Genomic DNA, 115,343 nt, shown 5'->3' with positions numbered 1-115,343 from the left:
ACCTGTTCCTCATTGAATTGGGGAAGGGCAGGCATCTGGAAGATCGGGAATTGCTGTGCCTGAGCAGGTGCTGGGGAGGTTGCCTGTCCGGTAACCAGAGAGGCGGTGAGGGCTAAGGCAACGAGTGCTTTACCGGTGCGTGACGGTCGACGCATGAGAGACTCCTTCGTGGGTGAGGTTGAGATAAAATGAAGTCTAGTTTGTGGTGACGTGTGAGGCAGAGGAACCTGTGGACATCGATGAGCGCGGGCGCCACAACTTCCATTCTTTGGTAGGCCGAGAACCGATGCAGGGTTCCAGTGCATTAAGATTGACCTATGGCTCATTCCACTTCCGTCCGCACTGTTGTTGTCCCCGCAGCGGGTATGGGTACGCGTTTCCTGCCTGCGACGAAGACTGTCCCGAAGGAGCTTTTGCCTGTCGTGGACACTCCCGGTATTGAGATGATTGCCGAGGAAGCCGCGGGCGCTGGAGCAACACGACTAGCTATTGTGACCTCGCCTAACAAGGACGAGGTCATGCGTCATTTCGATGAGTTTCCGGACCTAGTTGAGATCCTGCGTGCTCGTGGAAAAGATGAGCAGGCAGCGAAGGTTGAGCGCGCTGCGCAGATTATTGATCCCGTTGCTGTTGTCCAGGACAAGCCTTTGGGCCTAGGACACGCTGTTGGTTTGGCGGAGTCCGTCTTGGACGAAGACGAGGACTACTTTGCTGTGATGCTTCCTGATGACGTCATTGAGCCAACTGCTGCCATGAGTGAGATGATTCGGGTGCGTCAGGAACATGGTGGCTCGGTGCTGTTGGCTGTTGAGGTGGATCCGGCACACGTATCGAACTATGGCGTGTTTGACATTGAGGACACCGACGAGGACGGTGTGAAGAAGGTCGTGGGCATGGTGGAAAAACCTGCGGCTGAGGACGCGCCGTCGAACTTGGTGGCTACGGGCCGCTACCTACTAGATCGCGCGATTTTCGATGCCCTTCGCCGCATCAAACCAGGCAAGGGTGGGGAGCTGCAACTGACTGACGCGATTGATTTGCTTATCTCTGAAGGCCATCCTGTTCACGTCGTGGTCCACGACGGTATCCGCCATGACTTGGGTAACCCGGCCGGCTTTATCCCGGCCAGCGTGGAATTTGGCTTGCGCCATCCAAAGTATGGACCGGCTCTATTCCATGACTTGGAATCGATCATGGAAAAGTATCGGTCCGAGCTCGGCTAGTAAAGGAAGTGTAAATTTCCTACTGAGCTGGTATATAGAACCCTTATCGTTCGGTCTTCGACGCCTTGAAACTTGAGAGTTTAGACGTATTGGAAACCTTCGTGTGGACAGTCTGCAGGGCTGAGAGCGAATCATTGAGACGCTTGGAGTGAAGATTGATGTCGGAACAGAAGGCTTTGCGAAAAACGATGAAGCCCTCGTGGGTCTTTGCCATGGCGTTGGGTGCGGCGATTGGCTGGGGCGCCTATATCTTGCCCTTCGACTGGATGCAGAAGGCGTGGCGTTTGCCATGGCCGCACTCGGCCGGACTCATGCGTTTATCGCAGGCTGGGCGCTGACGCTAGGATATTCGTGCGTCGTCGCGTTGAATGCGTCGGCGGTCACGCTCATCTTCCGCGTCACGTTCCCTGAGCTGGTCATGCAGGGCGCGCTTTACGACGTCGCCGGGTGGACCATCTATCTACCCGAAGTAGCCATTTGCTCGTTGTTCATCGTTGTGTTCGCATGGTTGAACTCTAGGGGCGCAGCGCTTTCTGGTCATCCTTGATGTCTTAGGCCCTAGCAGTCTTTTGGGCTGAGAGGATAGACTGCTCCCTAGGAATCACCTGCTCCCTCCTGGAGTTGTCCTCGCTGTAAAAGAAAGCAAACGAATCTAAGGGGAATCATGGATCTGGAAAAGCGATTTCGATGCAAATAGATTCCTTAAACGTGTTTTTAACCCGATTGAGAATACGCGCTGGGGTTTAAACCGGATATTTGGAAGATTTTCATTTTGAAGTCTGGGTTTTCTTGAATTCGCTTCAGCAGGGCCCCCACGTACCAAGTTTCACTGATGCCTAGGGCGTCGCAGATCTGTTTGGGCACGCCGAGGTCTCTGACTGGGTATCTTTCGATAATCGTCCACCACTCTTGGTTAGCTACAAGAGTATTCAAATTGTCGAGCACCTTAGGGAGAGGATTGCTTAGTTTAAGAATTACGTCGTCTGAATCAGTGTTTGAAAGCGAGATGCTCGTTAAGCTGTCTAAAGCTGAGTGGTGAAACTGTTTTGCGGCAGTGGTCTTCGCCAATCTCGTCATAGCGCCCTCACCTGAAAATAGATTTTTAAGTTTGAGCTCTACCCGGTTGATAGCAGAATCTACGGAAGAATCGAAGTTCTTTTCTATGATTTGTGATATTTCACACACCGCGGTTTTGCTGTAAAGGACGGACTCAACTTCTTCGACGGAAAGTACCTGTATCGACTCCGATTGGAGGCGTTCGACCTGGAATTCATCTCGAGAGTCTCGGTCAAGAATGGCCATTGCAGTAAGCCAGTGATGATCCTTAGATTGAGCTATTCCTTTTGTTGATGCGATAACGTTTCGGCAACTTCCCGAGGGGACCACGCGAAAGCCGGGATAAAGGGCTTCGTATAACCTTTTATCTAAACTGGCTCCTTGGCCTTCGACAAAGATTATTTTTTGTCGTCCCCCCAAAATAGCCCTGAGCGAGGACTCCGGGATTGCTTCAAACTGAGGTCTTTCAACCTTTTTCAAAGACCACCGAATTGGGGAAGAGTTCTCCCATTTCACGCCGGAGGAGACTAGCAACGTGTATCCTAAGTGGAGGAAGTCTTCGGCTAGCCTTTCGTCATGACTCGAAATGATAAAAGCGCAGTCTTGACGCGCTTTTATCAGTTCCAAAACTAATTTCGACGTAATATTTTTGTGAAGATGGCGCTCAGGTTCGTCAATTAGAAAAATTGTTCCTGCCGGCTGAGATATGATTTCTGCCCCAAGTAGTAAGGCTGATTTCTCACCATCCGACAAATCCGTGATAGGGACTTTTATATCTGCTCCTTCGGCATCTCGTTTTATAAAGATGCCAATGCTGGAGTGCCAATCTAGGCCTAGGTCGAGCCCGGCTGCGTCGAAAATTCTCGTAAGTTTCTGAAAATGAGATTCAGGGGCTTGATCGGCTGTGCTTTTTATATTGTGAATAGCCGAAGCTGTGCTGTTGTTGTTATCGTGAAAATTATTTAGGATTTTGACAAGCGTTTGAGATATCTCATCTTCTTCGAAATTGGCCGAGATGCGTGTTTCCGGCTCGGCGCGGTATCTCGACAAATGCCGGATGCCAATACTGTTCGGATCTAAGACTGGAGAACTTGTCTTTAACCAAATTCTTCTATGGCCTACTACTCTGACGATAGGGAGTTCGCCTCCGTTCGCATGAAGCCAGAGAAGCAAAGCTGATTTTCCCGAGCCATTCGATCCTAAGAGTAACGTCGGACTTTTCCGTTTGGCCGACAATGGGACCGGCTGCCCGCTAATCGATGGAATGGACCATTCTTTTATTGTAAGGCTCTCTTGAGCGTTGTCTAATTCGGTCTTTGTATCCACTATGAACTGTCTCCAATCAAAAGAACGAGGGTGACTTAATTATATCGCGATCGTGGACAATAAATGTTCCTAGCTTTCCACAACGCCTATCGGACACATTTTAACCCGATGCGAGAAAGGGAGAATGGGCGAGTCTTCGGGGCGGAATAGTCATTTCTTAGGTTATGTTGCGACAGTTGCCAGCGGTAGGCGGCGTGCGTATAGACGCAAAGGGGACGTCGTCAAGCGCCTGTGCGAGTGGGGTTGGGGCGCGATCCTTGGGCTAACGCGTAGGGGGCTGGGCAAGAGTATAGAGCATCCGAGTGATTGGTGACAGAGCTCTGCAATGGCCAACATCGGTTACGTTCGTGAGGTGAGATGTGGAACCTCGTATTAAATTTAGTAGATCTACAGCACACTTAACGAGGGATCTCTAGACTTGCTAGAAACGCGCGCTGGGACTGTCCGCAAGGTCCTAGCGCCCAAGGTGAATTGTCTGGAGTGAAACTACATGTCGGAGAGTACGACACTGCGGAAGACGATGAAGCCCTCGTGGGTCTTTGCCATGGCGTTGGGTGCGGCGATTGGCTGGGGCGCCTATATCTTGCCGTTTGACTGGATGCAGAAGGCGGGGCTTGCTGGAACACTCATCGGCTTTGTTATCGGTGGCCTGATGATTGCCGTTATTGGTTTGAGCTACGGCTTTACCATTCGCGCGCTGCCGCTGACCGGTGGTGGGGTGGCGTTCGCCATGGCTGCACTCGGCCGGACTCATGCGTTTATTGCGGGGTGGGCGTTGACACTGGGGTACTCGTGCGTCGTCGCGTTGAATGCGTCGGCGGTCACGCTTATCTTTCGTGTCACGTTCCCTGAGTTGGTCATGCAGGGCGCGCTTTACGACGTCGCCGGGTGGACCATCTATCTCCCCGAAGTAGTGATCTGCTCGTTGTTCATCATTGGGTTCGCGTGGTTGAACTCTAAAGGTGCTGCACTTTCAGGCCAGTTCCAGTTCTTCGCCGTTGTGCTCATGATCCTGGCAGTGGTGGTTATTGTGGCGTCGATGGTGATCTATTACGTCGTCGAGCGCCCGGAGCTTGCCCCTGCTTTTCCCACAGATGTTCCGCCTGTTGCAGCGGTGGCGACCATCATCGCTTTTGCCCCATGGGCCTATGTGGGCTTTGATTCCATTCCGCAGCTGGCAGGCGAGTTTAATTTCTCTCCGAAGAAGGCTCTGGGGCTTTTGCTGTGGGGCATCACTGTAGCGACGCTGATCTACTTGGCGATGATGCTAGCGACGTCGATTGCCGTGGGCGCCAACCACAGCGACCTAGAGGGCGAGGCTTGGCCACCGGCAGCAGCCATCAGCGAGGTGATGGGACCAGCGGGCTTGGTTCTCATGGTTGTTGCGGTGAGCGCGGGTGTCCTGACTGGACTCAATGGTTTCTACACTGCAGCAAGCCGAGTGCTGTTTACCTTGGGCCGCGCTAATTTGGTTCCGCGCCGGTTGGGTGAGCTCAAAGGCAAGGAGCACACCCCACGCAATGCGATTCTGTTGGTATGTGCGGTGTGTTTGGTGACTCCCTGGTTCGGGCGTGCGGCGTTGACGTGGGTCGTCGATATGTCCAGTGCTGGTATCACGGTGGCGTATTTCTATACGTGCTTCTGTGCTTGGAAGATTGCGCGCACCGGGCAGGTTTCCGGGATGACAAAGCCTATAGCGCCGAACAAGTTCTATGAGTACTTCGCGCTGGCTGGGTGCATTCTCTCTATTGGATTCCTGGCGCTGCTCTTTATTCCGGGCTCGCCGGGCATGCTGGGAACAGCTCCGCTTATCGCGCTGGTGGTCTGGATTGCGTTGGGTCTGGTGTCGTGGAGCATCAAGAGCCGGCAGCTGAAGGACGTGCCGCCGGAGAAGACGGCGGCGTTGATTCTGGAATAGCGGGGTCGGTTAGTCGGTAGTGTTCAGGCGCTGCGACCAGTCGCGGGCATCCGAGGTGAAGATGGCGAACACATTGTTGTCGTCGGGGTTGCGGCAACTCAAACCGGCTAGATCGCTGCCAATCTGACAGGTGAGCTGGTAGCTCTCACCGGTAACGGGGCTCTTGGCCGTGATGTTCGCGGTGTAGAGGGGATTAACCGTGGGGTCCGCTTGGTAAAGGACAGAGTGGGCCTGTCGAAAAGCCTCAGGCAACGCTGAAGCGAATTCGAAGAAGGCAAATTCTTGAAGAATATAGGAAACTCCTCGTCCTACTCTGCTTCCAAACATGATTTGAGGAGCTCCTCTATAGGTGCACAATTTTCCCATTCGTTAGCAATCTTAGACGTAAGCTCGGACCCTTTGCAGATCTTATCGAGAGAATCATTCTGCTCAGCTGCTAGCTCTTTCGCCTGCTCTGAAACCCAATTGGTCAACGAGATAATTACCGCATCAGATGGCAAATAATCTGAAGGACAGTTCGCTGACTGCCAGCGCTGTTCTCGGACTGATACGCAGTGCCCAAGAACCCTGCAAGTCATTAAGATATAGAACTTCAGATTATTGCGAAGTCCTGGCTCCCCAGGAAGGTGCTGGAAAAGTATCCGCTCCACATTCTTCAAATTTATGGCAGCCCAGACGAAATCTTCTAACGGACGTCCATTGAAAATTTCATCGTATGTAGAATCTGTCTTAAGAAAAGAGGAAGGCCTAGCGCGGGCCGTATTTGGTTTATGCAGGAATGCGGAAATCACAGCTTGGCTCAATGCAACAACTGAGATAATCTTCATGGGAGAGACTCCTTGATTTTTCCAATAGTTCTTTCTGCGGTCGTAGTAAATAGCGTTTAGTTTTAATGCCCCTTCGATTTCCCGATGCACAGGATCAGTGGCACGGAGACTTGCTACGGAGACGGTAGTTTGACTATTTGTAGCGCGAATGATCCGGTCTTTCTCGGGGGCCTCACTCGGACTCAAAATTCGCACCAGGACCGATCTGCTGTCTGACTTTAGCTTTTCTGCATGCTCGCTAAAATAGTCGAAAATGCATCGAGAAGTCTGGAGCCCGTTGACGATCTGAACATCCCGTAGGGAATACGTTTTAGCTCGACTTATTGGAGAATCAGAAACCAGGATCGTAATACCGTTATTGAGCCACCAAAAATCAGGAGAAGCTGAATCGGATTGAAGTGTTGATATGATGTTCTCGTTGACTTCTACTTTCCCTTCGAAGTCTCGTACATTATCTTCAAAGAAGTGCTGGTTTAGTTGACCTTCTTCGTCGGTTAGAAAGTTAAAGTAGTCTGAAAGGTTTACGAGCGCCACCTTGCCCGAGGAGCTATCGAGTTCGACGTGGTACTTTAGATCGGAGTCGTACGAGGGTAAAGAATTTGATATGCAGAAGAGTTCAGCAGCTCCCGTGAAAAGTGTTTGAACCTTTGCGTTGGAAAAAATTCCCCGCAAGTGCCTCTCGAGGACTTCAAAGGCTCCTCTCGTGTCGTCGTGGGGTGCCCTATCAGAAAAAGTGGAATAATTGATTTCTATTTCCAATTCGGGGCGCTTGGTGACTGCCAGCTGCCAGAATTCCTTGATTTCTCTCATCTTTTTAGCGAAAGTTTTATTATATATCCTTGATGGTTTTTCCTCACTTTCATTAAAGAGGTCACTAAAAGTTGATAGTAGAGCATTTGCCGCTTTAGCTTTAAAGCCAGTTTCCTTTTTTGCCTGGCCGAAGATGAACTTCATTTTGCTGTTCTTGGGAATTGACGACAGGTCGGGTTCTTCTAGATTGTCGAATACGGTGTCGTTAACAATTACGTGCGCCCAGTCGATTCCGCCGTCACCGCCGTCGCCTGTGAGACTGTCCTCGAGGAAGTCTGTGTCGAAATCATATTGCTTAATGGCACAAAAAGATGTAAAAAGTTCAAACTGTTTAGATTCTTCCATTTCTGGATAATGTTCGGCAAACGTTTCAAACTGTTGCTTTGCCATTCGGACAGTCAGGCTGTCAGGCATAATTGAGCCTCTCTGTATGTAAGATTCGGTTATCGCAAGGGGGAAGTATGCGGTATGGGAAGCGTTTCTTATACTAGTGTATTGATATGTGGCGCGGGTTGTGTTTGGGTGAGGTTTAAAGGGGCTACCTTTAGGGTGGGGCGAACACTGTTGTGCACTTAATGTAAACACCTGTTTCGGAAAATCATAGGGTGTCTTCGTCTTTGGAAATCATTGTTTGTGTATATTCGTCAATAGACTAGTTTGGCTTTAAGTAATATTGCTAAAAGTGAGATGTTTTTGGTCGTGTAGTGGTTTGTCGTCCGGTGCATTTTGGGAGCCTCGTGGGAATATTGGTAGCCGAGCTTTAGGTAGGAAGGCCCTCAAACGTAGTATTTGTTGCCATCATATCTATGAGGTGCTCGGAAGAATGGTAGGCCTAGAATCGGGATTGTTTGGGTTGGAATTACTAGATATTTTATTGTCAAGAAGCGTCGTCTCCGGAGGTTATTTCAACTAGAAGTTTTAGTGATGAGTGTATCTATCATTTTGACGCTTTAAATTTTCTTTCAATTATTTCACTTGTATAAATGAACGGAATCCGCTCCTGCTCAATGCGCACCCGGCCCGCGGTGAAGAGTTGGCGGTAGGCGCGCTGCTCTTCGGTGGTGAGGTGGGTAAGTGTGGCGGAGCCGTCGCCGGGGTCGGGGACGGCCAGGTGCTGGAATTCAGTGACGGTGGCTGTGTCCATGAGCAGTGACGTCGTGTGGGGGAAATGGGCGCGTACGGCGTTGAGGATGGCAAAGCCGGCGGCGTCGAGGTCGCCCCAGTAGGTGATGTCGGTGTGGTTAAGCCAGCCCAGTGCGTGGAGTTGGTGAGCGGCGGTGCCGGCACCGAGGAGGGCGATGGTGGGAGGGGAGGCTTCGGAAAGCATGGGCAAGGCCAGGAAGGTTTGTTTGTTCTCCACGATGAGGACGCGGGGAGGGGTGGTCGTGAAGAGGTGGGCTGCGTGGGCTAGGGGGATTTCGACATCGTTGAGCGCTGGAGCGTGGTTGAGGTAGCGCAGGCGGATTCGGGTGTCGCTGCGGCGCAGACCCAAGTCTGTGATGCCAAACGGCGCGAGGAGTGTGAGGAGCAGGCGGCGGTGGGTACCAATCCACTTGCCGTCCACACCCTCGACCGGCACGGCGCGTTCCCACTCGCCGGAGTCAGGGTTGGCGCGCAGCCAGGTCAGGCACGGTGCGAGGCAGCGCAGGTCGTAGGCGCTTAAATCCTTCCACTGGTTATAGGAGCGGTGGACGGTGTGGGCGAAGTCGGGGGAGCCCGGGAATATGGCGGCAATGCTGTGCGCTCGTTCACGGGCGCGGACGTACTCGGCGTTGAGGCCCGCAGCATCGGCGATGCGTTCGGCGCCGGTGATTGTGATGCGGGTCGGGATGGTGTTCGTGCCGAGGCCCGCGCGTGACCAATTGCGGGAGGCGTAGATAACCTCCTCCTGGTGGGGCCAGCGCTGCCAAGCGCGGACAAAGTTCTGTGCGGCGTCGATATCGCGGGCGGCAGCAGCAGCGGTGGGCGGGTGCAAGGGCCAGTCGACGCACAAGGAATCCGGATCTGCGAGTGCTTCGGCAAAGTGGTTGCGTAGGTATTTCGCGGCGTGGTCTTGCAGATCTTTAGGGCTGCGCATGGTCGGGGTCCTGGTAGGTGGAGGCGTCGATAAGCGAATAGCCCGTGCGCGCCTGTGGGCGGCCATTGATGGTGGGTTCGTCGTACTTGACCACAATCGTGCCATCGACGTAAGGAGATAGCGTCTGGATGAGCTTGAAAGGGGTAGCCAGAATCATGTGGAAGCCAAAGGACGTAAAGACCGACATGGCCGTGCGCGTGAACGTGGGATCGGCGCGGTCAAAGGCCTCATCCAAAATGATGGAGCCATAGGTGGGCACGTCCTGATCAGGCTCCGCCAGCCGGAAGCGCAGGGCCGCGGCCAGGCAGAAGAAGACGAGCTTTTGCGCCTGGCCGCCAGACAGTGAGGCGGAATCCTGGTAGGTGTTGGCCGTGGTGCCATCCGGGTAGCACTCGCGGCCGACGAAGCTGACGTGCTTGCGGGTATCCAGCACCACGTTGCGCCAGCGGATATCCTCCGGCTGGCTGGAGCCCAAGCGGCTCAAGATCTTGTCCAAAGCGTGGTAGCGCGCAAGGGCGGCCTCTGTATCATCTTCGCTGATTTCGCCCAAACTGTGGGAGGTGGCGGCATCAAGATCCCGCTGGAAATCCTGGACCACCTGGCCGCGGGCGTCCTTGACGTCGATGCGCAAGGTGCGCTCCCCATTGAAGGGCGAGCGCTCCAGGGACTTGTTGATGAACTCCATGCGCATCTCAATATCGCTGCGCGCACGGCGCAAGTCCGTGGTGAGGTGCGAGAGGTTACGCACGGTGGAGCCGTTGAGCAGCTCGAGGAATTGGGAGCGGAAATCCGCCAGGCGGTCCGCGCGCAGGAACCGGAGTTTCTCTATGCCCTCGCCGGCGAAGCTCGCCTGCGGCTCAAGGTCCGCGGCCTCCGCTGGCCACTGGGCCAGATACGTGTGGAGGACGGAGACAATTTTCGCGTTGGCGTCCTCTATGCTGCGCGTGGCGGTCCGGGCGGTGCTCTGGAGGCTGGCCTGCACTTCATCGCGCCGGGCGTCGATGTCATCGATGGTGAGCTTGCGCTTGCCTTTGTGCAGGGCCTCTTCGACAGCCTTCGCGATGTCCTGGTCCTCGATGTCAGGCACGGTGCCAATGATGCGGCGGCGCTTTGTGGAGTGCTCTAGCTCGTTTTCGATGTTGCCCAGGTGTTTCTGGGCGGCGTTCTGCCGGGCGCGTGCGTCCTTGAGCTTGGCCTTGGCCTGCTCGTGGGCTGCGGCTAAGGCTTGGGCCTCCGGGGAGGAGGCCAGCGAGTCATACTGCTCCTGCAGATCCCGCCGGCGAGCCTCGGCGGAGGCGGTGTCAATGTCCTGGAAGGAGGTTTCCAGCACCTGCTGGGCTTTATCGCGCTGGGAGCGCAGAATGTCCATCTTCCGGTTGAGGTTTTGAACCTGCTTGGCCGTGGCACGAGCGGTGGCCTTGGCCTCCGTGAGCTGGGCGCGCAGCAGCTCAATCTTGGCGGTGTTGGTGGAACCCACCCGGTACCAGGCAGTGCCGCTAAAACGCTTGCGGTCATCCTTGATGAAGCGGGTTGAGCCGTCCTTATCCTTGGGGCGGCTTTCCAGGCCATCGCGCGTTACCGCCGGGGTGGTGGTGACCTTGTCTAGCTCCGCAACCGAGTCCACACACTCGTAGTTGAAGCGGCGCGAAATATGTTGGCGAACCCAGTGCGCCATGGCGTGGTCCTGGAATTCCAGCTTGTGGATAAGCTGCCGCGGGCTGCGTGCGGACGCCGGTGGTGAAGCAAACTCCGGAATGGTGCGGTACTCCAAACGGGTGCCCACGTTGCGCGAATTGACCCACTGGTTGATGGTGTCGCGGGCGGCCTCGGGCACCAACAGGGTGGCCGCAAAACCGTGAAGGAGCTTTTGAATTACCGGTTCCCAGTCCGCCTGCTGCGGGCTGATATCGATGAGCTCGCCGGCGAAGGGAAGCTCGGATTCGGCATAGCCGGTATCGCGAGCCAGCTGGGAGCGCAGTTCTACTAAGGCTTTGTCGATGTTGGTGCGCCGGGAGCTAAATGAGCGCAGCTCGCTATCGAGCGCGGCGCAGGCGGTGGCAGCGTCGCGGGCGGCTACGCCGGCTTCCTGTTGCTCGTTGGTGAGTTTGGCGAAGTCAACCTCAAAATCTGCGATGCGCAGCTTCGCGTTGGCTTGCAGCTCGGCGAAGCCGTGCGGGCTGAACTCATAATCATCGGTCCACGCTCCAGCGGCCGCAGCCAGGCGTTGGAATTCCTTCGTGCGGTGCTCAATTTCTTTGTCCGCAGTTTCCATCTTGGCGCTTAAGGCATCGAGCTCGCCAGCGCTGAGCTGGGTAACAGCCACCGCGGCCAGGCGTTCGGCGTCATCCAAGTGTGCGACCTCCGCGTTAAGGGCTTCGGCCTGGGACTGGGCCTCTGCCAGCTGTGCTGTGAATGCGCGGATGAGGTAGTCCAATTCTTCCGCCACCAGGCGCGTGCGTACTGCCGGCAGCGCCTCACTCATGGCCTCTGCTTTCTCCTTATCCGCTTCAGCGCTAGACCGCTGAGAGTGAAGTTGGGGCAGCGGCGCGAGCGTATCTATCTGCGCCTTGACGTCCTCAACCCGCAGGTAGGCCTGGCGCAAATCCTCAAACTGTTCCACGGCTTCATCCGCTCTGGTGAAGGTATCCGGCACATCCAGCATGTAATCCCTAAAGAGCTGGTCCAGGCTGGACAGAGACTTCGCGGATTGCGTGCGGTGAAGAAGGAGCTGGCCCTCCACATTCTTAATACCTAAGCGTTTGCGGAAGCGGTCCGCAAACGTGGCGTAGGTTGGCGTAAAGGACGCGCCGGGGCCCTTATACAGCGCTCTGATCTTGCGACTATCCAGGCTGCGGGTGAGCAAGGGGCTGAGCTTATCGACGTCCTCATCGCCCGGCACCAGCCCGTACAACTTCTTTACCTGGCCTACGGAGTTCTCCCCGCCATTGAGGCGAAAAATGGCGATGAGGGTGTGCTGCTTGCCTTGGCCGTTGTCATAGGTCAGCGCCACGACCGAGTTTGTGGCACCTTCGCGCAGGTATTCCGGGGTAATCTCACCGGTCTGCGTATTCTCCTGCTGCCGCCACGCTCCGCGCACGTAGGAGACCAAATTGCGGCCGTTGTGCCGCCCGAGGTCTTGCTGCGAGGCCGCGTTGAATTTCACGTGGTTCTGGGGGACAAGGACCGCTGACATGGCATCCAGCAGCGTGGATTTACCTGAGCCCGAACCACCAGTGATGAGGAAACCTTTCCGCGCTACCGGGATGGAAAAATAGCCGTGGAAGGTTCCCCAATTGATGAGCTGGATGCGGCTGATGCGGAACTGGCCTGGGTAAAGGTCCGTGTGCTTAGTCATCTGAGGTGTCCTCCTCGGTATCCTCGGCTCGCGCCAGGCGGGCGTATTCATCCCGGATGGCGGTGACCGTGGAGGCGTCGAAAAGCTGGCGCAGCACCGGCGAAACTTCTAACCGGCCTTCGGTCTCCGTCGCGCTCAGCAGGGAATAGTCATTCTGGATGCGCTTTATTGCTGCGTTGAAGCGCTTGGTGAATCCGGCCTCGTCGCGGTTATCCACCGCGCGGACATAGCCGATGCTCTCCCGGAGATCTTCTACGTCAACGATGACGCGCTCGCCGGGCAATGCGAGGCCGAGCTCCTGGCGCAGGTTCAACAAGATAGCGGTATCGATGTGCTTGAGCTTGTCCGTGCGCAGCACTTGCGGGATGCTCAGGCTGTCCTCTTCCACCATGCGAGTAAAAGCAAATCCCTCGGTCTCATCGATGACGAGCTCCAAAAACACCTCGTGCAGCCGGGCACGCAGATTCTCTTCATCAGAGATAATTGCTGACCACAGCACTGGCTCCTTCTGCGCGCGGATAAGTGGGCCCTGGAGCAGCTGCACCAAGGCGCGGCGCGAGTGGTAGGTCAACGTTCCTTTGTCGTGCTCCCACAGCGGGGGCTCGTGCGCGGAATCCACGCGGGGGCTGTTGGCGGTGGTCACTGAAGCTCCTCAACGGTTGTGTGATCGAAATACATAGTGGGAATCTGCGCGGCACGAAGAGAACCGTCTTCTTCGGTCCATGTGACCTTTTCACTGACCTCCCGCACCGCAGGCAGCGGATGTTGGTCAGCAATGTGGACCAATCCCACCACGCTGGCGAGACCCTGTGTTGCGGGATGGGCCTGCAAGACTTGGGCGATGGTGCACGGGCCAGAGTCGCTCACAGTCTGCCGAATCGCCTCGTGCAGCTCCTCGAAATCGATCTCGGACTCGCGTACCAGCTCGTAAAGGGCGTGTGCGTCGTCTTCGCCCGGTTGGTAGGCCACGGGTGCTTCCTCCACGACCTCCCGTCCAGGGTTAGCCAGACGAATGCGGGAGACCGAGTGAATAGACATGCCGATGCGCTGCAGGGGCGTGTCCATTCGGTGAAAGGCTTTGAGCTCACTAGTTTGCGCGGCATCAATGGCCATGCCGCGGGCTTCCCGCAGCAGCTCAATCATGCGCCGGTCCTCCGCGAACTGCTCCGAGGACACGTAGTGGCGCAGGCTGCGAGCCAAACCCGTCATGGTCTGGTTGACCTCAAAGCTGGTTTCTTCCATATCGCGAAAGAGACGGCGCAGCTGCTGGCGCCGCTCCGGCGTGATGTCTTTCCCGGCGTCGCTATCGAGCACCTGCTCAATCCACTGGTCCAGCCAGGCGCTGCGCTCCCTATCCATAAGGAGGGAATAAAAGCCCTGGAAGCTGCGGCCCGCATCCGATTCTGCGATGTGGTCCACGCCGTTGAAGATCTCCTCCAGCACGTCACCGCGGTAGCCCTCCGGATCCAAAAGCTGCCGGCGCAGCTGGTGGTTGAGTGCTTCAAGATCGTGGCGGACTCTGGCGAAATCGCTCGGTACCGCCATAGCCATATTGAGCACATCCTGGACTCGCTCCTCAGTCTCGGCGGCAGTGAGCCTTTCAAACTGACCCAGTTGTGCTTTTTCAATCTCGTGGTCAATGCGTGCGCGTTCTGCCTCCAAACTGGCCACGCGGCTGGCGATGTCCTCATTGGTATCCCGCGCCAACCTCTGCAGCGCTGAGCTAATTGATTCCACACGCGAGGCCGTCACTGTGGTCACCGGTTGTTCCCAGCGCTCAATGGCTTCCAACGCCGATAGGGCTTCCTCGCTGGGCTCGAGTGTTTCACCACGTGTACTCCTTCCGGATTTACGCACCAACCAACCGGCCTTGACCCAGTCATTGCAATAGTTTTGTGGGGTGCGCGGCATGGGAAACTCGCTGGCAATCACCTCGAAATCGGTGACCATGAGCTCATAGACTTCCGCCGCCGGACGCGCCCGTGTGCCGCGTGGAAAGTACTCCGCAATCAACGCTAGAATCACCGGCGCATTATCCGCAGCGAGGAGCCGAATCGCGGCGGAATCATGCATCAAGCGCCGGAGTGACAGCGCGCGTGCTTCAACAGACATGATTCGATTCTGACAGGTGTGCCGGACATGCGCAGCGAAGACTGGCTCAAATATTCGAAGCCCGCTGTCTGGCATTCGACCTGCAGAGCGCAGGTCAAAATAATCACGCCCACGGAGGCGGGGCCATGAGCGAGGCTTTAGGCTGTGTCCTCCTAGTCGCCTTGCAGCTCAACGCTGCCCATGAAATACCGTGAATGCGACTTTTTCAAGGATTCCAGGGAGGGTGATGAGATGTGGGCGATCTCAATATCAGGATCGTAGATTGCTGCTTCGCGGCGGAGGCGTTCCTTAAGCGCTTCAGCTGAATCCGAAACTTGTTTGATGAAAGACTCGCCTGAGCGACGTTTGTAGGTTATTACAAATTCAGCCACTGTGCTGCTCCGATTCATCTGGCTGTCCAACAAGGACTTCAGTTGTGCATGGCCCCTAATCTAGTAGGAATCGGCCATGCACGGGGAAACCCTAAATATCATTGCGAGTGAATCCCTGCTTGGCTATGGTCGAACTTCTCTTTCTGAAGGCCGAGGCGAGGGCAGGGACGTTGGTATCGAGAAAGTCGTGGACGGTGGCGGAGACGTTCTCCTTGTCATCAGCATCGCGAGTGATTCGGCCAACCTGCTGAATGACAACGCCACGGAAGCTTACAGGCGCTGCCAGGACAAGAGTATCGAGTGCGGGAAGATCAATGCCTTCGCCGGCTACCTGGGACATGGCTAAAAGGACAAAATGTGGTGTTGCGGCAAGTTTCTCACGAACGGCTTGCCTCTCGCTTGCCTTTTGTCCGCCGTGCAGTTGAAGGACAGGGAAGGGGGCGTCGGAAAGCAATGCGTTGAGGGCTGCCAGGTGTTCGCGTCGTTTCACTAGTACAAGGACATTCTGCTCGTCCTGCGCGGCTCGTGTGATGACATCGGCGATGAGTTGGTTGCGGTGTGCATCAGCCGCCAGAGCGGTGTCGAGATCGGGCCAGAACAGGTAAGGAGCATCGTAAGTGAACTCCGTGTTGTGGACTACATAGTCGCGGCGTCCGGGGCGTTCGAGCTCGACGGTATGGCGGATAGGGCCGCAAATGAGGGGAAGCAGCTTATCGAGTCCGTCGGAACGGTAGGGCGTCGCGGTCATACCGAGCATGAAACGAACGTTGAGGTGAGCTAGAACGTTGGTTAAACCCGCAGCGCCGACTCGGTGGCATTCGTCAACAATGATGTGGCCATAGGTGGAGAGAAAACCAGTCTTGGAATCATTGCGGCTGATGGATTGGGCAGTGACAATGTCTACCACGCCGCTGAGCTTCTTCTTGGCACCGGAGTATTGGCCTATCTGTACTTCCGGGAGAAACTGCTTGAGTGCTTGGCGCCATTGGGTAGCCAGCTCCCTCGACGGAACTATCACCGCCGTGGGGACTGAACGCTCGGCGATGATTGCGCACGCCATGACAGTCTTTCCAGTGCCGGGAGGAGCAATGAGCATTCCCGACTTATGTTTGAGCACCTTTTTGACGGCGGACTGCTGGTAGGGGCGTAGTTCACCGACAAATGATGCATCGATGCGCCGGGGCTTGGGCGTACGGCCGCGGCGTACGGCGGTATATCCTGCAGTCTTCAAAATGCCGAGGACATCATCGAGCGTGCCGCGGTCGAGCGTGAGGACTTGGTCCTTCTCATCGAAACGTACGATGAGCCGTGGAGTGCCAAAAGTGGAGAAACGCTGAGCCTGCTTTATATAAAACTGCGGGTTGGCAATAGCACCTAGGTGTCGCAGGGCCGTACGGGTGGTGGCGTCGACGCCCGATAAATCGACGTGGACGTGTGAATCGTGCGTGACATGGACCTTTCCGGCGGCCTTGAGCTTCTTCAGCTCTTCGCGGGTGGGTGCCTGGGGGAGGGATGTCTCGGGATCGGGCTGAAGTACAGCGTAGATTCTCTTGAGTTCGGAAAGCGTTGACTTCTTCGTTCTTGCCAAAGCTTCGAATTGGTCTGGCAAGGGTTGAAACTCATGATCGACGAAGACTGTTGTGCCTTCGGATCGATGGTGGCCTGCTAATGGGAGGGCAATCAGATTGCCGAAACCGCGGCCTTTCGCCGGCAGTGTGTCTTGGGATGGAAAGAACCGGTCGAAACTAGAGAAGTATGAATCCGGACTAGCCTTGGCAAGAAGCCCGATGCCTACAGAACGAGCGAGGCTGGCGGGAATAGGTTCGCCGAAGAATACCCAGACGTGGGCTCCGTTCCCAGAGCGCGATACTTCAATGAGCGGGTCGAGGCCCTGGTTCCTGCATTCTTCCGCGTAGGCGCGGGCAGCTTGCTTGAAGTCGTCATCATCAAAATCGCAGCACAATAGCCGGCAGCTATCATCTGTACACAGTGGATAAAGCCCGACGTGGAAGCGGTTGTCTCGGCGCAGATGTCCTTCGATCACCTTCGGTGTTAGGGGTTTTAGGTTGGGATTTCTTCGGTCATAGTAGCCATTGCTGGCCGGATACCAGGCCTTCTTTCCCGCAGTACTTTTAGCCACTGCGTAGACGTCTGTCCGCCCTGTGAAGTAATCCATGAAGAGTGCGATCTTCTCCTCCGGTGAGCGCCTTTCGGTATGAACGGTTGCCGGCGGCGGTGTGTCTGCGGTACTAGGGCGCGAAGGAGTATGACCGAGGGTCTGCAGTAGTTGGGCTACCTGGGACTCCAATTCGCTCACGCGAGTCTCAAGCGCTCGGAGGCGTTCCTGTTCAGTCATGGTGTGTGTTCCTTGTGCGTCGGAACTAGTTTATCGGACGGTGTGCGGCTAAGAGTCTTGTCGGCTTGGTGTTGTATTGCTTAGAATAAGCGCACGACGAGCCGGTTACCGGAACGTTGTCGCCTGGAGCCGCGTAGGCTCCAGAGCTTTTTGGTGGGCCTTCTGGGCGCAGTGATGGAGTGCGTGCCTTGACAGTCAAGCCCTGATTCTGGCAGGAGTGCCGGACATGCGCAGCAAGTGGAGCATTGGAGTGGCCTCTAGACATTCGCACATAACTCGGTTGTCATTAAGAAGAGTCTCACTGATAGGTGAAAGACGTTTCAAGTGTAAGTGTCATGCTGGGAAAGGAGCGCTGAAGGCTTCCTCTACTCAGATTCTCCACGACGGCTAATCTCTGAGATAAGCAGAACTGACTACTGAGGGACAACGGAGGGATTAAATTGACAAAGTCAACCGTTTCAAAGCCAGGCAACATTAATACTTCTGTAGCTCAGGTACAGAACATGGATGAGGAAGACCGTCGCCGCTACGTCGAGTACTTAGGGCGGGAGATTGCCAATTGGTCCGCGGATCTTAACCGCCGTCTAGCTTGACCAAAGGGCTTAGGGGGTGCCGAATTGGGGTAGTTTGTGGTTACGTACGTGCGGTATGGCTACGATTGGAGGGGATTTCACTTGTAAGTGAAAGAGTTGTTATTGGCGGCAAGAAGGAAAGGAGTGTTAATGGCCTCCGCTACAGTGATCAATGACCAAGTGATGATCGACGAAGCTACGGTAGAGAGCCTCAAGGCGCTACCTTCCCTCGGCGCCGCGACCTTTGAAGCCGCGGATACAGAAGGGCGCGCGGTTGCGCTACCTCTTGATGTGCAACGACTGATTTCTCAAATCTTGTCCTCTGTTGCGCAGCGCGGTGAAGTTACTATTTCACGCGTACCCGAAGAGCTTACTAGTACGGTCGCTGCGGAAATTTTAGGAGTTTCCCGCCCGACGCTCATGAAGTGGGCAAAAGAGGGAAAGATAGCGACCCACAAGCGCGGAACGCACAACCGTTTTAAGCGTGACGATGTTCTGAAATTGAAACAGCAGCGCACCGAGGAACGGATGCAGGCATTCCGCGAGTGGAGAGAATTCGAAGAAGAAAGCGAACTCTCTTCTGCCGATTACTAACTGGCGATCCTAGTCCTCCGCCACAGTGATCTTGACGTCGATGTTGCCGCGGGTGGCCTTGGAGTAGGGGCAGACCTCGTGGGCGGCGTCGGCAAGCGCCTGTGCTTCGTCCTGCTCCACACCGGGGATGGTGACCTCAAGCTCGGCGCTGATGAAGAAGCCCTCGGAACCGTTGTTGAGGGTCACGCGCGCGCCGACGGCGGAGTCGGTGACGTCGACGTCCTTGTCCTTGGCCACAGCCTTGAGCGCGGAGTGGTAGCAGGCGGCGTAACCAGCCGCAAAGAGCTGCTCCGGGTTAACACCCTCACCGCTGCCGCCCATCTCCTTCGGGGCGGTCATGGTGAAGTCAAGATCGGAGTCCTGAACTACGGCGCGGCCATCGCGGCCGTCACCAGTGGACAGAGCTTCGGTGGTGTAGACGGCGGTCATGGTGATTCCTTCCTGTCGGGGATATGTGGCCGCCGATTGTACGCCCAAAAGGAGGGATGTTTCAGGCCCCGGCCATGACAAGTTCCTTGAGGGCGTCGAGCGCCTCGCGGGAGGCGGTGCCGTAGCGCTCAGTGAGGAAGCGGTGGGTGGCGTCGGGGTTGTCGAGGGAGACATCAGCGAGGTTGAGCAGCTCAGACTCGCCGGCTGGAGTCTTTTCCACGGACCAGAATCCCTCCGGCTTAAGACCCAGCTCGGAGGCGCGCTCCAGCACGCTGAAGGTGTGGGAGGCGAACACGAGCTGCGCACCGTTGACGTTGATGGTGGGTTCGCGGAAGGCCTGGATGATGAAGTCCAGCAGGGCTGGGCGGAGGGAGGAGTCCAGCTCATCGGCCACGAGGATGCCGCCACGGCGCAGCACATCAAGCACGAGCGGTGCGGTGGCCATCCAGTTCTGCGTGCCGCCGGACTCGTCGGTGAGTTTCAGTGAGTAGTGAGTGGCCTCGCCCTTGTGTTCCACGATGATGGCGTGCAGCAGGGACTCGATTTCGGCGTCGGAGTAGATGAGGAACTCGTCGGGACGCCGGATAGCGCCGTCGGTGCTGCTTAATGCGTCGATGACCGGGTGCATCTGCCGGAAGACATGTTCTGCGATGTGGTCCTGGTTGAGGCGCACGGAGTGGATTTCGTTATCGGCCGCGCGCAGCAGTGGCGCCGCCTCGTGCAGGCGTAGTTTGCCCTCCCGGATAAGTTCGATGAACCGATCGGTGCTGCTCAGCGCGGAATGCGCGTGTGGCAGGTACGCCACGTCATGCACCAGCGCGCGGGCCAGCGGGGCAAGAACGGGGTGCTCATCGCGCAGGCCGACGGAGAGCAGCAGCTCGGTGTCCTCAACGGGGCCAAGCTTGGCGACGTCCCCCTTATCCATAAACGTCCGCGTCCACTGCGTTTCCTCCCCGCGGCTGCGTGCAAAGCACGGCGTCCAGCGGTTGGCCGGAACACGGCTGAGCCACTCAGAATGCACACCGGTGTAGCTCCACAGGAAGCCGTAGAGGTAGCGCACGCCGTCGACTTCAAATTCCAGCTCGAAGGTGCTGGGTCGGCGCTGCGTGGTTGGGTCGAGGCGAAATGGTGCGTGGGGAAGTTGGTTGGGCTGGGCGGCCTCGCGCCATGTTGTTGCCGAGGATGACACCGCTCGAAGAGCAAAGTTCAGCGCTTCCAGCACGCTGCTTTTTCCCGACGCCGTTGGCCCCACCAACACGGTTATCGGCTGGCTGACCTGTGCCCAGCCCCCTTCGGGTGGTGTTGAATGCTTCCAGTGCTGATACAAGGTCAGCGTTTGGGTGGCGCGGATGCTGCGGAAATTCGACACGCTGAAGGAAAGGAGCCTCATGCCCGCCACGCTACAAGCTCAGGCGTGGGCATGCAGGGGAGTTCGTTGTGATCCGTGCACGAGAAGGAAGCTTAAGAGACGATAGTTTCATAGGCACAGCCGGCTAGTGCTGAGCTGTGCCAACGGCGGAAGAGGTTGGAGGGGCGCTCACGCATCATGGTGACGGCGAAATCGCGGGCGTCGGAAAGCACTTCAGGCGGTAAGGCCGCGAAGGTCTCTTCGAGTTGGCCAATGGGGTAGTAGTAGGCCTCCGTCGTTGTGACTTCGTACTCGTGGAACATCACCAGATACGGAGGTTCGGAGCACAAGCCGATATCGTCCCTGGCTTCCTCAAGATTTATGTCCTCCGGCATGAAGAGGTTGAAGAAACCTGTGCCCAGGGAGAACCTGTCCCGAAATTCTGGTTCAAGATCCGCGATGTGGTCGAGGATGTTGTGACGGGGAAAAACTAGGAACTCCAGGATGCCCGTGTTGAGGGTGGCATAGCGTCCGCCTGCGGTCGAGGGGTAATCAGATAAAGTCCAGTAGGTCTTCTCCGTTTCGGGTGCCACCGGGATGATGTTCTCCAGTGCGAAGGTGAGATCCTTGAGCACGGCTTCCGCTACATCCTGCGGTGCGCGGGCAGTGAGTTTCGTGCCTTCAGCGTTCTGCGCCGCTTCGATAAACGCTGCGTGGTCTTTAGAGGAAGGCTCCCAGTCTCCCAAAATCCAATGCTTTTGCTCGGTGATGGTGACGATGGAATCGAGTGGGCTGGGACCGACAGAATCGATGACGCCCCGCCTATTGCGAAGAGGAACGCCGGCCTCAACCTGGCGCGCAATCTCCTGGGCCTCAAGCGCGTCAAGCTCGAGCGGTGGTGCCGGCGCAAAGGATAAGGCAACTACGTCACCCCATGGGATGTGGTGACGTGATCCGTGAGTGTGGTTGGCAAAGCGCTTGACAACGTCGATGGACTGGCCGACATACTTCGATCCGTCTTCGAAGTCGATGACATAGATGCCGCAGCGACCGTCTGCGGGGATGAGCGGGCTGATTCCGGTAGTGGAATTGACCTTCCAAAGCGTGAAGTTAAGAGGAGAGAGCATGGTGTAACTCTAAGCGATTCAGCGATGCCACGCGGAGCTTCTCGGATGGCGTAAAAGAAATCCCCGCTGACGCGGGGAAGTGGTGATGGTAGACATCAGCAAGGGCTCATCCCAGCAGCGCAGGGAAGGTAATCGCCCTGCAGTGAAGCCTACATGGCACACCTGAAGAAACAAGTTTGCACGAATTTTAAACTTGCTAATGTCACAAGCTTTGGTATGTTTGGTGTTAACTCTTTCTCTCTCGCAAGCAAGGTCAATCATGAATGGGAACACTCACCAAGATTCGGTCTCTACTTTAATTCCGGCTCGGACACGCCAGTTCTGTTTAAGAGCCGAAGGCTGGGCGCGCGAACGGAGCCCGCAAGCCCAGAGTCTGTGGGCAAAGTCGGGTGATGGAACGGATTTCTTGACCCTCCCGCAGCATATGGTGGATTCAGCGTGTGCTGCGTCTTTCCTGTTCAACTCATGGTTGGCGCCCTCAGTGAAGCGGTATTTGTCGGCGGCTCTCGGCATCGGTGAGACTGGGGTTGAGGCCCTATATGTCTGGCTCGCCGGGGTGCATGACATTGGAAAAGGTATTCGGACTTTCCAGCGTCTACTTCTGGCCAGCGATAAAGCGCATCTCGTCTCGGCCGTCTCTGATGCGGGCTTGAACATCGATCTGAGCATTGACGAGGCTAATTTCGAAAAGCTCCCGCACGGCGTTGCATCGGGCGAAATCCTAGCCCTTTGGTTGCGTGCACGAGGAATCCCGCTTCCCCAGGCTAATAGTTTGGCGGCCGTCGTCAACGCGCACCACGGCATTGCCAACAAGCCGTCCAAGCGAGTTCGAGAACTTATCGAAGACTACCCCGAGCCGTGGAAGAAAGTACACCGCGAGCTTCTCGACGCCATGGCGGAGCTGTGCGGTGTCGATGCTGTCCTCACAGAAGTCTTCCGAGGAGGAAAACTCCATCAGGGAGTTGCAGAAATCCTCACCGGGCTTGTTGTGATGGCGGACTGGGTAGCGTCGAATGAGAATGCTTTTACCCTGCATGTCCGCGGTACCCAGCTAGAGCGCGTGGAGGCGGCCGCTGCGGTGATCGATGTGACCACGCCGTGGGAGCCGGAGATGGGCGAGTGGGGAGACATCGACAAGCGCTTTCGGCACTCATTCGGATGGCCCGAAGAATTCTGCGCACGTCCAGTGCAACGCGCGGTGGTTGAGGCGGTTCAAAAGCTAGACGGGCCGGCTCTCGTTGTTATCGAAGCTGAAACGGGTGTAGGAAAGACCGAGGCCGGTCTGGCCACGGCTGAGATTCTTGCAGCGCGTGGCGGTGCTCAGGGGGTTTACTTTGCGGCGCCGACGATGGCAACGGCTAACGGGCTGTTAGAGCGCACGATTGATTGGGCTTCCAACAACAGTGTCGACTCAGTAAAAAGCATGTACCTCGCGCACTCCAAGAACGTTTTGTCGGAGCCGTATCGGGAATTGAAATTTTCGCAGATCGGTAGGGACTCTGGTGGCGGCGGTGGTGTTATCGCCTCCCAATGGATGTCGGGACGCCGGCTGGGGTTGCTCTCCAACTTCGTTGTGGGCACTGTGGACCAGGTTTTGATGATGGCGCTGCAGCAGCGCTTCCACATGCTCCGGCACGTGGGCTTAGCCGGAAAGGTCATCATTTTCGATGAGGTTCACGCCTTCGACATGTATACCAGCGACTACTTACGCAGCACCATCGAGTGGCTTGGGTTTTACGGTGCCAGCGTCATCCTGATGTCCGCTACACTCCCACCCGAAAAGCGTCGCACTTTGGTAGAGGCTTATTCCACCGCGCCATGGCTAGACGAGGAACCTACTGGTTACCCGCTGCTGACGCTGGCGACGCGAGACTCTGTGGAGTTTCACCCAGTACCACCGACTCCCACAAACCTTGAGGCGCACATTGGCTTCCTTGATGATGACGTCGACGAACTCGTCAACTTTATGGAGCACAACCTTGAAGCAGGTGGCTGTGTCCTCATCATTTGCAACACCATCGCCCGGGCTCAGGAAGCATACCGTGCACTGGCGAGCATTTATGGCGAGGATGTTCAGCTGCATCATGCTGGTTTCGTGGCGTGGGAACGCGTGGAAAAAGAAGATGCTTTGCGCGACGAGTTGGGTCCCGAATCCCGCCGGGGAAGGGGACGTCCATGGCGCAAGATTGTGGTGGCGACCCAGGTGGCCGAGCAGAGTCTTGATATCGACGCCGATCTGCTCATTACTGATATCGCGCCGATGGACCTCATCATTCAGCGAATTGGGCGCTTGCACCGCCATGAGCGACCTGTCACCGATAGGCCAGCCAACTTGCAGCAGCCTCAGGTGATGATTCGTGGAATCGTCGAACGTGAGCCTGTTCCGGAGTTCGATTCGGGCGCCGAATACATTTATGGCACAGCGCTGCTCTTGTCCACGTTAGCTCTGCTGCCCAGTGTCTTCCGGCGGCCTGACGACATTGAGAGCCTCGTGCGTGAAACTTACGACCGAAACTTCACCCCGCCTGCAGGGTGGGAGGATGCGTGGGCACAGGCTCAAGAGCAGAGTTTGTTCGACGAAGACAGCGCCCATTCCAAGTCGTCCACATTCCGTCTCCCCAGCCCTCGCCGACGAACCAGCTACGATTCATTGTTCTCGCAGCTCATTAGTGACGGCGGGGCGTCGGGTGATGAACGAGGAGCAGCCCAAGTCCGTGATGCCGAACCTTCGGTGGAAGTCATTCCGATTCTGCGTACAGAGTACGGGTATCAACCATGGGGCTTGGATGAGGAAGTACTTGATGGTGCTGAGTTGTCCTACAAAGTCGCATTCCACCTGGCTGCGAGTACGGTTCGCCTTCCCATTCGTATGACGAGATGGGAGTCCGATTTTGACGCTGTCGTTGATGCTCTCGAGGATGCAACTCCAGACCAATGGCGATCCCACTTTCTCCTGCGTGGACAACTGGCAATGCCTCTCGATGAAACGGGGATTGTCCAGTTAGGCCGGTTCTCTGTCTCCTATACCTCCCAACTAGGAATCGAAATCCTCAGCGATAGGAGGGATTGAATGTCTACCACGATTTGTACTCTGAGGGCACCTCCTCTCAGAGGTATCTCACAACAACATCTCTATCTACTTCATGACTAAGAAAGGAGGCGAAAGAAGAATGACTGAAACCTCAACGTTCAATCTGCTCGATGAGCCGTGGATCATGTGCATGGATGGTGCCAACCAACAAGTTGCTTTGAGTATCCGTGACATCTTCTCCGGTCGCGGTGATGCACGCAAGGTCGTCGGTGATTCACCGACCCAGGACTACTCGGTGCTCCGGGTGCTGTTGGCCATCTTTTGGCGGGCGCATGCGCTCGACATTGCAGAAGAATACGGCAGTAACTGGGATGATTTCGATTGGCCGGAATGGTTTGACGAACTGCATGCACAGTTGGTGGGTGAACAGCGTGACGATGTAGTCCTCAACTATCTCGAGGCCTATGAAGATAGGTTCGATCTTCTTTCACCGACCGCCCCCTTCATGCAGGTTGCTGATCTGCATACGAAGTCGGGGGCAACCAGACCAGTCTCTTTCATCGTTCCCGAGGCCGCTGACAACTTCTTCACCATGCGCACGGCTGAAGGTCGTCAATCTCTCGCCCTCGATGAGGCCGCACGATGGCTCATCCATGCCCAGGCTTATGATTTCTCGGGCATCAAATCCGGAGCGGAAGGTGACTCGCGAGTAAAGGGAGGAAAGGGTTATCCCATCGGAACCGGCTGGACTGGTCGCACTGGTGGCACCGTTGTTCTTGGTTCGGGAGGTCTTCTCGAGACTTTGATTCTCAACACTCCACCGTCGGCCGTGCTGGATTCTGAAGAAGGCGGAGCCGTCAGCGCGGATATCCCGGTCTGGGAACGAGAGCCCGATACTGCAGCTCAGCGCCCAGGCTCGAATGATGACATTGGCGCAGTGCCGCATGGTGCTGTCGATCTTGCTACCTGGCAAGCGCGTCGCATTCGGCTCTTCTTCGAGGATGAACGGGCAGTCCAGGTACTCGTGTCGAACGGTGACCGAATTCCGGATGCAGGTAAGAACGTCATGGGTGATCCGATGACGCCTTACCGTTATAGCCCGAATCAGTCGAAGAAGGGTCAGACTGCGTATTATCCGCGCCCCTACGATCCGACTAGGACGATGTGGCGAGCTCTTGATGCTCTGATTGCGCTAGAGGATGACCCCGGCTTCGATAACAACAAAAACAAGGCCCCGAAGCGTCCTCGAAATCTCTCCAACTTGGCAGACCTAGAAGCAGATGGGTATCTGGACAAGAACGCCCTAGACCTTGCTTTGGTCTCGATGGAGTATGGCCCGCAGGAATCGTCCGTGGCCTCCACCTTCATTGCCACAATCGGTTTGCCACTTGTCGTGCTTCGGGCGGATGACACTGGCCGAAGGGTACGCAATGCGGTCCGTACCTCTGCAGAGAAAACAAGTAAGGCAGCAATCAGCCTTGGTTGGTTTGCTGGCCAGCTGCTGGTTGCCGCAGGAGGCGATTATGAATTCGGTACGAGTACAGCTGATCGTTTCTATGCCCGACTCGAGCCGCTCTTCCTGAGCTGGATGTCGGGACTAAGCTCTGACACCGCTGAAACTGCGCAGGTTGAATGGCAGAAGCAGGTGCGCGAACAGGTTCTTCGTGATGCACGTGAACTTCTCCGCGGTGCTGGCACCAAGGCCATCGTAGGCAGGGAAATCGATGCCGGTGACAGCGGTAAGGGGCGCATTATCTCGGCCGGTTCTCTTTTCCGTCAGCTGCATCGAAGGCTAGACAAGGACCTTCCGTTGACGGTTTCTCCCACTTCTCCGGAGGCGGATGCCTCCGGACTCTCACACGAGGATGACTCTCATGACTAAAACCCCACCCAGCGCCGATACTCCAACCACGCAGACGAGGCCGACTCTTCGCCCTGCTGTTGCTCGGACTGCGAATGAACTCCAGTTCGCTATACTGCATTCGCCGAATCACGCTAAGAGTGCCCAAGCCCGTGCAACGCTGGCTACGCTGCGCAAGTACGCCTCCGTTCCCCTCAAAGATCAACCGCTCGCGTTGGAGGAGGTTCTCCTAATCCTCCAGCCATCTCTGAGTGACAATGAGTTGGGCAAAAGCAACGCTCCGTCTCCATCAGAGGCAGCGGCTTTCAACGCTCTCGTGATGTTCGGCATTCACATGCAGAGTGCGACAACGGACGCCCATGTAGAAGGCCAAAGCTTCGCGCGTGCCTGTGGCCGATTTTTTGCCCAGAGCGAGTCCCAGTCCACCAAACCCCGTTTCGATGCCATGTTGGTCTCTCGCGATGAAGCATCCCGTCTGATTCACATTCGCTCACTCATTACATTGCTCCGTGGCGCAAAGATTGGCTTTGACTACGGGCAATTCGCGCAAGATCTCCGAACCCTTAACGTTCGCACCTCAACCCAGGCTGAGCAAAACCGACGCCAGGGAGTTCTTTTGAGGTGGGGACGCGATTTTGCCACCGGTGCTTTCTCTAAGAGCACGCAGTCCACTAAATCCTAACTCTCGATAACTACCCGAAAGGACCATTCACTATGTCTCTTGTCATCGATGTTCACGCTCTCCAGACACTTCCGCCATCCCTCATCAACCGCGACGACACTGGTGCCCCGAAGTCTGCTGTCTTTGGTGGTGTTCCCCGCCAGCGCGTATCTTCCCAATCTTGGAAGCGAGCCATTCGCGCCTACTTTGAGAACAACGTTGACCCGGATTCTGTAGGAGACCGCTCCAAGCGCCTCCCAGAAAAGATTGCCAAGTTGGTAGAAGACCACGAAGGTTGGGATGCCGAGCGCGCAATCAAACAAGTGTCTGATCTGTTCAAGGCCGCTGGAATTTCCACCGAAGTCGATAGCAAGCGGATCAAGGAACTGGAAAAGTCCGACGCTGAGGACAAAGAGGCGCTCCTCAAAGAAGCACGCTACCCGCGCACTAAGTACCTCATCTTTCTGAGCCCGCAGCAGATTGAACGTGCAGCCCGTGAAATCGTTGCTGCGGATGGGGAGAAGATCAAGAAGGCTGATGCGAAGGAAATTCTCGATACTCAGCACTCCGTGGATATGGCTATGTTCGGGCGCATGATTGCCGATGATGCTGCCTTCAACGTCGATGCCGCAGTGCAGGTTGCACACGCACTGGGAATTCACGATAGTGCCCCAGAGTTCGATTACTTCACCGCAGTCGATGATCTAGCTGAAGACGGTGAAGAAACTGGTGCAGGCATGATTGGCACAGTCCAGATGATGTCTTCCACTCTCTACCGCTTTGCCACCGTAAACGTTGCTGGTCTGACTAAGAACCTCGATTCCGAAGAGAATGCAAAACAGGCAGCAATTCAGTTCGTCGATGCCTTCATCAAGTCGATGCCAACTGGCAAAATCAATACCTTCGCCAACCATACTCTCCCTGAACTGGTGTACGTCACCGTTCGTGACACACGCCCAGTAAGTCTCGTGACGGCATTCGAGGAGCCGGTTCGTGCCACCGACAACAAGAACCTTCGCATCGCTGGTGCAGAGGCTCTAGCGAAGGAAGAGAAGGAGTTCGAGGAGAACTATGGCCTGAAGCCGCAGGCTTCTTTCGTGGTTGGTGTTAGCGAGGCACGAGAGCCTTTCGCAGAGATTGCAGAGACCGTCACCTTGCCAGAACTCGCGGAACGTCTCAGTGCAGCCCTGGATGCCTCCTAAACCTTGGGAGGGAGAATTTTCTCATGACATCGACCTTATTATTGTTACTCAAAGCTCCTTTGCAGTCTTGGGGTAATGAATCACGCTATGCCACGCGAACTACGGCACAGATTCCATCTAAGTCTGGGGTCCTTGGGATGCTCGCTGCTGCGGAAGGACGCCGGCGCACTGACGACATCACAGACCTCGCCGGTCTGACATTCGCTGTACGTGTTGACCAGTCCGGTAGCTTGCTGAGGGATTATCAAACGGCCCAAAACTGGCAGAGAAATCCCAAAGCTGATGCGAAGTTGATCACGCGCTACTTTCTGTCCGATGCTGCATTTGTTGCTGCAATCGAAGCAGAGGAGCGCAGTCTGCTTGAGGGCTTGGCTGAAGCGCTCAACAAACCTGCGTTCCCCATTTTCTTAGGCCGCCGATCGTGTCCTGCACCTCCGAATGTGGTTCAGGGAATCGTCGATAAGCCAGCAGTAAAAGCACTCCAAGAACATTCCACGTGGCATGCGACAAAGGAGTACATGAAAACATGCGGTGAGAAGGTGGCCCTTCCTATTTACAGGGATGCTCAGGCAGGAGAGCTCGGTGAGTCCCTGCAGGATGTCCCTGTCTCCTTCGATCCCAGACACCGAAAGTATGCTTGGCGCACGGTAGTCCAGCGTGAAAACGCACTTGTGGACAATCCGCTGGAGGCTTCGCAACTGCGCCCCGACCCATTTATGGAAGCAGTGATGAACGCGTGACTACCTTGACCAAAATCCTTATCAACCCGCAGTTGCGCCAGGGCCGAAAGCTGCTGAGCAACCCTCATGCCATGCATGCAGCGGTGAGCGCAGCGTTTCCGCCGGACATCGACAATTCCGACGCACGTATCCTGTGGCGCGTTGATCAGAACCGTCACGAGAATGTCCTTTACATCGTGGGCTCTGAAAAACCGACCTCGGCAGGCATTGTTGAGCAGGCCGGCTATGACACACGCCCGGCCCAATCCCTCGATTACACACGGTTCTTAAGGACATTGCAGAAGGGGCAGCGCTGGCGCTTCGAGTTGCTTGCGAACCCCACCTATTCCCAGTCCAACAACGGTAAGCGCGGAAAGGTCAAAGCTCATGTCTCTGTAGAACACCAGCTTGAGTGGCTTTACAAGCGCGCTGAAAAGGCGGGTTTTGCCCTAGCTCCTCGCGCACATGACGAGGCATCTGATGAAGAACGCGCACGATGGTCACTCGATGATGAGACAGCCATCGTGGAAAGGCGTACTCTCGATTTCCGCAAGGGCGAGAATCGGCGACATATTCGTATCGTTACTGTCCGTTACCGTGGCACGCTTGAGGTCACCGATCCCGAGCTGCTCCGAGCTACGCTTACTCACGGTATTGGTCGTGCTCGCGGCTATGGCTGTGGCCTGATGACGTTGGCGGCTGTGTCTTCATGACCACCCCACATGAGGTCCCTCTCACACGCCAAGCTTTGGCGCGCGTTGGGGACCGCATCAGTTTTCTTTACGCTGAGCGGTGCGTTATTAACCGCGATGGCAATTCACTCACCATCGTTGATCAACGCGGCACCGCGCATGTGCCCGCTACGCAGATTGCAGCTTTGCTTCTAGGACCGGGCACGAAGATTACATACGCCGCGATGGCCTTGCTTGGTGATGCCGGAGTGAGCGCGGTCTGGGTAGGGGAGCGCGGTGTGCGCTATTACGCACATGGCCGCCCACCCGCGAAGTCAAGCCGTATGGCAGAAATTCAAGCAGAAGTAGTCACGCATCAGCGCAAACGATTGAACTGTGCCCGCCGGATGTATGCCATGCGCTTTCCCGGTGAGGATGTATCTGGGCTAACCATGGCCCAGCTCCGCGGGCGCGAAGGTGCTCGGATGAAGAAGGTGTACGAAAAAGAATCTGTGCGAACTGGTGTCTATTGGAATAGGAGGTCGTACGATCCCAACGACTTCGAATCTTCTGATCCGATCAACCAAGCACTTACTGCAGCCAGCGCGGCCCTGTATGGGGTAGCACATGCTGTGATCTCCGCATTGGGCTTTGTTCCGGCTCTCGGCGTTATTCATACCGGAACTGATCGTTCCTTTGTCTACGACATTGCCGACTTGTACAAGGCAGAGATTTCAATTCCGGCCGCTTTTGACACGGTTGCTGCGGCGAAGGGTAAGCCGTCCGTTGAAGTGCGCCGTCATGTCCGCGATTATGTTGTTTCCCACCGGCTCATGCCCCGCATGGTCAAAGATTTGAAGTCCCTATTTGATGTCCCAGATGACGAGCTGGTGAGCGACGTGGAACTTATGCTCTGGAGTGAGCTTGAAGTGATTGCTTCTGGAATGAATTGGGCCGAAGAGGAGACTCTTTCATGATGGTTCTCGTTGTCACTGCGTGCCCTGCAGGGCTACGCGGCGACTTGTCGAAGTGGCTAATTGAACTAACTCCTGGAGTTTTCGTAGGACGGCCTTCCGCTCGCATCCGTGATCTGCTGTGGGAGCGAACCACCGAATTGTGTAAGGACGGCCGTGCACTTTTGGTCTATTCAGCAGCCAATGAACAAGGCATGGAGTTTAAGACTCACCGCCATCACTGGACACCTTCTGATTTTGACGGCGTTACGCTCATGGTCCGCCCCACAACGAAGCCACAGAATGAGCAGAATCGAAAGGGGTGGTCAAACGCCCGCCGTGTTCGTTCCGCATATAGGAAGCAGAAAGGTGCATAACTAACCAAGTAGCCGATAGAACAAGGCACTATTCATAAAGCCGTATGTAAAATAGTGGCCAGGCTCGAAGACTTGCAGCTCAGCAAGAGTGCTCCCCGCGTAAGCGGGGATGAGCCGAAGGCGGATTCTAGCCATACTCATTCCGAATAGTGCTCCCCGCGTAAGCGGGGATGAGCCGATTGCGTTCGCTGGCGCAATGACTCGTGACATGTGCTCCCCGCGTAAGCGGGGATGAGCCCGCGTTCTTGCCAGGCCCACGGCCACGCTTAAAGTGCTCCCCGCGTAAGCGGGGATGAGCCCCTACCTCACCGCCTAACCCCCGTGGGGGGTGGGTGCTCCCCGCGTAAGCGGGGATGAGCCCACACCAACTCGCAAGCAAATCCACGACGCGCAGTGCTCCCCGCGTAAGCGGGGATGAGCCCATCCGGGGGGAGACGCGCAACCTTCAGCACATGTGCTCCCCGCGTAAGCGGGGATGAGCCCGTTGGTGAACAGGCCGAAGACCTTGCCGTCACGTGCTCCCCGCGTAAGCGGGGATGAGCCCCGGCACCAGAAGAGGAACCATCGGAGGAAGAAGTGCTCCCCGCGTAAGCGGGGATGAGCCCCACTAGGCCCAATATCCGTCTCAAAGAACACAGTGCTCCCCGCGTAAGCGGGGATGAGCCGGTGCCGAAGGGCACTTATGTCATCGCTGCCCAGTGCTCCCCGCGTAAGCGGGGATGAGCCCATGTGGAAGTCGAGAGCACCAAGGGTCGGGAAGTGCTCCCCGCGTAAGCGGGGATGAGCCCCGCTCGAACCCCTCACCATCGACGAGGCCAAGGTGCTCCCCGCGTAAGCGGGGATGAGCCGGGGGTTGCAGGCATGCAGTGCCACAGCAGGGCGTGCTCCCCGCGTAAGCGGGGATGAGCCGGCTGGAAGAAACTCTAACCAGCACCCACTAACGTGCTCCCCGCGTAAGCGGGGATGAGCCCTCCAAATCGAGACACTACGCACCGCCGTAGCCGTGCTCCCCGCGTAAGCGGGGATGAGCCGACCAGATGGCCATCGGAATGTCGCACGGCACCGTGCTCCCCGCGTAAGCGGGGATGAGCCGGCGTGGAGGATAAAGCCGATGAGGCCTCCGAGGTGCTCCCCGCGTAAGCGGGGATGAGCCCTTATTAATCATCATCTCCTGCCTCATCGTGCTGTGCTCCCCGCGTAAGCGGGGATGAGCCGGTTTTTGATGGCTACTGTTAAGGGCAATATTTGTGCTCCCCGCGTAAGCGGGGATGAGCCCATCAGCGATTGCGGCAGAAAGAGCTTCAAGTGGTGCTCCCCGCGTAAGCGGGGATGAGCCCAACGCATGTACGGCAGCGGCGGATCATGCTTCGTGCTCCCCGCGTAAGCGGGGATGAGCCCACCGCCTGCGCGCCGTCCCACACCATCTCGACGTGCTCCCCGCGTAAGCGGGGATGAGCCGCTGAGGCGTGCGGGGAAGGTGGCGTCGCGGTTGTGCTCCCCGCGTAAGCGGGGATGAGCCCTTTGTCCCGTTTGTCCCTGTGGTGATGTTTGCGTGCTCCCCGCGTAAGCGGGGATGAGCCCTCTACGTGCTTACTCAGACCGAGAACCAGCCAGTGCTCCCCGCGTAAGCGGGGATGAGCCCATTCGGCACCAGACGACCAAGGCCAGAAGGCCGTGCTCCCCGCGTAAGCGGGGATGAGCCCGTCTGGGGGTCAGCCGCCGCCAACTGAGTAGGGTGCTCCCCGCGTAAGCGGGGATGAGCCCGTCAGCCGCTAAAACCTCAAGCTCACGCTGTGGTGCTCCCCGCGTAAGCGGGGATGAGCCCGCAGAATGAGAGGCCTCCCTAGCCGACACCGCGTGCTCCCCGCGTAAGCGGGGATGAGCCGAAGTTGGCGGAAGTCCGCGAGGATATTGCGGAGTGCTCCCCGCGTAAGCGGGGATGAGCCTTTTCCGACGGCATTCCACGCTTTACGAATACCGTGCTCCCCGCGTAAGCGGGGATGAGCCCAAATAGCACCAGTCATAGGGGACGTAGGTTGAGTGCTCCCCGCGTAAGCGGGGATGAGCCGTATGACGTGAATCAGTATGCGCTGACTACGGCGTGCTCCCCGCGTAAGCGGGGATGAGCCCCCATGGCGCGCCCATACTCGAACTCCTCTGCCGTGCTCCCCGCGTAAGCGGGGATGAGCCCTCGACTCCAGCGACGCAGACGACACCCTGCGAGTGCTCCCCGCGTAAGCGGGGATGAGCCCCGCACACTGTCGGGCATGGCGACAGCGTTCAAGTGCTCCCCGCGTAAGCGGGGATGAGCCGATGTAAGGCAGAGAGCCCAGCAGAAAGGAAAAGTGCTCCCCGCGTAAGCGGGGATGAGCCCTACCGCAGCCTGGGCGCGACCATCCACACCATGTGCTCCCCGCGTAAGCGGGGATGAGCCCCAACCATGCTGAAACAACCTCAAATTTACCGGGTGCTCCCCGCGTAAGCGGGGATGAGCCCCGCGATCCGCGTTGCAACCCGCTATGACCTGGGTGCTCCCCGCGTAAGCGGGGATGAGCCCCCTTAGCTCCGGCGCGTAGTTCATCGGGTGTGGTGCTCCCCGCGTAAGCGGGGATGAGCCCACCACCGTCTGGTGATGCCCTGGTGTCAGGCTGTGCTCCCCGCGTAAGCGGGGATGAGCCCCTCGAGTCGTACCGCGACACTCTCGTCGGTTAGTGCTCCCCGCGTAAGCGGGGATGAGCCCAATGGCTGCGGAAGGTGACTAACGGCGACTCCGTGCTCCCCGCGTAAGCGGGGATGAGCCCCGCACTAACAACGTAGAGGACTTTAGGGAGTCGTGCTCCCCGCGTAAGCGGGGATGAGCCCTGGTGAGGTGTCACGTCATTGGGTAGGGACCGGTGCTCCCCGCGTAAGCGGGGATGAGCCTGGCGAGAAGGAGAACTAGTCACCAAGGGAACCGTGCTCCCCGCGTAAGCGGGGATGAGCCCGCGACGAAGAAACCTACCTGACCGAAGCCACCGTGCTCCCCGCGTAAGCGGGGATGAGCCGGATGGTGAGCGCCTGGGCGCTGAGCCCACCACGTGCTCCCCGCGTAAGCGGGGATGAGCCGATTGCTCAGGCCGCGCTCAATACCGAGATGGGGTGCTCCCCGCGTAAGCGGGGATGAGCCGCTGGGTGTTTTGCGTAATCCAAGACCACGAGCGTGCTCCCCGCGTAAGCGGGGATGAGCCCAGGGCAGACTTGAGGAGCGTACCGGCGTCGGGGTGCTCCCCGCGTAAGCGGGGATGAGCCCTCGGCGGTTGATGCCATCGACCGGGAACTGGAGTGCTCCCCGCGTAAGCGGGGATGAGCCCAAATCTAGCTATCATGTCCTCGCGGGTACAGAGTGCTCCCCGCGTAAGCGGGGATGAGCCGGAAGCCTGGTACAACGGGCGAAAAGTGTACAGGTGCTCCCCGCGTAAGCGGGGATGAGCCCTCGGCGGTTGATGCCATCGACCGGGAACTGGAGTGCTCCCCGCGTAAGCGGGGATGAGCCCAAATCTAGCTATCATGTCCTCGCGGGTACAGAGTGCTCCCCGCGTAAGCGGGGATGAGCCGGAAGCCTGGTACAACGGGCGAAAAGTGTACAGGTGCTCCCCGCGTAAGCGGGGATGAGCCCGGTTATCGAGCCCGATAGGAAGGAAGGGCGCTGTGCTCCCCGCGTAAGCGGGGATGAGCCCGTGGTTGGGAGGGAACGAACGGCGCTGACATAGTGCTCCCCGCGTAAGCGGGGATGAGCCGGTTCCGGCAGTATGACCACCATAAGGGCCACCGTGCTCCCCGCGTAAGCGGGGATGAGCCCGTGGCGTTTGAGGGGTACCAGCCCACTTTGCTGTGCTCCCCGCGTAAGCGGGGATGAGCCGGGTTACGTAGACTCGGCTGTCGATAAGAAGGCGTGCTCCCCGCGTAAGCGGGGATGAGCCCGATGACCTCGAGGGCGCGGACTCACTGGAATGGTGCTCCCCGCGTAAGCGGGGATGAGCCCGGGCACGCGTACCCCGGCCTGAAGCTTGTGGAGTGCTCCCCGCGTAAGCGGGGATGAGGCGCGTCCATGTGTAGCAGTCATCGATGCTTCTCGGTGCTCCTGCGAGCGTGTGAAGTTAGCCCTGATGGGGTGTGTTCTGTCCGGCAGTTTGGTGTGCTGTTCGAAGGCTCTGGTTCTCGGTGGATTCCGGATCAGTGGCCCAAATGGGGGCTGAGCTTTTGCTGGTGCTGTCGCGCTTGTGGCACTGCTCGGCGCTTCCGAGGGCTCGGTGAGACCGAGAAGTGCAGCAGACTAGTGGGGGAGTCATTGCCGCAAATTGCTGTTTGAGGGTCCTGCCGATTAATGTTGCGGGGAGCGGATTCGCTGCTGAGTGTGGCGCGGCTGGCTGTGAGCCGGAGCGGACACATGAGTAATGAATACGCGGGGCTATAGCTCAGTCGGTTAGAGCTACGGACTCATAATCCGTTGGTCCCGGGTTCGAGCCCCGGTGGCCCCACCATCAGGCTCGCTGTCGAGCGTCGCCACGACGCTGGCGGGCGAAGCGAACCTCAATGCGAGAATCTGCGGGCTAGCAGTTACCATGACCCACATGAGTGTTGAGATGGACCCGTTAATCGAGTCGCTGTATTACTGGTCCGACATCATCGGAGTCCTTCTCATGGGCATGATCGGCGGCACCATTGCCCGCCAGCGCGGCTACGACATCGTGGGTTTCTTCTTCATCGCGATGTTCTCCTCCTTGGGCGGAGGCATGATCCGTGACGTGCTCATCAACCGCGGCACCGTGGCGGCGATGAGTCAGCCGGAGTACCTTTACTTGGCTTTTACAGGCGCAATCATCGCGCGCTTTGTCTACTTCAAGGGCAAGACCTGGGATTATGTGCAATCCCATGGTGATGCGGTGGTGTCGGCACTGTGGGCGTCGACAGGCGCGCTCAAGGCCATTGCCTACGGCCTGCCCTTCATTCCCTGCATCATGATGGGTGTGTTCACAGCGACTGGCGGCTCCATGATTCGTGACATTGCGATGGGCCGTGAACCGGCGGTCTTTGGTGACAACACGCCGACTGTTATCCCGGCAGTGGCGTGTGCACTGGTGGTGCTGGGGGCGGATGCCACCGGGTTCTTGGCCTACGGTGTCATTTTGGGCCCAATCGTGTCCTTTGTACTGACCATGCTGGGCATCTGGGTAGGCTGGCGCATTCCTGCCCGCCAAGAGTGGGCGCCGGTTAATGACACTGCTGCGTATGTCATGGTGATGGCGCGCAAGGCGGAGAACAAGGGCCGCGCTGTGGGCCGTCGTCTGGAGCCGACCAAGCTCCGTGCGTGGCGGCATAACCAGATGGAGAAAGCACTGCAGCGACGTATTGAGCGTGAGGTGCGCGCGGGTAAGCGCCGAGCAGACGCGACTATCGACGCCTCAGAGTTCCTCGATTCCTTCAATGAGGAAGTCGCCGAGATGTCTGCAGAGATGGCGGCAGCTTCTTCTGACGCCCACTCTGATTTCGGTGTAGACCTTAGCGGTGATTCCTACGATGCCCAGAACAGCGAAGGGCCTTCGCCGCGCGAGCTTCTGGACCGAATCTTGGCCGATGAGAAGCTTACAGATGAGCTGGTTGAGAAACTTATGCACCGCTACGAGAACCGAGATAATTAAAACCTGAAAAATAGGTTAAAATGGGTGCGGAAGAAAGGAGTCAAGGGTGCGATCTGTCCGGTCCGGTCTTAGCGTAGTGTTAGCTCTGGCCGTGACGTGCGTCGGCGCGGCGGCCGTTACAGGCTGCGCGGATGAGTCCGCACACGTCGATACTTCAGGACTAGACCTTATTACGACCGATATCTCCGAACCCCAAAAATCCCTCATCCCGGCAGACTCCAATGACGTTCCGGGTCAGACCATCATCAACTTGGTGTACTCCGGCCTGATGTATTTGGACAAGGACGGCAACCCGCACTATGACATGGCGGAGTCCGTCACCCAAGTCAACGACACGACCTATGACGTGGTCATCCGGGATGACGCAGTGTTTTCCGATGGCTCGGAGGTTGACGCCCGAGACTTCGTTGATACGTGGAATACGGCTGTACGCCAGTCATTGCTGTCGGCCTATAATTTCGAGCCCATCCTGGGGTTCCACGAGGGTCAGCAAACCATGCGCGGCTTGAGCGTGACGGGGAAGAAGTCCTTCCGCATTGAGCTCTCTCGCCCCACCGCGGGTTTCCTCGAGCGCTTGGGCTACTCCGTCTTCTTCCCCATGCGCTCTGAGGATCAAAATCAACTGACTGAGCGCGGCACGGATCCCATCGGCAACGGGCCCTACATGTTGGTCTCGTGGGAACGCGAAGAAGCTCTCACAATCGTGCCGAATCCTCGCTATGAGGGGCCGCGTACCCCGCAGAACGAGGGAATCAAGTTTGTAATCTATCCCTCAGAGGATCACGCTTACAAGGACTTGGTGGCAGGGAATCTGGACGTGCTTGTCCAGATCCCTGATTCCAAGCTGGCCACCTTCGAAGATGAGTTGGGTTCCCAGGCAGTAAGCAAGCCGGTGGGGTCCATGATGGAAATCACCATCCCGGCTAATGCCTCGAACTTCCGCGGCGAGGCAGGCCGTCTGCGCCGACGCGCCCTGTCTATGGCAGTGGACCGTGAGAAGCTGGCCCGCGAGGTCTTCTACGACACCGTAATCCCGGCCAATGGCTTCGTGGCACCACTTCATGGCACGATGCCACCCGCACCCACCGACGCAGAGGCGCTGACCTACCAGCCGGAAAAGGCCCGCGAACTCTGGGAGAAGGCAGAGAAAATGGATCCCTTTGAAGGGACCTTCAGCATTGCCTATAACCTGGATGGCAGCCACCAGAAGTGGGTCGAAGCTGTAGCTCAACAGATGACGGATACCCTCGGCGTGCCCTGTGAAGGTCGTCCCTTGGAAACGTTCAAGGATATGCGCCAAGAAGTCACTGCGCGTCACATCACGGGAGCCTTCCGCACCGTGTGGCAGGCAGAATACCCGGATGAATCTTCCTTCCTCGCACCACTGTTTGCGTCGTACTCGGCGGCAAATGAGTCCGGATTTAGCAACGGCGAATTCGATGATCTGCTCAAGAAAGCCGGCAAGGCCGCTACCAAGGCTGAGGCCCACGAGTACTACGCGCAGGCCCAGGATCTTCTGGTGGACGCTATGCCGGCGATTCCGCTGTGGACCTCAAAGGCACTTGGGGCCTATGGCAAGGACATTGCTCCCGCTAGCTACACGTGGAAGCCCACGCCGAACTATTATCTCATTCACCGCACGTAGTCGCTTCTTCTTCCAAGGCTTCTGGCAGGGTGCGCGGCTAGAGTTAGTGAAATGCTGAGGTACTATTTTTTCACCTTCTGGCAGGCCTTCATCGATCATGGCCTGCCGCTACTGGGCATGCTGCTCACCGTGCTTCTTATCCCCCGCGTGGGACGGCTGGCAGTGCGGGTTATCGAATCCCGCTTGGATGAGAACGAGGAATCAACCAAGGCGCGCTTAGCCTTGGCAGGCGCTCTGGTCTACGTTGCCCAAGCCGTGGCGTATTTTCTTCTCGTCGTGGCTGCACTCGCCAACCTGGGCGTACCTGCACTCGGTGCGGCCATCCCCGCAACCGTGGTCTCAGCCGCGGTCGGTTTCGGTGCGCAGAAAATCATCGGTGATTTCCTTGCCGGCTTCTTCATTCTCTCGGAGAAGCAGTTCGGCGTCGGAGATTATGTGAGCTTCGATGGCGTGACGGGCGTGGAGGGAACCGTTGTGTCCTTGACTTTGCGTACGACGACGGTGCGCACTCCCACCGGCGAGGTGGTTATGGTGCCCAACGGTTCAGCAGGCGTGGTGACAAACTATTCCCAGGAGTGGTCCCGTGCGGTGGTGGACATCGCCATCCCGGTCCATGAGGGAGACAGCCTTCCTGACACTACGGCTCGAGTGGAAAAGATTTCGGAGCACGCCATCCGCACACCGGATATTCGTGATGACGTGGATGGTGAGCTCGATGTGCTTCCCGCTACCGGAATTGTGGCGCCGACCGTTGCCGGTCAACCCTGGCAGGTGAAGTACCGTGTCCTCGTGCGGGTCAACCCTGCCCGCCAGTGGGCAGTTGAACGTGCGATCCGCTCGGCGCTGCTCGCGTCCTTCTGGGATCTGTACAAGCTCCCCCACCCAGAGGCCATTCCGGATGAGTTCCCCTTGGATCGCACGGCGACAAACTCCGCGAGCACATCGACGGGCAGTGATGCCCACGCTGAGGCGTCGATGACTAGCTCTGTGCCGACCACGAACCAGCATGCCGCTGCTAAACGTGAGGATTCGGGGGAGGCATCGCAGGCGGTAGCGGGGGCTGTAGCGAATACGGACATGAGCACTGACAATGGGCCAGGCCGCCCAGCTTATTCGGGGCGCGACAAGGAAGACGAGCCGGATGAGCACACTCGCGGAATTTGGCGCTCAGATCACCCAAAGAACAAGTGGGATTATTTCTGGACCATGGGCGGACGAGTACGCGCGTCCACGACCGGCCTATGTGCCGGGCTCGCTGTTGTTGGCGCATTGCTGCTCGCGTCAGCAAACCCGGATGGCGTGGATGCGGGCTGGCTGTCGCCCTCGCGGTGGATGAATGAAATTGCCAACGCGGCTGAGTCCTCGGAGCAGCAGACCGCGCCTGAAACAGCCCCACGCGAGGCCTCGCAGGACGACGCACCAGCAGCGGAGCCCACTGCGAGTGGCAGGGAAGAAGGCACAGAAGACGGCGCGGAAGCCTCCCCACGCAACGAGTCGTCTGTGGCTCCACGACCAGAGGAGGCGCACGACGGTGACACAGCAGCCACACCTGCGGTTACTGAAGGAGATGACGGGTCACGCACGGGCGATGTGACGGATACCGTGGAATCGAATGCCCCAGACGCCGCCGCGTCCACCGACACCGTCGAGTCAGCCCCTGCGAACTAAGCGGGGAACTCCTTGGGCGAACGCGGCTCTGTGAGAGACGCTCGGGAGAGCACATGAGAAATATGAGTGATAGGGATGCAACGCGGTGAAGCGCTACAGTGTGTTTATCGCTACTCGTGGCGCATTCGTTAACGCCAGCGAGGACTATGACACGAAACCAACGCCTGGTTTGAATGTCATCGAGACCGCCTCGTGAACCGGAGAACCGGGTTTAAGCAGGTCCTCCACTCGCAGCCAGTGCATCTGTGCCTCCTCGCGGGTGATGGTGACAAAGCTGTAGCCGTGGCTGTCCAAGTCCACGTGATGGCAGTGCGGGTTCGCTGCGCGGAGGAGCTGCTGTGCGGTCTGTGAGACGGTGTTTCCCTGACGCAGGTTGAGCGCCTCGTTGATATTGGGCGCCGAGACGGATGCGCACACCATTTCGGCCCCCACAACTCGGCTGCCTGTAGTGATGGCGTGGGCCCATTCGGTGTGAATGTCACCGGTGAGAAAAAGGGTGTGGGTGGGGAGGGCGTCGATAAGCGCACGGCGTTCGGCGGAGTACCCATCCCACTGGTCACCGTTGATGGGGATACTGGTGATGTTGTCCGTCAGTGCCGCAGCCACCTGCGCCGTCATGGAGTTCTCCTGAAGAGAAATGAGATTGAGTGGGGCGAACATGACGGAATTGCCCAGCACTTTCCACGTGGCCTGCGAGGTCTCAATCTTGCCCAACAGCCACGCGTACTGCTCCGAGCCCAGCATTGAGCGGCCTTCTTGGGCGAAAGCCACGGGGTTCCAAGACACCTGCTCATCGCGGTAGGTGCGCAGGTCCATCATGGTCAGCTCCACCAAGTCACCGAAGGTGAGGGAACGGTAGAGATGCCCAGCCTCGGATGGCGCGGTGGCGCGCACCGGCATCCACTCGAAGTAGGCGCGCATTGCCGCTGACTGTCGCGCGGCCCAGCTGCCTTCCGTGGCGGGGCTGTGGTTCTCAGCGCCACCGGCCCAGTTATCGTTAGCAATCTCGTGGTCATCCCACACCACGACCCATGGCAGCGCTGCATGGGCTTCCTGCAAGTCCGGGTCGGTACGATAGCGTCCGTAGCGCGTGCGGTAATCCGCCAGCGTTGTAATCTCGTGCGCTGGGTGGTGCAGGCGAACCGGCCCGAAACCGGAGTAGGCGCCGGAGCGATACTCGTAGATGTAATCACCCAAAAAGACCATGTAGTCCAGCTGCCCACCGCGGGCTCGCTGTGCGATGTCCCGGTAGGCGCTGAAGAAACCGGACTCCCAATTGGCGCACGAGGCCACACCAAAGGTGAGCTTGTCCGGGGAGGCATTCGCGGCGGGTGCAGTCTTGGTGCGTCCAATAGGGGAGGAGGCACCGTCTACGATGAAGCGGTAAAAATACACCGTGTCCGGCTCGAGGCCGTGCGGGTCCACGTGGACGGTGTGGTCATGGTCCGCGGTGGCGTGGGCGTGGCCACGCTTGACGACGTCCCCCATCCCCTCATCCCGGGCCACTTCCCATTCCACGGTGACTGCTGGGCCCACGCCGCTGCCAGGAAGGGCCTCCTCCGTGGGCGTTACGCGCGTCCATAAAATGACCGAATCCGGAATCGGATCTCCCGAGGCCACTCCGTGTACGAAGGGGAGCTGTCCTTCCGGCGGCTCAACGAGGCCGAGGGAGGCGGAAGCATTTGGATCCGCTGCGGAGGCGGAGGATGCGGCGAGTGAAGCGGCCGTGGCGGTGGCCAGGCCGGTGGCGTGCAGGAGTCGGCGACGAGAGAAGGAACGGCGCATGTTTCAAAGGTTTCTCCCCTGAAGCGTCTCCGCAACTTGGGGCGCGAGAATTCGCTCGCCGGTTAAATGCCGTTTTCCAGCCTGTTACGTGTGCTTTACCCCCGGGGTAGTGAGATTTCCTCGGCGGCGGTGTTACGGGATATAAGGCGGCGGTGTTACGGGATATAACAAGTACTTATGACAAAGTTCTCTCGCGCGGTTCTCGCCGCTTCTGTTTCTGTTTCACTGTCTCTTTTCGCCGTGGTCCCTGCTCATGCAGAGACTGGCGCTGTCGACGCGGAGGTTGTCGCTCCGGCGTCTACTGCCTCTGAGTCCGATGCTGACCCAACCTCTACCTCGGGCTTCGAGTCCCCCGCTAAGGACGACGCATCTGATGCTGAGGAGCAGCAGTCTTCTCAGGGGGAGAAGATCGCCCTCGGCGTGGGCATTGCTGCGGCAGTACTCGCAGCCGCCGCCGGAGGCGTGTTCTGGGCGGTTCAGCAGGGCATTATCCCGAATCCACTTCCTGGCGTTATCCCTTCACCACAGGCTCCTGCACCTGCGCCTGCTCCTGCGCCAGCGCCTGCGCCTGCTCCTGCACCGAAGCCTGAACCGGCTCCTGCCCCTGCTCCGGCGCCCGCACCAGCCCCGGCACCACAGCCTGCTCCGGCCCCTGCGCCGGCACCGGCCCCTGCGCCAGCACCGGCTTCCTATGGTCGTTGCCTCGATGTGTGGAACGCGCTTGGTCGCCCGATTTACCCGAGCGATCCGGGTTTTCGTTCCAAGTTCGACAGAGACGGTGATGGCGTAGGCTGCGAGAGGGATCCTCGTTAAGCTAGAGCGCATGAGCGCTTTTTCTTCCATTGAATCGTGGCCCGTCGACACCGTTTCCGGAGCACTGCTGCACCGCGGCGAGGTGGTGGAGCAGGTGGGGGATGCCACCCACCGCTTCCCAGTGGCGTCGGTGACCAAGCTTGTGGCTGCCTATGGGGTGATGGTGGCCGTGGAGGAAGGTGCGGTGGAGCTGGACCAGCCTGCTGGCCCGGAGGGCTCCACGCTGCGTCACTTGCTGGCGCATGCCTCCGGTGTGGGTTTTGACTCCCGTGAGCCGCAGAAGCCCGTGGGGCAGCGGCGCATCTACTCTTCGGCGGGCTATGAGTGGGCCGCTGAGGTGGTGGAGAAGGCTACCGACTTTTCTTTCCCTGACTACCTTGCGGAGGGAGTGTGCGCCCCGCTGGGAATGAGCGCGACCACCCTCGAAGGTTCGGCGGGCCACGGTGTGGTTTCCACCGTTAATGATCTCGCGGCCTTTGCCCGTGAGGTGCAGTCCCCGCAGCTGCTTGCTCCCTCCACTGTCGACGAGATGCGCAGCGTACAGTTCCCCGGACTGCGCGGCATCGTGCCAGGCTATGGCAGCTTTAAGGACTGCACGTGGGGACTGGGCTTTGAAATCCATGGGGAGAAGGAACAGTGGATGGGTGGCCTGCCAACTGATGCCGTGGGGCACTTCGGCATGAGTGGCACCTACCTTTGGGTTGCCGGTGACTGGGCCATGGTGGCGCTGACTGACCGTGATTTTGGGGACTGGTGCAAACCGCTGTGGGCGGAGGCTAACACCGCGATCTGGGAGGAGTGCCAGGCGCAGTAGCTATGCCGTGCCGTCGCCGGCTGTGGGCGCAACGGGGGTAGTGGGGTACCTGTGGTGGCGGCACGTGGCTGGTGCGTATGAGCACTAGTGTTGCGAAAGTGATTCGTGTGGCGGATTTCGGGGGAGAAGTCTCAAGGTGAGATTGAGACAGCGGGGGCTTAAGTGCAGGTTGAGGGTTGTTGAGGCTTAAGTGGCGGAGGAAAATTGTGAGCAACTCAGACGCACCGAAGCCACGTGCGGCTTGGCCCAAAGTTGAGCTCAGCGTGTGGCGTGATGAAGGCAAGTTCGTAGGGGAAGACGAAGCTCGTCTTGCGTCGGCGCAGGCCGGCGTGCCATCACACGGACGTCAAAGGAGACAAAGGAGTGAATCTACGCGTTCACCCGCAGCACGCCGACGCATCTGCGCCGGCCACGTCAGCGAGCCCTGTCGGCAGCCCCGCAGAAAGCTGGCCCAACCGCGCCCGCGGTGAAGTCGGCACAGCGGTCCTGCAGATTTCGGGCATGCCCCGCGGCCTGCGCCCGGCTATCGAGCGTGCCATGGCGCGCTGCATCCGCAGCGAGAGCGAATTCATCGTGCCGGGCGATGACCCACTCACCGCGCAGTGGTGTACCCGTTGGCGCCGCGATGCCGACTGGGACCCGGTGAGTGGAATGACGCTCGGCGGTGGCCCCAGCGTGGGCATCGGCTGCCGCCAGGTCCTTACCGGCACGCCCAGCGAGCTGGAAGCCCTAGGCCGCGCAGTAGAGATGCTGGCAGGGGAGTACGGCTTTAAAGGTGCAGTCCGGCGCGCGCTCTAGGCTCGTTTCACAGCCCTAGTCCTGAAAAGGATCGAGGATGCGCTCCGAGAGGTCCGCCACGGAATCGATGATGCGCGTCGGGCGGTACGGGTAGCGCTCAATCTCGCGGTCATCACTGATGCCAGAGCGCACGAGGATACTGCGCATGCCTGCCTCAAGGCCCGACTTGACGTCAGTATCCATCCGGTCACCAATCATCACGGTGTTCTCCGAGTGCGCGCCAATGTTGTTCAGAGCGCTGCGCATCATGACCGGGTTGGGTTTGCCCACATAGTAGGGCTCGCGGTTGGTCGCCGCTGTGATGAGTGCGGCCACGGCACCCGTAGCCGGCAGCACTCCCTGCGGTGCGGGGCCAGTGACGTCAGGGTTCGTGGCAATGAAGCGAGCACCATTGCGGATGAGGTTGATGGCCGTCGTGATGGCCTCAAAGGAGTAGGTGCGCGTCTCACCCAACACCACGAAGTCTGCCTCCGTTTCATTGAGAATCCAGCCTGCTTCGTGCAGTGCGGTGGTCAGGCCTGACTCGCCCACCACATAGGCGGTAGACAGGCCCGCCTGGTTCGAGAGGAAAGCTGCGGTGGCCGTGGCCGAGGTCCAAATACGCTCTGCCGGAATGTCCAAGCCAGTGTTCTTAAGGCGGGCGGAAAGATCCCGCGGGGTCGACATTGAGTTGTTAGTCAGCACCATGTACTCGATGTCATTATCCTTCAGCGCCTGGATGAACTTATCCGCGCCGGGAATCATATCTCCTTCCTTGATGAGCACGCCGTCCATGTCGGAGAGATAAGAAATCACGAGTGTTCCTCCAAATAATTAGCAAGTTCGCCCACCGTCTTCACGGAGAGCATTGTTTCTTCAGTCAGCCGCACCCCGCAGGCTTCCTCAAGGCGAATGGCCAGCTCAATGCGCTCAAGCGACTCCACCCCAAGGTCTTCCAAGAGGGCGTTGCGCTCCAAGCCCTCCTCAATTCCCGTGACTTTCGTGATAAGGCGGGTGAGCTCACCATAGGTATCGCCAGCGGAAGCAGAATCGGTGTACTCGGCCGGCTCGGAGCCAAAGCGGGCGGCCAGTTGTGCGGAAAGGTCGTTAGCCATGTGTATCAGTCTAGTATTGAAATGTCATGATTATTCGAGCACGCTCCTCCGCAATCGCCCGCAGCTGGGCGCGCCGCGTTCGCCCGCAGATGCGCCGCGTTGAGCACGGCGTCCATTCCCAACTGCATGATCTCACTACCGAGCCTGGTTTGACGCAGGTCAGCGCCACTGGCTTCGTGGACAACGAGGGCGTGCGCGTGGCCTGGTATGAAGTCGGGCCAGCGGATGCCGAGGTAACCGCGGTCTTTATTCACGGTTACTGTTTGTCGGCGGAGAGCTTCTATTCGCAGGTTGCGGATGTCCGCGCAAACTATCCCTCGGTGCGTTGTGTGCTTGTCGATGTCCGCGGCCACGGCCGCTCCACCCACGTCGCTCCCTCTGAGTGCACCGTGCGGGGCGCAGCCGATGATGTTCTCGCAGTTATTGCTGAGCGCGCCGCAACTGGGCCGCTGGTGGTGATGGGCCACTCCATGGGCGGCATGATTGCGCTCAATCTTCTGCGGCGTGCCCCACGTCAGGTGGCCCAGCGCATCGAGGGAATGCTGTTGGTCTCAACGTCGATGCAGCGCTTTGCTGCCGAGGGAATGGCCCGCATGTTGGAATCGCGGACCCTCGGTGCGATCTACAGTGCCTGCCTGCGCCTTCCCGATCGCATGAATCGCGCGCGCTTCGAGGCAGCAGCGGTGGTCACACCCGCGTTCGCCGCACTCCTGCAAGGTTTCCCGCAGATGGACAGCTTGCAGTTCCACGTCTCCATGCTGCTCGACACGCCGATGTCGAGCTACGCTGGCTTCTTTGATGACTTGGTGGAGCACTCCGAGTTCGGTGCGGCGGCTCGGCTCCGTGATATCCAAGGGGAAATCGTCGTGGGCAACTATGACATCGTCACCCCGAAGCGTCAGTCCGAGGTCATTGCTCGGCATTGGCCCGCAGCAACGTTTACCGCTATCGAGGGTGCCGGACACATGGTCATCCTGGAGGAACCACTCGAGGTCTCTAAGGCGCTGGGCCGTGTCCTTGACCGTGTGCTCGCTAGTTCCCGCTGACGGCGGCTGAGCCCTTTGCTGATAGCGGTCGTGCCCTTTGCTGTTGGCGGCCGAGCCCCGCGCGGTGGCTGAACTGCCCTATCTGCCAAAGTTGTCGCCCCTGCCTCAATTTTTGGAGGAAAAATTGTCAGGTAGGGCAGTTGCCGTTGTGGCTTTGAGCATGAGAATGCCCCTTCTGCCCGAAGCGGGACAGAAGGGGCTGGAGGGCGTGAAGCTTTTAGCCCTAAGCCTTAGTCCTCATCGGAGGAGGCGGCGAAGGTAGCCGTCGGGTCATCGATCTTCAGGTCGCGGGCAGCCTGCTCCACGACGCTACGCTCCACCTTGCCCTCGCGAGCCAGGCCCTCGAGGACGGCGACGACGATGGACTCGGCGTCGTTGTTGAAGAAGCGGCGAGCGCCCTCACGGGTATCGGAGAAGCCGAAGCCGTCCGTGCCCAGGACGATGTACTCGCCCGGCACGTAGGGGCGAATCTGCTCCTGCAGGTCCGTGGCGAAGTCGGAGACACCGATGTACGGTCCCTCAAAGCCCTTGAGCTGGGAGGTGGCGAAAGCCTCGGTCGGGGTGCTGCCCTTCTGCAGGGCCTCCTTGTTGCGGGCAGCGCCATCGCGGGCCAGGTTGACCCACGAGGTGACGGAGAACAGCGAAGCCTTGACGTCGAACTGCTCGGCCAAGATTTCCTGGGCACGCAGCGCCTCATAGACACCGACACCGGAGGCCAGGATGTTGGCCGGGATGGAGCCGGACTCAGCGGTGTTGTAGTGGTAAATGCCCTTGTGCAGGCCCTCGACGTCGAGGTTCTCCGGCTCGGCCGGCTGCTTCACCGGCTCGTTGTACACGGTGATGTAGTACATGATCGGCTCGTTGTCTTCGCCGTACATGCGCTCGATACCGCGCGGAACAAGGTGAGCAATTTCGTAGCCGAAAGCTGGGTCGTAGACCTCAACCGCTGGGTTGGTCGATGCCAGGATCGGGGAGTGACCATCCATGTGCTGCAGGCCCTCACCGGTCAGGGTGGTGCGGCCGGCAGTAGCACCGATGATGAAGCCGCGGCCCAGCTGGTCGCCGGCGGCCCAGAAGGCATCGCCGGTGCGCTGGAAGCCGAACATCGAGTAGAAGATGTACAGCGGAATCATGGCCTCGCCCTGGGTGGCGTAGGAGGTTGCAGCGGCGGTGAAGGACGCGGCAGCGCCGGCCTCAGAAATACCTTCGTGGAGGATCTGGCCGTCAGTAGCCTCGCGGTAGGAGAGCATGAGGTCATGGTCCACCGGCACGTAGTTCTGGCCGCGTGGGTTCCAAATCTTCAAGGTCGGGAACCAGGAGTCCATACCGAAGGTGCGGGCCTCATCCGGGATGATCGGCACAACGCGCTTGCCCAGCTCCTTGTCACGCATGAGCTCCTTGAAGGTTCGAACCAGAGCCATGGTCGTGGCCACATCCTGCTTGCCCGAGCCCTTGCGCACCGAGCGCAGCTTGGACAGATCCGGGGTGGTCAGCGTGGTGAAGTTCTCGCGGCGCTCCGGCAGGAAGCCACCGAGCTCCTTACGACGCTCCAGCATGTACTTGATTTCCGGAGTCTCCGGACCCGGGTGGTAGTAGGGCGGCAGGTACGGATCAGCCTCAAGCTGCTCATCCGAAATCGGGATACCCTGCTTATCGCGGAAGAGCTTGAGATCCTCCAGCGTCAGCTTCTTCATCTGGTGGGTAGCGTTACGGCCTTCGAAGTTGTGGCCCAGGCCGTAGCCCTTAATGGTGTGGGCCAGGATGACGGTCGGGCGGCCGGTGCCGGCGTAGCTCAGAGCCTTGTCATACGCAGCGTAGATCTTGCGATAATCGTGGCCACCACGGCGCAGTGCCCAGATCTCATCATCGGTCATGTCCTCAACCAGCTTGAGCGTGCGCTCATCGCGGCCGAAGAAGTGTTCACGCACGTAGGCGCCATCGTTGGCCTTGAAGGTCTGGTAGTCACCATCCGACGTGGTGTTCATGATGTTGACAAGGGCGCCTTCCTTGTCAGCGTCGAGAAGCTTGTCCCAACCGCGGCCCCACACGACCTTGATGACGGACCAGCCGGCGCCACGGAAGAAGGACTCCAGCTCCTGGATAATCTGCGTGTTACCGCGCACCGGGCCGTCCAAGCGCTGCAGGTTACAGTTCACCACGAAGGTGAGGTTGTCCAGCTCATAGAGGGACGCCATCTGTAGCAGACCACGGGACTCCGGCTCATCCATCTCACCGTCACCGAGGAAGGCCCACACGTGCTGCTTGGAGGTGTCCTTGATGCCGCGGGTCTCCAGGTACTTGTTGAAACGAGCCTGGTAGATAGCATTAATCGGGCCAAGACCCATGGAAACAGTTGGGAACTCCCAGAAGTCCGGCATCAGGCGTGGGTGCGGGTACGAAGGCAGGCCCTTATTCTCACCGCGGGAGTGCTCCTGGCGGAAGCTGTCCATGTCCTCTTCAGTCAAGCGGCCTTCCATGAAGGCGCGGGCGTAGACGCCCGGGGAGGCGTGGCCCTGGAAGAAGATCTGGTCACCGCCGGACGGATCGTCCTTGCCCTTGAAGAAGTGGTTCAGGCCCACCTCGTAGAGCGGGGCAGCGCCAGCGTAGGTGGAAATGTGGCCACCAACGCCAATGCCCGGACGCTGTGCGCGGTGCACCATGATGGCGGCGTTCCAGCGGATCCAACGACGGTAGCGCTTCTCTAGCTCCTCGTCGCCGGGGAATTCCGGCTCGAGGGAGGTCGGAATGGTGTTAACGAAGTCCGTAGACGTCAGGGACGGCAGTGGAACACGCTTGGCGGTGGCACGCTCAAGAAGGCGCAGCATGAGGTAGCGGGCACGTTCCGGATCGGAAGAATCAAGCAGACCGTCGAGGGAATCCATCCACTCGCGGGTCTCCTCCGGGTCGGAGTCGTGCAGGTACGCGGCTACACCATCGCGGACGATGGGGAAGTTGGAGTCGCCGTTGACAGCGTCCAAATCAGCCATTGAATCCTCCTGGTTCGGGGTACAAAGATCTGTCACAAGGATACGCGTCTCTCACTAGGGAGACACGTCGAGGTCCCTTGTGGTGCTTTTACGGGGGAAAATGTCCACTTCTGGGGAGGAATAGGGGTGGTTCAGCGCGAAAATGTGCACGGCAGACGTTAAAATACTCTGCATGACAACGACGACTCCATCGGAAGGAACTCAACACGTGACCGGATCTGCGGCCAAGCTCGGTATCGAGGAGGGGCAGATCGCCCTCGAACTCGGATGGGACGAGGACTGCGATTCCACGATTTCCGAGTCCATTGAAGACGTGCTGGGAGAAGACTTCCTCGACGAGGAGACCGACGAGCTGTGTGATGTCGTGCTGCTGTGGTGGCGCGCTGAGGATGGCGACTTGGTCGATGGCCTCGTGGACGCCACCCGTCCGCTCGGTGATTCTGGCCGAATCTGGCTGCTCACCCCGGGTGCCGGCAAGCCGGGCAACCTTGAACCGGGTGAGATCTCCGAATCCGCACAGCTGGCAGGTCTGGTGCAGACCAAGGCTGAGCGCCTTGGTGAGTGGCAGGGTTCTTGCCTCGTGGCGCGCGGCTACACCAAGAAGCCTTAAACTTTTCACTGCTCAGCGGGCATTCTCGGTGTCGGGGGAGGCCCTGATTTGTTACTGCGGGTGCCCGTAAGCTAATCTTGTGCGAGCGCACCAAGCGCACTGCGGCTTTAGCTCAGCTGGAAGAGCAACTGGTTTACACCCAGTAGGTCGGGGGTTCGATCCCCTCAGGCCGCACAAAACAGCAGGTCAGGCCCCCTTTTCGGGGGTTTGGCCTCTTTGTGTTTCCACCGTATCCCCTGCACAGGGCGATTTCAGTATAACCCAACTACCGACACGTGTACTCCGCCCGCGTACATGTTTCGGGGGAGATGTTGCACGATTATGGCACGGAATTCATGGGGTGCTACGCGCGAACTACCAAGCGGACGCTGGCAAGCGTCCTACCAAGGGCCGGATAAACAACGCTATAAAGCACCGCACACGTTCAGAGACCGGCTAGACGCACTGGCGTGGTTGGCTGCGGTGCGCAAGGAGATTGACCTAGGCGCATGGCAACCACCGGTGGTGAAGAAAGCGCAGACCAAAATTCCTACGGTAGGGGAGATGGTGAGGCACTGGCTGGCGTTGACCAAACCACAGGTGCGGGATTCAACGTACAAGGCGTACGAAGAATTCGTAACAGCACGGGTGTTGGGAAATGAAACGCTGTGCGCTATTCCGGTGGATAAGCTCACGCCGGTGGCCGTCGCGGCGTGGTGGCAGGAGACCGTACAAACGTTCCCGGCATCGAACCACCGCAATGCTAGGGCGTATCACAAGCTAAGGGCTGCGATAGCGCTGGCGGTGGAATACGGTTATCTGCCTACGAACCCGGTGGCGATTAACGCGGCCAGGACACGGGCTAAACCAAAGGCTAAAGAACTTCCAACCACAGCGGAGCTAAGGGCCATTCTGGACAACGTGCCAGAGCGCTACCGCCTCATAACCGTGTTGTGTCTCTTCCATGGACTTCGGATAGGCGAAGCATTAGCCGTGAAGAACAAACACTTTGAATTCGACACCAACGGTGCCAGTGTTCGGGTTGAAGGAAACCTAGTCAGAGTTCCCAACGGCAACGGTGGTGTAAAGATGGCGTTTCATCCTCCTAAGACGAACGCCGGATACCGCACGGTGCCTTTGCTTCGTGAGTTCGTTCCGGTGGTGATTAGGCACCTAAAAACCTTTGCCACGTATCCGGAGGAGTACGCAACGCTTACCGAAGCTGGTGCGGTGGTCTTTGATACTTCGTACCGCAGCGTGTTCAACCGGGCTAAGCAACGCGCCGGGATTGATAAATCCATCACGCCGCACTACGGCCGTAACTTCATCATCACGCGCCTTGCAGAGGCAGGCGCTACCCCTAGGGAGATAGGCCGTATCCTAGGTCAGGAAGACGTATCAACCATTGTTAACGTGTACATGAAGTCAAGGGAGGCCCGGCCAGTAGAGCTTATGCGCCGGGTAGACCTTGACGATTAGCAGTTAGGGCAATGAGGCTTAGGCTCATTGCACAGGACAGTGCGTAGCCCTTCGCAGGTTCATGCTCAGGTCTATCAACTTCCTTCGTGGGAAAGCGCTATTGCTTTCCCCTTCGGAACATTATTAGTCCTTCGTGCCCTAGGCAGCAGCTACCCGCTACTACCTAGTCCACAACCACACCGCCCCCTTCGCAGGTGCTGAACCTGCTCAGGTGGGTAACCTACGTCCCCTTAGGAGCGGGATAACTCCGCTCCCACTGGTCGGTATAACGCCTACGGTAGCGGCATAAGCCCTTATGCCACTCCCTTGGTTCTTAGAGTCCTTCGTGGAGCAGCCCCTAGCCTGCTCCCCTCCGGCGGTCATCGTTCGTACCAACGACCGCCTAAGCCGGTCGATAATACTCACTCTCCGAAGAAAGCGCAGCGCCAAACAGGTTTGTCGCTTAGAGGATAAACGAACGACAGTGAGTGTATAAGGAGCCCGATTTCCCGAATCCCACGCCTGTGACCTGCGGAAACGTAAACCGACGGGAAAACAGTTTCCCGCACAGTAACGCTGTGACCTGCATAAACGTAGAAAACGGGAAAACCTAAGACTGTGCAAATCCCTCCTTCGCATCCCATACCAGAGTGCCCATACCGTTCAGTTTCTTCTTAATCGACTCAACACTGTAGGAACTACCGCGATTGTTCGTGAAGCCGCGCTTGGTTAACTCATACGCCACCGCTTCATACACCGCCTTTTTCGTGGTGGGGCCGGGGATTGATTTAGCAATCTCAGCCATAACAGCCTCTGCCGCGTCTGTGCCAGTCGCTGCCTTCGGTTGCTGCGAATTAACCAAGCTTAACCGTCCGTTGCGGCCTAAGGACACCTTCACGGGGTCATCAAAGCCACCGGTGATATTGCCGTTAAACCGCAGCGTAGTGAACGCTTTGTTACCCGCCATTTTGAAGCCAACAAGATGACGCATAAGGCCAGCGATAGAACTATGCCCGCTCGCAGCCCCTACGGGGTCACCGCTGTAGCCTTTGTTAGCGTGATGCACAAACAGCACAGGGACGTTCGCAGAGTTGAACCTGCTAGCCACGGATAAAATAACCCCAACCGCGTCTAATGAATTAGTGTCCACGCCTCTGCTGGCGCATAGGCCAGGAATGTGGTCAACAACGACTAGAGACAGGTTGCCAGCCTCTGCGGCTGTGTATGAAGCCTCAGGCACTGTACCGCTCGCGGCGGCTTGGTCAATCCATACGCGATTAATGTCAGCGTCTGCGGCTATGAGACGGCCTAGATTCTCCTTCGGGCCATTGGACTCCGTGGTGATAAATAAAACGTTGCCCGGCGCGTTACCGCGCGTTGAATCCACGCCAAGAAACGGCCTGCCGCGTGTGATAGCTGCCGCTACCTCTACAGCGGTCTGAGACTTACCAGACTTCGGTGCGCCAACGAACATGGTGTAGGAATCGCAAAGGATACCGGGGTAAATCCATTCATCTAGGTCGTTGTCGAATAAATCCAACCAATCCTGTGCGGAACGTTCCGGTAGCAGTGAAGAAAAATATTCATCTACCATCGCTTCTATTTCGGCATCTGTATATCCGGTGTTATTCAATAATCCTCCTTTACATCGAAAACTAGTTGCCCATGCCTAAGGCCCGGTGCAGGGCATCCACACCGGGACAGTCAAAGCAAGGCTTAGGCCATGGCGAACGTCTTAAGCCACTGGCAGTAGCCCATCTGCGGCGGCGTAACCGCGTCATCCTCCGTGTTGGCGAACTCAACACGCGCCGGGACAAGGGGTGTGCCGGAATCGTCAACACCGGCCATGCCATCGCCTAGACCGGCGTAGGAGGCAATCGGGGCCAGGTGCTCCGGTGCGTTGAGATACCGCGTTACCGCGCGGTGGTCGTGCTTATACCCGTTGTACGAAGCGGCTGCAGGCACGATATTTCCGGCTGTGTGGCCAGCGCTGCCCTTAATCGCCAAAGCTTCAATATGGTCAAGCTGACGCGTGTTCGGTAGGCCAGGTTCGCGGGTTAAAGCAACGCCGGTGTAATAACACTTCCACGGGTCAATACCGTTGCGCTCCCACGTATGTAGAAGATGCTCGACAGTGATCTTCCTGCGGCGTCTGCCTGCCCTCGTGGCACGCTTGAAACCGTTATCCAATGCGCCTTGCAGTCCGTCGTTGCGGTTGTGACGCTCACGGGCACTGGCGTTGCGGCAGTCCTTGCACCGGCCAGCTTTGCCGTCGGCTCCGGTGCGGTCGTTATCAAAGCCGGATTCAAGGGGCTTTATCTCACCACAGCGTGTGCACTGGCGTAGTCCAATTTCTACCAACTCCGTCCGGCGTGCACGGAATTCTGGCGTAGCAATAAATCTCGAAATCTTTAAATCTTCCTCTCTCAAAGCGGAGGCGCTTGCGCAAACTCAGTGCATCGACTAAGGTTGCTACCAACGCCCTCAGGGTGAACAGACCAAACTCAGAACTAAAAAAGACCAACCCGTCAAGTAGTAGCTTGCCGGGGGTTTAGGCATTTCTGAGCACCCCTCAGTATGCCCTATGGCACACGCCGCTGTCAAGTTTGTTGACGAATTAAATTCATCGACTTCGCAACCCCGGCACGGGCGTGCGGGCGCTATACGATTCGGTCGGCTATGCGGGGGCGGGGGCATAGCCCCTGCCCCTATCGGGCACCTGCTTGAAGTGCGAGAGAGGCCCGCAGCTTCGTAAACCGCACAAGGGGGCTGTGCCGTTAGCGGGGGACGCTAGCGGTGTGGCGGCTCCTTGTCGTTGTTGTCCGTGCCAAAGTGCAAGCCTAGGTGTTGCAATCCCAACTCAGCCACAAACTTGCGGCAAAGCCTGCCCAATCCACACCCAGTGTGTGCGGTAGTCCCTGCGAGGGTGTCCGATAGGCTATACCCCTGCGGACACCGGGGGCGGTGCACGTATCCCCTGTACGATAGGGTGCCAATCCCCATTTATTGACACTGTGTACGCCGGGTTATAGACTCCAACGTACACCCCGGTACACTCTCACAAAAGGACACAGGCACAATGTCAATAATCGGATACCAGCGCGTTAGTTCTTACGGCCAGAACGAAGAACGCCAGTTATCAGACGTAGACGTAGACGAAATGTTTACGGACAAGGCCAGCGGCAAAGACGCAAACCGCCCGCAGCTTAGTGCTGCCATCCGCTACGCCCGCAAGGGGGACGTGTTCGTAGTGCACTCTATGGACAGACTCGCCCGCAACATCGTTGACCTGCGCGGGATAGTGGAAGAACTAAACACCAAAGGCGTTGCCGTCCGGTTCGTGAAAGAAAATCTCGTCTTTACTGGCGAGGACTCTGCTATGAATAATCTTTTGCTCAACATGCTTGGTGCAGTAGCGGAATTCGAGCGCTCACTAATCAAAGAACGCCAACGTGAGGGTATCGCCATTGCAAAGGCCAAAGGAAAATACAAGGGTCGTAAACCATCGCTAACCTCGTCACAGGTTAATGAAGTTGTAGAACTTAAGGCCGCTGGCGTATCAATCGCAGAAATCGCCCGTCGCTACGGGGTTTCACGTCCTAGCATTTATCGTGCTTTGGAGAATAGCTAAATGCACCGTACGCGGGTTGTGTCGGGTAATATGAGCAGGTCTCTGTCTCCAAAGCAAAGGAATTTACATGCTCACTAACCTAATGGAACTACTTATCAATAATCCGGAAATGCTTAATCCGGAGAGTCTCAAAACTCTCGCTGGCGTCTTTTTCGGTGGCCTAGCGGCAATTGTCCTTGCCGTTGGTTCCAGCGCAGCAGGCCCGGCCCTTCTTATGTCGTCTATGGCAGGCGCATAAGTCTACAAAGCCAGAAACGCCCCGGTACCTTGAAAAAGGACCGGGGCGTTCGTGTTCCTAGGCTACGTAGACCTGTGTCGCTGTAGTTCCGGAAACGCTGGTACTAATCCGCGTCATATCTTGGCTAGCTATCCATTCGGTTACAGACGCTGGTACATGCTTTGGATACGGCAATTCGTAGGTAAGACGAACACCGTTGGCTAGCGTTTCGAGTTTGTAGTTAAACACCGGGGATAAACCACCTCTCACGCTCACGGCCAGAAACGAAATAGTCGTTATCGCTTTCGTCATCGTGCAGCACGCACAGCCCGGCGCGCCGGGCGTATTCCAGCACCGGGGACACCAACGGGTGCCAGTCTTTCAGCACAGCATCATGCGATAGCTGTAGCCGTCCTTCCACGGTGTTCACGCTCACTAAGAACGGGATACTTAGCCCGTCCATCTTCGTCGCTGTATCCATTACAGGCGCTCCTTATTCGAGTTATTGCACGTTTGTTGCACGCGCAGGGTTTGGTAGAGTTTCTACCCAGTGCAGGAGCGCTAAAAACACCGCTAAACAGTGCGTTTACCAACAGGGATAAACCACGGGTTCGATCCCCTCAGGCCGCACCATGTGAGGGCCACTTCCTACACTGCTAGGACGTGGCCCTTTCGCGATCTCACGGCTGTCCCACGGGGGACGGGGGTGACGCTAGAAGCGGTCTTGGCCGCGGTTGCGGATCTTTTCGTAGAAGTCCGGCTTGGAGGAGCCGTAGCGCGAGCGGGAACGGCGCGAGGAGGAAGCAGGGGAGGCCGGTGCTGTGGGCTGCGGTGCGGCGTCGGTAGACACCGCGGACTCAGCGGACTCAGAGGGCGCAGGTGCGGAGTCGGAGGCAGACTCCAGCTCGGCTGTGGTGGGGCCGTCTACAGCGGCTGCAGCAGCGGCGAGAGCAGCTTCCTCCTCACGGGCACGGCGGCGCTCCCGAATTTCTGACCAGACGAAGTAGGCCAAGCCCAGGGGTGCCATGATGCCGAAGGCGATCCACTGGTATCCGTAGGACAGGTGGTTTCCGCGGTCGAGCTTCGGCACTGGGAGAGCGTGAAGCTCGCCGGGCTGATCCGGGGAGAGTTGGAGGTAATCGTGGGCTAGGGGGACGCCGACAAGCCCTGCGATCTGCTCCGTATTGATGGAGTAGACCTGCGTGTAGCCCTGCTGCTCCGTGGGGGCAGACGTGTGCTGGGGTTCGTCCGTACGGGCCATGGCCACGATGGTGACGTTCTCACTGGGGGCCTTATCGATGTGAGGGACGGCGTTGCCCTCATCGGTGGGCATCCAGCCGCGGTTAACCAGATAGGTCGTGCCCGAGGTGCTTTCAAACGGGACGAGGGACTGGAAGGCGGGGCTCGAGCCCACTGGGCGCAGGCGCAGCAGTACTTCCTGATCCGGCAAATAGTGGCCGGTGACCTCAGCGCGGGTCCATTCCTTGTTCAGCGTTCCCTCAGCGGAGAAAACATCCTCGATCGGCTGCGGGTCAGACTCATAGGCCTCTTCGATGAGGTGGTTGCGTTCCACAATCTGATCATCCTTACCCAGCTGCCATGGTGCGAGCACCGTGAAGGCGAAGTAGGTAAAGGCGACGACAGTGATGAGCAGGATGACCCACCCAGGCTTGAGGAACGTCTTCAGCATGAGGACCAGTCTAGTCGCGCTGCTCGCGAATCCACTCGAGTAGGCCCGGCACGGACGCGTCGATCTCCTTGCGGGTGCGCTCAAAGTCCTCGTCAGTGCCGTAGAACGGATCCTCGACGCTGGCGTCCTCAGGAGAGTTCGGGTCGAAACTGCGCATGAGGCGCACCTTGTCCTGCGGGATGCCGCGCTCAAGGAGGGCATCGCGGTGGCCAGTGTCCATGGCTACGAATAGGTCGGCGTCCATGTGCTCCTCACCGAGCTGGGAAGCGCGGTGATTGGCACCATCATGGCCGCCGCGGCGCAGCTCTGCCACGGCGCGCTCATCGGCTCCCTGGCCAACGTGCCAGCCGCCGAGACCACACGAGGATACGCGGGCAAGGAGGTCGAGCATGTCGGTCTCCATGGCATCGCGGGTGATGATTTCAGCCATGGGGGAGCGGCAGATATTGCCAGTGCAGACGAATACGATGTGGAGCTGGTTGTCGTTCTCCGGAGGCGTCATGGAGGGGACTCCTTAAGATATCGAGGGTGCGCTGGCGAACGAAAGCTAGGATATAGCAGCAACGCGACTGACGTGAAACCCACCTTCAACAAAGGAGCAAACGAGATGGCAGAACGCACGACCGTCGGTGACATCCGCCGCGTCATCCACGAGGCATACCCGCCAGAGCTCGCCGAGTCCTGGGATGCCGTGGGCCTGGTCTGCGGTGACCCCACGGACGAGGTGAGCACCGTGGCCTTCGCCCTTGACTGCACCCAGGAGGTGGCGGACAAGGCTGTGGAACTTGGTGCCCACATGCTCGTGGTGCATCACCCGTTGCTCATGCGCGGGGTGACCTCGGTTGCTGCTGATACCCCGAAGGGCAAGGTCATTCACACCCTCATCCGCAACGGTGTTGCATTGCTCTCGGCCCACACGAATGCGGACAAAGCGCGCCCAGGTGTCAATGACAGACTGGCAGAGCTCGTCGGCATCACGCCGGGTCGCCCTATCGTGCCGGTGGAACCTTATGACGACCTCGAGGAGGCGTTGGGGCTGGGCCGCGTGGGCGAGCTGCCGGAGGCCATCACTCTGCGCCAGTTCACTCAGCGAGTAGCCGATGCCCTTCCGAAAACCGAATGGGGTGTCCGTGCCGCCGGGGACCCGGAGCGGATGGTTAAACGAGTGGCCGTCTCTAGCGGTTCGGGTGATTCCTTCCTCGATAAGGCGGCGGCACTGGGCGTGGACGTGTACGTCACGTCTGACCTGCGCCATCACCCGGTGGATGAGCACCTGCGCGCGGCCGACCTGGCAGATCCGGAGGGCCCGGCCGTGGTGGATACCGCCCACTGGGCCAGCGAATTTCCCTGGACCGTGCAGGCACGCGATATTGTGGAAGGCGCATTGCGCGTGAATACCGAGATTATTGATCTCCGCACCGACCCTTGGACGATTTCTGCGCAGAAGGAGAACTAAATGAAACTGTCACAGGACCTGCAGCAGACCTTGCTCGAGCTGGCCACCCTGCAGCGCACACAGGCGCTCGGTGGACCGACCACCATCCCAGAACAAGAGGAGTACGAGAAGGCACAGGCCGCACACGCCCGGCTTGTCGACGCCTCCGGCTCCGCCCAACTCGCCGTCGATGACATGGAGCTGGAAATCCTCCGCATCCAGGCCGATGAGCGCAAGCTGCGCCAACGCGAGCGCGATGACAAGGCACAGCTCGGTGCGGCGACAGACCCAGAACAGCGCAAGGACCTGGAGCACGACCTGTACGCGGCGAAGTCCCGTATTGCTGATCTCATGAGCGAGCTGCAGGAAGCCCACAACGAGATCCATGCACTGCGCGCCAACCTGGACGTGCATGGCGCCAAGGTCTCCGACTCCGAGCGCAAGCTTGAGGTACTCAAGCGTGCGGCCGAGGCAGCGAAGGAAGCTGCTGATAACCAGCCGGACCCGCAAGAGCGCATCAACGAGCTGCGCGAGCAGTTGCCTGCTGAGGTCATTGAGGACTATGACACCGTCCGCGAGGAGAACGGCGTGGGCGCCGCTGCCTTCACCGGCCGCGCCTGTGGCGGCTGCTTCATCGTGCTGCCTCCGGCTGAGCAGAATGCTGTGCGCAACGCGGCTGCCGACGTTGTCCCGCAGTGCAGCGACTGCGGCTCCTACCTCGTGCGCCCTGCCTCATGAAACTCGTCATCTTTGCTGATGGCGGTTCCCGCGGCAATCCCGGCATCGCCGGCTCCGGCACTGCGGTCTACAACGACGACCGTTCGCAGCTGTTACGGGAAATCGCCTACGTTGTAGGCCAGAAATCCACCAACAACGTGGCCGAATACCACGGCTTGCTGCGCGGCCTTGAGGCTGCCGTGGAGATGGGCGCGGACGAGGTGGAGTTCTACATGGACTCCAAGCTCGTGGTGGAGCAGATGAACGGGCGCTGGAAAATCAAGCACCCAGACATGCAGAAGCTCGCCATTGAGGCCCGCCGTCTGCTTAACCAGATTGGCAGTTACACCCTCGACTGGGTTCCGCGCGCACAGAACAAGGTGGCTGACGAGCTCTCCAACGTGGCGATGGATGCCGCCGCAGCCGGTGAGCCTGTCGGCATCGTCGGTCCAAAGAATTCTGACGCTGCGGCGACAACCGATGACACCGTGGGCGAGGAACCGGTGGGCGAGGAGGGGACGTCGGAAAGCACGGCGACCTCCACTGAGCCGGCCATAGGGCCTACTACGGTGTCCGACTGGCGCCCCGACACCGGCCCCGCGACCCGGTTTATCCTGCTGCGCCACGGCCAAACAGCCATGTCCGCTGCCAAACAGTATTCCGGCCGCGCCAACCCGGAGCTCACCGATCTGGGTAAGAAGCAAGCGCTAGCAGCCGCCCAAGCCTTGGCCGATACCCACATCGACGCAGTCGTGTGCTCTCCACTGCGCCGCTGCCAGCAGACGGCCTCCGCGGTGGTGGAGGGCCGAGACCTGCGCGTTGAAACTGTGGACAAGCTCATCGAGGTCGATTTCGGACGTTGGGAAGGCAAGACTTTCGCTGAGGCCGATGCCGCCGCCCCCGAACTCCATGCCCAGTGGCTCACGGATACGTCCGTGGCCTGCCCCGGCGGTGAATCCCTGCGCGCGGTGCATCGCCGCGTCAGTGCCGCCCGCCGTGACCTGCAGAAGCGTTACGAAGGCAAGACGGTGCTCGTGGTCTCCCACGTCAACCCCATTAAATCCTTCATCCGCCAAGCACTCGACTCCGGCCCGCAGACCCCGAACCACCTCTTTTTGGGGCTGGCGTCCTTGAGCGAGGTTGAGTTCTTCGCAGAGGGCGGTGTCCTGCACCGATTCAACGATGTGGGGCATCTGGGCGCGCTGGGATAAACTAGCACCAGCGAATGAGCCGACCGGGTAAACGCGTCCTAGCGAACCGGCCCCCATGTGTGGGGCTAGGCGCGGGCCGAGGAAAGTCCGGACTCCACAGAGCACGGTGGTTGCTAACAGCAACCCGGGGTGACCCGCGGGCAAGTGCAACAGAGAGTAGACCGCCGCGCACTCCGCTACGCTTCGGCGCGGCGAAGTGGAGCGGTAAGGGTGAAAGGGTGCGGTAAGAGCGCACCAGCACCGTCAGCGATGGCGGTGGCTGGGTAAACCCCACTGGGAGCAAGGCATCACGGCCTGCCACGAATGCGGGCCCGATCAGACGTCAGTAGGTTGCTCGCCGAAGTCTGAAGGTAGCTGCTTGAGCCAACTGGCAACGGTTGGCCTGGATGGATGTTTACCGCCGCGCCGCGTGCGCGGTACAGAATCCGGCTTATAGGTTGGCTCATTCGCTCCTACACGTTAATTTTTTGGAACAATGGGGCGGCATGAAGCTTTATGCCGCACCGTTGGATTTCCGCGCCATCGCGGAAGAATTTTCCGTCCCCACCGACTTCCCGTCTGAGGTTTCCGCACAGGCCGCCGCCGCGCAGGATCGCTACGCAGACCAGCGTCGGGACGCCCGGGACATTCCCTTCGTCACCATCGATCCGGCCGGTTCCATGGACTTGGACCAGGCCGTGTTCATTGAGGCCCGCGACGGCGGTTACCGCGTGCTTTACGCCATTGCGGACGTTGCCGCCTTCATCGAGCCCGGCTCAGCTTTAGAAGAGGAGTCTCTCAAGCGCGGGCAGACCATTTATCTCCCCGATGACCCAGCGCGGCTACACCCGGCGGAGCTCTCAGAGGATAGGGCCTCGCTGCTTGCCGACGTCGACCGGCCCGCCGTCCTCTGGACCTTCGACCTCGACTCCGCCGGTGAGGTAGAGGACTTCTCGGTCGAGCGCGCCCTCGTGCGCAACCGCGCACGCCTTGACTACGACCAGGTCCACGAGGATCTAGAGAACGGCACCTTGCATTCCTCCATCGCATTGCTGCCACAGGTGGGCAAGCTGCGCCAGGCTTCCTCTTTGCGTCGAGACGCGATCAACCTGCGTCTGCCCTCCCAGCGGGTCTCCGAGACATCTGACTCGGGGCAGGCTGAGGAACAGGGACACTACGAGCTCATTATCGAGCCGCGCTATGAAGTCATGGACTACAACTCGGAAATTTCCTTGTTGACCGGCATGTGTGCGGGCCGACTCATGGAATCCCACGGCGTCGGTTTCCTGCGCACGTTGGCCGCTGCCACACCGGAGGCTGAAGCCGAATTCCGTTCCGAAGCTCAAGCTCTGGGCTTCTCGCTGGAAGGGCAGTCCATTTCAGAGTTCTTGCACTCTGTCGATGCTGATTCGCCCCGTGGCATGGCGGTCATGCGTGAAGCCCAACGCCTCTTGCGCGGCGCGGATTATGTGTGGCTGGAGGAATCCCCGGCTGATGTCCACGCTGGCATTGGTGGGTACTATGCCCACGTCACGGCGCCGCTGCGGCGCCTCGTGGATCGTTTCGCTACCGAGGTCTGCTTGGCGCTCAGCGGCGGCTACGAGATCCCGGAGTGGGTTCGCGAGCGCGCTGCTGCGGTCATTTCCACGATGCGCTCGACATCGCAGCTGGCCTCCCAGGTGGACAGGGCCTGCCTCAACCTCACGGAGGCTACCGTCCTCGCACCGTGGGAGGGCACGAACTTCGACGCTGTTGTGCTCGACGGCAGCGAGAAGCGCGAGAAGGCCCGCCTCTTTGTACTCGAGCCTCCTGTGATGGGGGAGGCCGTGGGCCAGCCCGCAACCGGCAGCGAGACCACCGTGTCCCTCGTCAAGGCCGATGTAGCGGAGCGCGACGTACTCTTCGCTTGGCCGGCCGACTAGCTTTCGGTCACTGCCGGCGCGCCCGCGTTGAGCGGAACCACAAGCAAGCCATCTTCCGCCAAATCAGCGGCGAAGTTGGTGGCCTTGGCAGCAGGAACATAGGCGATGACCGCCGTCGACGTTCCGGCATGCGCCGAACGTGCTGCCACAGCACCGCGGGCGGTGGCCAGCTGGGCGAGCTTTTCGGCAGAGTCGAAGCCGTACACCGTAGCCAACGCTGACTGTGACTGCGTCAGCAGCGGGAAGAGTTCCATTCCGCGCCGGGACCGCAGCGCACGGGCCAGGCCCTGGGCACGATCGGTTTCCTCTGCGTAGAAAGTCAGCCATGCGGTGGCCTGGGGAATCGTGGGCTGATTTTCTGGCCCGTGGATTTTGTGGACGGCCGCCAGCCAGTCGAGAACGCGCTGCGGTGCGTCCGGCAACAGACGCAGCGATTCCGTGCCGAAGGCGCGGCAAGCGTCATCCACGAAGCGCTCGCGGGTGCGGATATCGGCGATAGCCTCTTCGCAGTCGAAGTCACCTGGTACGGCGAGCACACAAGCTGCTAGGTCCTGGTTGACTGGGTGCGGAGCCTGCGTGACGGAACCATCGGCATAGTCGATGATGGTGATGGATTCACCAGTTCCGCGCAGCGCTGCGGAATGGCGGGCGCGCAGAGCCGGGAAGTGTGCGAAAGTCCCGACCGCTTGCGAGCAGACCTCAGCCAGACGCGCGCGCAGCGGGGCGTCGTGCGGATCGTCAGCGCTGCCCAGCAGAGCGAGAGCCGTCGCGATGTCGATCGCTGCTGCCGCACCCAGTCCCGCGTTATCTGGGATGTCGGTGACCACCGTGATGTCCGCGCCGGTGGTCTCGCGGGAGAGCAGCTGGCGGGTGATCATTGTGTGGATAATGCCGCCCAAACGCGCGGCAAGGCCTCCTGCCGGTGCCGGGGGTTTCACCGGCTGGCCCTCAGAATCAACGCTGGGCTGCTGTTCAGCGGCGAGGGCGGAGACCTTATCCAACGTGATGAAATCCTCGGTCGTGCTGCCGTCAGCGTTGAGGCAGCGAACGGTGACGGTGCCGTCGTCACGTGGGCTGACTCCTACCGCTGCGCGCAGGTCCGACAGCCCCATGATGGCGATGCCGCCGTAGTGATCAATGTGCTCACCAATGAGCGACCACGTGGCTGGGGCACTCGCAATGTGAGCGGGCTCGGTACCGACGTTCTCATTGTGTGCGGTGCGTACGCGGTCGATGACCGGCGTTGAAGGGGCGGTCCACAGGGGCATCGGGGAAGTACTCCTTTGCTGGTGGCGGTATGTTCTCTGCGGCTGGGCAGGAGAGAGTGACCTGTTCATTCTAGCCGCATGGCTCACGAGGGGTCTGTAGTGTGGGGTGCATCGAATCGACGGTGCACTTTTCCGGTGACCGAAACCGGAGAGGTCTCCGCATTCCCCGATTCACAACGTAGAGATACGAGTCTCAGAATGGAGAAAACAATGGCTGACGCTGACAACAAGTGGTTCTATGACCCATCTACCGGTGAGGTTACCCAAGGCAAGGTTTCTGGCTGGGAGAACCGTATGGGCCCGTATGACTCCCGTGAGGCCGCCGAGCACGCCATCGAGATTGCTAACGCTCGTACCGCGGCTGCCGATGCCGAGGATGAAGCTGAAGACGACTACTAGAGGTCACAGCCACAGGCGCCACTGCCACAGGCGTCACTACTGACAAACACCTGACCCCGCTGCTCTCCATCAGGTAGGCGCTTAGTGCACCTAATGAGGGGAGCAGCGGGGTCAACCACGTCTCACGGACCTGCTTAAAGCGATTATCGAGCGGCGTTACTTTCGCAGCTTCTTGCGCAGCGGCTTAAACGCCGCCTTAATAGCCTTGAAGCTCTCGGCGTAGGCATCGAGCGCCTCCAGACCAATGGCGCGCTCTCGCTGGTAGAGAAGGCCGTAACCAAAGGTATCCTCGCCTCGCCGACGAGCAGTCTCAGCCAGCTCGATGAGCTTGTCACGGGATGTTACTGAATCCTGGAAGTCACCCAACACCGACTGCATCTGCTTGCACGCCTTGTACAGGTTCTTGGTCTTGAGATTGGTAGCCGAACCTGCAGCTTCCGCAGCGTAACGCAGCTTCTTAGCGGCCTTGCGCATGTCGTGGAAATATTCCTCGCGCTCATGCAGCGACAACTCGGAGTTGTCCCAGTTCTTCACCGCCTTCTTGTGGCGCTTTACCAACTTGTCGTATGCCTCGTTGAGGTGCAAAGCCATGACAGTATCGAGGTCATGATGCTCCTTATCCTCAGTCTTGGAGTGCTTGGTCTTAGTCTTCGGCTCGTCCTGAGACCCCTGGCCTTCCTGATTGTCAGCGGACTCCTGTGCCTCAGGACCCACCTCAACGCTTGCGTCAGCCTCAGCTTCGTCGCGCTCGTCGTCCTCACGAGCAACCGGAGGGTTCGCCAAGAAGGCGTCAAGGGCGTCAAGCAGATCGAGGTACTGATCAGAATCGAGTGCAGCGATAACGCGACGGTGAGCACGGCGGTAGTCACGGCCCATGTCGTGTGAAATGTGCTCACGGGTTGCATCATCCAGCACGTCAGAGTCCTCCGACGCGAGGAGGTTCTGCCAGCGTTCTTCGACAACCTCTGCATCGCGGGCTACGCCCAGCATGCTGGCGAGTTCCTTGAGATCAGATTCCAGACGCTTAATCTCCGGACCCACCACAATGCCGTGGAAGGTCTGAAGGTGGCTGCGGAGCTCACGCGTAGCAACGCGCATCTGGTGCACGGAATCCCACTCATCGCGGCGAACTCGAGGGTCATACTCCACGAGCTTGTCACGGTTTGCTTTGAGTGCATTGACGACGGCTGCGGCGGGGGAGTCCGGTTCAACATTCGATACGGCGAGTGCCGGCGGCAGCTCCACGTTGTTGATGGAGTCCCCCAGGGCCGACTTCAGCTTGGAAGGTGAGGACGATACGCGAGCACCAGAGCTGATGAGTAGGGATGTGGCGTGGCGCAGGAAGGAGCCGCCCTCCTTGGTGGCGGGAAGTTCCCCTGCGAGCTCGACCTCCCACTCGCGCCATACACACTGGGAGCCGCCCGGTAGGAACGAGAAGGCGGTGACGTGGTCATCGCAGAACTCAGCGACCGGCTGATCAGCTGTGTCGACCAAGAGCAATTCCGTACGGTTGTTATCCACCTGTGCAATGGGCTCCAGAGAGTGATTGCGGACCACCGAGCGCACTTCGTGGATGAGCTCTGCCGGAACCTCATAGCGGCCGTCAACAGGCTCGCCCAATTCAGCACGAATTTCTGTACGTCCCGCCTCACCCGGGATCTTGATGTGCCATCCATCATCATTACCGCCTGTACGGCGGCGCAGAGTGATCTTGGCATGAGTGAGTCGAAGATCCGCAGTGTCGTAGTAAATCGCTGACATTGAGTGATGACGAGTTTCCGCTACCCGGGCGACCTCTTCGAGCTGGGTGAGATCAGGTACCGGCGTGGATTCATCCACGGCGAACTTTGCTTCGACTTCTAGGAACGTCTTGGGAGACATACACACACCTTCGTCGGGAGGAGGAAACTTTCTCAAAGAGCAGGAAATGCCCTTATATCGCTACATAGTTTACCTGGCCACAGGGCTATACGGGGTTGGAGTGGTTGCCTAGCGTGTTAGTTGTCGGCGTCCGTCCACTCCAGAGGAATCGCCGTTAAGATGAGATTTTTCTGCAGCGGAGGCCCCAGCGGACATACCCGCGCGGCTGCCCATAGCCAGCGATATTGTCCGCGCATTTGGGAAGTGTCGGTCTCGGGCTGCTTCAGCGTCTAGCTGGCGCTGATCCAATGCATTGAAGGCCCGGTTGGTGAGTGCCAATGCGTGGGGGTCATCCTGGTGGGCAGAATCCTTGAGGTCTGTTTCCCTAGGCTCATGGGGTGCGAATGTCTTGTTAGCCTCATCGAGAAGCTCGCCGATCCGAGATGCGTACGACAGGATGAAGCTGCGGCGGTAACTCGCGAGGTTGCCGAGTTTCTGGGCATTCTCGGCATGCTCCCCATGGCGCATGTGCCAATCACATTGGCGCTGCAGAGACCGGAAGAGATCGAGCACATGTCGAAGATCGCCCTCGGTTCCGAAAATGGTGATGATTCCTTTAGGGTGAATCTGCAACGCGGAACAGCCGTTTCTATCAGCGATAACACTGAGCAATGTCGACTTGTGGTTGATGTAGGGAGCACTGATGCGAACCCGCCTGGAAACGAACTCAGCTGCATCATTACTGTCAATCTCTTCCATTCGGTGTCGTTGCTGAAGGCTCTGAGCCTTAGCAATAAGCGCGCTCGCTTCCTCTTCGTAAGGCGTCGATTCGGCCTTCTTGAGGAGATTAGTGATTCTTGTGCGCACCTTGGCTTCTTTGGTTCTACGCGGTTGTTGAGCGCTCGACTCATCAATCAAAGCGTCAACGTCCCTTAACCGAGGCAGCCTCATGATTTCTGTAATGAACTGTTCGAGCTCGGTAGTGGTCATGCTCATGGACGTGGGTGGTTCGAGGGTTAGCCATTCCTTGCGTAGAACCGTAGAGGTGATTTGGGCTGGTACACGCCCAGCGGCACGGTAAACGATGGGGTAGCAGTATTTGCCTAGGACGTGGAGTAGATCTGCGGGAGACCACCCCTGTTGCGCGGCGACAATAACGAGATCGATGCCTCGGTCACTGAGTGCTGAGTGGTAAGAGTTCATAACTATCCTTTTGTGGTTGGTACAAATGTTCGCTTGTGTGGCCATTCAAGCATGTTGCTTCGACATAAGTCCCTGGGTTAGAAAATTATTGCCCCCGAGATACTCTTGCGAGCAGGGGTAACGAACAGCGATGCGGGGGCAATCCTGATGACTTTCGGCTGGGGTGTACTGACCGCCGGTAGGGTTTAGAGCATGAACAGCCAACACGAATTCGTCCTCCGCACAGTAGAAGAACGCGATATCCGCTTTATTCGTCTGTGGTTTACCGACATCCTGGGCGCTTTGAAGTCCGTGGTGATGAGCCCCTCCGAATTGGAATCTGCATTTGAAGAAGGCGTTGGCTTCGATGGTTCATCAGTCGAAGGTTTCTCCCGCATTTCTGAGGCTGACACCATTGCGATGCCAGATCCGTCGACGTTCCAGATCATGCCTTTCGACAAGGATGAACCTGAGCTGCTGTCGGCACGGATGTTCTGCGATATCGCGCAGCCTGATGGTCAGCCCTCGATGGTGGACCCGCGACACATTTTGCGACGACAGGTCACTGAGGCTGCAAATGAAGGATTCACGTGTATGGCATCGCCTGAAGTGGAGTTCTACCTTCTCGAGGATGCGCGGGACATTAACAGGTTGGTTGCCACCGACAATGGCGGGTACTTTGACCAAGCGACTCATGACAATGCGCCGAGCTTCCGTCGGCGCTCCATGTACGCACTGGAGTCTATGGGCATCGCCACGGAATTTAGTCACCATGAAACCTCTCCTGGGCAGCAGGAAATCGACTTGAGGCACGCAGACGTACTAGCGATGGCGGACAATATTATGACCTTCCGCTACGTCATTAAGGAGGTCGCTTCGCAACAGGGCGTTCACGCCACCTTCATGCCCAAGCCATTTGAGCATCGCTCGGGTTCCGGTATGCACACGCACCTGAGTCTCTTTGAAGGGGACTCGAATGCGTTCCACGACCCGGATGATGAGTTCTCCCTTTCGGAGACTGCGAAGCAGTTCATCGCTGGCATCCTCGAGCACGCTGTCGAAATGACGGCAATCACTAACCAATGGACGAACTCCTACAAGCGGCTCATGTTCGGTAGCGAGGCGCCGGGTTCCGTGACTTGGGGCGTGTCGAATCGCTCCGCGCTCGTCCGTGTTCCTACGTATCGGCTCTCCAAAGAGATGTCGCGCCGGGTAGAGATTCGTTCTTTGGATTCCGCGATGAACCCCTACTTGGGTTATGCGGTTCTTCTTGCCGCCGGTCTGCGGGGTATCAAGGAAGGCTACGAGCTTGGTGATCCTGCAGAGGATGACGTCCATCAGCTGACGCGCCGGGAACGCCGTGCGATGGGCTATAAGGATCTGCCGATGAGCTTGGATCAGGCGCTTCGTGAGTTTGAGCGTTCTGAGTTTATGGCGGAAGTTCTGGGAGAGCACGTCTTTGAATACTTCCTGCGCTCCAAGTGGGATGAATGGCACGAGTACCAGCAGCAGATCACGGCTTTTGAACTTCGCCACAACCTGAACTTCTAGGAGAAGCATGCGTCCTGCATCAGTACCGTCACCAGCAACTCTCGGGCTGACTAGACCGACCGCAGCGGAGGACCTTGCCCGCTTAGGCTGGGACAACGCTGACTCTTTGGATTTGTTGTGGACACTGGCGGCTGCCGGTGACCCAGACTTGGCCTTGAATACCCTCATGAGGGTCTTTGACGGCGCTCCTGAGATTGGCCCGGCACTGCGAGAAGATGAGACATTCCGAGTGCGACTCATTGCTCTACTCGGAGGTTCTTCGGCTTTTGGAGATCATCTCGCCGCAAACCCCGGCACGTGGCAAGAACTGCAGCGGGCGCTGCCTACTCCCACGGAAATGCTGCATACGCTGCTCACTACGATTGGCGCAGAGCCGGCAACGTTTGCTGAGCAACCGGATCGTCCCGATACTGCCAGCGAGGATCTCACCACGCCGGGTACGTACCGCGCGGAAGCGGGGGAGCACAAAGCACAGCTCAAGACGGTCTACCGCACGCTGATGATGCGCATTGCTGCCCACGATCTTGCAGGAACATTCCATTCGCGAAAAGGACAGTCGCGGCCACAGCCGCGCGTTGGATTCCGCGAGGTGACCAGGCTGACAACGGCACTTGCAGACGCAGCACTGACGGCCGCCCTGGCAAGCGCGGTGCGCGTTGTCTACGGCGATGACTCACTCGATGCCCAGTTATCAGTGATCGCAATGGGCAAGTGTGGTGCTGGCGAGCTCAATTACATTTCAGACGTCGACGTCCTTTTCGTCGGCTCGGAGGCCACACCGCGAGTAACCCGACTAGCTTCAGAATTTAACCGAATCGGTTCAGCGTGTTTCTTCGAGGTCGATGCAAACCTTCGTCCCGAAGGAAAGTCTGGCGCCTTGGTGCGTACCTTGGATTCGCATATTGCGTACTACAAGCGGTGGGCAGAAACCTGGGAGTTTCAAGCACAGCTCAAGGCCCGCCCCCAGACGGGATACATGCCGTTGGGTAAGGACTATGTGGACAACATCGGCCCCATGGTGTGGACTGCTTCGCAGCGTGAGTCATTTGTTGAGGATGTGCAGGCCATGCGTCGCCGTGTCCTCGATAACGTGCCGGAAGATATGCGTCACCGTGAGCTTAAGCTCGGTGAGGGTGGATTACGTGATGTCGAATTCGCGGTGCAGTTGCTTCAGCTCGTCCATGGGCGCTCCGATGACACTCTTCGCACACTCGCTACGGTGGATGCACTTGCCGCTCTCGTACGCGCAGGCTACGTGGGCCGTGAAGACGGTACCCAGCTCATTGAGGCTTATGAATTCCTGCGCTTGTTGGAACACCGCCTGCAGTTGGAGCGCTTCCGCCGCACCCACACTATGCCGGCCAGTGATGATGCCAGCGCGCTGAAGTGGCTAGCCCTCAATGCAGGCTTCCACTCCCAAGGGCAGCAATCAGCCGCAGACAGGATGAACGAGCACCTGCGTAAAATTCGTGTGCTGATTTCGGAATTGCACTCGCGCCTGTTCTACCGGCCGCTTCTTAACTCCGTGGCGTCGATGTCTGCAGATGAGCTCAAGCTCTCCCGCGAGGCCGCGCTCCTACAGCTGGCGGCCTTGGGGTATCGCCACCCTGACCGTGCCTTCGAGCACCTCACCTCGCTCGCCGCGGGAAGCTCACGCAAGGCGCGCATCCAAGCTATTTTGCTTCCTACGCTGATGGAATGGCTTTCCTTCACGGCAGACCCTGACATGGGCCTGCTGAACTACCGGAAGTTGTCGGAGGCTGCCTATGACAGGAATTGGTTCCTCCGCATGCTCCGTGATGAGGGCGTGGTGGGCCAGCGTCTCATGAAGATCTTGGGCACCTCGCCGTTTACGTCGGAGCTCATCATCAAGGCCCCTGATGTGGTGAAACAGCTCTCTGACGGTGCGGCGGGGCCGAAGCTGTTGGAGACCAAGCCGGAGCAGGTCTCCTCAGCACTCATCAACTCAACGAAACGTCATGCCAACCCAGATAAAGCCGTGGCAGTGGCACGGTCATTGCGTCGCGTGGAGCTTGCCCGCATTGCGTCGGCAGACTTGCTGGGATTCCTTCCTGTACAACAGGTATGCCACGAGCTTTCCACCATCTGGAATGCCGTTTTGGAGGCCGCGTTGCGGGCCGAAGTTCGTGCTTGGCGCCTTGCGGAAGAGGATGCTGAGCCGCCGGCGCGCATCGCGGTGATTGGCATGGGGCGTCTCGGTGGCATGGAGCTGGGATTTGGTTCGGATGCTGACGTCATTGTTGTGGCCGAGCCGACGGAGGGCGTTGAGGAATCGGCTGCGATCTCGTGGGCAATCAGCATCATTGATAAGCTGCGTCGCCGCTTGGCCAAGCCGTCCGGTGACCCACCATTGGACGTTGACTTGGGTCTGCGCCCTGAAGGGCGCTCGGGAGCTGTCGTGCGCTCGATTGAGTCCTATGAGCGTTACTACTCCCGCTGGGGTGAGTCCTGGGAGATGCAGGCCCTCTTGCGCGCTGCCTTTGTCGCTGGCGACAAGGAGGTGGGCGAGCAGTTTATGACGATGATTGATGGATTCCGCTACCCAGCAGATGGCGCGAGTGAAAAGACTCTGCGGGATATACGCAGGATGAAAGCGCGGGTTGATAATGAGCGCCTGCCTCGTGGCGCAGACCGTAATACCCACACCAAACTGGGCCGTGGAGGCCTCACCGATATTGAGTGGACCGTGCAGCTCTTACAAATGATGCATGCTCACGAAGTACCGGAACTGCATGATCCGTCCACGCTCCGCGTCTTGGATGCGCTGGAGGAGCATGAGGTTATTCCTGCTTCACACGTCCAGGACCTACGTGAGGCGTGGCTGTTGGCCACTGACGCCCGAAATGCACTCGTCCTCGTGCGTGGCAAACGCGTAGACCAGCTTCCAGCACCCGGCCCACAGCTAGCTCAGGTCGCCGGTGCATCCGGCTGGGCGCCGGAGAATAACCAGGATTTTCTCGAGCACTATCTCAAAGTCACTCGCCATGCCCGCAAGGTGGTGGATGAGGTGTTCTGGGGAGAAACGGAATCCTTTGAACACGATTAATGAGAACAACAAGATTCAGATCTCAGGGTTATCCCTGAACTTGCTGCTAAACCCTGTTCTTTCCCGTGCGAAAGCGATACTCTGAGGAGCAAACGGAATGAAAGTTTTTCCCTTCTCCGCAGTGCCCCTCCCAAACCGAAGGATTACCAGACCATGAGCTTAAACCTTTCTCTCGACCTTGCCGGTGCTACGCTGGCTGACCTTGAAGCATTCCTCGCTGCAGCGCGTGCCGCTCACAGCGATCCGAAGGCGGAGCTCAGCGTGGAAGGAACGGTGATGCGAGTGGACGTCGATAAGCCGCGCGTGCGCCCAGTGGAACCGCAGCCGGAGAGGCGCCCACGCACCGGCATGGATCGCCCAGTGGCAGAAAGCACCATTCGCTCGATCATTGATGCACTCTCTGAGCGTCTAGATCCGCCGTACCCACCGCGCGGAAGTTCCTTCGGAACTTTTGGCCCTGATATTGATTAAACCGTAGGAACGAGGGCGCATTAGAGTGATGGGCGTGAAGTCCAAGCAAATAATCGCCGTGTGGATCGCGGTGGTGCTCGCAGTCCTAGCGGTTGTTGGTGTTGGCTGGTGGTTTACTGAGCGGCAACATACCCCGGAGGATTTTTTGACAGTGCAGGACGTTGTTAACGGCGGCGTGCCCCAAGACCAGTCGGTCAATGTGAATGCGGATTCAGCGGAGAAAGACCGCATTGTGGCGCTAGCAGAAGCGCTCGGAATTCCTGCGGAGTCGGTGCCACGCGGCATCCTGTCGGTGTCGACTGATGTTTACCGCTCCCGCCAGGTCCTGCAAGGAGAGCTGAAGAAGGCCGTAGAGAGCGGGACCATCACAAAGGACGATGCTGCAGGCGCTCTTGCCGCCTTCGACGCCGGCATTGTTACCCCAGCGATGGGGCCCATCATCGCAGAATCTACCCCAGCAGATTAGGGAGCGCGCAGCGACTGGCAGAGACTCGGCAGAGACCCGGCATGGTGCTGGCAGGCGGGGTGCTTAGTCTCAAACGCACACATAACGAAACGGTAAAGGTGGTGCGTTGAGATGGAGAAACGTCGACGGTTGCGAGAGCTCCTGCGGACGGTGTGCGGGGTCAGCCTCGCCATCCTCGTTCCCATCGGTGGGGGATTAGGGATGTTTGCGGTGGCAAATGGGGTGCCCCTGGAGATGCAGATCAACACGCTGCCCTGGGGCTAGCCCACCTGCACGATGGTGGTGCGCCGGCGCGTGTCGCCACCCCGTCTACGCAGGATGTGGGTGATGATGACGCCCACGATGCCCACGCCCCACACGCCCAGCACTGCCCAGGCAGCTAGGCGGAAATCATGCATGGGATACGCAGGGCCATGGCCCAAGTGGTCCAGAAACACGCCGAAAAGCTGCGCACCCAGCATAGAGGAAATGAACCCACCCATATTGCCCAAACCGGTCGCGGTGGCGACAACGCTGCGCTCGAGGTTTTCGCGCACAATGTCGAACCCATAATTCGCCACCGGCGTGCACAGGGAGACCAAGCTGATGAGGATGAACAGGGACAGGTAGCTGCCGCCGGCAAGGAAGAAGACGACCCACACCGCGATATGGACAGCGACGAAGCTGAGGGTAAGCCATGGGCGGTACCCGCTTGCCCGTGAGGAGAGCTTGCCGTGCAGAGGGCCGACCAGAACCATGCATACGCTAAACCACGTCAGAACCCAGCCGGCTTCCGTCTTGGAAAAGCCCAGGCCAGCCGTCATCATCGGCATACCCCACAGCATGACGAAAACATTAGTGGCTGCCAAGCCTACCCAGTGGATGAAGAAGGCCTGCCAGGCTACTGGGGAGCGCAGCACGGTGGCTAGCAGCGAGCCAAGACCGGGGGACCCAGAGTTGGGGCGTTCTTTTGGAGCCTTAACAATGCCGAGGGATTCCGGGGAGTCCGCCACCGCTACCGCGGCAGCCACAGCGATAAGGATGCCCACCGCGCCCAGCGTGACAAACGCCGTGGTCCATCCGGCCCAGCCCAGAACGAGGGAGAATGGGATGGCGGACATGAATTGGCCCAGCTGACCTAGCGAGGAGGTCACCTGGGTAAGCATAGGGGTGCGGTGCAGTGGGAACCAGTAAGGGAGGATGCGCATTACTGACAGGAAGGCGGTGGCATCGCCGGCACCGATTAATATGCGGGCAGCGATGGCCACCCAGTAGTTCGTGGTAAAACCCAACACAACTTGGCCTAGGCCCATGATGACCGAGCCGATAACAAGCAGGCGGCGCGGACCGAATTTATCAATGAGCATGCCGGTGGGGATTTGTGCGAGGGCGTAGACGCCCAGCTGAACCGAGGTAAACACCGCAATGCGTGAGGCGTCCACTTCGAAGCGGTCGATGGCTTCCAGCCCGGCCACGCCAAAGGATGTGCGCCCGGTCATCGCCACGATGTAGACCAGCATGGCTGCTACCCAAACAGAGAGAGCTTTGGTAGTGATGACTTCGCGAGGATGAGGGGTTGACATGGCTGATACTTTACGCCGCACCCACTAAGATGCAGGGGGTGAAGTACATTTCGACCCGAGACACCGACCGCCAGCCGGCCTCCTTTACGGACATCCTCCTCGGAGGTTTGGCTCCTGACGGAGGCCTGTACCTGCCGGAATCCTATCCCCGCATCGATGATGCCACCCTGACTGCGTGGCGTCAGACGCTCGCGGAGGGCGGCTACGCGGCGCTGGCCGCAGAGGTGCTGAAGCTCTTCGTGGATGACATCCCGGAGGATGACCTCGAGGGCATTGCGCAACGCGCTTACACTTACCCCAAGTTTGCCCATGAGGAGATCGTCCCCGTCAGCGAGCTGGGGGAGGGACTGTACATCGGTCACCTCTCGGAAGGCCCCACAGCCGCCTTCAAGGACATGGCCATGCAGATGCTCGGTGAGCTCTTCGAATACGAGCTGGCACGCCGCGGTGAAACACTCAACATTTTGGGTGCTACCTCGGGCGATACCGGCTCCTCTGCTGAATATGCCATGCGTGGCCGCCATGGTATCCGCGTGTTCATGCTGACCCCGGCTGGGCGGATGACGCCGTTCCAGCAGGCACAGATGTTTGGACTCGATGACCCGAATATCTTCAACATCGCCCTCGACGGGGTCTTCGACGACTGCCAGGACGTAGTCAAGGCTGTGTCGTCCGATGCCAACTTCAAGGCGCAGCACCGCATTGGTGCCGTGAACTCCATCAATTGGGCTCGCCTCATGGCGCAGATTGTCTACTACATCAACTGCTACCTCAAGGTCACCACGGAGAATGCCCAGAAGGTTTCCTTCAGCGTGCCCACCGGTAACTTCGGCGATATTTGCGCGGGCCATATCGCTCGCCAGATGGGCTTGCCCATTGACCGCCTCATTGTCGCGACGAATGAGAATGACGTCCTCGATGAGTTCTTCCGCACCGGCAGCTACCGCCCGCGCTCTTCTGCGCAGACACATAAGACTTCCTCGCCGTCCATGGATATTTCTCGCGCCTCCAACTTCGAGCGCTTTGTCTTCGACCTGCTGGGCCGCGATGCCGCCCAGGTCGGCGAGCTCTTCGGCGTGAAGGTCAAGGAGGGTGGATTCAGCGTGGACAAGGATGCTCTCGACGCCGCGCGCCAGGAGTACGGCTTCCTGTCCGGCGCTTCCACACATGCTGATCGCCTCGCCACTATCAAGGACGTGCACGAGAAGTACCATGTCCTCGTTGATCCGCACACTGCAGATGGCATTAAGGTGGCCCGCGCGGTCAAGGATGAGCATGGGGTAGAGAGCCCCATCGTGTGCTTGGAAACTGCCCTGCCGGTGAAGTTCTCTGAGACCATCGCGGAGGCCATCGGTACCGAGCCGGATGTCCCCGAGCGTTTCGCGGGCATTATGGACGCCGAGCGCCGCGTCAAGGACTTGCCCAATGACGCAGGTGCGGTGAAGGATTACATTACGGCGTCGATTAGCAGCACGGAGGTCTAAACCCATGGGACAAGAGCAATTTTCAGGCCCGGAATACTTCACCGAGTTTGATCCAGAAAAGTTTATCCGTGACATGAAGCAGGTTGCGGAGATGGAAAAAGAGAAGGACTCGAAGGCGGAAGAGGCTAGCCCAGAGCAGGATGACTAGGCGTTTCCTCCTCGGCGTGGTGTGCGTCATGAGCCTGGGGGTGGCGGCCTGCGTACCTGCGGAGGATAACCACTCCGAGGCAGGCAGCGCCCCGTACACAACCGTTGTGCCGTCGACACCACGGGCAGAAAGCCCGGGCTCGTCGCCGGTTCCTCCAGGTACCGCCCTGGACGTCAGCTCCCGTGAGCCCGTGCCCGGTGAGAACTTTGATTTCAACCTGTGCACGGTGGCCTGGAGCTTTGTGCTTGATGACGCCCGCACAATCGCCGTCACCGCTTCCCATTGCGGCGAGCCTGGCGATACGGTGTGGGCCGGCAATGCGGAGGGGGAGTTTACGTACCCTGCCGATCCGGTGGGCAGCATTATCTATTCGGACTTGTCTGCCCCAGACACGCATGGGCTGGACTTCGCCCTCGTAGAGATCTCCCGTCAGGCGGAGTTTTACTCCCCACAGGATATGCCCACCTCTGTAGCTGCGGCGGGGGAGAGCGCCTTGCCTGCGGAGGTGTGCAAGCTAGGGCGCATTACAGGAGAGACCTGCGGGCAACTAACGCACCGCGAAGGTCCAGGCAAACTCACCTATGCCGAGCGCACGGTGGATACCGTTTCTGCGCGGGCGCAAGCGTGCTCGGCCCGCGGCGACTCCGGTGCACCGGTGTACGGCGCGCCGGGCACCTCGCAGGAGGGCATCATCGTGGGGGTGCTATCAGGCACGACGGATGCGGACATCGATGGTGTTGATTGTGCGAACGGTGCTGGCGCCGAAATGTCCTTCACGGTGGCCGCGGACATCGAAGCAGTCCTCCCGGAGATTCTCGACAACCTGTGACCCAGTAGGATAAGGTCCATGCCCACTCCTGAGTATATTCTGTCCCTACGTGAGAAAATCGGCCACGACCAGCTTTTTCTTCCCGCCGTCACCGCGGTGATTGTGCGTGCGGTGCCAACTGGCTCAGCTATCTGGGAGCTGCCGTCGGTGCTCTTGGCCCAACGCACTGATAACGGAAACTGGGCTCCGGTCTCCGGTATTTGTGAGCCGGGGGAGGAGATCACCACGACGGCGCTGCGGGAGGTTAAGGAAGAAATCGGCCTCGATGGGCGTATCGAAGCCCTCCTCGGTGTGGGCCAGGTTGGGCCCGTGACCTTTCCCAACGGGGATCAGTGCATGTTTATGGACACCACCCTCCGCGTGTCTGTTCCGGACGATGCTGAACCCGTCGTTTCTGACGAGGAAAACCTGGATGCCCAGTGGTTCTCCGTGGCGCAGATGCCGACGTCCGTCAGCGCCCGCCACCGCATGGTTATCGGCGATGCTGTGGCGCAGATGAAGCACCCGCAGGGCTTCCGGCCCCGCATGGGCTACGTCAAGCGTAACCAGTAAGCCAGTTCTTTCGGCTCCGTCACCACACTGACCTCACCGTCGACGATGGAGTCCTCCAGTTCTTCTCGGCCAATCCAGGGGCTGTGCTTGTCGACGCCTACCAAGACCAGCTGTCCCACGGTCATCAGCAGCCGTCCGTGACAGGACAGGGCAAAGAGCAAGGTAACATCGCTCATCCCATAGCCCCATGCTGTGGCGTACACATCTCGCGCGCCCGGCCCTAGGTAGGAGGTTTCGAGCAGCAAGGTGCCGCGGCGCAGATATATACCCTCCCTGGGCAAGCCCGCAAGAAGAGCACGCACCGCATCAACGTCGGCGCCGTCGAGCGCGATGAAGGTGAGTGGTGGTGTCATGGCGAAGCTGGGAGAAAGATTGTTTTCTTGGCGGAAGCATAAAGTAGTAGCACAAACAAATGAAATCCCTTGAGACGCGGGTGGGGCGCTCTTTAGGGTGAAGACCATGATGTCACACACACTCAAGAAAGCGACCATTGCAACCGCACTCGCAGCACTGACCTGCGGTGCCCTCGGCACCGGCGTTGCTGGTGCTGCGGAACCGACCTCCGCTAACCCTTTCGCCTCCAGCTCCAGCCAGATCGAAGAGCTGAGCTCTAAGCTGTTTGGCAACAAGGGCGGCAACAATGACGGCGGCAAGGATGATGAGAAGGGCTCCGGCCTCATCGAGAAGTATGAGGAGGTCGACGGCTTCAAGGACAAGCTTCCTGCCGATGAAGCGAAGAAGGCGATTGTCGGCACTTTCAAGGCCAAGAAGAACGATGCCGTATCTGTCACCTTCAACGAGGACGGCACCCTGTCCTACAACGATGGCTGCAACCACGGTTCTGGCACCTACCACTTCGACGGGGCTGATGCGATTGTCATTGACAATCTCACTGAGACCAGGATGGCATGCGATAAGCCGGTGATGGCTGATGCCCAGGATTTCAAGTCGATTCTAGAGATTAAGCCTGCAGTCTTCCCTATCGACGATTCCACCTATGCCTTGGGCGCCCAGGGTATTGTCATTCAGTTCGTCAAGTCTGAAGACAAGTAAAATCTTGCCGGTGCGTGTCAAAGCTGTGAGACAAATGGTTTCCTTGGGGAAAGTATAAAGTTGTAGTACAAACCCATGAAAAGCCTTGTGTTTGTAGCGTGATGCTTTTTAGGGTGAAACCATGTTGACGCACACATTCAAGAAAGCGACCATTGCAACCGCGTTCGCAGCACTGACCTGCAGCGCCTTTGGCACCGGCGTTGCTGGTGCTGTGGAATCTGCCCCCACCAACCCCTTCGCCTCCGGCTCCAGCCAGTTCGCACAGCTGAGCTCCAAGATCTTTGGCGGCCAAGATGATGAGAAGGGCTCCGGCGTTGTCGAAAAGATCGATGACGTCGAGGGCCTGAAGGCACCACTCTCTGCCGATGAGGCCAACAAGGTTCTCCTTGACGGCCCGTTTGAAGCCAAGAAGAACAAGAACATCACCATCGGCTTCCAAGAAGACGGCACCGTTGCCGTTGATGACGGCTGCAACGGCGGCAGCGGCACCTACGCGGTCGACGAAAAGAACGGCACCGTGGAATTGAAGGACGTGATGACCACGAAAAAGGGCTGCGAAAAGTCCGTGATGGAGGATGCTAAGGCATTCACCGATCTTGTCTACGCCAAGCCACACGTCTACGCCATCGACGATTCGACCATTGCCTTCGTCACCCAGGGACACGTCATTCAGTTCGTCAAAGCTGCGGAGTAAATAAAGTAAACAAACTGCGCTGCACGGTGGCTAGCCCGCAACGGGCTGGCCACTTTCTTTTGTGCGTTCAGCAATTCGGCGGCCCTCGATTGCCCAGCTGACAAAGCGGCTGGAACAGGCTGTCCAGTGAACAATGAGCAAGATAGGCAGGCTCAGGGAGATGAGATCTAAAAGCTCAGAGCCGTTGACGAGAGCGACTTGGTGGCCTCCCATGCTCACCGTTCCCGGCGGGAAGGTGCATGCCCACCAGGCCGGTGTGTACTCCGCCCACCGTACGACGTTGGGGTAGAACTTCGCCATTGCCCACAGAGCAAGGGGGATAGCGATAATCATCGCGGTGAGACCGTAGTACACGGAGAACTTACCTGGGTAGAGGATCTGCATCGCAGTGGTGGACTGTCCCACCACACCCAGCGGCACCCAGGCGGTGGCGGAGTTCGGGCCACTGAGATCCACTTTGCTGTGCCACGCGGCCCAGTACACACGGATGAACGTTGGGACGGCCGTGAGAATCGACATGGCGAAAAAGCCCGTGCCCAACAAGTGATAGAACTGGCCGTAATCGCGGGCACAGAACCCGGCGACAGAGGAGGAAATCATGGGTCCCACCAGCGGCAATCCCCAGGTAAACCGTGGCTGGCCGTCGAAGCGGGTGAGCTGAATAGCCCACGTGACAACGGTGACGGGAGCACCGATCCAGAAACCCACGAGCCGGAACGCTGGAATACCCGTTAGACCCGACAGTGCCGCGCCGAGCGCCAAGATTCCAATAAAGTACATCGACCATTCCGCCATTGTTGTGCGCGCAAAGCTGGGCTGGCGGTAGCGCGCAAAACCGATGGTGAGAACCAAGAAGATGACACAGGCAATGCCAGCAAACACGGCGGAGCCAATCATCAAACCGTTTTCGACAAGGAGGCGGGATACGATCGAGGTACCCATGAGACTGCCTCCCCAAGCGGGGCCAGGCGGCGGCAATTGGCGGAATCTATCAGACACAGATGGCATGGTAGCTGTATTCCCCGCCTACTGTCCTATTGATGTGCTGAACTTTGCGGAACCGGGCTCCTGTGGGGTGGGTAACCTGCCCATTTGTGCCTGCTAGCTTCAAGGATCGGGCTCGCGGCATCACGGAAGCTCGGGGTTGTTATGGGTTTGAATCAGGTCCTTCAGGTACATCCGTGCGACGAGCTTGTATAGCCGGCATGTACCACGTTACAGCGGCTGCCAGGATAGCCACTGCGGAAGCGCTCCATGTGAGAAACTCATCAGGGGTAAACCACCACGCGGATACGGCGAGTGCACCGAGCACGAGCCATAAAGCGGGGATAAGGGGGCTAGGGTTTTCCACCCATGGTTCTTGGGGGAACCGGCTACGCGCTTCGGCACGGATGCGCCGGGGAGTCTTTCGGGAAAGCGTCCAAACGCAGCCCACAACAAACACCAGCCCTGCGCCAGCGATGAGTAGGTCTCCCTTCACTCCGCCGAACATGAAAACGCCGACGGCGAACGCTAACGCCACGCGTTCCGACAGAGTAGGGGGGAACTTTTGGGCCGGATCTACGTCGGGGTAGATGCTCCTGAAGATATCGGTGTGGGGGTGGCTGTGCATGCTGTTTCCTCCGGTTCAGTTGATATGTTGACAAACCTGTTAATTTAGGGCAGGCTGACTTTACCAAGGCAAGCCTAGCCTATAATTAGTACTGGATGAAACAAGGTTCTCAACATGATTCGCAATCTCTGGCGCTCAGCATGCGGTGTGATGATCGCAGCTCCCCTTGCTCTCGGCGCCGTTCCATTTTTGAACAGCGCCCCGGTAGCTCACGCAGAGACTTCCTGTACGTGGAACTGGGGGATCAAGCAATCCTTCCGAAGCTACATCAAAGGCAATATCGCCCGCGGCGGCTGGGGAGCCAGCGGTATCGGCTTTAGCGGTGATGAAAAAGGCAACGGTGCTTTTGTGTTCCAAGCCAGCGCGCCCACGTCCTCTGGCGGTACAGTCACCATCCCGTTCCAAGGCACGCTGAACTTCACAGGACATGACGGGGTTCTCGACATGACAATGTCGGACTTCAAGGTCATTGCTTCCGGTGACCAAGCAAAAGTGACGGTTGACTACGTTTCTTATGAACTGAACCGAAGCAACTACACCCGCGGGGCCCAGATTAAGGGCGACGATGAGGTCATCGCCACCATTAATCTGCAGGAGCCTGTCAAGGACAACGGCTCGGCAGTGAACCTGACGGGAACCACGTCTCTTAGCGCCGGGGGAGTCAAGCTCTTCACGGGCTTCTATGAGCAGGGCGAAGAACTCGATCCTTCCTCAGGCACCATCGCGTTGGATGGATCCTGCTCTGGTTCCGGCGGTGCAGCCGACAATGGATCTGGCTCGAAACGGCAGCTGAACTCTATTACCGGCAATTTTACGGGCTTCAACAAGGAAGTCATGGCTATGTTGTCCGAAACCAACGACACCATGAACGGTGTCACCACGTTTATGGGTAATACCCAAGCCTTCTTGGACGAGCTGGACTCATTCAAGAAGCGAGGCGACACCAACTCGGCTGCGGCTCCAGCGGTGTCGGCTAGCGCGCAGTCTGGCAACTCTACCTCCGGTAGCACCAGTACCCCGGGCCGAAGCGCCAACAGCCTTCCAGAAACAGCAGCAGTTGGCAACGGATCCAGCGTGGGAGCGTCGACAGCTGGAGTGCCTAACTCCGGTGCTTCGGGGGCGACGAGCTCGGCGGATTCTTCGTCAGGGGCAGCCTCTGCAGCCAACGAAACCTGCCAAGCCACCGGTGTGACCCAAGCTAGGGCGCAGTGGGGAGTGAAGAAGTCATTCCAGTCCTATATCACCGGCTCCATTGCGCAAGGAAAATGGGATCTCTCGGGAGTCGGATACAGCAATAGTAGATTCCAGTTTTCCGGCAACTCAGGCGCAGTTAAGGACGGCGCGGGTTCCGTGCGCTACGGCGGAAGCATCCAGTTCACCGGCCACCACGGCAAGCTCGACCTCAATATTGCGAATCTAGAAATCTCCTTCAACGGTAAAACCGGAAAACTAATCGGCGACGTGCGCTCCTCCAACATGGAAGGCGAGAAGAAGGACTTCGGACGCACCGCCATCGCCGACTTGAATTTCACGTCTCTGGATGTGGGGACAGATGCCGTTTCGGGTGAAGCAACAGTATCCCTGACTGACGTTGGCTCCAAGGCATTCGCCGAATTCTATGAACCTGGAACACAACTCGATCCGCTAAGTTTCAACGCCAGCCTGGGCGGAAACGCCGATTGCAACGACGCTGTTGGCGGCAATAGTGGTGGCGGCTCGTCCAGTGCGGGAGACAGTGCCGGCTCCGAGGCGAAGGGCAGTGGCGGCGTCAACTCCGAAGCAGTAGACAACGCGCTGGCCAGTGACTCGTCGCAGGGCTACGAAGATGGTTCAAAGAATTTCCAGATCAAGTCCGCGAACTCCGAGAACGGCACCACCGATGACCTAGTTACCTACCTCCTCCTGTTCATCGCCGGGCTCATTATCGCCGGAGGCTCCACCAGCCGCCTCATTATGAACAACTCCTAGAAAGATCGCCGTGAAACTTCTCCTACGTCTCCTTTTCCCGCTTCTGTGCATCGTGGGATTGACTGCCTGTGGCGTGCAAGGAAGCTATACAGACCAGCTACCGGACCCGCAGGACCTTTCCGACCCGCGCTCCTTCGAAGGCGTTACTGAGGTAAGTGACTTCGCCGATATCGAGCCGGTAAGTACTAAAGTCCAGCCCGCCCTTCCGGTGGAACTTACTGACGCTGATGGTTATGACGTCTCCGTCACGGACGTCTCGCGGATTCTGGCGCTCGATATTTATGGGACCTACACCAAAACGCTGAGTGGATTGGGGCTCGCGGACAATATCGTTGGCCGCACCGTCTCTTCCACTGAACCGAATCTGGCGGATCGTCCTGTCGTGACTGAAGGCGGCCACAATATCAATGTTGAGGCAGTCCTAGAACTTAATCCGACGCTCGTTATCGTGGACCACTCCATTGGGCCCCGTGATGCGATCGATCAGATCCGTGAAGCAGGCGTGACCACTGTGGTCATGGAACCGCAGCGGACCATCGACTCGGTTGACGAAGACATCATTACGCTGGGTGAGACCGTCGGGCTTCCGGACGAGGCCCGCAAGTTATCAGAGCGCTCCATCAAGGAAATTGATGAGTCGAAGGAAGCCATTAAGACCATTGCCCCCGAGGAACCAATGCGTATGGCCTTCCTCTACGCCCGCGGGAACGGTGGCGTGTTCTTCATCATGGGGGAGGGGACCGGCGCCCAAGACCTCATCGAAGGAATAGGGGGAGTCGACCTCGCTGCGGAGAACAACCTTTCTTATGCCGAACCTGCTAACGCAGAAGCGCTGGCCCGCATCAACCCAGAGGTGATCATCATGATGACCGATGGTTTGAAATCCACTGGCGGAGTCGACGGACTACTGGAACGTCCTGGTGTGGCTCAGACCATTGCTGGTCAAAAGCAGCGCATCGTCACCATTCCTGACGGCCAGTCCCTGGCCTTCGGCCCCATGACCGGTCAGACACTGGTCAAACTCGCAAAGGCTGTATATGACCCAGACAATGCATAGCGACGTCTTCACACGACGCCGCACTCAGCGGATATCGGTATTCATATTCTTAGCGGTGCTTGCTGTTCTAGCGGGACTCATCTCGATCGTCCTCGGACAGTACTACATTGCGCTTTCTGATCTGTTCCCGATTCTGGCCTTAGGGCCGGGGCAAGAGTCCCTCACAGCCAGCGTGGTATGGAATATTCGCCTGCCGCGCTTGGTTTTGGGGCTACTCGTAGGTGCTGCTCTAGGCGTTGCCGGCACGTTGATGCAGGCCATCTTTGCCAATCCTCTGGCGGAGCCATCCATCATCGGAGTGACCTCCGGTGCAGGTGTTGGGGCGGCTGTAGCATTCGTCTTCAACCTCACCTTCGTGGGAACTTTCACTGTGCCAGCGCTGGCTTTCTTGAGCGCACTTTTAGTTACTTTCATTATCTACCAACTTGCACGCTATAACGGTCGCGTCACGGTGGTTCACCTGATCCTCACGGGTATCGCCATTAATGCAGTGTGCAATGCAATCATCTCCTTCATGGTGTACCTAGCACCGACCGCCAACCGGGAAGCCATCATTTTTTGGCAGATGGGTTCGTTCAATGGCTCGCAGTGGAAGCACGTATGGGTTGTTTTTCCCATCGTCCTTATCGGTATAGCAGTAGCCCTGCGTTTGGGCAGGCAACTTGACATTCTTGCGCTGGGCGAACGCGCTGCTGTGCACACTGGCGTAGATGTGTCTGTGTTGCGCATCGTGGCAATTGTGGCATCCGCAGTGCTTACCGCAGCTGCTGTGTCCTTCGCCGGCCTCATCGGCTTCGTTGGGCTCATCGTTCCCCACTTGTTACGCAGCATCGTAGGACCGCAAAACCACATCCTCATTCCTGCATCCGCCTTAGGTGGTGCGGTGCTCATCGGCTTTGCGGATGTGGCAGCACGAACCTTGATTCCCTTTGCGGACCTCCCAATCGGTATTTTTACCGCCTTAGTTGGCGGACCGACCTTCTTCATCCTGTTGCGCCGCATGATGCGAAAGGGGGTGCACTGATGCTGAACGTGGACAACCTCACCGTCCAAGTCGACGGGGTTACCCTCGTTGACAGCGTGACCTTTAATGCCCGGCCAGGCGAGGTCACCGGACTAATTGGCCCGAATGGTGCGGGGAAGTCAACTGTCCTTGGCGCGATCGCGGGTGATATCGACTTCTCCGGTGAAATCAGTGTCGGCGGTTTGTCGCCGAAGACCTCGCCCCGTGAGCTCGCACGCAAACGTGCGGTGATGCTTCAGGATGTTTCGGTGTCCTTTGAATTTCTGGTACGCGATGTTGTCGCGATGGGCCGCCGCCCTTGGCGCGGAACGCCCCACGCCGAACTTGACGAGCAGTTTATCGAAGCTGCCCTTGAAACAGCTGGAGCCGCGCATCTCTCCGGACGCGATATCAGCACGCTTTCCGGTGGTGAACGTGCGCGGGTGGCCTTTGCCCGTGTTCTTGCACAAAATACTCCAATAATCCTGCTGGATGAACCGACAGCGGCCCTCGATATCCGCCACCAAGAACAGCTACTGGGTTCTGCGAAAGCCCTAGCCCGCGAGGCAGGAGTAACCGCACTCGTGGTGCTCCATGACCTGAACGCGGCAGCCGCATATTGCGATCACATCGTGTGCGTCTCACGCGGGGGGATCGCAGCTCAAGGGCGCGTGGCGGAGGTTTTCACCGGTCCCATCTTGTCAGAGGTGTACGGCTGGCCGATCTCCGTCGACGGGCTGCAGGTACAACCACAGCGTGCCGCGCCCACAATCAATTCATTTTTCTCGCATCAACTGGAGGACTTCCATGTTTAAAAAAATCTTGGTGACCGCTATCGCAGCGACGGCGATTACTGTGCCGCAGGCAACCGCGGCAGAAGCAGAATCCTGCACCATCGAATCCGGCACTTTCAACTGGGGTATCAAGCACTCCTGGCGCTCCTACATCAAGGGACGAATCGCTAACGGTGACTGGGAGACGACCGGAACGGTGAAGGAAAACGGCGATCCGACAGGCAGCGATTTCACCTTCGGTTTCGAAGTCGATCCGGAAGCGTCCACAGTCTCTGTGGACGAGGCCGGCAATGTCACTGCATCGAAGATCAAGGCCAAGGACTCTTCGATTACTTTCACTGGACACCACGGAGCGCTGTACTCCAAGATGACGAACCCATTCGTGCAGACCGAAGGCGATAAGGCCCAGCTCGGCTCCGGCTACGAGGCCTACTTTGTTGAAGGCAAGCACATGACGCAGTACACCCCGGAGGACCGCGTTGAAGCCAACAAGCGTACTGGTGAAGGGGCGTTCGGTCAAGGTAAGGCACAGTGGAGCAAGGACGGCGATACTCTCACGCTTAATGCTTCCGACGTGATGTACGAGCGACAGCCCGGAACGAATGATTCTGGTGACGTCGAGGGCGTTGACTTCCTGTTCATGGGTATGTACAGCCACGACTACAACCCAGAGGTGAACAGCGCGCAGCTGACCCTCAATCTCGCCCCGGGCTGCGGCCAAGAGAAAGACAATGACGAGGTTCCGTCTGAGGGGGAGAAGCCGAAGCCCCAGGTTCCGTCCAAGGGGGAGAAGCCGAAGCCCCAGGTTCCGTCCGAGGGGGAGAAGCCGAAGCCCCAGGTTCCGTCCGAGGGGGAGAAGCCGAAGCCCCAGGTTCCGTCCGAGGGGGAGAAGCCGAAGCCCCAGGTTCCGTCCGAGGGGGAGAAGCCGAAGCCCCAGGTTTCGTCCGAAGGGGAGAAGCCGAAGCCCCAGGTTCCGTCCGAGGGGGAGAAGCCGAAGCCCCAGGTTCCGTCCGACGGGGAGAAGCCGAAGCCCCAGGTTCCGTCCGACGGGGAGAAGCCGAAGCCCCAGGTTTCGTCCGAGGGGGAGAAGCCGAAGCCCCAGGTTCCGTCCGACGGGGAGAAGCCGAAGCCCCAGACACCTTCGGAAGATAAGAATCTTAGCTCGGGTGAGAACTCCTCTTCTAGCTCGAAGGTCACCAACTTCTGGAACTACTTCCTAGGCATTGCGACTATTGGCAGCATGATCGCAATTCTGTGGCAAGCATTTGTTAAGTCCGGTGCTTTTGACAGTGCCCGTGCCTTCTTTCAGCGATAAGCGCTAAAGCACATCGCTGACAGTTCAAGAGCGACGTAACGGGTGTGGGGTGCCGATGAAATTTGGTGCCGCACACCCACGTCGGCCTAATCCCCTTAATTTTCGGTTTTGAGTTTTTCTAACCTCAACTGATTTGTAGTTTTTCTAAATAACACCGTGGAGAAGAACAGTGACTACCACTCTCAATAAACCTTTGTCCGTTGCGTTGCGAGAGGCGACTGCGCGTGCGCATGAGCATGCGGAGAATTCGGCATTCATGCAGCGCCTGTTGTCAGGGGAGCTCAATAAGTCAGCCGTGGCTGATTTGGCCGGCCAATTGTGGTTTGTATATGGAGCTCTCGAGAACGCCGTTCGCAGCGTGGCGACTACTCCCATTGCCGGTGCGGTGGCGGATCCACGGCTGGAACGTCGTCAAGCACTGGAAGCAGATCTGAAAATACTCGTTGGCGAAAACTGGAGCGAGGAGATTCGCATTCTTCCAGCGACGACGGCCTATACCGCGCGCTTAGAAAAAATAGTTAGCCAACCAGTAGAAGTGGTAGCTCATCACTACGTGCGCTATCTCGGTGATATTTCCGGTGGGCAGGTGATTGCAGCGCGTTTGGGGGCCCATTACGGAGTTCCTCCTGAGGCCCTGAACTTCTATGACTTCACTTCAATTGGAAAAATCCCGCCTTATCGCACGGGATACCGCAGGCGTGTGGATAGCCTGGAGCTTAACGTTGAACAGCGTGAAGCTATGCTCTCGGAGGCAGAGCGGGCTTTCAGCTTTAATTCGGCGATTTTCGCTGAATTGGGGCGCCTCTATTAGCCGGTGAAACCTCCCCAAAAGACTTAGCCTGCGTGGCCGGTAGCCCATGTAGTTAGTTTCAGAAGCTGCGCCATCGGCTTCCTGCGCGCCGGGCCAAACATGACACAACCCACGGAATCCGTGAAGGAAACCGTGGGTTGTGTCTTTGCGCTGAGTGCTAAAAGAAGAGGTCAGATACCCACATATCCTTTAGCAGTCGTAGTACATCTCAAACTCGAGCGGAGTCGGACGCAGACGCGACGGCGTGATTTCGTTCTCGCGCTTGTACTCGATGTAGGTCTCGATGAGGTCCTCGGAGAAGACATCGCCCTCAGTCAGGAAGTCATTGTCTTCCTCCAGCGCGGCGAGAGAAGCTTCCAGGGAGGTCGGGGCCTGCGGGATGGAGGCAGCCTCTGCCGGCGGAAGCTCGTAGAGGTCCTTATCCACCGGAGCATGCGGCTCGATGCGGTTCTTCACACCGTCCAGGCCGGCCATCATCATGGCAGCGAATCCCAGGTAGGGGTTACCTGACGGGTCCGGTGCACGGAACTCGATGCGCTTAGCCTTCGGGTTGGAACCGGTAATCGGGATGCGGATAGCAGCAGAACGGTTACGCTGCGAGTACACCAGGTTGATCGGGGCCTCGAAGCCTGGGACCAGACGGTGGTAGGAGTTCAGCGTTGGGTTGGTGAACGCCAAAACAGCCGGTGCATGGGCCAAGATGCCGCCGATGTAGTAGCGGGCCATGTCAGACAGCCCAGCGTAGCCAGCCTCATCGTGGAAGAGCGGCTGGCCGTCCTTCCACAGGGACATGTGGGCATGCATACCAGAACCGTTGTCACCAGCCAGCGGCTTCGGCATGAATGTGACGGTCTTGCCGTACTGCTCAGCGGTGTTTTTGATGATGTACTTAAAGGTTTGAATATCATCCGCCGCGTGCAGCAAGGAGTCGAAGCGGTAGTTGATCTCGTTCTGGCCGCTGCCTACCTCGTGGTGGAAACGTTCAATGGCGAAGCCGGCCTTCTGCAGCTGCTGCACCATGGCATCGCGGACTTCGCCGTGCTTGTCGACGGGCGCGGTGGGGAAGTATCCGCCCTTCACGCGAGTCTTGAAACCGGTGTTCGGGGTGCCATCGAAGTTGGTCTCGGAACCACGGTTCCACCAGCCCTCATCGGTGTCCACCTCGTAGAAACCGTTGTGCACTTCAGTGCCGTAGCGAACAGAGTCAAAGATGTAGAACTCTGCCTCTGCGCCGAAGTTGCAAGTATCGGCGATACCGGTAGAAGCGAGGTACTCCTCGGCCTTGCGGGCGATGTTGCGCGGGTCGCGGCTGAACGACTCGAGAGTAAACGGATCGTGGACGAAGAACTTAATGTTCAGGGTCTTCGCGGTGCGGAACGGATCCACGAAAGCCGTGGTCGGATCCGGCAGGAGGGTCATATCCGACTCATCGATGGTGGTGAATCCGCGGATGGAGGAGCCATCGAAAGCGAGGCCCTCAGCGGCCGCGTCCTCGGTGAACTCATCTGCTGGAATGGAAAAGTGGTGCTCGGCGCCGGGAACGTCCGTGAAGCGGATGTCAACGAACTTGACGTCCTCTTCCTTGATGAATTTGACGACGTCCTGGATTGTCTCGAAGGACACGGTTGTCTCCTGTTGGTTGACCTGTAGTACTCCCGATCAGTTTACAGGTAGTGAGCCCACCACTCGGGCACGTGGGGTAGGCAATGGGAAATTTCATCCCGTTACCGCCCGCCGACTAGATTGGTGGGCATGGCAGACAACAAAGATGGCTTCGGGCCGGGGGAGTGGCCCGGAAAGGATCTCGGCCTCCCCAAGGAGGGGGCAGGTGCACTCGCCTCCGTGATGCGCCGCACAGGGGGCGTGCTCATAGATTGGCTTTTGGCCATGCTCATAGCGAACCTTCTTGAGCTATTCACCAGTTCTCTTGGCGGGCCTGCCTTTCTTGGCTATGCGGTCTGGGCTGTCATGGGCATTGTGTGCGGCTGGCTCTTTGCCCGCACCCCGGGGATGCTCATTCTGGGGATGGGCGTGGCCCGACTGGATGAGCCGGGTGCCACTGTGGGCTTCTGGCGCGCTGCTGTCCGCACGCTACTCACCGGTGTGCTTTTCCCAGCCGCAATGGTGGACGCCGATGGCCGTGGCCTCCACGACCGCGCCACTGGCACCGCCGTCATCATGGCCTAAAGCCTGTCCGGTGCCAACCGGGCCGTGCCCACAACACACCACACGTGGAACGGGGAAGATGGCGTCCAGCAAATGGCATCTTGGAAAGCCAGGCGCCGCACCTGACACTTATGTATGCCCTCAATGCGGCGGGAGCAGCGTGGATGGCGGTGAAACAGTTTTCACCGCTGCCGGCGGCCTATTCTATGACAGTGATGGGGAATCGAGGGAGATCCCCGCGTCGTTGAGCGCTGCCCGCCCGGCGGGAGTGAGACGCACGGCCCGGGTACGACCCCTGCGGGAAAGCCATTCCTTATCCAGCAGAGTCTTGCAGATTCCCGTGCCGAGAGGGCCGGCGAGGTGGAAGCGGCGTTCGGTGGAGTCCATGCACGACCTGCCCGTGTCGAGCATCTTCGGGGGCACACCCCACTGTATGAACAAGCGATGACCTTGATTAGTGACCTGACAGTGCGAGTCGATGAACTCGTGCTCTTCCAGTTGTTCAGCCAGGCGCACCCCGAGCTTACCGGCGAGGTGCTGATAACAGGTGCGGCCTTCACGTAGGTTCGCATTCGCCCGTGACGCGCTGAGGCTGTGAGGAGTGGGCAGGGGCGAGCGGGCGACCACGCCAAGGCTCTCGACCACTCGTGCGATGTCTTCCCCGGCGAGGCGAATGTAGCGGTGCCGGCCCTGCCGAATGTCGTGGACGAGACCGTGGGTGACGAGCACGTCAACATGCTCGCTCGCCGTCGACCGGGCCAGGCCCGCGTACCTGCCCAGTTCACCAACCGTCCAGGCCCGCCCGTCCATGAGCGCAGCACACATGGCCGCCCGCGACGAGTCAGCCAGAGCCGACGCGACTGTCGAGATATCCGGGACCGCTTCAGGAAACACGCGCGCAACCATGCCTCCAGTGTGCACCCGGAACTGTTCGGTGACGACCGAACAATCGCAGGCATAGTCTGAACTCACCAGATTCATTGCATCAGGAGACGAAGGGAGCGATCGCGATGAACGGGGACCGCCAACGGCTACGCGGGCACTACGATGAGGACTTCTACTGGGAACGCGTTGACCGCAACCTGGGTTGGCTTGGCGACACCACCGAGGAACAGCGTGAACGCCAAGCACGGTTGCGCGATGCCGTGATCGGCATCGTCGGCACCGGGGGCATCGGCGGTGCCGCAGCCGCCCGCCTGGTGCGCATGGGCGCACTCAACCTGAAACTGGCCGATCCCGACCACTTCGACCTGACTAACGTGCAACGCCAGTACGGCGCCGGGCGAGACACGATCGGCCGCAACAAGGCCGAAGTCGTCGCCCAGCAACTCCTCGCGCTCACCGGGGGAGAGACGGCCAGGGAGATCCGGGACATGCACTTCGCCGCGTCCTGGCGCCTGTTCGATCTGGTGCTGCCGACACTGCTGGACCGGTCCTACCGGACCTGGGATCAAGACCTGAGCAAGCGCACCTACTTCGGCCACCCGCCCGCCGAGGCTTCGCTGGAGTCTCGCGTATGACCGCGCATCGGCGCACGGCGCTGGTCGCGGCCCTCCTCGGTTTCTTCATCGTCATGCTCGATACGACCATCGTCAATGTCGCCCTCGCCGAGATCGGCACTGACCTCGACACGACGGTGGGCTCACTGCAGTGGGTCGTCGACGCTTACACCCTCGTGTTCGCCGCGTTCCTTCTCACAGCTGGGGCCGCATGCGACCGTCTCGGGGCCCGCAGGGTCTACCTCGCTGGCCTGGTGGTCTTTGCTGTGCTCTCGGCCGTGTGCGCCCTCGCTCCCACAGGCGGGTTCCTCGTCGCTGGTCGCGCCGTCCAGGGCGTGGGCGCGGCAGCGATCGTGCCGGGCTCTCTGGCATTGCTGTCGGCTGTGTACGACGATCCGAAGGAACGAGCACGCGCCATCGGGCTGTGGGGCGGCGCAGGAGGTGTTGCCGCCGCGATCGGACCGGTCCTGGGCGGAGCGCTGGTGTCGACGATCGGGTGGCGGGCGGTGTTCTGGGTCAACCTCCCCATCGTCGCTATCGGCTGTCTGCTCACCTTGTGGGCAATTCCCGCGCTCACGGGCAGTCGCGCGAGACGGGTGGACCTACCCGGACAGGTGCTCTCCGTGCTCACGCTGGTGGCAGTAACCTATGCAGTCATCACCGCAGGCGAACACGGATGGTCACCCTGGCAGGTAGCCGTGCTGATCGCCGGGGGCGTCTTCCTCGCCCTGTTCATCATCGCAGAGCGACGACACCCGGACCCGATGCTGCCGATGGCCTTGTTCACTCGTGCCCGGTTCTCCGTGGCCGCAATGGTAGGGCTCGCGCTCAACATCAGCTTCTTCGGACAACTCTTCGTGCTCTCCCTCTTCTTCCAGCAGTACCTGGGATACGAGCCGTGGCTGGCAGGCCTCGCGCTGGCACCACAGGCGTGCAGCGCCGTGGTCGCGTCACCGCTGGGCGGCCGTGCCGTCGCCCGGTGGGGCGCGTTCCCCACCATGCTCACCGGCCTGGTAGTCGGCACGATCGGCTTCAGCAGCCTCGTGCTGCTCACCGCAGAAACCCCTTACGTGGTGGTCGCGGTGTTGACCTTCACGGCTGGATTCGGGATGGCCTTCGCGATGCCGGCCGCGACCTCGGCCGCAGTGGCCTCGGCCCCGCCGGAACATGTCGGCATTGCAGGAGGAGTCATCAATGCCGCCCGCCAGACCGGCAGCGTCGTCGGCGTCGCAGTCCTCGGCGAAATGGTCGCCAGTGGAGCGTTCCTCACAGGCTTCCACACAGCCGTCGCGGTCGCCGGTGGAGTCTTCGGTGCCGCAGCGCTCGTAGTTGCTGCCACCATCATCAGTCACCTACAGGAGCCAGTTACACCAGAAGTTTAGAATCATTGTGTGATGAAGCACCATCGGAGGAGGTCGAAGAAGCCGCCAGTCGAACGCGTACTGTGCTCCGAAACTGGTAAACGCGAATACGAGCACTATGATGACGCCGTGCATGTAGCACTGAAACGGTCGCGACGGGCAGGGCCGCTGCGGATCTACGAATGCCCCTCGTGCGGGTCGTGGCACCTAACCAAGCGCCCTGACTGGGGCAAACCACCGGCGAACTAATGACACTGTACGGGTCTGTCTCGGCGAGGAACGCTCCGGAGCGCGTCTTTCCTGGACGCTCCAGGAGTTTCGTTCTCATGCATAGGCAGCCGAGGCGCGCTGCAAGGCTTGTAGCCCTGAGGTCAGTCGCCTAGGGCTTTGTACAACGTGAGGGCCAAGGCTGTGCGGTCTCTCGCATCGAGTTTCCGCAGGAGGGCCGAAACATGGTTCTTGACGGTTCCTTCGGCGAGAACAAGAGTTTCGGCGATCTCGGGGTTCGTCAGCCCACGGGCGACGAGTTCGGCCACTATGCGTTCACCGCGAGTGAGTATCGCCAGAGGCTCATCTCGGGAGTCTTTAGTTCGCATCGCTGCCTTCGCGACGCGCGGATCGATCACCATCCCACCGTCAATTACCGCATGCAATGCAGCTGTGAGTCCCTCGACAGATGTGTCTTTCGCGGGGAAGTTCATCACTGTCTATCCCAGCTCCGACGAGGAGTTCGCATTCGCTCTCGACGAACTTAACGGTCTCCTCGCTGGAGGTGAAGGACCGTATATCCTCGCAGACAAGCGATGGAGATCAGGGCCTGTCTACTTCCGATACGGTGCCTTCGTCCCGCCATCCGATGACGCACCCTTCGTCTCAACGTTGATCGACCCTGAAGGCAACGAAGTCGAAGATCCACGTCGGCCCACGTACACCCGTTCACATCGTCATGGACGCATGTTTCCCATGTCGTCACCGTCGACCGCACACCAGGTGTAGAACGCGGCGACCCTGCCGCTAGTTGTACGGACCGGAGACGTTGATCGATGGGACCGGCATCAGCCGACCATGTGCAGGGCGATTGATTCCTTGACCTGTTCGATGAACGCCCGAGACGCGGGGCTCGGATTGAAAGAGCCCCACGCGACGTACTCGGCCCGGCAGGGGCCATCGGCCACGGGAACTGCTCGCAGCGCTGGGTTAGCCGGCACACAGTCGACGGGCAGCAGGCAGACGCCCAACCCAAGTTCGACGAGGGCGAGCATGAACTCGGTCGACATCGCCTCGAAGCCCACGCGGCGCTGAAGGCCTGCGGCAGCGAATGCCCGATCGCCTTGGAGTCTGCCTGGTGACCCGGCCGGGAAGTCGATGAACGTCTCGTCGACCAAGTCAGCCAGGGTCAGGGTGCCCGTGTGCGCTAGCCGGTGTTGTGACGCCATGACGGCGACGAGACGCCCTCGGGCGATCTCGTGCGCGGTGAGTCCGGACGCTGGGGCGACGTCGGCGTCCACGCCGAGAAAGGCCACGTCGAGTCTCCCGCTGCTGAGATCGCGCATGAACTCATTGCTTCCCCCGCTCCGCACGGTGAGATCCACGTGGGGATGGCTGGCGTGGAAGGCTGCGATGATGTCGGGCACGCTGACGGCAGTGACCGTCGGGATCACACCTACCGACAAGCTTCCGCGGACCTGGCCCACGGCCTCGGCGGCGACCGCCGCGGCGCGGTCAGCGGCTGCGAGGCTGCTCCGTGCTTCCGTGAGGAAGGCTTCGCCGGCAGGTGTCAGCTCGACCCGGCGGGATGAGCGCACGAACAGTGCCGTGCCGAGTTCCTTTTCGAGGGCCTTGATCTGGTGGCTCAGGGCTGACTGCACGACGAAGCAGCGTTCTGCTGCTCGCGTGAAGTTGCGTTCCTCGGCGATCGCCACGACATACCTGAGCTGTTGGAGTTCCACCCAATCATGATAGCAGATCATTGTTTGGGTGAGAACAATGTGTTGGACTCACTACTGGTGAGCGACTGATGATGGATGCATGAACACTTTTTCTCATGGGCGCCGCGGTTCGTTGCTGTGGACCTGTTTGACGGCGCTGGCCCCCGCTACGTGGGGGACAACGTACATCGTGACCACCCACCTCCTCCCAGCCGGACACCCCTTGTTCGCCGCGTTCATGAGGACGCTGCCGGCAGGGATCATCGCGGTGGGCCTGTCGAGGCAGCTGCCGCGCGGCTCGTGGTGGTGGAAGAGCTTCGTGTTGGGCGGTCTGAACATGGCCGCGTTCTTCCCCCTGCTGTTCTTGTCGGCGCAGCGTCTTCCGGGCGGGGTCGCGGCCACGCTGGGTGCGGTGCAGCCCATCATCGTTGCCCTGCTGGCCGTGGCTGTCCTCCACGAGCAACTCTCCGGCTGGCGCCTGGGATGGGGTGTCGTGGGTGTCGTGGGGGTGGCTCTCGTGGTCCTTGGGCCGAGTGCCGCCCTGGATCCGGTGGGTGTGGCTGCAGGACTCGGTGGCACAGGGGCCATGGCCACGGGCGTGGTCCTGACCAAGAAGTGGAAGCTCCCCCAAGGTGTCTCGCCCATCGCATTGGCCGGTTGGCAGCTGACGGCCGCCGGCCTTCTGCTGGCGATCCCGGCGCTGCTGGTGGAGGGGCCACCGGCAGTGATTTCCGGTCGTGGCTGGCTTGGGTACGCCTGGCTCGGCCTGGTCGGGGCACTGGTCTCTTACAGCCTCTGGTTCACCGGCATCCGACGCCTGCCCGTCACGTCCACAGCCCTCCTGGGACTTCTCTCGCCGTTGGTCGCCGCCCTGCTCGGCGTCCTGATCGCGCACGAACACCTCGGAGCCGAGCAGTACCTCGGCTTCGCGATCGCCCTGGCCGCTATGGTCTGTGGCCAGCTCCCCGCCCCCACCCATCGTCGAAAGGACAATTCATGAACATCACGGTTCTCGGAGCCACCGGCATGGCCGGCGCAGCGATCGCGCAGGAGGCCACACGCCGCGGCCACCACGTCACTGCCGTATCGCGGAACCCACAGGAGACCAACGACCCGTATACCACCGTCACTCGTCTCGATCTGACAGACCTCGAGGCACCCCTGCAGCCCGTCCTGAACGACGCAGACGCCGTTGTGCTCGCCGTGCGCATGGCCCCCGGCGACGAAAGCCGTGTGGCTCCGCTGACCAGCCGTGTCCTCGACCACGCCGCCGTCGCGGGGGTCCGGGTCTTGGTCGTGGGAGGAGCAGCGCCCTTGCGCTCACCTCACGATCGGGAGTTGCTCGTCCTGGACGACCCCGCCTTCGTGCCGACCCAGTGGCGTGACGTCGCGTCGGCCAGCCTCGACCAGTTCAACGCGTGTACCAAACATCCGAACCAGAACTGGATCTACCTGAGTCCGTCGGCAGTCTTCGAGCCCGGACAGGGAACCGGCGCCTATCGCCGTGGCGGTGACACGCTCCTCATCAACCACGATGGCACGTCGCGGATCACCCCTGCGGACCTGGCCCTAGCGGTGCTCGACGAGCTCGAGCAGCCCAGCGCCGTACATCACTTCACCGCCATCGAGCTGGGAAAGGGTCTGGCCTAGGGCCAGCGGTCCACAGAGGAATCCACGCTAACAACCGTGAGGGGGTCGAGCTATCGGCCCCCTCCGTCTATTCCAAGGGGACGCTCTTGCTCCACGCCAACGCAGCACTGACCCCGCGCCACCGCTTGATCGTCGGCCAGCTCGTGGTCGACCAGGGCTGGCCGATCAGCGAGGTCGCCGCCCGGTTCCAGGTTTCCTGGCCCACTGTGAAGCGCTGGGCCGACCGCTATCGCGCCGGCCAGTCGATGCAGGACCGCTCGTCACGGCCGCATCACTCGCCGAACAAGACCAACGCGAAGACGACGAAGCGCTGCATCCAGCTCCGTCTCCGTCTTCGAGAAGGACCCGTCCCTTCTGCGGCTGGAGGACCGGGTCACGCACCGCCGGCGAGGGTTTCGTCCCGGTCCTCGGTCTGAGCACCGCTGCTGGAAACCTTGTCTGCAGCGATGATCTGGTCCAGCAGGCCGGGGAATACTTTCTCCAGGTCATCACGGCGCAGTCGGGTCATGCGGCCGTTGCCGACGTCTCGCTGCCACACGAGGCCGGCATTGCGCAGTACCCGGAAGTGGTGCGTCCGGGTCGATGGGGCCCAGGGGGTCCCGAACACGCTGCAGAACTGCTCTGTGCCCTCCGGTTGTGATGCCAGATCGACGATGACATGCCGTCGGTTTTCGTCGGACAGTGCATGGAGGATCTTCGACAGGTCGAACTCTTCGACACTCGGGTGTCCATCCTGATCAGGCATCGCGCAATTCCTTGGGGCTCGGGGGCATTGAATACTTCTATGGTACCTACCCTGGGTGGTGTCATGTAGGCATGCCCGTGCCTACTTCCCGGCCGTCACCGGGAGATTCAGCGGGCGGTGGACGAGTACGCCCGTGTCCCACTGCACGGCGTCCACCGGGGACGCCAGGGTGAGGTCAGGGAGCGCGGCGGTCAACACCACCAGGGTCTCGTGGATCTCCATGCGGGCCATCGCCGCGCCCATGCAGTGGTGCATACCGTAGCCGAACTGGAGATGCCGCTTGGATGTGCGTGCAGTGTCCACGATCCAGGGTTCGGGGTAGACCTGCGGATCCCGGTTGGCAGCGTGAGCGTCTGCGTAGACCGTCTCCCCCTCGCGCACTGTTCCCCCGGAGACCGCCACATCGCGCGATGCGATCCGCGGGAACGTGGAGATCCTGCCGAGTGGGAATAGGCGCAGGAGTTCTTCGGTGACCACTGGGATGCTGTCGGGGTTCGTGGACATCAGCTCCCAGAGCTCGTGGTGTGACAGGGCCACGAAGACGATCTTTGAGAGTTCCGACAGCACATTCTGGTCGCCGCCGACCAGCGATCCGAGAAGCAGAGCTGCGTACTCACCGTCGGTGACCGGCGGGGTTGCTTCCTCGCGGGCGGCGAGCAGATTCTTGATGAGTCCGTCGTTGAGGGGGCGTCTGCCGGCGATGAGGTCTTCCAGGTAGTGATACAGCTCCCAGAAATCCTCCAGCAGCTGCGGGATGTCGGTGTCATGCGCGAGTTGCATCTGCCGCGACAAGTGCCGAAATCCGGGAATGTCGTCGTCGGGGACGCCCAGATAGGTGGCGTTGACGTTGATCGTCAGGGGTTCGAGCAGGTCGGTCATCAGGTCGAAGCTGGACGCGGGTGTCAGCGCATCGGCGGCGTCGGAGACGATGCGACGGACCGTCGGGGCGAAAGCCGCCATCGTGTTGGCGCTGTAGGCTGCGGCGACGAAGCGTTACAGCCTTCCGTGGTGCGGATGATCGAGATTGAGGAGCATCTCCTCGGGCATGACCGTCGGCAGGAAGCTGGGGCCATCGTCGACGTTGGTGTCGCTGCGGATGAACGAGGTGTCCGTCAGAATCTTCTGGACATCGGGGTAGGCGGTCAGGTGCACGGCCGTATGCCCCGTGGGAAGAACGACCTGGGGAAGCCCACCTGGGGAAAGGTCATCGAGCGGTGTCACCATCGAGGGCGGCATCAGGCCGGGGATGGAGCGGAGGTCGAAGCGTACGGATGTGGGTGGTGTGGTGGTGGTCATGGTTTCCTCCATGGATCTCTACAGGATGTTCAGTGGGTGTCGGTGTGTTCGCTGCGGCGGATGGCCAGGACGGCGATGGCGATCACGACCACCAGAACAGCGACAATGAGAACGGTTGTGGTGAAAGCACTGGTGTAGACGTCGGGGTGTCCGGGTTGGCCGGCTGCGGTGTCGGTCGCGGCGTCGCCGGTGAGCTTCTGCCCGATCAGTGTGGACAACAGGAGGGCGTAGCCTGCGACGAAGATGGCCTCACTGCCGAGCCGGAAGAAGTTGAGCAACCCGGCAGCGGTGCCGGTGCGTTCCGGCGGGACCACCTGAAGGGCGTGGCCGTCCACAAGCCCGATGGGGAGGCCGAAGCCGAATCCGAGCAGGATCATCGGAACGATGATCCAGGCCAGGGAACGGTTCTCGCTGAGTAGCATGAGTCCCAGGTCGCCGAAGATCAGGACGGCAAGGCTCGTGTAGATGACAGACCCAACGTTGATCCAGGTGACGGTGTCGACGAGCTTGGCGACGACAGTGGGTGCGATGACCACGGGGATGGTCATGGCGAGCATGAGCAGACCTGCCTGACCTGCGCTGAGATCCCGGATGCCGCTGAACGCTGAGGGGAGATAGGTCAGCAGGGTGACGAAGCCAATCGACCCGGCCACGGGTACCAGGCACATGGCGAGGAACTCCCGGTTGCGCAGCAGGGACAGGTCCAGCAACGGGGCGCGGTCTGACGTGCTTGGTGCCACAGCAGGGGCCGCGGCGGGGAGAACACGGGAGCTCAGCGCAACAGCGGCGAGGATAAGGCCGTGAACAGCGAAGACGCCGCGCCAGCTGACCCCGGCGACCAGGGCACCGGAGATGGTCGGTCCGAGCGCGAGACCGAGCCCGTTGACGGGGCCGAACAGGGCGAAAGCACGGGCACGGGCGGAGCCGGTGAAGGCGTTGGACAGCATCGAACTCGCACCGGTGAGGATCGCGGCGGCACCGATTCCGGCGATGATGCGCATGGCATCGAGCAGGAGCAGCGACGGGCTCGCCGCACTGATCAGACTGGCGGCGGCGAACAGGATGCTGCCGATAACGAAGGTGAGGCGGTAGCCGATGCGGTCGCTGAGTGCTCCCCACGCGAGGACACCGAGGGCGAAGGCGACGTTGAAGCCGTTGACCACCCACTGCAGTGCCGTGGTCTGGGTGCCGAGGTCGGTGGAGATCTTCGGAAGCGCAATGGCTGTCCCGGCGATGGACATCGGGGTGACGAACTGGGCTATCAGGATGATCGGGAGCGTCCAGCGACTCGGGGGTGCCGCCGCCGTTGTCTTGGATTGCGTCGATGTGGCTGTCATGGGTGTGCCCTTTCGGTAGGTACGATGATATTAATAGGTACCAATATCGTAGTTACTTCGCAATGTGAGGAGAGCACGGGACATGGAAAACGCCAGCGCAGGAACACCAGATCAGTCGGATGAAATCGTGGATGTGGCCATCGTCGGAGGCGGTCCGGTCGGCATGCTGATGGCAGCTGAGCTGACGCTGCAGGGACTGACTGTGGTGCTGTTCGAGCCGCGGACAGAGGTCGACCGCAGACCGCGAGCAGGCACAGTCCACGCCAGGTCGCTGTCGCACCTGGCCCGGCGTGGATACGTCACATCGGTCGCGCCTGAGGAGATTGAACGGCGCTCCGGTACCGTCCGGCGTGCGGAGTTCCAGTTCGCCGGCTCTGCCGGGCTCACGCTGAGCGCACCCGCTCAGGAGCCGTCACCGTTGGCGGGGATACCGCAGGCCCAGTTGGAAGCGACGTTTGAGCAGCGGGCACTGTCACAGGGGGCAGACATCCGCCGGGGGACAGTCGTGCGGTCGGTCACCGTCGACGACGGCCACGACGGAGTCCTGGTCCAGTTCACCGACGCGGACGGACGCCCGGCACTTCACTCCGGAAGGGTCCGGGCACGGTACTGCATCGGGGCAGATGGAGGGCGCAGTCTTGTCGCCAGGACGGGGAACTTCCCGGCGGTCGAGACTCCCGCGACGATGAACGCCATCTCGGCGCTCGCCTACAGTGACGATGGTTCGGTTCCTCCCGGATGGAATCAGACGGACACCGGATGGACAATGCACAACCCCGGCTTCGGGCGGCAGGGACGTGTCATCGGCATGGACTTTGACGGCCCGTCCCGGGACAGGTCTGTGCCCGAAGCGACTGAGTATGTGGACCTGGTGGAGCGCATTCTCGGAGGGCCGGCGAACCTGTCAGGGATCACCCACCTCACCCGGTTCAGCGACTTCGCACGGTACCGCCTGTCGATGCGCGACGGGAGACTCCTGGTCGTCGGTGACGCTGCGCATATTCACTACCCTCTGGGAGGACAAGGCCTGAACACCGGTATGCAGGACGCGTTCACCCTGGGCTGGCGGCTGGCCGCAGTCATCAAAGGTGTGCAGCCGGAAAGCTGCCTCTCCGAGTGGTCCCGGATGCGGTCGCACGCAGCGGCTGTCGTCATATCCAACACAGTTCTCCAGTCGCGGATGATGCACCCGCAGCAGGGGACGGCCCTTCGCGACTCCATTCACATGCTGCTGACCGTGCCTGGGATCCATGACGCTTTCGCAGACATGATCTCCGGGCAGTTCCAGCCGGGATTCGCTACGGATCTGGCGATCACCGAGCAGCGGACGGGAGAGGAACTCAGCCTTGCCCGGCTGCTGATCCCCGGCCGCGCTGTCGAGCTGCGTGTCGACGATGACGCTCCCCGCGTGGGGACCCACGATCCGGAACGGCTGGTGGTTACCGGAACCATCCGCCCCACTCCGCCGTGGCGAAGCGCTTACATCACCCCTGACGGCTACTTTGCGGAGACGACTCCGTAAGTACGCGGCGCACGTCGGCGATGGCCTGCTCGGCGGTGATGTACTGGACTGCGGTCCATCCGGCCCTGCAGGCCGCGGCACAGTTCTCAGGAAGATCGTCGATCAGAACACAGTCCTCCGCGGCGACGCTAGCCGCATCAGCAGCGATGGCGAAGATCTCTGGATCAGGCTTCCGGACGCCAACCCTGCAGGAGTCGATGATGACGGTCGCCACCTCGTCGAGGTCGACCATCGCCCGCCAGTAGGGCTCCCATTCGACGACATTGTTGCTCAGGATGCCGATACGGGTGCCCTCCTCCACCAGGTCAACGGCAAACTGCCTCATGTCGGAGTTAGGGCTGTGGCCCGAGAACCACTGACGTCCGAACTCCGGCTCGGCCAGAGTCGTATCGACATCGGGGTGTTCCCTGTTGATGTAGTCGTGCTGCTTGGCCACCCATGTCCGCTCGTCGAGCAGGGCCAACTCGATGGGCGCAAGCGTGGGTAGTGCGTACTCGGTGCCGATGGACTTCATGGCTTGTTGAAGGACATCGCTGGGGATTCCGGTCCGGGTGGCGTAGCTGTCGAACAACTCGGACAGGGGCGGTGAGAGGACACCGCCGAAGTCGAACCACACGAACTTCGCTGCGCCGCTCACTGGATCAACGTCCTGACACTCGCAGGGATCATGGCCAGATGAACCCGCCCGGAGGCGATCACGATCTCGCCCTGGGTGAGCGTGAGCGTGGCGATCACTGTGCCGTCATTGTCCGGGTCGGCTACCGCCGTCGCATGTGCCACAGTGTCGATCTCCAGTTCCCCGAAGCTGTCGAAGCTGATGGTGAGGCCATCCATCACTAGCCGGGACGTATCCAGACCGAGGATCACGTTGGCGGCAGCCATGGAGATCTGGCGGGCCGCCTCGAATTGCAGCATTCCCGGTACGTGGTCGAGCTCATGGTCGAACAGGGAGGGGTAGTCGACGTCGATGAGGGTCAGTGCCGAGATACTGTCGCCGTGGTGCGCTGGATTCGCCAGAATTGCATTGCGAGGGGTGTGGCGGCCGACAGCGCTCGCGAGCATGCGGGTCGCGGCACGGTGCTGGGGCCGTGAGGGCGTATCCGGCAGGTTCAGTGCGGACCGGGATCGGCTGCGGATCCGGTCCCACACATCGCTGGGTAGCCACTGGTAGACCATAGTTTCCGTGGCGGCGACGACCCCGTCGATGTAGGCGGCCATATCGAGGGTCAGGCCTGTGACCTGTGAATCATGGAGCTTTTCATCAACGACGCGTGCGGTGATCGTGCAGTGACCGGGGCAGCTACCGATGGTGAGTGCCTCGTTGGACACGACGGTGAAGTCAGCGGAGTTGAAGACGAACTTCTGGGAGCGGTCGACACCCTGGTAGATATGCGCGTAGTCGATGGCTACCTGGCGGAAGACCTCGACGATCAGGAGGGGGTCGTAGGTCGTGCACGCGCCGCGGTGGTCACTGAAGTAGGAGTGGTTGCGGGGCAGCTGTGCGGCGAAAACAACACCGTCTTCCGCTGCTTCGGTGTCGGTGAGGAAGACCTCGGCGATGGAGGCGCGGTGGACGATGTCGCGGGATATTCCGCGGTCGAACGACAAGCATTCTTGATGTGTGGCGAGCGGCATGGTGGGCCCCTTTGAGATGGCATGGTGGGCGACGCACTACGAGGTCGGCGGCCGCCTTGTACTATGAACGTGGAAGGCACCATCTATGTGGTATCTACTGTTCATTGCAACAACTACCGGCAGTCGAAGGACTTCGAAACTTGGGCCGGTCGCTACACGTAGTCGCCGACCCACGTGGGACGAAGCCTTCCCAAAAAACTGAGCAAGTAGGGTCCCGCGCACCCCCGACCGAGGGGTTCTGGAACAGCTCGTACCCCGGCGGGGACGCCTTTACCGTGCTCATCCAGAAGCGCTACCTGACCGAGGAGACGGACACGGTGCCTGCGCGGGTGCTGGCGCGTATTGCCACCTGGCGCCGCCTCACTGAGGCCGAGCGGGTCTCACGGCTGCGCGAGTGCATCGTCGACGAGGTGGTCGGAAACATGTGTATGGAGGGTCAGCCGGTCTCCGCGGCGTGGGGGACGATTGTTCCCGCAGATCAATCGGGTGTTGAAGATCAACGAGTTGGAGACCATCACCGGCGATGTCATCGAAGCCGCGGCCAGCACCCTGGTCCTCGGACACTGACTAGGGCATGCTATAGCCACCACGGCATGCCATGGGCATCGATCCACTCGCGATGACGGTAGCTGATGCTGTGGCGCAGGGGGCTCTCCATGCAGGTCGAGGGGGATTATCGCGCAATGTACGTCATGCCACCAGGCAGCGCTAAAATCTTCCAGCCAACAGATTCCGCCCAAGGAAGAAGCTGTTGAAGGCCACGATGGGTGGCCGGACCAGGAATGTCTTCGATCCACGGTTGTCAGGCCAGGCCGAACTTTGCAACAGCACCCTTGGGATAGACCATCGCCCCGGCGCTCACACCTTGAGTGCCGGGGCGGTGGTGTGCGCGGGGGTAGCGCAAGTTGGAACGTGCAAAATCTTGACCAAAAGCGCCAAAAGAGGTTACATTAGAGTCACGACGAGCCGGATACCGGAACGTTGTCGCCTGGAGCCGCGTAGGCTCCAGAGCTTTTTCTGGGCTAAGGGAGCCACTTCCGCTCATGCACGAGGGCGGGGCCGAGCGCCTTTACGAGTCGCTTGGTCGCCTTACGGGACGACTTACTAGCGGACTTTTCTTCTCGGTGGCGGCGCAGCACATAGGCAGACATGTCTGCCGCCTGCACACCCCTACTCTCCCTAGAGTCAACAAACTCAATGTCGCCGTCAACGCAAAGTAGTTTTTGGCTACGATAACCCGGGGTGCTAACGCGGGTAAACCCTTGGATCGCCTCGTTGAAATCGTCTTGCTGCGGCACCATGTCGGCAATGACCTTGCACATCGTCCCGTTAAGTGCACAATACTCATTGACACGCTCAAGCGTGTGACGGAGCGCTACTTCGTGGGGACTATCCGGGTACTTGTAACGCGCATTGAGCCGGTTAACATCAACGCCTTCAAGGTAGACCCGGGCACCCGAGTTCTGTATTGCGTGCAGCACCTTCTGGTAGATGGCCACACACGCGCCAAAGTTGCCATTGAGACTTTTCCAGTCGTCCAACCCATTCATCAGGGCATAGCCATGAAACTCGGGCGGGGCAAGCCAATTGTTGCGTTCTCGCAGACCGTCGGCAAGCTCATCGAGCCGCGTCGCCAAGACCTCACTTTGCTTTTCGTCAACGAGGACGCCCGCCACGTAATAGTGGCCTTTCTGGTAGGACTCGTCAACGAAGAGTTGATACATGCGGGGTGTTCTCCTGTCGTTTGGGTACTAATGACCCTAACCCACGCGCCGATTTTCACAACGTGACTTCGGCACCGCAACCGCGCGAACAGGACATATCCACAAGACTGGCGCAATCACCTGTGGGTAACTCACTCCAAAGACTTCATTATAGGCGCCGTGCCGTGCACAGGTACACCCCAAGCGAACAATTTGTGAATGACAAAACTTCCTGTTCGCTAGGGTTAGTTCCATGACTAACGGAACAGAACCGTCACTGCCTCTGGAGATCACTGAACAGTTGGGCGCGATCTCAGGACAAAAGGTGGGCTATGCCCGGGTGAGTTCGAAAGATCAGAACCTTGATCGTCAGATTGAACAACTCAAGGCAGAGAAGGTCTTCACCTATTACACGGATAAGGCCAGTGGTGGATCGCGTGAGCGCCCTGGACTTGATGAAGCAATGCGATATGTCCGTGCAGGAGATCAGCTTGTCGTCACGTCGATGGATCGGTGCGCGCGTTCACTGACGGATCTGTACGCCATTGTTGACGAGCTAGTCAGCGAAGGAGTGTCGGTGAAGTTCCTCAAGGAGGGACAGACCTACTCAAAAGACTCCACCCCGATCGCCAAGCTGATGCTAGGGCTGTTGGGTTCAGTGGCGGAGTTTGAACGCTCCATCATTCGAGAGCGCCAGGCAGAGGGGATTGCCCGGGCAAAAGAGCGTGGCGTGTACAAGGGTCGCGCCCGTGCGCTTACCGGTGAGCAAGTGGCTCAGGCACGCGCGTGGGTCAACGCTGGCGTGCCGAAGGCGGAGGTCGCGCGACGTCTTGGGGTGGGGAGGACGACACTGTACAGCTATTTGGGCGGGGCCGCGAGTAAAACTGTGCAGGGCTCTTCAGATCCCCACTCCTTCGAGTTAATGTGACCAGATGGGCAGGGTGACGCATAGTAGAAGCCGTTGTGTGTACCTAGAGTGAAGGGTTCTTCGGGCGTGCGGGTAGACGTTTCCTCAGTGACGGTAGTGCGCTTGGACTACTGTATGCGCCCAGTTTAGGGATGTTGTTCTGTGTATCGGGACAAGCATTCAGCTTTCATTATAGGGATAAATTCGGTGATCGAGGGCCCGAACGCCTTCGAAGACGCCGGGTTAGCTACACTTACTATCGCATCGTGATTAAATCCCCGTGTCCACTTTCCGGGGTTCGGGCCCCGAGCAGAAAAGTTGAGGTCAATCCCAGAAGCCGATTGTACGTTTGAAGCTGCGGATACCGAAGAAGCTATTAGTCGTGAGCACACAATGTGGATGGCATCCAGGACTGGGAGAGGACCGAAAACGTAAGCCTAGACGGCACCTGGTGAGAAAAGAGGATTCTTCCTATCGTCATTAAGAGTGCCTACCGCCCGAACAAACTCAAGAGTCCTATCGCTCAAATGGTCTCGTTAGCTAAGGGCACTCAGTTCTTTGCTGGTAGTTTCTTATGTCTGCGTCTAACGCCCAGTGAGTGAACGATGCAAAATCGCGTTGAACTCAGGAATGTCGGCTTCTCTTCTTCCTCGCGGGCGATTCTTACTCTCTGCAGCAAAGATCACATTGCCCACGCGCCCAAGGCCAGAATAGCGATGGCCACGCTAACAAAGTCCAGGCTTGATTCTCGATTATCAGCATGGCCCAGCCAATGAGGCGTTTGGCAAAAGAGACTTCTAATTAGTCGCTCACCCCTTCGAAAGGTTTGGAGTTTCTATTCCACAGTACAACCCGGAGGGCGACTATTTGCAGGTCCATCCTTGAACGCATCTAGTGTTACTTCGTCCAACGTAATCGGATCATGGGTCCCGGCGACGTAATTCTGGACTAAAAGCGAGCCACGGGGATGATTCTCGACTTCTGCAATCGTGATTCCACTGAGTTCAGGCACAAATCGGTGCTCATCTTCGCCTCCCTTGTACGTGATTGGATTGACCCAAAACTCTAACTGCGGGTCCGCGATAAGCGAGTTCAGTACTGGAGGATTATTGGTTGTAGAAGCCGGTAATCGAAGCTCAACGTACCCACCTTGTGGGTGCTCGAGGTTGATCCGTTCACTGAGGGGCGGATCACCGGGAATGGTTGATTGAATGAGAAGCTCTACTGATTCAACCTGAATATCACAAGCAATCATATGAACAGTGACACCGCCAGTTTGATCTAGAGAAACAGCGATGTTTCCGGATGGGCTAGCCTCAGCCATCTGATCGAGACCGTCGAAAAATCCACACCCAGACAACGCTAGCCCCAAAAGAACCGAGACGAGCAAAACGGGTCGCTGCCAATTCTTAAGTTTTATTTTTAACATTCTGCCGCTACCTATTCATATTTTTAACTCGTTGATAGCTGTGCATGACCGTATACGCGGAGTCGACAAATCCTCTGCAACGAGTGAATGAACTGTTGTAGGACTCGCGGTGCCAATTTACGTCGGCAACACACTCTATGCTGTACACACGGCGGGCGGGTGCAACCCGGGGTGCACTGATGGCCACGATATGCCCATGTGGCACACAAATATTGTATCTAGAAAATCTTGGGTTTTCACTACCAGAAGATTAAACTCACAGTTCTCGGACATGGAGAGGGAAAAGCAGCTGTTGGCTTGCGATATTCAACTGGTCTATTTCCATCGGCTCCTGGGCCAGTTCGACCATCCGATAATAACTACCCCGCTGTGAAATCAAGCAGTTTTCAGCAGTCAAGTACAAAATTGTTCTAAAATCCCAAGTCATCAAGGTGAAATTGGTCTTCCCTTTGGGGTTCATGAAGTTGGATATGAGCACGCGCCTCAATTTAGGCAAAGGGCACCTGTTGAAAGGCGTTTTTGAGGTTAAAAGGGCGTTTAGGCGATGCAGATGGCGTTTTCAGGGCTAAAGACGCCTTTCGGTAGATGCCATATGTAGAAGGTAGTGCCGTGGCCAATGGGGGAACAAGGCTTAGGACTCTTTGAAGCCAATGAAAAGGGTCCCTTCCGAAATCTCGGAAGGGACCCTTGTTGTGCTTGGAGCAAGTGGCTTATTTGCCGCCCTTGCGCTCCTGCATACGACGCATACGGCGGTTCATGCCGGACATGTTCTGTGCCTGGCGCGGCATGGGGCCTTTAGGCAGACCCGGGGTAGTACCGGGGAGATCATCCATGGCCTCAATGCGGCGGATGTTGTCGTAGGTCTCGTTCTTGTTGAAGTTGCGTGGGAGCTTCATGATGTGGCTGCGCAGCTTCGATACGGGAACCTCATCGTCACCGTTGCCGACGAAGACCTCGTACACCGGCACGCCACCGGCGAGGCGGTCGACGCGCTTCTTCAGGCGGTTAAGTGTGGGGCCAACGCGCTTGCGGTCGCCCTCGACAACGAAGATGACGCCGGAGTTGCCGATGACGCGGTGGATGAGATCCTGCTGGCGGGTTGCGGCCACGCCGGTCTTGACCTTCCAGACCACGCCCACGGTGTTGCGCAGCTGCTGCTCAAGCGCCCACCCGGCGGCACCAGGTTGGTCTTCGACCTGCTTGTACATGTCGCGCTCAAGGCGGCGGGTGAACAGGAACATCGCGAGGATGGCGCCGATGCCCAAACCCAGAATGAGCATGAACCACTGGCCGTTGAAGAGCCAGCCAATGAGGAAGAAGAGCAAGCCCATGCCTAGGAAGGCAGCGAGCATGATGGGGATGAGCGCCTTGTCCTGCTTGCGCTGCATGTTGAACGCTTGCCACATCTGTGACCGGGTCTGCTTGCGCTTAGCGCGCTTTGCCGCGCGCTCCTGCTTCTTCGCTTCCTTTAGCGATGCCTTGTCGTCGTTAGCCATGGCTCCTACTTTAAAGGTCAGAGGATTAAAAAGGGAAACGCCTAGCGGATCGTCGACGCAGTAGAGTCGGCACCCGCCGGGGTCTTGACCATGCGCGTGGTTACCGGGGTCTCCTCAGATGGGCCGTACTTCTCAATCAAGGTGGACGCCTCCTGGGCGGTAGCGCCCTGGGAGGTCTCCGCTAGGTGCTTGAGGTTCTCCGGCAGTTCGAGCCCGCGGGCCTCCATGGCCTGGACGTAGAGGCGGCCGGCGCGGTAAGAGGAGCGGACCAGCGGGCCAGACATGACGCCGCCGAAGCCGAGCTCCTTCGCCAGCTTGGAGTGCTCCACAAACTCCTCCGGGCGCACCCAGCGCTCAATCGGGTGGAAGCGAGGACCAGGGCGCAGGTATTGCGTAATCGTGATGATGTCGCAGCCTACCTCGCGCAAGTCACGCAGCGCCTCCTCGATCTCCTCCGCGGTCTCACCCATACCGAGGATGAGGTTGGACTTGGTGATGAGCCCGAACTCGTGGGCTTGGCGGATGACGTCGAGGGAGCGCTCGTAGCGGAAAGCCGGGCGGATGCGCTTGAAAATACGCGGAACGGTTTCCAGGTTGTGGGCAAAGACCTCGGGACGGGCTTCGAAGACCTCTTGGAGCAGATCCGGCTTGCCGGAGAAGTCCGGGGTGAGGTTCTCCACGCCGGTGTGCGGGTTAAGCTCGTGGATCTTTCGCACCACCTCGGCATACAGCCAAGCACCTTCGTCGGGCAGGTCATCGCGGGTCACGCCCGTGATGGTGGTGTAGTTAAGATCCATCTCCTGGATGTTTTCGGCCACGCGGCGAGGCTCGTCACGATCCAGCTCTTCCGGCTTACCGGTGGCGATGTCGCAGAAGTCGCAGCGGCGGGTGCACTTGTCACCGCCGATGAGGAAGGTGGCCTCACGCGATTCCCAGCACTCGTGGATGTTGGGGCAGCCGGCTTCCTGACACACCGTGTGCAGGGAAGCCCCGGCAACGCGGGATTTCATATCCTCGTAGCCCGGTCCCGTGCGGACCTGGTTGCGAATCCAGCGCGGCTTCTGTTCGATGGGCGACTCCGCATTCTTCTTTTCAATGCGGAGCATCTTGCGTCCTTCAGGCTTTACAGTCACAAAAACTCACTTTACGCGTCGGTGTGTGCTCTTCCTAATACAATCAAAGCCGCTCGGGGCTTTATTCCACCGGGGTTGCGCCGCGCTGTTTGCGGCGGGCTTGACGTGCCTTTTCATTGGCCACCTTGATGGGATCGGGGGCGGAGGCGAAGGTGTGGTCGGCCACGGTGAGTTCGCCGGAAAGAGCCTTCTGAAGGGCGTCGAGAAGCGGGGCCTCTGCCTCATCCATCGTGACCTGGCGGCCAAGTTCCAACGAGAGCGTGGAGACGTCGGCGTCGTCGATACCGCAGGCCACGATGTGCTCGTAGTACTCCAAGGTATTGGTGCAGTTGAGCGCCAAACCATGCATCGTCACGCCACGAGTGATGCGGATGCCCAAGGCGCCGAGCTTACGGTCACGGGTAGGGGCGGCAGGGTCGGCGGCCTGGGTGGTGGAAGGAACCCACACGCCGGAGCGGCCGTCGATGCGCCCGGCGGTAGTCACACCCAACTCGCGGACGGCCTGAATGATGGCTTCTTCGAGGCGGCGGACATAGTCCACGACGTCCACGGGCTCCGCCAGCTTGATGATGGGGTAGACCACAAGCTGGCCCTCACCGTGCCAGGTGATGCGGCCGCCACGGTCAACGTCGATGACCGGCAGGCCGTTATCGGGCATATCCTCCGGCTGCGTGCGCTTGCCGGCGGTATAGACATTGGGGTGCTCCACCACGAGAATGACATCACCCTGCGTGCCCGCCGCCCGCGCCGCCGCGAGCTCGGCCTGCAGATTCCATGTTTCCTGGTAGCCCATGCGGCCCAGGTGGCGGATCTCCAGTGTCTCAGCGGAAGCGCGGATGGAGCGATCAGCGGGAAAGAATGGTTCACGGGGAGCAGTCATGGCAAACCATGATAGTCCCCGGCGATACGGGGTACTTAAGCGACTCCGTTGGCGGAGGCGTACTCCTCAGCGGTCATGAGCTCGCCGGCCTCGGTGACCTTAACCTCGAAGAGCCAGCCCTCGCCGAAGGGATCGTTGTTGATGACGGCGTAGTCATCGTGAACGTCCTCGTTGACGGCGGTAACGGTGCCGGTGACTGGGGAGTAGAGGTCAGAGACGGACTTGGTGGACTCGACCTCACCACAGGTCTCGCCGTGCTCGACGGTGTCACCCACGGCCGGCAGCTCAGCAAAGACAACCTCGCCCAGACGGTCAGCGGCGACGGAGGTGATGCCGACGCGAACGGTGGCGCCGGCCACGGAGTCAGCGGTGGCATTGATCCACTCGTGGTCCTCGGAGTAGGAGAAATCAGAAGGAAGGGTAGCCATTGGAAGGGGGTCCTTTCAGTAGATGAATTCACTAGGGAGTTTACTTCTCACGCTTGTAGAACGGCAGCGCGGAAACCTCGAAGGGGTAGCGCTTGCCGCGAATATCCACCTCGACGGCTGTTCCCGGCTCGAGACCAGCTGCGGTATCGAGAAGAGCGAGCGCTACTGGGTGCCCCAAGGTGGGGGAGGGCTGGCCAGAGGTGACGGTGCCGACCTTCTTCTCGCCCACGAAGACCTCGGAGCCAGCACGAGCAGCACGGCGCTGGGAGGAGATGAGGCCGGTGATGACAGCCTTCGGGCCTTCCTCCGCACGCTGGCGCAGTACCTCAGCACCGACGAAGTCCTGCTCCTTCTTGGCAAAGGCGCGGGCCATGCCAGCCTCTACCGGGGTGATGTCACGGGTCAGTTCGTTGCCGTAGAGCGGCATACCGGCCTCTAGGCGCAGGGAGTCGCGCGCTGCCAAGCCGCAGGGCTTGATGCCGTATTCCTCACCGGCCTTGAGCAGCTCTTCCCACAGTTCCGGGGCATCGGAGTTATAGACGATGAGCTCGAATCCGTCCTCGCCGGTGTAGCCGGTGCGGCAAATGAAGGCGTACTTGCGCGCAACCTTGCCGGTCATCGCGGCGTAGTAGGGCAGGTCCATGACGGCCTGCTGCTTGGTGTCCTCCACCAGCGGGACGAGAATCTCTAGCGCCTTCGGACCTTGGACAGCAATCATGGCCACGTCGCGGGACTCGTTCTTGAGGTCCACATCGAAGCCCTCGGCGCGTTCGTTCAGGGCCTCCCACACTGCGTCGGCATTGCCGGCGTTCGGGACGACGAGGAACTTGGTCTCCTCTAGGCGGTAGGAGATGAGGTCATCCATGATGCCGCCGTCGTCGGCGCAGATCATGGAGTATTTCGCCTTGCCCACCTTGAGGGTCGTGAGGTTTGAGATGAAGCAGTAGGACAGGAATTCGGCGGCATCCGGGCCGTTGACCCAGATTTCACCCATGTGGGAGAGGTCGAAGAGTCCGGCGGCGTTACGGACGGCGCGGTGCTCGTCCAGCTCGTTGTCGTACTTCAGCGGCATGTCCCACGGTCCGAAGGCCGTGAAGGTGGCGCCAAGCTTCTCGTGCTCGGCGTGCAGGGGGGAGTGCAGTTGGTCAGTCATGAATTAATCCTCCTGGGTGTTCTCATCGGAGTAGTCAAAGGCCTCAGGCGGCGGGCAGCTGCACATGAGGTTGCGGTCGCCGTACGCCTCATCGATGCGGCGCACTGGCGGGAAGTACTTGCCGCGGCGCAGCGATGCCACCGGATAGGCGGCCTGCTGACGGCTGAAGTTAAAGCCCCAGTCATCAGCGGCGACAGCCTCTGCGGTAAAGGGCGCGTGGTGGATGACGGAGTCCTCGTAGGTCACCGAGCCGTCGATGATTTCTTGAATCTCAGCGCGAATGGAGCGCATGGCCTCAATGAATCGGTCGAGCTCGCCCAGGTCCTCGGACTCGGTGGGCTCCACCATAAGTGTGCCGGCCACCGGGAAGGACAGGGTTGGGGCGTGGAAGCCATAGTCCACGAGGCGCTTGGCCACGTCGGCGGCGGTGACACCGGAGGCGTCGGTAAGCTCGCGCAGGTCAAAGATGCATTCGTGGGCCACCAGGCCCGCGTTTCCGGTGTACAGCACCGGGAAAGAATCCTTGAGGTTCCGTGCCAGGTAGTTCGCGCCAAGGATGGCGTGGCTTGTGGCATCCGTCAGCCCCTGCGCGCCAATCATGGCCAGGTAAGACCAGGAAATCGGCAGCACACCGGCGGAACCGTAGCGCGTGGCCGTGGACGGCACGCCCCCGCCATCCTGCGCCGGCTGGGAGGGATCGAGCTGTGGATCGTTGGCGTCGGTAGGCAAGAAGGGCACCAAGTGCTTGGCGACGCCCACCGGGCCCACACCCGGGCCGCCACCGCCGTGCGGGATGGTGAAGGTCTTGTGCAGGTTGAGGTGAGAGACATCGCCACCGAAAGCACCCGGACGGGCCCAACCGGCCAGTGCGTTCATGTTTGCGCCATCAATGTAGACCTGGCCGCCGGCCGCGTGAACCTTGTCGCAGACCTCGCGGACCTCGGGATCGAAGACACCGTGGGTAGAGGGGTAGGTAATCATGATGCCGGCAACGTGTTCGCCGTGCTGCTCAATCTTGGCGTCGAGGTCAGCGACGTCGATGGAACCATCATCAGCGGTTTTGACCACCACGACGCGCAGGTTGGCCAGCGTAGCCGAAGCCGCATTCGTGCCGTGGGCAGAAGCTGGGATGAGAATGACATCGCGGCCGTGGTCACCATTGGCCACGTGGTAGCGGCGGATGGCCAGCAAACCGGCGAGCTCGCCCTGGGAGCCCGCGTTGGGCTGAATGGAGACCTGGGCGTAGCCCGTGATTTCTGACAGCCAAGCCTCAAGCTCTTCAATGAGCGCGCGCCAGCCGGCGGTGGTCTCTTCTGGGGCGAAGGGGTGGATACCCGCGAACTCCGGCCAGGAAATGGGCTCCATGGCGGAGGTGGGGTTGAGCTTCATCGTGCACGACCCCAGCGGGATCATGGTGCGATCAAGCGCCAGATCCTTATCGGCCAGGGTGCGCAGGTAACGCAGCATCTGGGTTTCGGAGTGAATGGAGTTGAAGATCTCGTGCTGCAGCGGTTCCTCAGAGCGCTGCACCGAGTTCGGGATGCCGAAGGAGGAGGAACCCGTGGCTGCTTCCTCAGGGATATCGGAGGCCTGCGCGCCGAAGGCCTGGGCCAGTGCGGCCACGTCCTCGTTGGTGGCGGATTCACCAAAGGAGACCGCAACCTTGTCCGCGCCAATTGCGCGCACCAGGTAGCCCCGCTCTTGCAGCTGCGACTTGATGGCCGCGGCATCCACACCGGTCACAGTGACGGTGTCGAAGAACTCGCGGGAAACCAGCTCCTTGCCGGCGCCGCTCACGGCCTGGGCGAAGGCCGAGGCACGGTCATGGACGCGCTGCGCGATGTCCTTCAGCCCCTTCGGGCCGTGGTAGACCGCGTACATGGAAGCCACGTTGGCTAGCAGTGCCTGGGCAGTACAAATATTAGAAGTCGCGCGTTCGCGACGGATGTGCTGCTCACGGGTCTGCAGTGCGAGGCGGTAGGCCGGGCGGCCAGCAGCATCCTTGGACACGCCGACGATGCGTCCCGGCATCTGGCGCTTGAGCTTCTCCGTCACAGCCATGAAGGCTGCATGCGGGCCGCCAAAGAAAAGCGGAACACCGAAGCGCTGCGAGGAGCCGAGGACGACGTCCGCGCCCATCGCGCCGGGGGCTTCAAGGAGGAGCAAAGAGAGCGGATCAGTCACTACGGCGGCAAGCGCACCGCGGGTGTGCAGTTCCTCAATCACCGCACGCGGATCAACAATGTCACCCTCGGTACCGGTGTATGCCAGGATGGCGCCGACAAGGTCCTCACCAACGATGCCATCGCGGACATCGGCGATTTCCACCTCGAGTTCAATGGCGCGGGCGCGCTCCGCAGCCACGGCGAGAACCTGCGGGTGAAGGCGGGAATCGAGCAGAACGCGACGGCCCTTCTTCACCGCGCGAGCCATGAGGCCCACGGCTTCGGCGGTGGCGGAGGCCTCATCAAGCAGGGAGGCATTCGCAATGGGCAGACCGGTCAGGGACTCGATCATGGTCTGGAAGTTGAGCAGGGCTTCCAGGCGGCCTTGCGAAATCTCCGGCTGGTAGGGCGTGTAGGCGGTGTACCAACCGGCATCCTCCAGCAAACCGCGGCGGATGACCGCGGGGGTGAGGGTATCGGAGTAGCCCTGGCCGTAGAAAGACTTCAGCACGACGTTCTGCGAGGCGTACTCGCGCAGCTTGGCCTGGGCATCGTCCTCACTCAGCGCCTCCGGAAGATTGAGAGACTCAACGGCGCGGATGGTGGTGGGGAGGGCGGCATCGACAAGCGCCTCAACGCTGTCATAGCCCACGGCCTTGAGCATCGTCGCACGCTCGGCTTCATTGGGGCCGAGATGACGAGAGATGAAATCCATGTGTTTGAACTCCTTCGTGGCGTTAGTCAGTATGGCCTAAACCGCCTTTTAGTATAAGGCGTGGCGTATGACATTAACCCCGGCTACCCCTGGCTTTAATGCCCAACCATCCAGCGGTTACTGCGGCGACTACCAAGCCGAGAATAAACGCGGAGGAATAACCCACCGCAGGCCCCAGAAGCGACAGGATGAAGGGCGCGAAGAAGCCGAGATAGGTGAGCGAATAAAACACCCCCGTCGCCGCGCCGAGCTGATCCGGGTGCGCAATCGCCTGCGTTTCCGCCAAGCCCGTGAGCATACCGATGCCGTAGGAACTGCCCATGACAATCGCCGCAATCGGCAACAACGCTACAACCCAGCCGTGGTGCGCGGCGGCAAGGATGACCAGACACAACCCCATGCCGAGGGCGGCGAGCACCATGCCGTGGAAAGGCGTCATTCGAATGCGGCCGGCAAGCTGCTGGATGATGACACCACTTCCCATAGTCACCATGGCCATGAGCCCCGCTACCAGGATGGGACGGTCCAGGTGCTCACTGAGCTGCGAAGGCAGGAAGACGAAGGTTGTGGTGACCGTGCCAAAGACCCATGGCGCATACGCGATGACGTGTAGATAACGCGGGGTTAGCAGACTAGTGGGGAAGAAAGGCTGGCGGGTGGTCCGCCCCGAAGTGGTGGGGAGCTCTGGGACCATCCACACCAGGGGAACCACAACCAGCGCGAGTGCGATGTGGAAAAGGTAGGGAAGCACCGTGGGCCACGGTAGGTACTGCGCAGCAAGCCCTGCGATGCCGGGCGCCAGCGCAAAGCCGGAGGATAAAGCAACGGAGGAACGCTTGGCGCCGATATGCACGTGCGTGCTGAGCTCCTTAATCCACGCCGCTCCCGAGGACATG

Annotated in this window: 100 protein-coding genes, 2 tRNA genes, 1 other RNA gene, 1 pseudogene and 1 CRISPR repeat array (2 of these 105 running past the window's edge); of the genes and pseudogenes, 57 read left to right on the top strand and 47 right to left on the bottom strand. The window is 59.3% G+C overall.

Going from position 1 to position 115,343, the window contains the following annotated elements:
* A protein-coding gene (locus CSING_RS09560; RefSeq protein ID WP_042531793.1) for a hypothetical protein crosses the window boundary here: on the bottom strand, positions 1-155 show its 5' end (the start). The gene continues 1,240 nt to the left of window position 1, outside the view; 155 of the gene's 1,395 nt are visible here — the first part of the coding sequence; the start codon lies at positions 153-155; its stop codon lies off the left edge, out of view.
* A gap of 162 nt (positions 156-317) precedes the next feature.
* On the opposite strand from CSING_RS09560, the gene CSING_RS09555 reads away from it, so the two are divergent.
* Both CSING_RS09555 and CSING_RS09550 read left to right on the top strand, forming a co-directional pair.
* On the top strand, positions 318-1,223 hold the full coding sequence (locus tag CSING_RS09555; RefSeq protein WP_042531792.1) for a UTP--glucose-1-phosphate uridylyltransferase: 906 nt from the start codon (positions 318-320) through the stop codon (positions 1,221-1,223).
* Positions 1,224-1,371: 148 nt separating this feature from the next.
* Positions 1,372-1,770 carry a hypothetical protein gene (locus CSING_RS09550; protein WP_201773949.1) on the top strand — a complete coding sequence of 133 codons (399 nt, stop codon included), beginning with the start codon at positions 1,372-1,374 and terminating at the stop codon, positions 1,768-1,770.
* 167 nt (positions 1,771-1,937) lie between these two features.
* Here CSING_RS09550 and CSING_RS09545 read toward each other — a convergent pair whose 3' ends face one another.
* Positions 1,938-3,605, bottom strand: a complete 1,668-nt coding sequence (locus CSING_RS09545; protein WP_158407804.1) for an AAA family ATPase — start codon at positions 3,603-3,605, stop codon at positions 1,938-1,940.
* A gap of 520 nt (positions 3,606-4,125) precedes the next feature.
* On the opposite strand from CSING_RS09545, the gene CSING_RS09540 reads away from it, so the two are divergent.
* Positions 4,126-5,523 (top strand): APC family permease, encoded by a 1,398-nt coding sequence (locus tag CSING_RS09540; RefSeq protein WP_236683959.1) that lies wholly within the window; start codon positions 4,126-4,128, stop codon positions 5,521-5,523.
* Between the two features lie 9 nt (positions 5,524-5,532).
* On the opposite strand, the gene CSING_RS09535 is transcribed toward CSING_RS09540, so the two are convergent.
* The 8 genes from CSING_RS09535 to CSING_RS09500 form a co-directional block, all read right to left on the bottom strand.
* Positions 5,533-5,850, bottom strand: a complete 318-nt coding sequence (locus CSING_RS09535; protein ID WP_052471412.1) for a hypothetical protein — start codon at positions 5,848-5,850, stop codon at positions 5,533-5,535.
* Complete coding sequence (locus tag CSING_RS09530; protein ID WP_158407803.1) at positions 5,832-7,550, bottom strand: AIPR family protein; 1,719 nt, start codon at positions 7,548-7,550, stop codon at positions 5,832-5,834. The genes CSING_RS09535 and CSING_RS09530 overlap by 19 nt, the downstream gene beginning before the upstream one ends.
* Before the next feature lie 547 nt (positions 7,551-8,097).
* Positions 8,098-9,237, bottom strand: coding sequence for a DUF3322 domain-containing protein (locus tag CSING_RS09525; protein WP_042531782.1), 1,140 nt, complete (start codon positions 9,235-9,237; stop codon positions 8,098-8,100).
* Positions 9,224-12,592 (bottom strand): ATP-binding protein, encoded by a 3,369-nt coding sequence (locus CSING_RS09520; protein WP_042531780.1) that lies wholly within the window; start codon positions 12,590-12,592, stop codon positions 9,224-9,226. The genes CSING_RS09525 and CSING_RS09520 overlap by 14 nt, the downstream gene beginning before the upstream one ends.
* On the bottom strand, positions 12,585-13,235 hold the full coding sequence (locus tag CSING_RS09515) for a DUF4194 domain-containing protein (protein ID WP_042531778.1): 651 nt from the start codon (positions 13,233-13,235) through the stop codon (positions 12,585-12,587). The genes CSING_RS09520 and CSING_RS09515 overlap by 8 nt, the downstream gene beginning before the upstream one ends.
* Complete coding sequence (locus tag CSING_RS09510; protein WP_042531776.1) at positions 13,232-14,704, bottom strand: DUF3375 domain-containing protein; 1,473 nt, start codon at positions 14,702-14,704, stop codon at positions 13,232-13,234. Before CSING_RS09510 ends, CSING_RS09515 begins: the two co-directional genes overlap by 4 nt.
* 152 nt (positions 14,705-14,856) lie before the next feature.
* On the bottom strand, positions 14,857-15,075 hold the full coding sequence (locus tag CSING_RS09505; RefSeq protein ID WP_042531774.1) for a hypothetical protein: 219 nt from the start codon (positions 15,073-15,075) through the stop codon (positions 14,857-14,859).
* Positions 15,076-15,166: 91 nt separating this feature from the next.
* Positions 15,167-17,431 (bottom strand): DEAD/DEAH box helicase, encoded by a 2,265-nt coding sequence (locus CSING_RS09500; protein WP_042531771.1) that lies wholly within the window; start codon positions 17,429-17,431, stop codon positions 15,167-15,169.
* A gap of 722 nt (positions 17,432-18,153) precedes the next feature.
* Between CSING_RS09500 and CSING_RS09495 the strand changes: the two genes are divergently transcribed.
* Positions 18,154-18,597 carry a helix-turn-helix domain-containing protein gene (locus CSING_RS09495; RefSeq protein WP_042531769.1) on the top strand — a complete coding sequence of 148 codons (444 nt, stop codon included), beginning with the start codon at positions 18,154-18,156 and terminating at the stop codon, positions 18,595-18,597.
* A 9-nt stretch (positions 18,598-18,606) separates the two neighbouring features.
* On the opposite strand, the gene CSING_RS09490 is transcribed toward CSING_RS09495, so the two are convergent.
* The 3 genes from CSING_RS09490 to CSING_RS14085 all read right to left on the bottom strand — a co-directional run bounded on the left by CSING_RS09490 (position 18,607) and on the right by CSING_RS14085 (position 21,501).
* The gene (locus tag CSING_RS09490) at positions 18,607-19,026 is read right to left on the bottom strand and encodes an organic hydroperoxide resistance protein (protein ID WP_042531768.1); all 420 of its coding nucleotides are present in this window, start codon (positions 19,024-19,026) and stop codon (positions 18,607-18,609) included.
* Between the two features lie 61 nt (positions 19,027-19,087).
* Entirely contained in the window at positions 19,088-20,416 is a 1,329-nt protein-coding gene (locus tag CSING_RS09485) for an AAA family ATPase (protein WP_042531767.1), read from the bottom strand.
* Positions 20,417-20,487: 71 nt separating this feature from the next.
* Positions 20,488-21,501, bottom strand: a complete 1,014-nt coding sequence (locus CSING_RS14085) for a GIY-YIG nuclease family protein (protein WP_236683958.1) — start codon at positions 21,499-21,501, stop codon at positions 20,488-20,490.
* Positions 21,502-21,700: 199 nt separating this feature from the next.
* Here CSING_RS14085 and cas3 point away from each other — a divergent pair, with 199 nt between their 5' ends.
* The 12 genes from cas3 (at position 21,701) to CSING_RS09420 (ending at position 39,967) form a co-directional block, all read left to right on the top strand.
* Positions 21,701-24,571, top strand: coding sequence for a CRISPR-associated helicase Cas3' (cas3, locus tag CSING_RS09470; protein ID WP_456062132.1), 2,871 nt, complete (start codon positions 21,701-21,703; stop codon positions 24,569-24,571).
* Positions 24,572-24,671: 100 nt separating this feature from the next.
* On the top strand, positions 24,672-26,414 hold the full coding sequence (gene casA, locus CSING_RS09465) for a type I-E CRISPR-associated protein Cse1/CasA (protein ID WP_042531763.1): 1,743 nt from the start codon (positions 24,672-24,674) through the stop codon (positions 26,412-26,414).
* A complete protein-coding gene (casB, locus tag CSING_RS09460; RefSeq protein ID WP_042531761.1) occupies positions 26,407-27,075 on the top strand; it encodes a type I-E CRISPR-associated protein Cse2/CasB in 669 nt (222 codons plus the stop codon). Before casA ends, casB begins: the two co-directional genes overlap by 8 nt.
* A 32-nt stretch (positions 27,076-27,107) precedes the next feature.
* Positions 27,108-28,256 (top strand): type I-E CRISPR-associated protein Cas7/Cse4/CasC, encoded by a 1,149-nt coding sequence (gene cas7e / locus CSING_RS09455; RefSeq protein ID WP_042531758.1) that lies wholly within the window; start codon positions 27,108-27,110, stop codon positions 28,254-28,256.
* A 23-nt stretch (positions 28,257-28,279) separates the two neighbouring features.
* Positions 28,280-28,996 carry a type I-E CRISPR-associated protein Cas5/CasD gene (gene cas5e, locus CSING_RS09450; RefSeq protein WP_042531756.1) on the top strand — a complete coding sequence of 239 codons (717 nt, stop codon included), beginning with the start codon at positions 28,280-28,282 and terminating at the stop codon, positions 28,994-28,996.
* Complete coding sequence (gene cas6e, locus CSING_RS09445; RefSeq protein WP_042531754.1) at positions 28,993-29,688, top strand: type I-E CRISPR-associated protein Cas6/Cse3/CasE; 696 nt, start codon at positions 28,993-28,995, stop codon at positions 29,686-29,688. Before cas5e ends, cas6e begins: the two co-directional genes overlap by 4 nt.
* Positions 29,685-30,623, top strand: coding sequence for a type I-E CRISPR-associated endonuclease Cas1e (gene cas1e / locus CSING_RS09440; protein ID WP_042531752.1), 939 nt, complete (start codon positions 29,685-29,687; stop codon positions 30,621-30,623). Before cas6e ends, cas1e begins: the two co-directional genes overlap by 4 nt.
* Positions 30,620-30,976, top strand: a complete 357-nt coding sequence (cas2e, locus tag CSING_RS13345) for a type I-E CRISPR-associated endoribonuclease Cas2e (RefSeq protein WP_083280871.1) — start codon at positions 30,620-30,622, stop codon at positions 30,974-30,976. The genes cas1e and cas2e overlap by 4 nt, the downstream gene beginning before the upstream one ends.
* A gap of 88 nt (positions 30,977-31,064) precedes the next feature.
* Positions 31,065-35,057: a CRISPR direct-repeat array (repeat unit 28 nt; unit sequence GTGCTCCCCGCGTAAGCGGGGATGAGCC).
* A gap of 362 nt (positions 35,058-35,419) precedes the next feature.
* Positions 35,420-35,496: transfer RNA gene (locus CSING_RS09435), tRNA-Ile, on the top strand.
* An 81-nt stretch (positions 35,497-35,577) separates the two neighbouring features.
* Complete coding sequence (locus CSING_RS09430; RefSeq protein ID WP_371440989.1) at positions 35,578-36,654, top strand: trimeric intracellular cation channel family protein; 1,077 nt, start codon at positions 35,578-35,580, stop codon at positions 36,652-36,654.
* A gap of 46 nt (positions 36,655-36,700) precedes the next feature.
* Entirely contained in the window at positions 36,701-38,299 is a 1,599-nt protein-coding gene (locus CSING_RS09425; RefSeq protein ID WP_042531750.1) for an ABC transporter substrate-binding protein, read from the top strand.
* Between the two features lie 51 nt (positions 38,300-38,350).
* Positions 38,351-39,967: a mechanosensitive ion channel domain-containing protein gene (locus CSING_RS09420; RefSeq protein WP_042531748.1), complete on the top strand. Its 1,617-nt coding sequence runs from the start codon at positions 38,351-38,353 to the stop codon at positions 39,965-39,967.
* A 144-nt stretch (positions 39,968-40,111) separates the two neighbouring features.
* Here the strand turns inward: CSING_RS09420 and CSING_RS09415 are convergent, their stop codons facing one another.
* On the bottom strand, positions 40,112-41,752 hold the full coding sequence (locus CSING_RS09415) for an alkaline phosphatase D family protein (protein ID WP_042531746.1): 1,641 nt from the start codon (positions 41,750-41,752) through the stop codon (positions 40,112-40,114).
* Between the two features lie 177 nt (positions 41,753-41,929).
* On the opposite strand from CSING_RS09415, the gene CSING_RS13340 reads away from it, so the two are divergent.
* The 3 genes from CSING_RS13340 to CSING_RS09405 all read left to right on the top strand — a co-directional run bounded on the left by CSING_RS13340 (position 41,930) and on the right by CSING_RS09405 (position 44,177).
* Positions 41,930-42,565, top strand: a complete 636-nt coding sequence (locus CSING_RS13340) for an excalibur calcium-binding domain-containing protein (RefSeq protein ID WP_084226199.1) — start codon at positions 41,930-41,932, stop codon at positions 42,563-42,565.
* Positions 42,566-42,575: 10 nt separating this feature from the next.
* On the top strand, positions 42,576-43,379 hold the full coding sequence (locus CSING_RS09410; RefSeq protein WP_042531744.1) for a serine hydrolase domain-containing protein: 804 nt from the start codon (positions 42,576-42,578) through the stop codon (positions 43,377-43,379).
* A 363-nt stretch (positions 43,380-43,742) separates the two neighbouring features.
* Positions 43,743-44,177: a hypothetical protein gene (locus CSING_RS09405; protein WP_042531742.1), complete on the top strand. Its 435-nt coding sequence runs from the start codon at positions 43,743-43,745 to the stop codon at positions 44,175-44,177.
* Between the two features lie 15 nt (positions 44,178-44,192).
* Here CSING_RS09405 and CSING_RS09400 read toward each other — a convergent pair whose 3' ends face one another.
* Both CSING_RS09400 and CSING_RS09395 read right to left on the bottom strand, forming a co-directional pair.
* Positions 44,193-44,972, bottom strand: a complete 780-nt coding sequence (locus tag CSING_RS09400; RefSeq protein ID WP_042531740.1) for an HAD-IIA family hydrolase — start codon at positions 44,970-44,972, stop codon at positions 44,193-44,195.
* On the bottom strand, positions 44,969-45,271 hold the full coding sequence (locus tag CSING_RS09395) for an acyl carrier protein (RefSeq protein WP_042531738.1): 303 nt from the start codon (positions 45,269-45,271) through the stop codon (positions 44,969-44,971). The genes CSING_RS09400 and CSING_RS09395 overlap by 4 nt, the downstream gene beginning before the upstream one ends.
* A 26-nt stretch (positions 45,272-45,297) precedes the next feature.
* Between CSING_RS09395 and CSING_RS09390 the strand changes: the two genes are divergently transcribed.
* A complete protein-coding gene (locus CSING_RS09390; protein WP_042531735.1) occupies positions 45,298-46,317 on the top strand; it encodes an alpha/beta fold hydrolase in 1,020 nt (339 codons plus the stop codon).
* 230 nt (positions 46,318-46,547) lie between these two features.
* Here CSING_RS09390 and aceE read toward each other — a convergent pair whose 3' ends face one another.
* On the bottom strand, positions 46,548-49,304 hold the full coding sequence (gene aceE / locus CSING_RS09385; RefSeq protein ID WP_042531733.1) for a pyruvate dehydrogenase (acetyl-transferring), homodimeric type: 2,757 nt from the start codon (positions 49,302-49,304) through the stop codon (positions 46,548-46,550).
* 172 nt (positions 49,305-49,476) lie between these two features.
* Between aceE and CSING_RS09380 the strand changes: the two genes are divergently transcribed.
* From CSING_RS09380 to CSING_RS09370, 3 genes are all read left to right on the top strand, one after another.
* Positions 49,477-49,914, top strand: a complete 438-nt coding sequence (locus tag CSING_RS09380) for a DUF3052 domain-containing protein (RefSeq protein WP_042531732.1) — start codon at positions 49,477-49,479, stop codon at positions 49,912-49,914.
* Positions 49,915-50,015: 101 nt separating this feature from the next.
* A tRNA-Val gene (locus CSING_RS09375) sits at positions 50,016-50,088 on the top strand.
* Between the two features lie 288 nt (positions 50,089-50,376).
* On the top strand, positions 50,377-51,372 hold the full coding sequence (locus CSING_RS09370; protein ID WP_236683957.1) for a tyrosine-type recombinase/integrase: 996 nt from the start codon (positions 50,377-50,379) through the stop codon (positions 51,370-51,372).
* A 589-nt stretch (positions 51,373-51,961) separates the two neighbouring features.
* Here CSING_RS09370 and CSING_RS09365 read toward each other — a convergent pair.
* Together CSING_RS09365 and CSING_RS09360 are read right to left on the bottom strand one after the other, a co-directional pair.
* Positions 51,962-52,984, bottom strand: a complete 1,023-nt coding sequence (locus tag CSING_RS09365; RefSeq protein ID WP_042531727.1) for an AAA family ATPase — start codon at positions 52,982-52,984, stop codon at positions 51,962-51,964.
* 83 nt (positions 52,985-53,067) lie between these two features.
* The gene (locus CSING_RS09360; protein WP_201773948.1) at positions 53,068-53,541 is read right to left on the bottom strand and encodes a hypothetical protein; all 474 of its coding nucleotides are present in this window, start codon (positions 53,539-53,541) and stop codon (positions 53,068-53,070) included.
* A gap of 6 nt (positions 53,542-53,547) precedes the next feature.
* On the opposite strand from CSING_RS09360, the gene CSING_RS13935 reads away from it, so the two are divergent.
* The 3 genes from CSING_RS13935 to CSING_RS13735 all read left to right on the top strand — a co-directional run bounded on the left by CSING_RS13935 (position 53,548) and on the right by CSING_RS13735 (position 55,220).
* Positions 53,548-53,697 carry a hypothetical protein gene (locus tag CSING_RS13935; RefSeq protein WP_201773947.1) on the top strand — a complete coding sequence of 50 codons (150 nt, stop codon included), beginning with the start codon at positions 53,548-53,550 and terminating at the stop codon, positions 53,695-53,697.
* 733 nt (positions 53,698-54,430) lie between these two features.
* The gene (locus CSING_RS09355; RefSeq protein WP_042531726.1) at positions 54,431-54,982 is read left to right on the top strand and encodes a recombinase family protein; all 552 of its coding nucleotides are present in this window, start codon (positions 54,431-54,433) and stop codon (positions 54,980-54,982) included.
* A 67-nt stretch (positions 54,983-55,049) separates the two neighbouring features.
* A complete protein-coding gene (locus tag CSING_RS13735) occupies positions 55,050-55,220 on the top strand; it encodes a hypothetical protein (RefSeq protein WP_158407802.1) in 171 nt (56 codons plus the stop codon).
* Positions 55,221-55,440: 220 nt separating this feature from the next.
* On the opposite strand, the gene CSING_RS09350 is transcribed toward CSING_RS13735, so the two are convergent.
* From CSING_RS09350 to CSING_RS09340, 3 genes are all read right to left on the bottom strand, one after another.
* Entirely contained in the window at positions 55,441-55,680 is a 240-nt protein-coding gene (locus CSING_RS09350; protein WP_042531724.1) for a hypothetical protein, read from the bottom strand.
* Positions 55,681-55,911: 231 nt separating this feature from the next.
* Positions 55,912-56,889 (bottom strand): SURF1 family cytochrome oxidase biogenesis protein, encoded by a 978-nt coding sequence (locus tag CSING_RS09345; protein ID WP_042531722.1) that lies wholly within the window; start codon positions 56,887-56,889, stop codon positions 55,912-55,914.
* Between the two features lie 10 nt (positions 56,890-56,899).
* Positions 56,900-57,391, bottom strand: a complete 492-nt coding sequence (locus CSING_RS09340; RefSeq protein WP_042531720.1) for a low molecular weight protein-tyrosine-phosphatase — start codon at positions 57,389-57,391, stop codon at positions 56,900-56,902.
* Between the two features lie 105 nt (positions 57,392-57,496).
* Here CSING_RS09340 and CSING_RS09335 point away from each other — a divergent pair, with 105 nt between their 5' ends.
* The 5 genes from CSING_RS09335 to CSING_RS09320 all read left to right on the top strand — a co-directional run bounded on the left by CSING_RS09335 (position 57,497) and on the right by CSING_RS09320 (position 62,153).
* Positions 57,497-58,345, top strand: coding sequence for a Nif3-like dinuclear metal center hexameric protein (locus tag CSING_RS09335; RefSeq protein WP_042531718.1), 849 nt, complete (start codon positions 57,497-57,499; stop codon positions 58,343-58,345).
* Complete coding sequence (locus CSING_RS09330) at positions 58,346-59,062, top strand: zinc ribbon domain-containing protein (protein WP_042531716.1); 717 nt, start codon at positions 58,346-58,348, stop codon at positions 59,060-59,062.
* Positions 59,059-60,252, top strand: a complete 1,194-nt coding sequence (locus CSING_RS09325) for a bifunctional RNase H/acid phosphatase (RefSeq protein WP_042531714.1) — start codon at positions 59,059-59,061, stop codon at positions 60,250-60,252. Before CSING_RS09330 ends, CSING_RS09325 begins: the two co-directional genes overlap by 4 nt.
* A gap of 15 nt (positions 60,253-60,267) precedes the next feature.
* Positions 60,268-60,701: RNase P RNA component class A (gene rnpB, locus CSING_RS13050), an RNA gene on the top strand.
* Between the two features lie 36 nt (positions 60,702-60,737).
* Positions 60,738-62,153 (top strand): RNB domain-containing ribonuclease, encoded by a 1,416-nt coding sequence (locus tag CSING_RS09320; protein ID WP_042531712.1) that lies wholly within the window; start codon positions 60,738-60,740, stop codon positions 62,151-62,153.
* Here CSING_RS09320 and CSING_RS09315 read toward each other — a convergent pair.
* Positions 62,150-63,421, bottom strand: coding sequence for a galactokinase family protein (locus tag CSING_RS09315; RefSeq protein ID WP_042531709.1), 1,272 nt, complete (start codon positions 63,419-63,421; stop codon positions 62,150-62,152). The two genes, CSING_RS09320 and CSING_RS09315, sit on opposite strands and share 4 nt — an antisense overlap.
* Before the next feature lie 210 nt (positions 63,422-63,631).
* Here CSING_RS09315 and CSING_RS09310 point away from each other — a divergent pair, with 210 nt between their 5' ends.
* Positions 63,632-63,820 (top strand): hypothetical protein, encoded by a 189-nt coding sequence (locus CSING_RS09310; protein WP_042531708.1) that lies wholly within the window; start codon positions 63,632-63,634, stop codon positions 63,818-63,820.
* Positions 63,821-63,976: 156 nt separating this feature from the next.
* Here the strand turns inward: CSING_RS09310 and CSING_RS09305 are convergent, their stop codons facing one another.
* Both CSING_RS09305 and CSING_RS09300 read right to left on the bottom strand, forming a co-directional pair.
* Positions 63,977-65,701, bottom strand: coding sequence for a CYTH and CHAD domain-containing protein (locus tag CSING_RS09305; protein ID WP_042531706.1), 1,725 nt, complete (start codon positions 65,699-65,701; stop codon positions 63,977-63,979).
* A gap of 108 nt (positions 65,702-65,809) precedes the next feature.
* Complete coding sequence (locus CSING_RS09300) at positions 65,810-66,676, bottom strand: DUF2786 domain-containing protein (RefSeq protein WP_236683956.1); 867 nt, start codon at positions 66,674-66,676, stop codon at positions 65,810-65,812.
* A gap of 399 nt (positions 66,677-67,075) precedes the next feature.
* On the opposite strand from CSING_RS09300, the gene CSING_RS09295 reads away from it, so the two are divergent.
* From CSING_RS09295 to CSING_RS09280, 4 genes are all read left to right on the top strand, one after another.
* A complete protein-coding gene (locus CSING_RS09295; protein ID WP_042531702.1) occupies positions 67,076-68,413 on the top strand; it encodes a glutamine synthetase family protein in 1,338 nt (445 codons plus the stop codon).
* A gap of 7 nt (positions 68,414-68,420) precedes the next feature.
* Positions 68,421-71,480, top strand: coding sequence for a bifunctional [glutamine synthetase] adenylyltransferase/[glutamine synthetase]-adenylyl-L-tyrosine phosphorylase (locus CSING_RS09290; protein ID WP_042531700.1), 3,060 nt, complete (start codon positions 68,421-68,423; stop codon positions 71,478-71,480).
* A gap of 153 nt (positions 71,481-71,633) precedes the next feature.
* On the top strand, positions 71,634-71,951 hold the full coding sequence (locus tag CSING_RS09285; RefSeq protein ID WP_042531698.1) for a hypothetical protein: 318 nt from the start codon (positions 71,634-71,636) through the stop codon (positions 71,949-71,951).
* A gap of 28 nt (positions 71,952-71,979) precedes the next feature.
* The gene (locus CSING_RS09280; protein ID WP_042531696.1) at positions 71,980-72,417 is read left to right on the top strand and encodes a hypothetical protein; all 438 of its coding nucleotides are present in this window, start codon (positions 71,980-71,982) and stop codon (positions 72,415-72,417) included.
* 260 nt (positions 72,418-72,677) lie between these two features.
* Here CSING_RS09280 and CSING_RS09275 read toward each other — a convergent pair whose 3' ends face one another.
* Complete coding sequence (locus tag CSING_RS09275; protein WP_042531694.1) at positions 72,678-73,979, bottom strand: MFS transporter; 1,302 nt, start codon at positions 73,977-73,979, stop codon at positions 72,678-72,680.
* A 38-nt stretch (positions 73,980-74,017) separates the two neighbouring features.
* Between CSING_RS09275 and thrC the strand changes: the two genes are divergently transcribed.
* From thrC to CSING_RS09260, 4 genes are read left to right on the top strand one after another with little or no spacing between them, the layout of a single operon-like run.
* Complete coding sequence (thrC, locus tag CSING_RS09270) at positions 74,018-75,463, top strand: threonine synthase (protein ID WP_042531692.1); 1,446 nt, start codon at positions 74,018-74,020, stop codon at positions 75,461-75,463.
* Between the two features lie 4 nt (positions 75,464-75,467).
* Entirely contained in the window at positions 75,468-75,611 is a 144-nt protein-coding gene (locus CSING_RS13845) for a hypothetical protein (RefSeq protein ID WP_169744723.1), read from the top strand.
* Complete coding sequence (locus CSING_RS09265; protein WP_236683955.1) at positions 75,604-76,440, top strand: trypsin-like serine protease; 837 nt, start codon at positions 75,604-75,606, stop codon at positions 76,438-76,440. The genes CSING_RS13845 and CSING_RS09265 overlap by 8 nt, the downstream gene beginning before the upstream one ends.
* Positions 76,441-76,458: 18 nt before the next feature.
* Complete coding sequence (locus tag CSING_RS09260) at positions 76,459-76,992, top strand: NUDIX hydrolase (RefSeq protein ID WP_042531690.1); 534 nt, start codon at positions 76,459-76,461, stop codon at positions 76,990-76,992.
* On the opposite strand, the gene CSING_RS09255 is transcribed toward CSING_RS09260, so the two are convergent.
* A complete protein-coding gene (locus CSING_RS09255) occupies positions 76,971-77,345 on the bottom strand; it encodes a hypothetical protein (protein ID WP_042531688.1) in 375 nt (124 codons plus the stop codon). The genes CSING_RS09260 and CSING_RS09255 overlap by 22 nt on opposite strands.
* A gap of 106 nt (positions 77,346-77,451) precedes the next feature.
* Between CSING_RS09255 and CSING_RS09250 the strand changes: the two genes are divergently transcribed.
* Positions 77,452-78,045, top strand: coding sequence for an META domain-containing protein (locus CSING_RS09250; protein ID WP_042531686.1), 594 nt, complete (start codon positions 77,452-77,454; stop codon positions 78,043-78,045).
* Between the two features lie 121 nt (positions 78,046-78,166).
* On the top strand, positions 78,167-78,739 hold the full coding sequence (locus CSING_RS09245) for an META domain-containing protein (protein ID WP_042531684.1): 573 nt from the start codon (positions 78,167-78,169) through the stop codon (positions 78,737-78,739).
* Between the two features lie 30 nt (positions 78,740-78,769).
* Here CSING_RS09245 and CSING_RS09240 read toward each other — a convergent pair whose 3' ends face one another.
* Positions 78,770-79,681 (bottom strand): SLAC1 family transporter, encoded by a 912-nt coding sequence (locus CSING_RS09240; protein WP_042531682.1) that lies wholly within the window; start codon positions 79,679-79,681, stop codon positions 78,770-78,772.
* A 784-nt stretch (positions 79,682-80,465) separates the two neighbouring features.
* Between CSING_RS09240 and CSING_RS09230 the strand changes: the two genes are divergently transcribed.
* The 6 genes from CSING_RS09230 (at position 80,466) to CSING_RS09205 (ending at position 87,299) form a co-directional block, all read left to right on the top strand.
* Positions 80,466-82,319: an HtaA domain-containing protein gene (locus CSING_RS09230; RefSeq protein ID WP_042531679.1), complete on the top strand. Its 1,854-nt coding sequence runs from the start codon at positions 80,466-80,468 to the stop codon at positions 82,317-82,319.
* A gap of 10 nt (positions 82,320-82,329) precedes the next feature.
* Positions 82,330-83,376, top strand: coding sequence for a heme/hemin ABC transporter substrate-binding protein (locus CSING_RS09225; RefSeq protein ID WP_042531676.1), 1,047 nt, complete (start codon positions 82,330-82,332; stop codon positions 83,374-83,376).
* A complete protein-coding gene (locus tag CSING_RS09220) occupies positions 83,357-84,400 on the top strand; it encodes a FecCD family ABC transporter permease (protein ID WP_042531673.1) in 1,044 nt (347 codons plus the stop codon). The genes CSING_RS09225 and CSING_RS09220 overlap by 20 nt, the downstream gene beginning before the upstream one ends.
* A complete protein-coding gene (locus CSING_RS09215) occupies positions 84,400-85,194 on the top strand; it encodes an ABC transporter ATP-binding protein (protein WP_042531671.1) in 795 nt (264 codons plus the stop codon). The genes CSING_RS09220 and CSING_RS09215 overlap by 1 nt, the downstream gene beginning before the upstream one ends.
* Positions 85,187-86,488 carry an HtaA domain-containing protein gene (locus CSING_RS09210; protein ID WP_042531667.1) on the top strand — a complete coding sequence of 434 codons (1,302 nt, stop codon included), beginning with the start codon at positions 85,187-85,189 and terminating at the stop codon, positions 86,486-86,488. The genes CSING_RS09215 and CSING_RS09210 overlap by 8 nt, the downstream gene beginning before the upstream one ends.
* Before the next feature lie 169 nt (positions 86,489-86,657).
* Positions 86,658-87,299, top strand: a complete 642-nt coding sequence (locus tag CSING_RS09205) for a biliverdin-producing heme oxygenase (RefSeq protein ID WP_042531665.1) — start codon at positions 86,658-86,660, stop codon at positions 87,297-87,299.
* Between the two features lie 189 nt (positions 87,300-87,488).
* Here the strand turns inward: CSING_RS09205 and glnA are convergent, their stop codons facing one another.
* A complete protein-coding gene (gene glnA, locus CSING_RS09200; protein ID WP_042531663.1) occupies positions 87,489-88,922 on the bottom strand; it encodes a type I glutamate--ammonia ligase in 1,434 nt (477 codons plus the stop codon).
* A gap of 129 nt (positions 88,923-89,051) precedes the next feature.
* Between glnA and CSING_RS09195 the strand changes: the two genes are divergently transcribed.
* Positions 89,052-89,486 (top strand): RDD family protein, encoded by a 435-nt coding sequence (locus tag CSING_RS09195; RefSeq protein WP_042531661.1) that lies wholly within the window; start codon positions 89,052-89,054, stop codon positions 89,484-89,486.
* A gap of 183 nt (positions 89,487-89,669) precedes the next feature.
* Here CSING_RS09195 and CSING_RS09190 read toward each other — a convergent pair whose 3' ends face one another.
* A complete protein-coding gene (locus tag CSING_RS09190) occupies positions 89,670-90,371 on the bottom strand; it encodes an ArsR/SmtB family transcription factor (protein WP_042531659.1) in 702 nt (233 codons plus the stop codon).
* A 104-nt stretch (positions 90,372-90,475) separates the two neighbouring features.
* Between CSING_RS09190 and CSING_RS09185 the strand changes: the two genes are divergently transcribed.
* Together CSING_RS09185 and CSING_RS09175 are read left to right on the top strand one after the other, a co-directional pair.
* Positions 90,476-90,985, top strand: coding sequence for a ThiF family adenylyltransferase (locus CSING_RS09185; protein WP_052471408.1), 510 nt, complete (start codon positions 90,476-90,478; stop codon positions 90,983-90,985).
* Positions 90,982-92,346, top strand: a complete 1,365-nt coding sequence (locus CSING_RS09175; RefSeq protein ID WP_042531657.1) for an MFS transporter — start codon at positions 90,982-90,984, stop codon at positions 92,344-92,346. The genes CSING_RS09185 and CSING_RS09175 overlap by 4 nt, the downstream gene beginning before the upstream one ends.
* 350 nt (positions 92,347-92,696) lie before the next feature.
* Here CSING_RS09175 and CSING_RS09170 read toward each other — a convergent pair whose 3' ends face one another.
* A complete protein-coding gene (locus CSING_RS09170) occupies positions 92,697-92,921 on the bottom strand; it encodes a response regulator transcription factor (protein WP_236683954.1) in 225 nt (74 codons plus the stop codon).
* A gap of 64 nt (positions 92,922-92,985) precedes the next feature.
* Between CSING_RS09170 and CSING_RS13785 the strand changes: the two genes are divergently transcribed.
* Positions 92,986-93,321: a class III lanthionine synthetase LanKC N-terminal domain-containing protein gene (locus tag CSING_RS13785; RefSeq protein ID WP_162484147.1), complete on the top strand. Its 336-nt coding sequence runs from the start codon at positions 92,986-92,988 to the stop codon at positions 93,319-93,321.
* Positions 93,322-93,380: 59 nt separating this feature from the next.
* On the opposite strand, the gene CSING_RS09165 is transcribed toward CSING_RS13785, so the two are convergent.
* Positions 93,381-94,295 carry a LysR family transcriptional regulator gene (locus tag CSING_RS09165; protein WP_042531655.1) on the bottom strand — a complete coding sequence of 305 codons (915 nt, stop codon included), beginning with the start codon at positions 94,293-94,295 and terminating at the stop codon, positions 93,381-93,383.
* 58 nt (positions 94,296-94,353) lie between these two features.
* Here CSING_RS09165 and CSING_RS09160 point away from each other — a divergent pair, with 58 nt between their 5' ends.
* The 3 genes and pseudogenes from CSING_RS09160 to CSING_RS13330 form a co-directional block, all read left to right on the top strand.
* Positions 94,354-95,253: an EamA family transporter gene (locus CSING_RS09160; RefSeq protein WP_042531652.1), complete on the top strand. Its 900-nt coding sequence runs from the start codon at positions 94,354-94,356 to the stop codon at positions 95,251-95,253.
* Positions 95,250-95,903, top strand: coding sequence for an NAD(P)-dependent oxidoreductase (locus tag CSING_RS09155; protein WP_042531650.1), 654 nt, complete (start codon positions 95,250-95,252; stop codon positions 95,901-95,903). Before CSING_RS09160 ends, CSING_RS09155 begins: the two co-directional genes overlap by 4 nt.
* Before the next feature lie 86 nt (positions 95,904-95,989).
* Positions 95,990-96,265, top strand: a pseudogene (locus CSING_RS13330) (helix-turn-helix domain-containing protein); the annotation flags it as partial.
* 11 nt (positions 96,266-96,276) lie between these two features.
* Here the strand turns inward: CSING_RS13330 and CSING_RS09150 are convergent.
* The 4 genes from CSING_RS09150 to CSING_RS09140 all read right to left on the bottom strand — a co-directional run bounded on the left by CSING_RS09150 (position 96,277) and on the right by CSING_RS09140 (position 99,281).
* A complete protein-coding gene (locus tag CSING_RS09150) occupies positions 96,277-96,648 on the bottom strand; it encodes an ArsR/SmtB family transcription factor (RefSeq protein ID WP_042531648.1) in 372 nt (123 codons plus the stop codon).
* 81 nt (positions 96,649-96,729) lie between these two features.
* Complete coding sequence (locus CSING_RS14080; protein ID WP_236683953.1) at positions 96,730-97,428, bottom strand: cytochrome P450; 699 nt, start codon at positions 97,426-97,428, stop codon at positions 96,730-96,732.
* 213 nt (positions 97,429-97,641) lie between these two features.
* Entirely contained in the window at positions 97,642-97,944 is a 303-nt protein-coding gene (locus CSING_RS14075; protein ID WP_236683952.1) for a hypothetical protein, read from the bottom strand.
* 29 nt (positions 97,945-97,973) lie between these two features.
* Positions 97,974-99,281 (bottom strand): MFS transporter, encoded by a 1,308-nt coding sequence (locus CSING_RS09140; protein WP_042531646.1) that lies wholly within the window; start codon positions 99,279-99,281, stop codon positions 97,974-97,976.
* An 82-nt stretch (positions 99,282-99,363) separates the two neighbouring features.
* On the opposite strand from CSING_RS09140, the gene CSING_RS09135 reads away from it, so the two are divergent.
* Positions 99,364-100,803, top strand: coding sequence for an FAD-dependent monooxygenase (locus tag CSING_RS09135; RefSeq protein WP_052471407.1), 1,440 nt, complete (start codon positions 99,364-99,366; stop codon positions 100,801-100,803).
* On the opposite strand, the gene CSING_RS09130 is transcribed toward CSING_RS09135, so the two are convergent.
* The 3 genes from CSING_RS09130 to CSING_RS09120 form a co-directional block, all read right to left on the bottom strand.
* Positions 100,766-101,440, bottom strand: a complete 675-nt coding sequence (locus CSING_RS09130; protein ID WP_042531644.1) for an HAD-IA family hydrolase — start codon at positions 101,438-101,440, stop codon at positions 100,766-100,768. The genes CSING_RS09135 and CSING_RS09130 overlap by 38 nt on opposite strands.
* Complete coding sequence (locus CSING_RS09125) at positions 101,437-102,438, bottom strand: AfsA-related hotdog domain-containing protein (RefSeq protein WP_042531642.1); 1,002 nt, start codon at positions 102,436-102,438, stop codon at positions 101,437-101,439. Before CSING_RS09125 ends, CSING_RS09130 begins: the two co-directional genes overlap by 4 nt.
* A gap of 1,022 nt (positions 102,439-103,460) precedes the next feature.
* Positions 103,461-104,162 carry a DUF3800 domain-containing protein gene (locus CSING_RS09120; RefSeq protein WP_084226195.1) on the bottom strand — a complete coding sequence of 234 codons (702 nt, stop codon included), beginning with the start codon at positions 104,160-104,162 and terminating at the stop codon, positions 103,461-103,463.
* 232 nt (positions 104,163-104,394) lie between these two features.
* Here CSING_RS09120 and CSING_RS09115 point away from each other — a divergent pair, with 232 nt between their 5' ends.
* Positions 104,395-105,069: a recombinase family protein gene (locus CSING_RS09115; RefSeq protein ID WP_042531640.1), complete on the top strand. Its 675-nt coding sequence runs from the start codon at positions 104,395-104,397 to the stop codon at positions 105,067-105,069.
* Between the two features lie 814 nt (positions 105,070-105,883).
* Here the strand turns inward: CSING_RS09115 and CSING_RS13625 are convergent.
* The 8 genes from CSING_RS13625 to CSING_RS09075 form a co-directional block, all read right to left on the bottom strand.
* Positions 105,884-106,477 carry a hypothetical protein gene (locus tag CSING_RS13625; protein ID WP_144403132.1) on the bottom strand — a complete coding sequence of 198 codons (594 nt, stop codon included), beginning with the start codon at positions 106,475-106,477 and terminating at the stop codon, positions 105,884-105,886.
* A 710-nt stretch (positions 106,478-107,187) separates the two neighbouring features.
* Positions 107,188-107,973 (bottom strand): DUF4191 domain-containing protein, encoded by a 786-nt coding sequence (locus CSING_RS09105; RefSeq protein ID WP_042531635.1) that lies wholly within the window; start codon positions 107,971-107,973, stop codon positions 107,188-107,190.
* Between the two features lie 41 nt (positions 107,974-108,014).
* Positions 108,015-109,079, bottom strand: coding sequence for a lipoyl synthase (gene lipA / locus CSING_RS09100; RefSeq protein ID WP_042531632.1), 1,065 nt, complete (start codon positions 109,077-109,079; stop codon positions 108,015-108,017).
* Between the two features lie 88 nt (positions 109,080-109,167).
* On the bottom strand, positions 109,168-109,986 hold the full coding sequence (lipB, locus tag CSING_RS09095; protein ID WP_042531630.1) for a lipoyl(octanoyl) transferase LipB: 819 nt from the start codon (positions 109,984-109,986) through the stop codon (positions 109,168-109,170).
* Between the two features lie 35 nt (positions 109,987-110,021).
* The gene (gene gcvH / locus CSING_RS09090; protein ID WP_042531628.1) at positions 110,022-110,414 is read right to left on the bottom strand and encodes a glycine cleavage system protein GcvH; all 393 of its coding nucleotides are present in this window, start codon (positions 110,412-110,414) and stop codon (positions 110,022-110,024) included.
* Positions 110,415-110,454: 40 nt separating this feature from the next.
* On the bottom strand, positions 110,455-111,567 hold the full coding sequence (gene gcvT / locus CSING_RS09085) for a glycine cleavage system aminomethyltransferase GcvT (RefSeq protein ID WP_042531626.1): 1,113 nt from the start codon (positions 111,565-111,567) through the stop codon (positions 110,455-110,457).
* A gap of 3 nt (positions 111,568-111,570) precedes the next feature.
* Entirely contained in the window at positions 111,571-114,447 is a 2,877-nt protein-coding gene (gene gcvP / locus CSING_RS09080) for an aminomethyl-transferring glycine dehydrogenase (protein WP_042531624.1), read from the bottom strand.
* A gap of 73 nt (positions 114,448-114,520) precedes the next feature.
* On the bottom strand, positions 114,521-115,343 hold the 3' portion of the coding sequence (locus CSING_RS09075) for an MFS transporter (RefSeq protein WP_042531622.1). It continues 332 nt past the right edge of the window; the window shows 823 of its 1,155 coding nt (coding positions 333-1,155); its start codon lies beyond the right edge, outside the window; the stop codon is at positions 114,521-114,523.

Source organism: Corynebacterium singulare, assembly GCF_000833575.1.
In the GTDB taxonomy this organism is placed as follows: domain Bacteria; phylum Actinomycetota; class Actinomycetes; order Mycobacteriales; family Mycobacteriaceae; genus Corynebacterium; species Corynebacterium singulare.
The sequence above is the reverse complement of the archived record's forward strand: the minus strand, read 5'-3'. Positions and strand labels throughout refer to the sequence as shown.

What these genes read in the sequence shown, in the direction of transcription:
- CSING_RS09555 (WP_042531792.1), top strand. Translation starts at nt 318, where the DNA reads ATGGCTCATTCCACTTCCGTCCGCACTGTTGTTGTCCCCGCAGCGGGT.
- CSING_RS09540 (WP_236683959.1), top strand. Translation starts at nt 4,126, where the DNA reads ATGAAGCCCTCGTGGGTCTTTGCCATGGCGTTGGGTGCGGCGATTGGC.
- CSING_RS09535 (WP_052471412.1), bottom strand. Translation starts at nt 5,850, where the DNA reads ATGTTTGGAAGCAGAGTAGGACGAGGAGTTTCCTATATTCTTCAAGAA.
- CSING_RS09530 (WP_158407803.1), bottom strand. Translation starts at nt 7,550, where the DNA reads ATGGCAAAGCAACAGTTTGAAACGTTTGCCGAACATTATCCAGAAATG.
- CSING_RS09525 (WP_042531782.1), bottom strand. Translation starts at nt 9,237, where the DNA reads ATGCGCAGCCCTAAAGATCTGCAAGACCACGCCGCGAAATACCTACGC.
- CSING_RS09520 (WP_042531780.1), bottom strand. Translation starts at nt 12,592, where the DNA reads ATGACTAAGCACACGGACCTTTACCCAGGCCAGTTCCGCATCAGCCGC.
- CSING_RS09510 (WP_042531776.1), bottom strand. Translation starts at nt 14,704, where the DNA reads ATGTCTGTTGAAGCACGCGCGCTGTCACTCCGGCGCTTGATGCATGAT.
- CSING_RS09500 (WP_042531771.1), bottom strand. Translation starts at nt 17,431, where the DNA reads ATGACTGAACAGGAACGCCTCCGAGCGCTTGAGACTCGCGTGAGCGAA.
- CSING_RS09495 (WP_042531769.1), top strand. Translation starts at nt 18,154, where the DNA reads ATGGCCTCCGCTACAGTGATCAATGACCAAGTGATGATCGACGAAGCT.
- CSING_RS09490 (WP_042531768.1), bottom strand. Translation starts at nt 19,026, where the DNA reads ATGACCGCCGTCTACACCACCGAAGCTCTGTCCACTGGTGACGGCCGC.
- CSING_RS09485 (WP_042531767.1), bottom strand. Translation starts at nt 20,416, where the DNA reads ATGAGGCTCCTTTCCTTCAGCGTGTCGAATTTCCGCAGCATCCGCGCC.
- CSING_RS14085 (WP_236683958.1), bottom strand. Translation starts at nt 21,501, where the DNA reads ATGCTCTCTCCTCTTAACTTCACGCTTTGGAAGGTCAATTCCACTACC.
- cas3 (WP_456062132.1), top strand. Translation starts at nt 21,701, where the DNA reads ATGTCACAAGCTTTGGTATGTTTGGTGTTAACTCTTTCTCTCTCGCAA.
- casA (WP_042531763.1), top strand. Translation starts at nt 24,672, where the DNA reads ATGACTGAAACCTCAACGTTCAATCTGCTCGATGAGCCGTGGATCATG.
- casB (WP_042531761.1), top strand. Translation starts at nt 26,407, where the DNA reads ATGACTAAAACCCCACCCAGCGCCGATACTCCAACCACGCAGACGAGG.
- cas7e (WP_042531758.1), top strand. Translation starts at nt 27,108, where the DNA reads ATGTCTCTTGTCATCGATGTTCACGCTCTCCAGACACTTCCGCCATCC.
- cas5e (WP_042531756.1), top strand. Translation starts at nt 28,280, where the DNA reads ATGACATCGACCTTATTATTGTTACTCAAAGCTCCTTTGCAGTCTTGG.
- cas1e (WP_042531752.1), top strand. Translation starts at nt 29,685, where the DNA reads ATGACCACCCCACATGAGGTCCCTCTCACACGCCAAGCTTTGGCGCGC.
- cas2e (WP_083280871.1), top strand. Translation starts at nt 30,620, where the DNA reads ATGATGGTTCTCGTTGTCACTGCGTGCCCTGCAGGGCTACGCGGCGAC.
- CSING_RS09430 (WP_371440989.1), top strand. Translation starts at nt 35,578, where the DNA reads ATGACCCACATGAGTGTTGAGATGGACCCGTTAATCGAGTCGCTGTAT.
- CSING_RS09420 (WP_042531748.1), top strand. Translation starts at nt 38,351, where the DNA reads ATGCTGAGGTACTATTTTTTCACCTTCTGGCAGGCCTTCATCGATCAT.
- CSING_RS09415 (WP_042531746.1), bottom strand. Translation starts at nt 41,752, where the DNA reads ATGCGCCGTTCCTTCTCTCGTCGCCGACTCCTGCACGCCACCGGCCTG.
- CSING_RS13340 (WP_084226199.1), top strand. Translation starts at nt 41,930, where the DNA reads ATGACAAAGTTCTCTCGCGCGGTTCTCGCCGCTTCTGTTTCTGTTTCA.
- CSING_RS09410 (WP_042531744.1), top strand. Translation starts at nt 42,576, where the DNA reads ATGAGCGCTTTTTCTTCCATTGAATCGTGGCCCGTCGACACCGTTTCC.
- CSING_RS09395 (WP_042531738.1), bottom strand. Translation starts at nt 45,271, where the DNA reads ATGGCTAACGACCTTTCCGCACAACTGGCCGCCCGCTTTGGCTCCGAG.
- CSING_RS09390 (WP_042531735.1), top strand. Translation starts at nt 45,298, where the DNA reads ATGATTATTCGAGCACGCTCCTCCGCAATCGCCCGCAGCTGGGCGCGC.
- aceE (WP_042531733.1), bottom strand. Translation starts at nt 49,304, where the DNA reads ATGGCTGATTTGGACGCTGTCAACGGCGACTCCAACTTCCCCATCGTC.
- CSING_RS09380 (WP_042531732.1), top strand. Translation starts at nt 49,477, where the DNA reads ATGACAACGACGACTCCATCGGAAGGAACTCAACACGTGACCGGATCT.
- CSING_RS09355 (WP_042531726.1), top strand. Translation starts at nt 54,431, where the DNA reads ATGTCAATAATCGGATACCAGCGCGTTAGTTCTTACGGCCAGAACGAA.
- CSING_RS13735 (WP_158407802.1), top strand. Translation starts at nt 55,050, where the DNA reads ATGCTCACTAACCTAATGGAACTACTTATCAATAATCCGGAAATGCTT.
- CSING_RS09350 (WP_042531724.1), bottom strand. Translation starts at nt 55,680, where the DNA reads ATGGATACAGCGACGAAGATGGACGGGCTAAGTATCCCGTTCTTAGTG.
- CSING_RS09345 (WP_042531722.1), bottom strand. Translation starts at nt 56,889, where the DNA reads ATGCTGAAGACGTTCCTCAAGCCTGGGTGGGTCATCCTGCTCATCACT.
- CSING_RS09340 (WP_042531720.1), bottom strand. Translation starts at nt 57,391, where the DNA reads ATGACGCCTCCGGAGAACGACAACCAGCTCCACATCGTATTCGTCTGC.
- CSING_RS09335 (WP_042531718.1), top strand. Translation starts at nt 57,497, where the DNA reads ATGGCAGAACGCACGACCGTCGGTGACATCCGCCGCGTCATCCACGAG.
- CSING_RS09330 (WP_042531716.1), top strand. Translation starts at nt 58,346, where the DNA reads ATGAAACTGTCACAGGACCTGCAGCAGACCTTGCTCGAGCTGGCCACC.
- CSING_RS09325 (WP_042531714.1), top strand. Translation starts at nt 59,059, where the DNA reads ATGAAACTCGTCATCTTTGCTGATGGCGGTTCCCGCGGCAATCCCGGC.
- CSING_RS09320 (WP_042531712.1), top strand. Translation starts at nt 60,738, where the DNA reads ATGAAGCTTTATGCCGCACCGTTGGATTTCCGCGCCATCGCGGAAGAA.
- CSING_RS09315 (WP_042531709.1), bottom strand. Translation starts at nt 63,421, where the DNA reads ATGCCCCTGTGGACCGCCCCTTCAACGCCGGTCATCGACCGCGTACGC.
- CSING_RS09310 (WP_042531708.1), top strand. Translation starts at nt 63,632, where the DNA reads ATGGCTGACGCTGACAACAAGTGGTTCTATGACCCATCTACCGGTGAG.
- CSING_RS09305 (WP_042531706.1), bottom strand. Translation starts at nt 65,701, where the DNA reads ATGTCTCCCAAGACGTTCCTAGAAGTCGAAGCAAAGTTCGCCGTGGAT.
- CSING_RS09300 (WP_236683956.1), bottom strand. Translation starts at nt 66,676, where the DNA reads ATGAGCATGACCACTACCGAGCTCGAACAGTTCATTACAGAAATCATG.
- CSING_RS09295 (WP_042531702.1), top strand. Translation starts at nt 67,076, where the DNA reads ATGAACAGCCAACACGAATTCGTCCTCCGCACAGTAGAAGAACGCGAT.
- CSING_RS09290 (WP_042531700.1), top strand. Translation starts at nt 68,421, where the DNA reads ATGCGTCCTGCATCAGTACCGTCACCAGCAACTCTCGGGCTGACTAGA.
- CSING_RS09285 (WP_042531698.1), top strand. Translation starts at nt 71,634, where the DNA reads ATGAGCTTAAACCTTTCTCTCGACCTTGCCGGTGCTACGCTGGCTGAC.
- CSING_RS09280 (WP_042531696.1), top strand. Translation starts at nt 71,980, where the DNA reads ATGGGCGTGAAGTCCAAGCAAATAATCGCCGTGTGGATCGCGGTGGTG.
- CSING_RS09275 (WP_042531694.1), bottom strand. Translation starts at nt 73,979, where the DNA reads ATGTCAACCCCTCATCCTCGCGAAGTCATCACTACCAAAGCTCTCTCT.
- CSING_RS13845 (WP_169744723.1), top strand. Translation starts at nt 75,468, where the DNA reads ATGGGACAAGAGCAATTTTCAGGCCCGGAATACTTCACCGAGTTTGAT.
- CSING_RS09265 (WP_236683955.1), top strand. Translation starts at nt 75,604, where the DNA reads ATGACTAGGCGTTTCCTCCTCGGCGTGGTGTGCGTCATGAGCCTGGGG.
- CSING_RS09260 (WP_042531690.1), top strand. Translation starts at nt 76,459, where the DNA reads ATGCCCACTCCTGAGTATATTCTGTCCCTACGTGAGAAAATCGGCCAC.
- CSING_RS09255 (WP_042531688.1), bottom strand. Translation starts at nt 77,345, where the DNA reads ATGACACCACCACTCACCTTCATCGCGCTCGACGGCGCCGACGTTGAT.
- CSING_RS09250 (WP_042531686.1), top strand. Translation starts at nt 77,452, where the DNA reads ATGATGTCACACACACTCAAGAAAGCGACCATTGCAACCGCACTCGCA.
- CSING_RS09245 (WP_042531684.1), top strand. Translation starts at nt 78,167, where the DNA reads ATGTTGACGCACACATTCAAGAAAGCGACCATTGCAACCGCGTTCGCA.
- CSING_RS09240 (WP_042531682.1), bottom strand. Translation starts at nt 79,681, where the DNA reads ATGGGTACCTCGATCGTATCCCGCCTCCTTGTCGAAAACGGTTTGATG.
- CSING_RS09230 (WP_042531679.1), top strand. Translation starts at nt 80,466, where the DNA reads ATGATTCGCAATCTCTGGCGCTCAGCATGCGGTGTGATGATCGCAGCT.
- CSING_RS09220 (WP_042531673.1), top strand. Translation starts at nt 83,357, where the DNA reads ATGACCCAGACAATGCATAGCGACGTCTTCACACGACGCCGCACTCAG.
- CSING_RS09215 (WP_042531671.1), top strand. Translation starts at nt 84,400, where the DNA reads ATGCTGAACGTGGACAACCTCACCGTCCAAGTCGACGGGGTTACCCTC.
- CSING_RS09210 (WP_042531667.1), top strand. Translation starts at nt 85,187, where the DNA reads ATGTTTAAAAAAATCTTGGTGACCGCTATCGCAGCGACGGCGATTACT.
- CSING_RS09195 (WP_042531661.1), top strand. Translation starts at nt 89,052, where the DNA reads ATGGCAGACAACAAAGATGGCTTCGGGCCGGGGGAGTGGCCCGGAAAG.
- CSING_RS09190 (WP_042531659.1), bottom strand. Translation starts at nt 90,371, where the DNA reads ATGGTTGCGCGCGTGTTTCCTGAAGCGGTCCCGGATATCTCGACAGTC.
- CSING_RS09185 (WP_052471408.1), top strand. Translation starts at nt 90,476, where the DNA reads ATGAACGGGGACCGCCAACGGCTACGCGGGCACTACGATGAGGACTTC.
- CSING_RS09175 (WP_042531657.1), top strand. Translation starts at nt 90,982, where the DNA reads ATGACCGCGCATCGGCGCACGGCGCTGGTCGCGGCCCTCCTCGGTTTC.
- CSING_RS09170 (WP_236683954.1), bottom strand. Translation starts at nt 92,921, where the DNA reads ATGCGAACTAAAGACTCCCGAGATGAGCCTCTGGCGATACTCACTCGC.
- CSING_RS09165 (WP_042531655.1), bottom strand. Translation starts at nt 94,295, where the DNA reads ATGATCTGCTATCATGATTGGGTGGAACTCCAACAGCTCAGGTATGTC.
- CSING_RS09160 (WP_042531652.1), top strand. Translation starts at nt 94,354, where the DNA reads ATGAACACTTTTTCTCATGGGCGCCGCGGTTCGTTGCTGTGGACCTGT.
- CSING_RS09155 (WP_042531650.1), top strand. Translation starts at nt 95,250, where the DNA reads ATGAACATCACGGTTCTCGGAGCCACCGGCATGGCCGGCGCAGCGATC.
- CSING_RS09150 (WP_042531648.1), bottom strand. Translation starts at nt 96,648, where the DNA reads ATGCCTGATCAGGATGGACACCCGAGTGTCGAAGAGTTCGACCTGTCG.
- CSING_RS14080 (WP_236683953.1), bottom strand. Translation starts at nt 97,428, where the DNA reads ATGCAACTCGCGCATGACACCGACATCCCGCAGCTGCTGGAGGATTTC.
- CSING_RS14075 (WP_236683952.1), bottom strand. Translation starts at nt 97,944, where the DNA reads ATGACCACCACCACACCACCCACATCCGTACGCTTCGACCTCCGCTCC.
- CSING_RS09140 (WP_042531646.1), bottom strand. Translation starts at nt 99,281, where the DNA reads ATGACAGCCACATCGACGCAATCCAAGACAACGGCGGCGGCACCCCCG.
- CSING_RS09135 (WP_052471407.1), top strand. Translation starts at nt 99,364, where the DNA reads ATGGAAAACGCCAGCGCAGGAACACCAGATCAGTCGGATGAAATCGTG.
- CSING_RS09125 (WP_042531642.1), bottom strand. Translation starts at nt 102,438, where the DNA reads ATGCCGCTCGCCACACATCAAGAATGCTTGTCGTTCGACCGCGGAATA.
- CSING_RS09120 (WP_084226195.1), bottom strand. Translation starts at nt 104,162, where the DNA reads ATGTATCAACTCTTCGTTGACGAGTCCTACCAGAAAGGCCACTATTAC.
- CSING_RS09115 (WP_042531640.1), top strand. Translation starts at nt 104,395, where the DNA reads ATGACTAACGGAACAGAACCGTCACTGCCTCTGGAGATCACTGAACAG.
- CSING_RS13625 (WP_144403132.1), bottom strand. Translation starts at nt 106,477, where the DNA reads ATGTTAAAAATAAAACTTAAGAATTGGCAGCGACCCGTTTTGCTCGTC.
- CSING_RS09105 (WP_042531635.1), bottom strand. Translation starts at nt 107,973, where the DNA reads ATGGCTAACGACGACAAGGCATCGCTAAAGGAAGCGAAGAAGCAGGAG.
- lipA (WP_042531632.1), bottom strand. Translation starts at nt 109,079, where the DNA reads ATGCTCCGCATTGAAAAGAAGAATGCGGAGTCGCCCATCGAACAGAAG.
- lipB (WP_042531630.1), bottom strand. Translation starts at nt 109,986, where the DNA reads ATGACTGCTCCCCGTGAACCATTCTTTCCCGCTGATCGCTCCATCCGC.
- gcvH (WP_042531628.1), bottom strand. Translation starts at nt 110,414, where the DNA reads ATGGCTACCCTTCCTTCTGATTTCTCCTACTCCGAGGACCACGAGTGG.
- gcvT (WP_042531626.1), bottom strand. Translation starts at nt 111,567, where the DNA reads ATGACTGACCAACTGCACTCCCCCCTGCACGCCGAGCACGAGAAGCTT.
- gcvP (WP_042531624.1), bottom strand. Translation starts at nt 114,447, where the DNA reads ATGGATTTCATCTCTCGTCATCTCGGCCCCAATGAAGCCGAGCGTGCG.